This window comes from Halomonas cerina, from assembly GCF_014192215.1.
GTDB lineage: Bacteria > Pseudomonadota > Gammaproteobacteria > Pseudomonadales > Halomonadaceae > Halomonas > Halomonas cerina.
The window spans coordinates 173,015-288,357 of the sequence record NZ_JACHXP010000002.1; the positions used below are offsets into that span (position 1 = coordinate 173,015).

The 115,343-nt window shown below is 64.8% G+C and carries 100 protein-coding genes, 1 tRNA gene and 1 pseudogene (1 of these 102 cut by a window edge); 76 read left to right on the plus strand and 26 right to left on the minus strand.

All coding sequences use genetic code 11. The features are described from left to right. On the plus strand, positions 1–1,133 hold the 3' portion of the coding sequence (locus tag FHR94_RS02720) for a CocE/NonD family hydrolase (RefSeq protein ID WP_183324079.1). Its footprint begins 889 nt before the window's first position; only the last 1,133 of its 2,022 coding nucleotides appear in the window; its start codon lies off the left edge, out of view; the stop codon is at positions 1,131–1,133. 36 nt (positions 1,134–1,169) lie between these two features. On the opposite strand, the gene FHR94_RS02725 is transcribed toward FHR94_RS02720, so the two are convergent. The 8 genes from FHR94_RS02725 to bioB all read right to left on the minus strand — a co-directional run bounded on the left by FHR94_RS02725 (position 1,170) and on the right by bioB (position 8,412). After that, entirely contained in the window at positions 1,170–2,246 is a 1,077-nt protein-coding gene (locus FHR94_RS02725; RefSeq protein WP_183324080.1) for a HAMP domain-containing protein, read from the minus strand. A 97-nt stretch (positions 2,247–2,343) separates the two neighbouring features. Beyond that, entirely contained in the window at positions 2,344–3,615 is a 1,272-nt protein-coding gene (gene bioA, locus FHR94_RS02730; protein WP_183324081.1) for an adenosylmethionine--8-amino-7-oxononanoate transaminase, read from the minus strand. 128 nt (positions 3,616–3,743) lie between these two features. Then, positions 3,744–3,828, minus strand: a tRNA-Leu gene (locus FHR94_RS02735). Between the two features lie 44 nt (positions 3,829–3,872). After that, entirely contained in the window at positions 3,873–4,574 is a 702-nt protein-coding gene (gene bioD, locus FHR94_RS02740) for a dethiobiotin synthase (RefSeq protein WP_183324082.1), read from the minus strand. 30 nt (positions 4,575–4,604) lie between these two features. Continuing rightward, the gene (locus tag FHR94_RS02745; RefSeq protein ID WP_183324083.1) at positions 4,605–5,411 is read right to left on the minus strand and encodes a methyltransferase domain-containing protein; all 807 of its coding nucleotides are present in this window, start codon (positions 5,409–5,411) and stop codon (positions 4,605–4,607) included. Next, positions 5,408–6,136, minus strand: a complete 729-nt coding sequence (locus FHR94_RS02750) for an alpha/beta fold hydrolase (protein WP_183324084.1) — start codon at positions 6,134–6,136, stop codon at positions 5,408–5,410. Before FHR94_RS02750 ends, FHR94_RS02745 begins: the two co-directional genes overlap by 4 nt. Further along, positions 6,133–7,296 (minus strand): 8-amino-7-oxononanoate synthase, encoded by a 1,164-nt coding sequence (gene bioF, locus FHR94_RS02755; protein WP_183324085.1) that lies wholly within the window; start codon positions 7,294–7,296, stop codon positions 6,133–6,135. The genes FHR94_RS02750 and bioF overlap by 4 nt, the downstream gene beginning before the upstream one ends. Positions 7,297–7,299: 3 nt before the next feature. Then, a complete protein-coding gene (bioB, locus tag FHR94_RS02760) occupies positions 7,300–8,412 on the minus strand; it encodes a biotin synthase BioB (protein ID WP_183324086.1) in 1,113 nt (370 codons plus the stop codon). Between the two features lie 70 nt (positions 8,413–8,482). On the opposite strand from bioB, the gene FHR94_RS02765 reads away from it, so the two are divergent. Beyond that, the gene (locus FHR94_RS02765; RefSeq protein ID WP_183324087.1) at positions 8,483–9,196 is read left to right on the plus strand and encodes a ComFC family protein; all 714 of its coding nucleotides are present in this window, start codon (positions 8,483–8,485) and stop codon (positions 9,194–9,196) included. A gap of 42 nt (positions 9,197–9,238) precedes the next feature. Continuing rightward, positions 9,239–10,225, plus strand: a complete 987-nt coding sequence (locus FHR94_RS02770) for a serine/threonine protein kinase (RefSeq protein ID WP_183324088.1) — start codon at positions 9,239–9,241, stop codon at positions 10,223–10,225. Between the two features lie 85 nt (positions 10,226–10,310). Here FHR94_RS02770 and FHR94_RS02775 read toward each other — a convergent pair whose 3' ends face one another. Next, on the minus strand, positions 10,311–10,826 hold the full coding sequence (locus FHR94_RS02775; RefSeq protein ID WP_183324089.1) for a hypothetical protein: 516 nt from the start codon (positions 10,824–10,826) through the stop codon (positions 10,311–10,313). A gap of 280 nt (positions 10,827–11,106) precedes the next feature. Between FHR94_RS02775 and folE the strand changes: the two genes are divergently transcribed. The 3 genes from folE to FHR94_RS02790 all read left to right on the plus strand — a co-directional run bounded on the left by folE (position 11,107) and on the right by FHR94_RS02790 (position 13,663). Further along, positions 11,107–11,667 (plus strand): GTP cyclohydrolase I FolE, encoded by a 561-nt coding sequence (gene folE / locus FHR94_RS02780; protein WP_183324090.1) that lies wholly within the window; start codon positions 11,107–11,109, stop codon positions 11,665–11,667. Positions 11,668–11,681: 14 nt separating this feature from the next. Next, positions 11,682–12,092, plus strand: coding sequence for a dihydroneopterin triphosphate 2'-epimerase (folX, locus tag FHR94_RS02785; protein ID WP_183324091.1), 411 nt, complete (start codon positions 11,682–11,684; stop codon positions 12,090–12,092). A 113-nt stretch (positions 12,093–12,205) separates the two neighbouring features. Further along, a complete protein-coding gene (locus FHR94_RS02790; RefSeq protein WP_183324092.1) occupies positions 12,206–13,663 on the plus strand; it encodes an NAD-dependent succinate-semialdehyde dehydrogenase in 1,458 nt (485 codons plus the stop codon). A gap of 218 nt (positions 13,664–13,881) precedes the next feature. Here FHR94_RS02790 and purH read toward each other — a convergent pair whose 3' ends face one another. From purH to dsbD, 7 genes are all read right to left on the minus strand, one after another. Further along, complete coding sequence (purH, locus tag FHR94_RS02795; protein WP_183324093.1) at positions 13,882–15,462, minus strand: bifunctional phosphoribosylaminoimidazolecarboxamide formyltransferase/IMP cyclohydrolase; 1,581 nt, start codon at positions 15,460–15,462, stop codon at positions 13,882–13,884. A gap of 78 nt (positions 15,463–15,540) precedes the next feature. Beyond that, positions 15,541–15,801 (minus strand): DNA-binding transcriptional regulator Fis, encoded by a 261-nt coding sequence (fis, locus tag FHR94_RS02800; protein WP_246389808.1) that lies wholly within the window; start codon positions 15,799–15,801, stop codon positions 15,541–15,543. A 74-nt stretch (positions 15,802–15,875) separates the two neighbouring features. Then, on the minus strand, positions 15,876–16,934 hold the full coding sequence (dusB, locus tag FHR94_RS02805; protein WP_183324095.1) for a tRNA dihydrouridine synthase DusB: 1,059 nt from the start codon (positions 16,932–16,934) through the stop codon (positions 15,876–15,878). Positions 16,935–17,190: 256 nt separating this feature from the next. Further along, positions 17,191–18,135, minus strand: coding sequence for a 50S ribosomal protein L11 methyltransferase (gene prmA / locus FHR94_RS02810; protein WP_183324096.1), 945 nt, complete (start codon positions 18,133–18,135; stop codon positions 17,191–17,193). Positions 18,136–18,226: 91 nt separating this feature from the next. Next, positions 18,227–19,567 carry an acetyl-CoA carboxylase biotin carboxylase subunit gene (gene accC / locus FHR94_RS02815; protein WP_183324097.1) on the minus strand — a complete coding sequence of 447 codons (1,341 nt, stop codon included), beginning with the start codon at positions 19,565–19,567 and terminating at the stop codon, positions 18,227–18,229. A gap of 28 nt (positions 19,568–19,595) precedes the next feature. After that, on the minus strand, positions 19,596–20,057 hold the full coding sequence (accB, locus tag FHR94_RS02820; protein ID WP_183324098.1) for an acetyl-CoA carboxylase biotin carboxyl carrier protein: 462 nt from the start codon (positions 20,055–20,057) through the stop codon (positions 19,596–19,598). A gap of 205 nt (positions 20,058–20,262) precedes the next feature. Then, the gene (dsbD, locus tag FHR94_RS02825) at positions 20,263–22,101 is read right to left on the minus strand and encodes a protein-disulfide reductase DsbD (protein ID WP_183324099.1); all 1,839 of its coding nucleotides are present in this window, start codon (positions 22,099–22,101) and stop codon (positions 20,263–20,265) included. Positions 22,102–22,315: 214 nt separating this feature from the next. On the opposite strand from dsbD, the gene FHR94_RS02830 reads away from it, so the two are divergent. After that, positions 22,316–23,581, plus strand: a complete 1,266-nt coding sequence (locus FHR94_RS02830) for a DUF2333 family protein (RefSeq protein WP_183324100.1) — start codon at positions 22,316–22,318, stop codon at positions 23,579–23,581. Between the two features lie 75 nt (positions 23,582–23,656). Here the strand turns inward: FHR94_RS02830 and ppa are convergent, their stop codons facing one another. Continuing rightward, entirely contained in the window at positions 23,657–24,187 is a 531-nt protein-coding gene (gene ppa / locus FHR94_RS02835) for an inorganic diphosphatase (protein WP_183324101.1), read from the minus strand. A gap of 267 nt (positions 24,188–24,454) precedes the next feature. Here ppa and FHR94_RS02840 point away from each other — a divergent pair, with 267 nt between their 5' ends. Beyond that, positions 24,455–26,212 (plus strand): bifunctional protein-serine/threonine kinase/phosphatase, encoded by a 1,758-nt coding sequence (locus FHR94_RS02840; RefSeq protein WP_425485345.1) that lies wholly within the window; start codon positions 24,455–24,457, stop codon positions 26,210–26,212. An 82-nt stretch (positions 26,213–26,294) separates the two neighbouring features. Here FHR94_RS02840 and FHR94_RS02845 read toward each other — a convergent pair whose 3' ends face one another. Beyond that, positions 26,295–27,554 carry a 6-phosphofructokinase gene (locus tag FHR94_RS02845; protein ID WP_183324103.1) on the minus strand — a complete coding sequence of 420 codons (1,260 nt, stop codon included), beginning with the start codon at positions 27,552–27,554 and terminating at the stop codon, positions 26,295–26,297. A gap of 205 nt (positions 27,555–27,759) precedes the next feature. On the opposite strand from FHR94_RS02845, the gene mpl reads away from it, so the two are divergent. From mpl to FHR94_RS02860, 3 genes are all read left to right on the plus strand, one after another. Continuing rightward, positions 27,760–29,151: a UDP-N-acetylmuramate:L-alanyl-gamma-D-glutamyl-meso-diaminopimelate ligase gene (gene mpl / locus FHR94_RS02850; RefSeq protein ID WP_183324104.1), complete on the plus strand. Its 1,392-nt coding sequence runs from the start codon at positions 27,760–27,762 to the stop codon at positions 29,149–29,151. Beyond that, positions 29,144–29,761: a flavin prenyltransferase UbiX gene (locus FHR94_RS02855; protein ID WP_183324105.1), complete on the plus strand. Its 618-nt coding sequence runs from the start codon at positions 29,144–29,146 to the stop codon at positions 29,759–29,761. Before mpl ends, FHR94_RS02855 begins: the two co-directional genes overlap by 8 nt. Positions 29,762–29,934: 173 nt before the next feature. Beyond that, entirely contained in the window at positions 29,935–30,558 is a 624-nt protein-coding gene (locus FHR94_RS02860) for a LysE family translocator (RefSeq protein WP_183324211.1), read from the plus strand. Positions 30,559–30,723: 165 nt separating this feature from the next. On the opposite strand, the gene FHR94_RS02865 is transcribed toward FHR94_RS02860, so the two are convergent. From FHR94_RS02865 to FHR94_RS02875, 3 genes are read right to left on the minus strand one after another with little or no spacing between them, the layout of a single operon-like run. Then, positions 30,724–32,127 carry a bifunctional DedA family/phosphatase PAP2 family protein gene (locus FHR94_RS02865; protein WP_183324106.1) on the minus strand — a complete coding sequence of 468 codons (1,404 nt, stop codon included), beginning with the start codon at positions 32,125–32,127 and terminating at the stop codon, positions 30,724–30,726. Between the two features lie 18 nt (positions 32,128–32,145). Then, complete coding sequence (locus FHR94_RS02870; protein ID WP_183324109.1) at positions 32,146–33,081, minus strand: diguanylate cyclase domain-containing protein; 936 nt, start codon at positions 33,079–33,081, stop codon at positions 32,146–32,148. Further along, positions 33,074–33,943, minus strand: coding sequence for a hypothetical protein (locus FHR94_RS02875; RefSeq protein ID WP_183324110.1), 870 nt, complete (start codon positions 33,941–33,943; stop codon positions 33,074–33,076). The genes FHR94_RS02870 and FHR94_RS02875 overlap by 8 nt, the downstream gene beginning before the upstream one ends. A gap of 90 nt (positions 33,944–34,033) precedes the next feature. On the opposite strand from FHR94_RS02875, the gene FHR94_RS02880 reads away from it, so the two are divergent. From FHR94_RS02880 to lipB, 11 genes are all read left to right on the plus strand, one after another. Continuing rightward, entirely contained in the window at positions 34,034–35,326 is a 1,293-nt protein-coding gene (locus FHR94_RS02880; protein ID WP_183324111.1) for a glutamate-5-semialdehyde dehydrogenase, read from the plus strand. Beyond that, entirely contained in the window at positions 35,323–35,997 is a 675-nt protein-coding gene (gene nadD, locus FHR94_RS02885; RefSeq protein WP_183324113.1) for a nicotinate-nucleotide adenylyltransferase, read from the plus strand. The genes FHR94_RS02880 and nadD overlap by 4 nt, the downstream gene beginning before the upstream one ends. A 92-nt stretch (positions 35,998–36,089) precedes the next feature. Continuing rightward, the gene (gene rsfS / locus FHR94_RS02890; protein WP_183324116.1) at positions 36,090–36,434 is read left to right on the plus strand and encodes a ribosome silencing factor; all 345 of its coding nucleotides are present in this window, start codon (positions 36,090–36,092) and stop codon (positions 36,432–36,434) included. Continuing rightward, complete coding sequence (rlmH, locus tag FHR94_RS02895) at positions 36,431–36,898, plus strand: 23S rRNA (pseudouridine(1915)-N(3))-methyltransferase RlmH (protein ID WP_183324117.1); 468 nt, start codon at positions 36,431–36,433, stop codon at positions 36,896–36,898. Before rsfS ends, rlmH begins: the two co-directional genes overlap by 4 nt. 33 nt (positions 36,899–36,931) lie before the next feature. Beyond that, a complete protein-coding gene (gene mrdA / locus FHR94_RS02900; protein WP_183324118.1) occupies positions 36,932–38,833 on the plus strand; it encodes a penicillin-binding protein 2 in 1,902 nt (633 codons plus the stop codon). Further along, positions 38,833–39,993 carry a rod shape-determining protein RodA gene (gene rodA, locus FHR94_RS02905; protein ID WP_183324119.1) on the plus strand — a complete coding sequence of 387 codons (1,161 nt, stop codon included), beginning with the start codon at positions 38,833–38,835 and terminating at the stop codon, positions 39,991–39,993. Before mrdA ends, rodA begins: the two co-directional genes overlap by 1 nt. Before the next feature lie 43 nt (positions 39,994–40,036). Next, complete coding sequence (gene mltB / locus FHR94_RS02910; RefSeq protein ID WP_183324120.1) at positions 40,037–41,098, plus strand: lytic murein transglycosylase B; 1,062 nt, start codon at positions 40,037–40,039, stop codon at positions 41,096–41,098. Beyond that, a complete protein-coding gene (locus FHR94_RS02915; RefSeq protein ID WP_183324121.1) occupies positions 41,095–42,012 on the plus strand; it encodes a septal ring lytic transglycosylase RlpA family protein in 918 nt (305 codons plus the stop codon). Before mltB ends, FHR94_RS02915 begins: the two co-directional genes overlap by 4 nt. A 59-nt stretch (positions 42,013–42,071) precedes the next feature. Continuing rightward, positions 42,072–43,286, plus strand: coding sequence for a D-alanyl-D-alanine carboxypeptidase family protein (locus FHR94_RS02920; protein WP_183324122.1), 1,215 nt, complete (start codon positions 42,072–42,074; stop codon positions 43,284–43,286). Between the two features lie 222 nt (positions 43,287–43,508). Next, on the plus strand, positions 43,509–43,823 hold the full coding sequence (locus FHR94_RS02925) for an HP0495 family protein (RefSeq protein WP_183324123.1): 315 nt from the start codon (positions 43,509–43,511) through the stop codon (positions 43,821–43,823). 1 nt (position 43,824) lies between these two features. Then, positions 43,825–44,478, plus strand: coding sequence for a lipoyl(octanoyl) transferase LipB (gene lipB / locus FHR94_RS02930; protein ID WP_183324124.1), 654 nt, complete (start codon positions 43,825–43,827; stop codon positions 44,476–44,478). Between the two features lie 184 nt (positions 44,479–44,662). Here the strand turns inward: lipB and lipA are convergent, their stop codons facing one another. Together lipA and FHR94_RS02940 are read right to left on the minus strand one after the other, a co-directional pair. Further along, complete coding sequence (gene lipA, locus FHR94_RS02935) at positions 44,663–45,715, minus strand: lipoyl synthase (RefSeq protein ID WP_183324125.1); 1,053 nt, start codon at positions 45,713–45,715, stop codon at positions 44,663–44,665. A 100-nt stretch (positions 45,716–45,815) separates the two neighbouring features. Further along, positions 45,816–46,802 (minus strand): LysR family transcriptional regulator, encoded by a 987-nt coding sequence (locus FHR94_RS02940; protein WP_183324126.1) that lies wholly within the window; start codon positions 46,800–46,802, stop codon positions 45,816–45,818. A 135-nt stretch (positions 46,803–46,937) separates the two neighbouring features. On the opposite strand from FHR94_RS02940, the gene FHR94_RS02945 reads away from it, so the two are divergent. The 7 genes from FHR94_RS02945 to FHR94_RS02975 all read left to right on the plus strand — a co-directional run bounded on the left by FHR94_RS02945 (position 46,938) and on the right by FHR94_RS02975 (position 55,943). Next, positions 46,938–47,846, plus strand: coding sequence for a biotin carboxylase N-terminal domain-containing protein (locus tag FHR94_RS02945; RefSeq protein ID WP_183324127.1), 909 nt, complete (start codon positions 46,938–46,940; stop codon positions 47,844–47,846). A gap of 126 nt (positions 47,847–47,972) precedes the next feature. Continuing rightward, a complete protein-coding gene (locus FHR94_RS02950) occupies positions 47,973–50,708 on the plus strand; it encodes a DUF3141 domain-containing protein (RefSeq protein WP_246389796.1) in 2,736 nt (911 codons plus the stop codon). A 236-nt stretch (positions 50,709–50,944) separates the two neighbouring features. Next, the gene (gene topA, locus FHR94_RS02955) at positions 50,945–53,575 is read left to right on the plus strand and encodes a type I DNA topoisomerase (RefSeq protein WP_183324128.1); all 2,631 of its coding nucleotides are present in this window, start codon (positions 50,945–50,947) and stop codon (positions 53,573–53,575) included. Further along, positions 53,572–54,036 carry a DUF6586 family protein gene (locus tag FHR94_RS02960; RefSeq protein WP_183324129.1) on the plus strand — a complete coding sequence of 155 codons (465 nt, stop codon included), beginning with the start codon at positions 53,572–53,574 and terminating at the stop codon, positions 54,034–54,036. Before topA ends, FHR94_RS02960 begins: the two co-directional genes overlap by 4 nt. 109 nt (positions 54,037–54,145) lie before the next feature. Further along, on the plus strand, positions 54,146–54,610 hold the full coding sequence (locus tag FHR94_RS02965; protein WP_183324130.1) for a 2-hydroxyacyl-CoA dehydratase: 465 nt from the start codon (positions 54,146–54,148) through the stop codon (positions 54,608–54,610). 261 nt (positions 54,611–54,871) lie between these two features. Then, a complete protein-coding gene (locus FHR94_RS02970; protein ID WP_183324131.1) occupies positions 54,872–55,504 on the plus strand; it encodes a L,D-transpeptidase family protein in 633 nt (210 codons plus the stop codon). Positions 55,505–55,679: 175 nt separating this feature from the next. Further along, on the plus strand, positions 55,680–55,943 hold the full coding sequence (locus FHR94_RS02975) for an Lpp/OprI family alanine-zipper lipoprotein (RefSeq protein ID WP_183324132.1): 264 nt from the start codon (positions 55,680–55,682) through the stop codon (positions 55,941–55,943). A 199-nt stretch (positions 55,944–56,142) separates the two neighbouring features. On the opposite strand, the gene FHR94_RS02980 is transcribed toward FHR94_RS02975, so the two are convergent. Both FHR94_RS02980 and mfd read right to left on the minus strand, forming a co-directional pair. Then, positions 56,143–57,201 (minus strand): L,D-transpeptidase family protein, encoded by a 1,059-nt coding sequence (locus FHR94_RS02980; RefSeq protein WP_183324133.1) that lies wholly within the window; start codon positions 57,199–57,201, stop codon positions 56,143–56,145. Between the two features lie 217 nt (positions 57,202–57,418). Continuing rightward, positions 57,419–60,868, minus strand: coding sequence for a transcription-repair coupling factor (gene mfd / locus FHR94_RS02985; RefSeq protein ID WP_183324134.1), 3,450 nt, complete (start codon positions 60,866–60,868; stop codon positions 57,419–57,421). A gap of 213 nt (positions 60,869–61,081) precedes the next feature. On the opposite strand from mfd, the gene FHR94_RS02990 reads away from it, so the two are divergent. From FHR94_RS02990 to FHR94_RS03155, 34 genes are all read left to right on the plus strand, one after another. After that, entirely contained in the window at positions 61,082–62,545 is a 1,464-nt protein-coding gene (locus tag FHR94_RS02990) for a glyceraldehyde-3-phosphate dehydrogenase (protein ID WP_183324135.1), read from the plus strand. Positions 62,546–62,873: 328 nt separating this feature from the next. After that, positions 62,874–64,223, plus strand: a complete 1,350-nt coding sequence (locus FHR94_RS02995; protein WP_183324136.1) for a Na(+)-translocating NADH-quinone reductase subunit A — start codon at positions 62,874–62,876, stop codon at positions 64,221–64,223. Further along, the gene (locus FHR94_RS03000) at positions 64,223–65,449 is read left to right on the plus strand and encodes an NADH:ubiquinone reductase (Na(+)-transporting) subunit B (protein WP_183324137.1); all 1,227 of its coding nucleotides are present in this window, start codon (positions 64,223–64,225) and stop codon (positions 65,447–65,449) included. Before FHR94_RS02995 ends, FHR94_RS03000 begins: the two co-directional genes overlap by 1 nt. Beyond that, positions 65,449–66,267 carry a Na(+)-translocating NADH-quinone reductase subunit C gene (locus tag FHR94_RS03005; RefSeq protein WP_183324138.1) on the plus strand — a complete coding sequence of 273 codons (819 nt, stop codon included), beginning with the start codon at positions 65,449–65,451 and terminating at the stop codon, positions 66,265–66,267. Before FHR94_RS03000 ends, FHR94_RS03005 begins: the two co-directional genes overlap by 1 nt. Positions 66,268–66,269: 2 nt before the next feature. Continuing rightward, positions 66,270–66,938: an NADH:ubiquinone reductase (Na(+)-transporting) subunit D gene (locus FHR94_RS03010; protein WP_183324139.1), complete on the plus strand. Its 669-nt coding sequence runs from the start codon at positions 66,270–66,272 to the stop codon at positions 66,936–66,938. Position 66,939: 1 nt separating this feature from the next. Beyond that, positions 66,940–67,557, plus strand: a complete 618-nt coding sequence (nqrE, locus tag FHR94_RS03015) for an NADH:ubiquinone reductase (Na(+)-transporting) subunit E (protein ID WP_183324140.1) — start codon at positions 66,940–66,942, stop codon at positions 67,555–67,557. Between the two features lie 66 nt (positions 67,558–67,623). Next, complete coding sequence (gene nqrF, locus FHR94_RS03020; protein WP_183324141.1) at positions 67,624–68,856, plus strand: NADH:ubiquinone reductase (Na(+)-transporting) subunit F; 1,233 nt, start codon at positions 67,624–67,626, stop codon at positions 68,854–68,856. 96 nt (positions 68,857–68,952) lie between these two features. Next, on the plus strand, positions 68,953–69,219 hold the full coding sequence (nqrM, locus tag FHR94_RS03025; RefSeq protein WP_183324142.1) for a (Na+)-NQR maturation NqrM: 267 nt from the start codon (positions 68,953–68,955) through the stop codon (positions 69,217–69,219). Positions 69,220–69,808: 589 nt separating this feature from the next. Beyond that, entirely contained in the window at positions 69,809–71,863 is a 2,055-nt protein-coding gene (locus tag FHR94_RS03030; RefSeq protein WP_183324143.1) for an acyltransferase family protein, read from the plus strand. Positions 71,864–71,926: 63 nt separating this feature from the next. After that, on the plus strand, positions 71,927–72,970 hold the full coding sequence (locus tag FHR94_RS03035) for an NAD-dependent epimerase/dehydratase family protein (protein WP_183324144.1): 1,044 nt from the start codon (positions 71,927–71,929) through the stop codon (positions 72,968–72,970). 109 nt (positions 72,971–73,079) lie between these two features. Then, positions 73,080–73,856: a glucose-1-phosphate cytidylyltransferase gene (rfbF, locus tag FHR94_RS03040; RefSeq protein WP_183324145.1), complete on the plus strand. Its 777-nt coding sequence runs from the start codon at positions 73,080–73,082 to the stop codon at positions 73,854–73,856. Positions 73,857–73,970: 114 nt separating this feature from the next. After that, positions 73,971–75,284 carry an NAD(P)H-dependent oxidoreductase gene (locus tag FHR94_RS03045; protein ID WP_183324146.1) on the plus strand — a complete coding sequence of 438 codons (1,314 nt, stop codon included), beginning with the start codon at positions 73,971–73,973 and terminating at the stop codon, positions 75,282–75,284. A 37-nt stretch (positions 75,285–75,321) separates the two neighbouring features. Next, positions 75,322–75,870, plus strand: coding sequence for a dTDP-4-dehydrorhamnose 3,5-epimerase (rfbC, locus tag FHR94_RS03050; RefSeq protein WP_183324147.1), 549 nt, complete (start codon positions 75,322–75,324; stop codon positions 75,868–75,870). A gap of 212 nt (positions 75,871–76,082) precedes the next feature. Then, the gene (locus tag FHR94_RS03055; protein WP_183324148.1) at positions 76,083–77,081 is read left to right on the plus strand and encodes a glycosyltransferase family 2 protein; all 999 of its coding nucleotides are present in this window, start codon (positions 76,083–76,085) and stop codon (positions 77,079–77,081) included. Positions 77,082–77,116: 35 nt separating this feature from the next. Continuing rightward, complete coding sequence (locus FHR94_RS03060; RefSeq protein ID WP_183324149.1) at positions 77,117–78,928, plus strand: ABC transporter ATP-binding protein; 1,812 nt, start codon at positions 77,117–77,119, stop codon at positions 78,926–78,928. A gap of 28 nt (positions 78,929–78,956) precedes the next feature. Next, positions 78,957–80,174 carry a right-handed parallel beta-helix repeat-containing protein gene (locus FHR94_RS03065; protein WP_183324150.1) on the plus strand — a complete coding sequence of 406 codons (1,218 nt, stop codon included), beginning with the start codon at positions 78,957–78,959 and terminating at the stop codon, positions 80,172–80,174. A 220-nt stretch (positions 80,175–80,394) separates the two neighbouring features. Further along, entirely contained in the window at positions 80,395–81,258 is an 864-nt protein-coding gene (locus FHR94_RS03070) for a decaprenyl-phosphate phosphoribosyltransferase (RefSeq protein WP_221188339.1), read from the plus strand. Further along, positions 81,255–82,217: a lysylphosphatidylglycerol synthase transmembrane domain-containing protein gene (locus FHR94_RS03075; protein ID WP_183324151.1), complete on the plus strand. Its 963-nt coding sequence runs from the start codon at positions 81,255–81,257 to the stop codon at positions 82,215–82,217. Before FHR94_RS03070 ends, FHR94_RS03075 begins: the two co-directional genes overlap by 4 nt. A gap of 86 nt (positions 82,218–82,303) precedes the next feature. Continuing rightward, positions 82,304–83,524, plus strand: a complete 1,221-nt coding sequence (locus FHR94_RS03080; RefSeq protein ID WP_246389797.1) for an FAD-binding oxidoreductase — start codon at positions 82,304–82,306, stop codon at positions 83,522–83,524. A 4-nt stretch (positions 83,525–83,528) separates the two neighbouring features. Continuing rightward, positions 83,529–84,284 (plus strand): SDR family oxidoreductase, encoded by a 756-nt coding sequence (locus tag FHR94_RS03085; protein ID WP_183324153.1) that lies wholly within the window; start codon positions 83,529–83,531, stop codon positions 84,282–84,284. Next, positions 84,281–84,910, plus strand: a complete 630-nt coding sequence (locus FHR94_RS03090; protein ID WP_183324154.1) for an HAD-IB family hydrolase — start codon at positions 84,281–84,283, stop codon at positions 84,908–84,910. Before FHR94_RS03085 ends, FHR94_RS03090 begins: the two co-directional genes overlap by 4 nt. 14 nt (positions 84,911–84,924) lie before the next feature. Continuing rightward, positions 84,925–86,466 (plus strand): glycosyltransferase family 39 protein, encoded by a 1,542-nt coding sequence (locus tag FHR94_RS03095; protein ID WP_183324155.1) that lies wholly within the window; start codon positions 84,925–84,927, stop codon positions 86,464–86,466. A gap of 535 nt (positions 86,467–87,001) precedes the next feature. Beyond that, positions 87,002–88,126 carry a polysaccharide export protein gene (locus FHR94_RS03100; protein ID WP_183324156.1) on the plus strand — a complete coding sequence of 375 codons (1,125 nt, stop codon included), beginning with the start codon at positions 87,002–87,004 and terminating at the stop codon, positions 88,124–88,126. 268 nt (positions 88,127–88,394) lie between these two features. Beyond that, positions 88,395–90,608 carry a polysaccharide biosynthesis tyrosine autokinase gene (locus FHR94_RS03105; RefSeq protein WP_183324213.1) on the plus strand — a complete coding sequence of 738 codons (2,214 nt, stop codon included), beginning with the start codon at positions 88,395–88,397 and terminating at the stop codon, positions 90,606–90,608. Between the two features lie 195 nt (positions 90,609–90,803). Next, entirely contained in the window at positions 90,804–91,727 is a 924-nt protein-coding gene (locus tag FHR94_RS03110; protein ID WP_183324157.1) for a glycosyltransferase, read from the plus strand. A gap of 119 nt (positions 91,728–91,846) precedes the next feature. Then, entirely contained in the window at positions 91,847–93,265 is a 1,419-nt protein-coding gene (locus tag FHR94_RS03115; protein ID WP_183324158.1) for a hypothetical protein, read from the plus strand. Between the two features lie 97 nt (positions 93,266–93,362). Next, positions 93,363–94,322 carry a glycosyltransferase family 2 protein gene (locus tag FHR94_RS03120; RefSeq protein WP_183324159.1) on the plus strand — a complete coding sequence of 320 codons (960 nt, stop codon included), beginning with the start codon at positions 93,363–93,365 and terminating at the stop codon, positions 94,320–94,322. A gap of 10 nt (positions 94,323–94,332) precedes the next feature. After that, entirely contained in the window at positions 94,333–95,268 is a 936-nt protein-coding gene (locus FHR94_RS03125; protein ID WP_183324160.1) for an ATP-grasp fold amidoligase family protein, read from the plus strand. Between the two features lie 126 nt (positions 95,269–95,394). Further along, positions 95,395–96,669: a glycosyltransferase gene (locus tag FHR94_RS03130; RefSeq protein WP_183324161.1), complete on the plus strand. Its 1,275-nt coding sequence runs from the start codon at positions 95,395–95,397 to the stop codon at positions 96,667–96,669. Position 96,670: 1 nt separating this feature from the next. Beyond that, the gene (locus FHR94_RS03135) at positions 96,671–97,798 is read left to right on the plus strand and encodes a glycosyltransferase family 4 protein (protein WP_183324162.1); all 1,128 of its coding nucleotides are present in this window, start codon (positions 96,671–96,673) and stop codon (positions 97,796–97,798) included. Next, positions 97,795–98,400: a sugar transferase gene (locus FHR94_RS03140; protein WP_343064624.1), complete on the plus strand. Its 606-nt coding sequence runs from the start codon at positions 97,795–97,797 to the stop codon at positions 98,398–98,400. The genes FHR94_RS03135 and FHR94_RS03140 overlap by 4 nt, the downstream gene beginning before the upstream one ends. A gap of 132 nt (positions 98,401–98,532) precedes the next feature. Next, complete coding sequence (locus tag FHR94_RS03145; protein ID WP_183324163.1) at positions 98,533–99,708, plus strand: DegT/DnrJ/EryC1/StrS family aminotransferase; 1,176 nt, start codon at positions 98,533–98,535, stop codon at positions 99,706–99,708. Positions 99,709–99,717: 9 nt separating this feature from the next. Further along, positions 99,718–100,503 (plus strand): ElyC/SanA/YdcF family protein, encoded by a 786-nt coding sequence (locus FHR94_RS03150; protein ID WP_183324164.1) that lies wholly within the window; start codon positions 99,718–99,720, stop codon positions 100,501–100,503. 761 nt (positions 100,504–101,264) lie between these two features. Next, complete coding sequence (locus FHR94_RS03155; RefSeq protein ID WP_183324165.1) at positions 101,265–101,936, plus strand: acetyltransferase; 672 nt, start codon at positions 101,265–101,267, stop codon at positions 101,934–101,936. A 75-nt stretch (positions 101,937–102,011) separates the two neighbouring features. On the opposite strand, the gene FHR94_RS03160 is transcribed toward FHR94_RS03155, so the two are convergent. Next, positions 102,012–104,060, minus strand: a complete 2,049-nt coding sequence (locus tag FHR94_RS03160; protein WP_183324166.1) for a polysaccharide biosynthesis protein — start codon at positions 104,058–104,060, stop codon at positions 102,012–102,014. Positions 104,061–104,969: 909 nt separating this feature from the next. Between FHR94_RS03160 and FHR94_RS03165 the strand changes: the two genes are divergently transcribed. The 13 genes and pseudogenes from FHR94_RS03165 to FHR94_RS03225 all read left to right on the plus strand — a co-directional run bounded on the left by FHR94_RS03165 (position 104,970) and on the right by FHR94_RS03225 (position 115,157). Further along, on the plus strand, positions 104,970–106,154 hold the full coding sequence (locus tag FHR94_RS03165; protein WP_183324167.1) for a polysaccharide export protein: 1,185 nt from the start codon (positions 104,970–104,972) through the stop codon (positions 106,152–106,154). Between the two features lie 6 nt (positions 106,155–106,160). Next, positions 106,161–106,598, plus strand: a complete 438-nt coding sequence (locus tag FHR94_RS03170) for a low molecular weight protein-tyrosine-phosphatase (protein ID WP_183324168.1) — start codon at positions 106,161–106,163, stop codon at positions 106,596–106,598. Between the two features lie 269 nt (positions 106,599–106,867). Next, the gene (locus tag FHR94_RS03175; RefSeq protein WP_183324169.1) at positions 106,868–109,057 is read left to right on the plus strand and encodes a polysaccharide biosynthesis tyrosine autokinase; all 2,190 of its coding nucleotides are present in this window, start codon (positions 106,868–106,870) and stop codon (positions 109,055–109,057) included. 255 nt (positions 109,058–109,312) lie between these two features. After that, complete coding sequence (locus FHR94_RS03180; RefSeq protein WP_246389799.1) at positions 109,313–110,599, plus strand: exopolysaccharide biosynthesis polyprenyl glycosylphosphotransferase; 1,287 nt, start codon at positions 109,313–109,315, stop codon at positions 110,597–110,599. A 96-nt stretch (positions 110,600–110,695) separates the two neighbouring features. After that, positions 110,696–111,037 carry a four helix bundle protein gene (locus FHR94_RS03185; RefSeq protein ID WP_183324170.1) on the plus strand — a complete coding sequence of 114 codons (342 nt, stop codon included), beginning with the start codon at positions 110,696–110,698 and terminating at the stop codon, positions 111,035–111,037. Positions 111,038–111,261: 224 nt separating this feature from the next. Then, entirely contained in the window at positions 111,262–111,447 is a 186-nt protein-coding gene (locus FHR94_RS03190; protein WP_183324171.1) for a hypothetical protein, read from the plus strand. A gap of 16 nt (positions 111,448–111,463) precedes the next feature. Next, on the plus strand, positions 111,464–112,069 hold the full coding sequence (locus FHR94_RS03195) for an ATPase (RefSeq protein WP_183324172.1): 606 nt from the start codon (positions 111,464–111,466) through the stop codon (positions 112,067–112,069). A gap of 172 nt (positions 112,070–112,241) precedes the next feature. After that, positions 112,242–113,663 (plus strand): MBL fold metallo-hydrolase RNA specificity domain-containing protein, encoded by a 1,422-nt coding sequence (locus FHR94_RS03200; RefSeq protein WP_183324173.1) that lies wholly within the window; start codon positions 112,242–112,244, stop codon positions 113,661–113,663. Between the two features lie 76 nt (positions 113,664–113,739). Next, on the plus strand, positions 113,740–113,976 hold the full coding sequence (locus tag FHR94_RS19830) for a DUF4160 domain-containing protein (RefSeq protein ID WP_183324174.1): 237 nt from the start codon (positions 113,740–113,742) through the stop codon (positions 113,974–113,976). After that, positions 113,957–114,232 carry a DUF2442 domain-containing protein gene (locus FHR94_RS03210; RefSeq protein WP_183324175.1) on the plus strand — a complete coding sequence of 92 codons (276 nt, stop codon included), beginning with the start codon at positions 113,957–113,959 and terminating at the stop codon, positions 114,230–114,232. Before FHR94_RS19830 ends, FHR94_RS03210 begins: the two co-directional genes overlap by 20 nt. Before the next feature lie 15 nt (positions 114,233–114,247). Then, positions 114,248–114,472: pseudogene (locus tag FHR94_RS20040) on the plus strand (MBL fold metallo-hydrolase RNA specificity domain-containing protein); the annotation flags it as partial. A gap of 63 nt (positions 114,473–114,535) precedes the next feature. Beyond that, positions 114,536–114,793, plus strand: a complete 258-nt coding sequence (locus FHR94_RS03220; RefSeq protein ID WP_183324177.1) for a DUF2281 domain-containing protein — start codon at positions 114,536–114,538, stop codon at positions 114,791–114,793. After that, a complete protein-coding gene (locus FHR94_RS03225; RefSeq protein WP_183324178.1) occupies positions 114,777–115,157 on the plus strand; it encodes a PIN domain-containing protein in 381 nt (126 codons plus the stop codon). The genes FHR94_RS03220 and FHR94_RS03225 overlap by 17 nt, the downstream gene beginning before the upstream one ends. Positions 115,158–115,343 lie beyond the last annotated feature (186 nt).

Consider the following 115,343-nt stretch of genomic DNA (forward strand, 5'->3'; position numbering starts at 1 on the left):
ACCTCAAGGGAGAGGAACACGGCGTGGAAGAGGTCCCGGCGCTGCGCGAATGGATGCAGGAAAGCATGCCACCGACCACGCGTTACGGGTCTCGGCCCGGGCGCTGGGTGATGGAGCCCAGCTGGCCCTCGCCGAACATCCAGCCCTGGCAACTGCCGCTGGCGCCGGGACGCCTGTGCCTCGACGGTGTTCCTCCCGAGCAGGAGAGCACCCTGACCGTGCAGTCGCCGCTGACCTGCGGACTGTTCGCCGGCAAGTGGTGCTCCTATGCCGCGGGACCCGACCTGGCCCACGATCAGCGCGAGGAGGATGGCGGCGCCCTGATCTTCGAGACGCCGCGGCTGGAGGAGACCCTGGAGATCATGGGGGCACCGACGGTCACGCTATCGCTCGCCGCCGACCGACCCGTGGCCATGGTGGCGGCGCGTCTCTCGGACGTGGCCCCCAACGACAAGGCCACCCGGGTGACCTATGGCCTGCTCAACCTGACCCACCGGGACAGCCACGAGGCGCCCGCCCCGCTGGAGCCCGGCCGGCGCTATCGCGTGCAGGTTAAGCTCAACGATATCGCCCAGGTCTTTCCCCGGGGACACCGCTTGCGCCTGTCGCTCTCGACCTCCTACTGGCCCCTGGCCTGGCCCTCTCCCGAGCATGTGCGCCTGACGCTCTTCGACCGGGAGAGTGTTTTGGAACTGCCGGTGCGTCCCCCGCGGACCGAGGATGCGCACCTCGCCTTCAAGGATCCGGAGGCGGCGCCGACCCTCGATGCCACAACGCTCGAGACCGGCCATCACAACTGGTACGTGCACCGCGACCTGGCCGCGGATGCCTCGACGCTGGAGGTGGTCAACGACAATGGGCGGATTCGCCTGGAGGACAGCGGGCTGGAAGTGGGCGTGTGTGCCGTGGAGCGCTATCGGTCCCGCAACGACGACTTCGATTCCATCGAAGGGGAGACCCGCTGGGATCGCTCGCTGGTGCGGGGCGACTGGGCGGTCAGCACCGTGACCCGCACCGTGCTGACTTCCGATGCCAAGACCTTCCACCTTCATGCGACCCTGGATGCCTATGAGGGCGAGCGACGGGTCTACTCCCGCAACTGGGACCTGTCCCTCCCCCGAAAGCTGCTGTGACCGCCAGGGCGCTTCACATGCGTTTCAGGCAGCGTGTCATTCCAGGCGCTTCATCAGACCTTCATGGCTGCTCAGGACATCCCGGAGGTTGTTGCAAAGATCATCCAGGCGCCTGATGCTGTTCGCGAGATCCTGCAGCATAGGTTCCCGGGATGTCTCTCCCGGTGCTTCCGAGCGCTGCGCGTCTCGCCGCAGCTGCTCGGCCATTCGGCTGAGGCGCGCTATTTCCCTCCCGACCTCGCTGTCTATGGCCTTCTGTCGGGCGACATTGCCGCGAAGGTCCTCCAATATGCCGAAGATGCGATCCAGCGTCAGGTTGAGGTCATGCGCCAGCTCACCGAACTCGTCATCGGACTTGACCTCGATGCGCTCGCTCATGGGCAGGATTCCCTTGGCCCAGCGTGACACCATGGCACGCAATCGGAGCACGGGCTCCATGAGCGCGCGCATCACGCAGAAGATGATCACCGTGCTGATGATGATGTTGGCCATGCCGGCGATGGCCGATAGTGTGGCGTCCTCCCGCCACTTCTCCAGGTAGGAGGCGAAATAGTTACGGACCACGACGGTGCCGAGAGGATCGCCGATCCCGGCATCGACATGACATTGCAGGCAGAACGATTGCGCCGAGAGTGTCACCGAGGCTTCCTTGTATCTTCCCGCTTCCGGCCACTGGGAGGGGATGCCCTTCGGTGTGAAATCGAAGCGTTTCTCGATCGACTCGACGGTCGCATTCGAAGGCAGAATGGCAATGTCGTAGCCTAGCCGGTCGTAGTTACGCTCGAGGATCGGATAGACCGTCCGGGAGGCGACGGGACCTCCTTTGTTGATCATGATCGAGGTGACATCGCTGGCCAGGGCCTCGGCCGTTTGTCGGGTCTGGTCGGGGGCCTCGGTTTCGAACTGGTAACGAAAAAGGAGGTAGGTGAACCCGAGAAGGAGGACCAGCAGCAGCAGCGCGCTAAAGAGGTAGTTGCGCAGCACTCTGAGCACGAAGGAACGATCGAACTGGCCGAAGCGCGCTGGTTTCGAGGATTTTCCCTTCCGATGTCGGCTCGACATACCTGGCTCTCGGTGCTGGATTTCAGGCGCCGCGACCACCACCGGCGCCATAATGGCGCCGATGAAGCTCGCTCCCCTTCACGCGTCCTGTTCTGGCGACAGCATAGGCCTGCCATCGCGGGAATGCACCGCCAGGATGGCAGCGGCCTCAGGCCCGCCGGAACCAGCCCTTCATGGTATCGGTGATACGCCGCATGTCCGCTTCGGAGGTGATGTAGGCGGGCATGGTATAGAGCCAGCGGCCGATGGGACGCAGCCAGACGCCTTGCTCGCGGGCCCAGTCGCCCACGCCGGCCAGGGCTGCGCCGTCGCGGGCTTCGATCACCGCGGTGGCGCCGAGCACCCGCACGTCGGCAACGCTGGGCTGCGCGGCCAGCGCCGCGTCGTCGAGCAGGGTCTCGCGCAGCACCCGGTTAAGCGCGGCGATCTTGTCCAGATACCCCTCCTCCTCGAACACGGCGAGGCTCTCCAGCGCCACCCGGCAGGCCAGCGGGTTGCCCATGAAGGTAGGGCCGTGCATGAAGGCGTGTTCCGGCGAGTCGCCGACGAAGGTGTCATGCACCCGGTCGCTGGCCAGCGTGGCCGCATGGCCCAGATAGCCGCCGGTTAGCCCCTTGGAGAGCACCATGATGTCCGGGGTGACGTCGGCATGGTCGGCGGCAAACATCCGCCCGGTGCGCCCGAAACCGGTGGCCACCTCGTCGAACACCAGCAGTACGTCGAACTCGTCGCAGAGCTCGCGGGCCCCCTTGAGGTAGTGGGGCGAGGTCATATTGAGCCCACCGGCGGCCTGCAGCAGTGGCTCCATCAACAGGGCCGCGATTTCCTCGTGATGACGCTCGAGGACCGCGCGCAAGGCAGCCAGGTCGGCCTGGACCGCCTCCGGTTCGGCATCGAAGGGGGCGGTGGGCGCCGGGGCGAAGTGGTGGCGGGGCAGATAGCCGGCGAACAGCGAATGCATGCCCTCCTCGGGATCGCACACCGCCATGCAGCCGGCGGTATCGCCGTGATAGGCCTTCATCAGCGAGAGCAGGCGGTGCTTGCCGGGCCTGCCGCGCAGCTGGTGGTACTGCACGGCCATCTTCATGGCGACTTCCATGCCCACCGAGCCGCTGTCGGAGTAGAACACGTGGTTCAGCCCCTCGGGCGTGATGCGGGTCAGCTCACGGGCCAGGCGGTCGGCGGGCTCGTGAGTCAGCCCGCCGAGCATCACATGGCAGAGTTCGCCGGCCTGCTCGCGGATCGCCGCCACCAGCCGGGGATGGGCATAGCCGTGGATCATGCACCACCAGGAACAGGTGGCGTCGAGCAGCGTCTCGCCGCCTTCCAGGGTGAAACGTGGGCCTTCGCCGCCGATCACCTTCGGCGCCGGTCGCTGGGTCTTGAGGTGGGCATAGGGGTGCCAGACGGGGGACGTCATGGAAGCCTCCGGATGTTCAGCAAAAAATGGCGCAGGAAGACACGATGCGGCGTCCGCGAAGGCGGACGCGCGAGCACTCCTTCCCCGAGGGAAGACGTGAAGCGAGACCGGAAAAAAACAGGCTGAGATGGTGCGGATGGGGAGACTTGAACTCCCACGCCCGAAGGCACCAGGACCTAAACCTGGCGTGTCTACCAATTCCACCACATCCGCACGGGTAGGCAGGCGACCACATTCTACGGACGCGCCGGCGCAAGTCAATCGGCATCGAGAAGCACCAGATGATCCGCGGCGGTCTGGGCTCGACCTTCGGGCGTGGTAGCGTCGAGCCGGGGCACCACGCCGAGGCAAGGAGCGTCCAGGGTGCCCTCGAGGGTCGCCAGGTTGTCCCGGTAGAGGGCGTCGTCCTCGGCGAAGCCGGGATCCAGCAGGTTGCCCACCCAGCCGGCCAGCCGTAGGCCATCGGCGCGGATCGCCTCCGCGGTCAGCCGGGCATGGCTCAGGCAGCCCAGCTTGAGCCCCACCACCAGGATCACCGGCAGCTCGAGGCGCACGGCCAGGCCCGAGAGATCCTCGCGGTCATTGAGCGGTACCCGCCAGCCGCCGGCCCCCTCGATCAGGGTGAGGTCTCGGTGCTCGGCCAGGCGAGTGCGGGCCCAGTCGACCAGCGCGTCCAGGGTAGGCACCTCGCCGGCGCGCTGGGCGGCCAGATGAGGGGCGATGGCTGGCAGATAGGCAAAGGGGTTGATCGTTTCATAGGCCGTGGCCGGTGTGCTCTGGGCCTGCAGGGCCAGGGCATCGACGTTGCGCCGTCCGTGCGGCGTGGCCGCGCAGCCCGAGGCCACGGGCTTGAGGCCCAGGGTGGTCCGTCCGTGGCGGCGGGCCAGGGCGAGCAGGGCGGTGGTGATCAGGGTCTTGCCGGCATCGGTGTCGGTACCGGTGACGAAGCAGGCGGGCATCGGCGCTCCCGTGTATTCAGGCTCAGGCTATCAGGGAATCAGTTCCAGGGTCAGCAGGCGATAGGTGACGGGCAGGCCGGCCGGCTCGCGCAGGGCCTCGTAACGGCGTGCCGCGCGGGCCAGGTCGGCCCGAGCGAGCCGGTGGCCAGGACGGGCGACCTGGGCACCGACGCCCTTGATCGAGGCCATTACCGCGGCCAGGTCAGGATAGTGGAAGCGTCGGTGGGTCGCCGTAACCGCCACGCCCGAGAACCCCGCCAGGCGCGCGGCGGCCAGGTGGCGCTGGCGGCCGTGGAGCTCGAGCAGGGCGGTGGGCCGGGCCCAGACGTCGCCCACCTCGGCCAACGTGCCTGGGGCCAGGGTGTTGATCAGCGCTCGGCCGCCGGGACGCAGCACGCGCCGGCATTCGCGCAGCACTCCGTCGAGGTCCGGGCACCACTGAATCGCCAGGTTGGAGAACACCAGATCCTGGCTTGAGTCGGGCAAGGGCAGGGCGGCGGCATCGCCGCACAGCCAACGGACGCTGCCGCCATGGCCAGTCGTTCCATGGCGCTGGCGGGCCACCTCGAGCATCCCCGGGGCCAGGTCCAGGCCGGTCACCGTGGTGCCGGACCCGTAGTGCCCGGCCAGCCGGGCGCTCCAGTGGCCGGGCCCGCAGCCCAGGTCGAGCACCGCGCTGGCCACCTCGGGCAGGCGGGGCCAAAGCGTCTCGCCCATGGCCTGCTGGGCCGCGGCGAGCCGCTCGTAGCGAGGTGCCGCCCGGGAGAAGGCACGTGCCACACGGGCCTGCCAGTCGCTGACAGGCGGGGAACAGGGAGAAGCGCTCGAGACGGTCATGGCGTGGCCTCCAGAAGCGAGTGCTCGGGACGCTGGGCGATGTCGGCGAGCGTCGCCGCCACGGCCTCGGGACGGGAGAGCATCGGACAGTGGCCGGCCTCCGCCAGGCGGATGTCGGCCCGCGCGCGCTCCTCCGGGGCCAGCAGCGGGTCGTGCTCGCCGGCGAGCCGCCATACCGGGCAGGGCGGGTCGGCCAGCACCCGGCTGACGTCCAGACTGGCGAGCCAGTCGAGCCCCGTGGCCAAAGTGGCGGTCGCGGCCGGAGACTCACGGCCGAGCAGGTCCAGCAGCCGACGGTGGGCGGTGCGCGGCGCCGGCTCGCCGCCCAGTTGCCAGCGCAGGAAGTGGGCCCGGGTGGCGTCCGCATCGCGCCGGAAGGCGCCGCGGAAGGCCGCGAGCTCGGCTTCGGTGACCCCCTGCGGGTGGCAGAAGCGAGGTCCCATGCCGAGCATCACCAGGGCCCGCGGTGCCGGCAGGTGGTCGAGCAGGGCACCCGCCAGCAATCCGCCCAGCGACCACCCCACCCAGACGGCGTCTGTCGGCAGGGCCGCCGACATGGCCTCGGCCAGGGCCGCCAGATCGCCGGGTTCATCCAAGGGTGGACGGGCACCATAGCCGGGCCAGTCCGGGGCGCTTACCGCCACCCCGGTCGGCCAGTGGCCGTCCAGGGATTGCCAGATGCGCGCGTCGCAGCCCCAGCCGGAGAGTAGGACCAGATGGCTCATGGCGAGACCTCCCGGTGCTGGCAGTCGGCCAGGGCCTCGAGCAGGACGTTCAGATCGGTATCGGTGTGAGCGGCACTCAGGGTGACACGTAGCCGCGCCTCGCCTCTCGGCACTGTGGGCGCGCGGATGGCCCCTACCATCAGGCCCCGCTGCGCCAGATGCGCCGCCCAGCGCATCACCCGGTCGCTGTCGCCCAGCACGATGGGCTGGATGGGCGTGGTCGAGTCGGCCAGTGGCAGGCCGAGCGCGTCGGCTTCGCGGCGAAAGCGCGTGATGCCTGCCATGAGCCGGGTACGGCGCTCGGGTTCGGCCTCGAGCAGATCCAGGGCGGCCAGGGTCGCCGCGGCCACCCCGGGTGGCTGGGCGGTGGTGTAGACATAGGGCCGGGCGAACTGGGTCAGGTGCTCGATCAGGGCCTCGCTGCCGGCCACGAAGGCCCCAGCCGTGCCCAGCGCCTTGCCCAGGGTGCCGACCAGCACGGGGACCGCGTCCGGGCCGTGGGCGCGACCCACGCAGCCGTCGCCGTGCGCGCCAAGCACGCCCAGGCCGTGGGCGTCGTCGATCATCAGCCAGGCCCCGTGGTCCCGGCAGGTGGTGGTGAGGCCGGGGATGTCTGCCACGTCGCCGTCCATGCTGAACACGCCGTCGCTGACCACCAGGGACGGAGCGTCGTCCGGCGAGCGGGCCAGCAAGCACGCGAGATCCTCGAGGTCGCGGTGGTGGAAGCGTCGCGAGGAAGCGCCGGCGAGCCGGGCCCCGTCGAGCAGCGAGGCGTGGTTGAGCCGATCCTGGAAGACGCGGGTCTCCCGGTCACACAACGCCTGCAGGGTCCCCAGGTTGGCCATGTAGCCGGTGGAGAACAGCAGTGCACGGGGACGTCCGGTCAGCGCGGCGAGGCGCCGCTCCAGGGCTTCGTGGACCTCGAGATGGCCGCTGACCAAGTGCGAGGCCCCGGCGCCGGCGCCGAAGCGCCGGGCCCCGGTGGCCTGGGCCTCGGCCAGGCGTGGGTCCCGGGCCAGCCCCAGGTAGTCGTTGCCGGCGAAGTCGAGCCACACATCGTCGGGCGACAGGGTGAGACGGCGACGCCACAGCCCGGCGGCTCGACGGGTCTCGGCCGCATCGGCCAGGCGGCGCGCCCAGCGGTCGGCAGGAGCGGTCATGGATCAGGCCCGGGCGGCATCGTAGAACAGCGCGCTGTTCGGGTGGCGCTGGATGGCGTCCTCCAGGGCGGCCTCGGTCCGCGCGTCGTCGGCACAGGTCTCGTGCGCGCTTGTTTCCACCTGCTCCGGATGCAGGCCGAGCTTGTCGAACAGCGCCCGGTCGCGCTCCACCTGGGGATTGCCCGTGGTCAGCAGGGTGTCCCCGTAGAAGATGGAATTGGCGCCGGCCAAAAAGGCCAGGGCCTGAGTCGACTCGCTCATCTGTTCGCGGCCGGCGGAGAGGCGCACGTGGCTCTTGGGCATCAGGATACGCGCCACGGCGATGGCGCGGATAAACTCGATAGGGTCGAGGTCTTCCACATCCTCGAGAGGGGTGCCCGGCACCTTGACCAACATGTTGATGGGCACGGATTCCGGATGCGGGTCGAGCCGGGCCAGCTGCTGGAGCAGGGCGGCGCGGTCCCGGGGGGCCTCGCCCATGCCGAGGATGCCGCCGGAGCAGACCTTCATGCCCGCCTCGCGCACGTTGGCCAGGGTCTCCAGGCGGTCGGCATAGGTGCGGGTGGTGATGATCTCGCCGTAGTAGTCCGGCGAGGTATCGAGGTTGTGGTTGTAGTAATCGAGGCCGGCCTCGGCGAGCCGGCTCGCCTGGTCGGTGTCCACCATGCCCAGCGTCATGCAGGTCTCGAGCCCTAGCGCCTTGACCTGGCTGACCATCTCCATGACCACGCGCAGATCCTTCTCTCGCGGGCTGCGCCAGGCGGCGCCCATGCAGAAGCGGCTGGCGCCGGCTTGCTTGGCGGCACGCGCTTGCTCGACCACCTTCTCGATCTCGAGCAGCTTCTCCTTGTCGAGCCCGGTGTTGTAGTGGCCGGACTGGGGACAGTACTTGCAGTCCTCCGGACAGGCACCAGTCTTGATGGAGAGCAGGGTCGAGACCTGGACGGCATTGGGGTCGAAATGGCTCCGATGGACCTGCTGGGCGTGGAACAGCAGGTCGTTGAAGGGCAGGGCGAACAGCGATTCGATCTCGTCGACGGACCAGTCGTGGCGAAGCCCGTGGCGGGCGGCTAGGGTCAGATCATCCGTGACGGTCTCGTGGGGGCGCACAGGCATGGCAGGCTCGCTTATGGTCAACGGGTCGGTGATCAGGGGGTTGACGGACAGGTTACGGCGTGCGGGCCTTATGTCAACCTTTCGTGATGTCGAGGTTGACGACTGGCTGCGCCGCGGTCTCCCGGGGCGCTGTGCCTTCTGCCTGGCGCCGAGCGAGGCCGGCCGACCCTGGTGCCGGGACTGCTTCGCCTTGCTACCCTGGAACCTGGCGTCTTGTCCGCGCTGCGCCGAGCCTCAACCGGGATGGTTCAGAGGGCGGGTCTGCGGGCATTGCCTGAGACGACCCCCTGCCTTCCAGCGGACCCGTGTGCCGTTACGCTACGAAGGAGAGATTGTCCGGCTGATGCAGCGGTTCAAGTTTCATGCCTCGCCTCGGGCAGGGACCGTGCTGTTGGCGCTGCTGACGGCCGCGTGGAGCGAGCGGGATGTACCGATGCCCGAGGCGTTGCTGGCCGTGCCGCTGCATCCCGAGCGCGCCCGTCGGCGTGGCTTCGACCAGGCCGGCTGGCTGGCCAGGCGCCTGGCGCGACGGCTGGGAATACCGATACGGGTGGCGCGCCGCCGGCGCAACACGCCGAGCCAGCGCGGACTGGGGCGCCGTGAGCGACGGGCCAACCTGCGCTCGGCCTTCGAGGTGCCCACCCGGCTGCCGCCCCGGGTGGCGCTGCTGGATGACGTCATGACCACCGGCGCGACCCTGGAGGCCCTGGCCGAGGCCTGCCGACGGGCCGGGGCCGAGCACATCGAGGCCTGGGCCATCGCCCGGACCCCGCGCGGGCAGTGACTCTGGTAGCATGACGCCTCGTCGCCGCCACCGGAGTCTGCCATGTCACACCACCCGCATCCCTTCGCCCTGCTCGATCCTGCCCGGGTCGTGGCGGCGGTCGAGTCGCTGGGGTTCTGGCTGCCCGGCGAGCCCTTCGCCCTCAACAGCTACGAGAATCGGGTCTTCCTGGTGCATGACGAGGAGCGCCGGCGCTGGGTGGTGAAGTTCTATCGTCCGGCGCGCTGGACGGATGCGCAGATCCAGGAGGAGCATGACTTCCTGGCCGAGCTGGCGGCCGCGGGCGTGGCCGTGGCGGCCCCCTGGCGGGATGCCCGCGAGGTCAGCCTGCATCGCGCCGAGGGCTTTCGCTTCGCCGTCTTTCCCCAGCTTCCCGGGCAGGCCCCGGAGCTTGAAAACCCGGTGCACCTCTTCGCCCTGGGCGAGCTGATCGGTGCCGTGCATGCGGTGGGGGCGCAACGCGCCTTCGCCCAGCGCCGCGCGCTGGATCTGGACGTCATGGTGCGGGAGGCGACCGAGCAGGTGCTGGCGAGTGGCTGGCTGGACCGTCGCCAGCGCGAGGTCTACGCGCGCCTCACCGCGGCGCTGCATCGTCAGCTTGAGCCGCATGCCTGGACGTCCCGGCAGGCGATCCGTGTGCAGGGCGACTGCCATATCGGCAATATCCTCGGGCGGGACGAGCATTTTGCCCTGGTGGACTTCGATGATGCGGTGATGGCGCCGGCGGTCCAGGACGTGTGGATGCTGCTGACCGCCCAGGAGGCCGGCGAGCGCCAGATGCAGCTCTCCGAGGTCATCGAGGGCTATGAGCAGCATCGCGACTTCGACCGAAAAGAGCTGGTCCTGGTCGAGCCCCTGCGCACGCTGCGATTACTGCGCCACAGCGCATGGCTGGTGGCGCGCTGGGAGGATCCCGCCTTCCCGGTGGCCTTTCCCTGGCTGGCCGATGCCGGCTATTGGGACGGCCATCTCCGCGAACTGGAACAGCAGCGCCAGCTCCTCGAGCGCTCGCCCCGCTGGTTGGCCTGAGGGCCGCCACGCTCGGGGCGGCCCGGACACCGCCACGCCCCCAGCGGAGGCGCTCGCATCATGCCGGGGGAGACTGAAAGCGGGGTCAGTCGTCGCCGGCCTCTGCGGCCTCGTCGGCCCGGCGCCGCTCGGCGTTGATCTCGGCGGAGGGATTGACCTGCTCCTCGATACGGATCGGGCTGGCCAGCCGGAGCGTGAAGTGATGTTCGGGGCGCAGGGTACAACGCTCGGCCTGGCAGGCGTCGAGGCCGAAGTGACCATCGCGGTCATAGGCCCCGGCGGAGAACTCACCGCTGTAGATCTCACTTTCGCTGCCTTCGGTTTCGATGCAGGTCAGGGCCTTGGTGGTGAGGCGGATGCGCTCGCCGTCGCGTTGCGCATCGCCGATCACCACGCAGTAGTCCGGCAGGCGGTGGCGGGCGTCGCTGTTCGCGACCGGACGCAGCACGATGTCATCATGGCGTGGCGTCGCGTTGTCCAGGGTCAGGGTGTCGATAACCTGGACCGTGATCTCGGCATCGGCAGGCAGTTCCAGGGTGTCGCTCATGGCCAGGCTCGGCACGAGGGCGGTGGCCAGCAGCAGGGCAAGGGGCTTGATCATGTCGGGCTCTCGGGGGTGACTTGGGCACTGCATGAGAATGCCCATACCTTACCATACCTCGGTGTCCCGGGCAGCCGGCCGGCCGGCGCGACATTCTGTCACTGACCCTGAGCCGAGTGTCGGACCCTGGCCTGCAGGGGCGGACGGCTTGCGCTAGAATGGCTCGTCCGGCATGCTGGATGTTTTACTTTACAAAAAATATGTATAGTTATTGTATAAAAATGATGGCCCGGCCATCGCCGCTGCCTCAGGACTACGACTCTGCCATGGGGGCCTGATCATGTCGTCCGAAGAACTTGCCAACCACTATCGCCGCATCATCGTCGAACTGGGAGAGGACCCGGACCGGGAGGGGTTGCGCGACACCCCCAGGCGGGCCGCCAAGGCGATGCAATTCCTCAACCACGGCTATACCCAGTCGCTGGAGGAGATCGTCAACGGCGCCGTCTTCGCTTCCGATACCGACGAGATGGTGTTGGTCAAGGACATCGAACTCTACTCGATGTGCGAGCATCATCTGCTGCCCTTCATCGGCAAGTGTCATATCGCCTATCTGCCCAGTGGCAAGGTGCTGGGGCTGTCCAAGTTCGCGCGTATTGTCGACATGTATGCCCGCCGCATGCAGATTCAGGAGAATCTCACCCGCCAGATCGCCGAGGCCGTGCTGAGAGTCACCGAGGCACGCGGTGTGGCGGTGGTGATCGAGGCGAGCCACCTGTGCATGATGATGCGCGGGGTCGAGAAGCAGAACTCCAGCATGACGTCGTCGGTGATGCTTGGCGCCTTCCGCGAGAATCAGAGTACCCGCCAGGAGTTCCTTACCCTGGTCAGCGGACGCTGAAGGAGGCACCGTACATGCCGATACATGCCTTGGACGACCAGCACTTCGATCACGAGCTGGCCACCATTCGCATCAAGAACCTGCGGTTGCGGACCCACATCGGCATTAAGGACGACGAAATCCGCAACCGGCAGGACGTGGTAATCAATGCAGTGATCCGTTACCGGGCCCACAAGGCGGTCGAGTTCAACCGTATCGAGCAGGCGCTGAACTATCGCACTATCACCAAGGAGATGATCGCGCTGGTCGAGGATCGCCGCTTCCTGCTGCTCGAGCGCATGACTCGGGAGGTGCTTGACCTGATCATGAGCCACTCGCCGGTACTCACCGCCCAGGTTGAGATCGACAAGCCCCACGCGCTGCGCTTCGCCGACTCCGTCTCCGTTACCCTCTCCGACTCCCGGGAGCCACGCCACTCCCTCTGAACACGCTGGCTGACAGCATTTTCGTAGGCGGTATTGGTTGGCGCATAGGCCCGCTTGCGCTTAGCATTAATTCATTACCCCCGAGATGCACGTTCCGCAGCCAGGAGTCGACAATGGAAGACCTCAAGGAAACCCAGCTCTATTGCCCCTTCGCCTATATCGACGGCAGCTGGGTGGCCGCCGACAGCGGCGAGCAGATCGATGTGATCAATCCCGCCACCGGGCAGAGCATGGGTGATGTACCGCGCCTGGGGCGGGCGGAGACCGAACGGGCCATCGAGGCCGCCGATGCCGCCTGGCCGGCGTGGCGGGCGTTGACCGCCCTGGAGCGCGCGGACGTCCTGATGAAGTGGCATGACCTGATGATGGAGCATCAGGACGACCTGGCCATGATCATGACCCATGAGCAGGGCAAGCCGCTCAAGGAGGCCGCCGGCGAGATCGCCTATGCGGCGAGCTTCTTGCGCTGGTACGCCGAGGAGGCCCGGCGAGTCTATGGCGAGACCGTTCCCGCCGCCAAGGCCAACCAGCGCATCGTGGTCACCAAACAGCCCATCGGGGTAGTGGGCGCCATCACGCCCTGGAACTTCCCTGCCGCGATGATCACTCGCAAGGCCGGGGCGGCCTTGGCCGCCGGCTGCACCTTCGTGGTCAAGCCGGCCAGCCAGACGCCCTTCTCGGCGACCGCTCTGGCGTTGCTGGCCGAGCGAGCCGGGGTGCCTCGCGGAGTGTTCAACGTGGTACCGGGCCGCGCCTCGGAGATCGCCGCGGCGATGACCGAGTCGCCGCTGGTGCGCAAGATCACCTTCACCGGCTCCACCGAGGTGGGGCGACAGCTGATGGCCCAGGCCTCCCAGCATATCCAGAAGATCTCCCTGGAACTCGGCGGTAACGCCCCCTTCATCGTCTTCGAGGACGCCGACCTCGATGCCGCCGTGGAAGGCGCCATGGCCGCCAAGTTCCGCAATGCCGGCCAGACCTGTGTGTGTACCAACCGCTTCCTGGTACAGTCCAGCGTGGTCAATGCCTTCTGCGAGAAGCTGGCCGTGGCCATGAACAGCGAGCTCAAGGTGGGAGACGGCACCCAGGCGGGCGTCAACATCGGTCCGCTGATCGACAATCAGGCCGTGGACAAGGTCAGCGAGCATGTCCAGGACGCCGTCGACCATGGCGCCGAGCTGCTGCTCGGTGGCCATCCGCATCCGCTGGGGGGCAACTTCTTCACCCCGACCCTGATCAGCTTCGCCAATGGCCGCATGAAGGTGGCCCAGGAGGAGACCTTCGGGCCGCTGGCGGCGGTCTTCCCCTTCGACGATGAGGAGGAGGCGGTACGCATGGCCAACGATACCCAGTACGGGCTGGCCTCCTACTTCTACTCCCGCGACCTGGGCCGCGTGTGGCGGGTGGCCGATGCCCTGGAGTACGGCATGGTGGGTGTCAACACCGGACTGATCTCTAACGCCGCTGCTCCCTTCGGCGGGGTCAAGGCCTCGGGTCTCGGCCGCGAGGGTGGCCACCAGGGCCTCGACGAGTTCTTGGAGACCAAGTACCTGTGTATCGATCTGGGTTGACAGCGCCAAGCGCCGAGCTGCAAGCGCCAAGCTGGTCGGTGACGGGCGGCCGGTAGCGAGGCAAAGAACGTGAAACCCCACCGGGTGTTGAGCCCGGTGGGGTTTTCTTGTTGACGCCAGAAATGGCTGTGACACCATCCTGCGGCGCTCGGCGCTCGGCGCTCGGCGCTCGGCGCTCGGCGCTCGGCGCTCGGCGCTCGGCGCTCGGCGCTCGGCGCTCAGTGCCGAAAGTGCCGCATCCCGGTAAATACCATGGCGATGCCGGCCTCGTTGGCGGCGTCGATCACCTCCTGATCGCGCATGGAGCCGCCGGGCTGGATCACCGCGGCGATGCCGGCGGCGGCCGCGGCATCGATGCCGTCACGGAAGGGGAAGAAGGCGTCGCTCGCCATCACCGAGCCGGGCACCGAAAGCCCCTCGTCGGCGGCCTTGATGCCGGCGATCTTCGCCGAGTAGACCCGGCTCATCTGGCCGGCCCCCACGCCGATGGTCTGGCCGTTCTTGGCATAGACGATGGCGTTGGACTTGACGTACTTGCCGACCTTCCAGGCGAAGGCTAGGTCGCGCATCTCCTGCTCGGTGGGCACCCGTTCAGTGACCACGCTGAGCTCGTCGCGGCCTACCATGCCCAGGTCGCGGTCCTGGACCAGCAGCCCGCCGGTGACGCGTTTGAAGTCGTGAGCGTGCTCGCGCTCGCCGGGCCAGTGGGCGCTAACGTCCAGCAGCCGCACGTTCTTCTTCTCAGCAACGATGGCTTCCGCCTCGTCTTCCACCCCGGGGGCGATGATCACCTCGACGAACTGGCGGTCGATGATGACGCGGGCCGTCTCGGCGTCCAGCGGTACGTTGAAGGCGATGATACCGCCGAAGGCGCTAGTGGGGTCGGTGGCGAAGGCTTTCTCGTAAGCTTCCCTCGGGCTTGCGCCCACCGCCACACCGCAGGGATTGGCGTGCTTGACGATCACGCAGGCGGTCTCGGTGAACGCCTTGACGCACTCGAAGGCGGCATCGGTGTCGGCGACGTTGTTGAAGGAGAGCGCCTTGCCCTGGCGCTGGGTGGCGGTGGCCACGCTGGCTTCGCTGGCGTCGGCCTCGACGTAGAAGGCCGCGTTCTGGTGCGGGTTCTCGCCGTAGCGCATGGCCTGCTTCTTGATGAACTGCAGGTTGTAGGTGCGCGGGAAGCCATCCTCCCCGCCGGGCACTCGCTGGCCCAGGTAGTCGGCGATGGCCGCATCGTAACCGGCGGTATGCTCGAAGGCTTTCACGGCCAGGTCGAAGCGGGTGGCCTCAGAAACCGCGCCGTCATGCTCGGCCATCTCCGCCAGCACCCGGCCATAGTCGTCGGCCGCCACCACGATGGTGGTATCGGCGTGGTTCTTGGCACAGGCGCGCACCATGGTCGGGCCGCCGATGTCGATGTTCTCGATGGCCTCTTCGAGCGTGCAGTCGGGCCGGGCCACGGTCTGGGCGAAGGGGTAGAGGTTGACCACCACCATGTCGATGGGGGCGATGCCATGCTCGGCCATGATCGTGTCGTCCTGGCCGCGACGCCCCAGGATGCCGCCATGGATCTTTGGATGCAGTGTCTTGACCCGGCCATCCATCATCTCGGGGAAGCCGGTGTGTTCGGCGACCTCGGTGACGGCGATGCCGTTCTCGGCCAGCAGGCGGAAGGTGCCACCCGTGGAGAGCAGCTCGACGCCTTGCTCGGTGAGGCGGCGGGCGAAGTCGACGATGCCGGTCTTGTCGGAGACGCTGAGCAGGGCGCGGCGGACCGGGAGGGGGGTGGCATGGGCCATGGAAGTCACTCTCTAGCGGAAAAAATCGAAAAGACGGTACTGCCGAGGGCAGCGCGGGTATGCCTGCGCCCTCGGGGATTAGATCAGGCCATGGTGCTTGAGCTTCTTGCGCAGGGTGCCGCGGTTGAGGCCGAGGATCTCGGCGGCGCGGGTCTGGTTGCCGCGGGTGTGCTCCAGCACCGAGGCAAGCAGCGGCGCCTCCACCTCGGCCATCACCATGGCATAGAGGTCGGTGGCACTGCTGCCGTCGAGGTGATCGAAGTAGCGGTGCATGGCCGCGTCGACGGCCTCGCGAAGGGGCCTGTCATCCTGCGGCTCGGGACGGTTGCCATCGCTCATGCCGGCAAGATCGAGGCCGGCGCCGGTGCCGAGACCGGGTTGCGACGGGGAGGGGTCAAAGGCGTGGCTGCTGTTCATGCGGCACAGGTTCCATCCGGCGTCACGGCCCGGGCCACACGGCGAGGCGCCGTGGCGGGATCGTGACGAAATAGTTCGTCGATGAAGCGGCACTGGGCAGCGGCGTCGTCCAGGCCATTGAAGGTACGTCTCAGGGCGCGCCGGCCGGTATCGTCGAAGCGGGCATCGCCGGCCAGGTACCAGCCGAGATGCTTACGGGCGATGCGCACGCCCATGTGCTCACCATAGAAGTCGTGGAGCGCCAGGAGGTGGTCGCGCAGCACCTCGGCCCGCTCTCGGGTGCCGGGAGGCGGCAGGTGCTCTCCATGGCGCAGGTAGTGGTCGATCTCGCGGAAGATCCAGGGGTTGCCCTGGGCGCCGCGACCGACCATCACCGCATCCGCTCCAGTATAGTCGAGGACATGCGCCGCTTTCTCGGGCGAGGCGACATCCCCGTTGGCGAACACGGGGATCGAGACGGCGGCCTTGATCGCGGCAATGGTGTCGTACTCCGCTTCGCCGCCGTAGCACTGCTGGCGATGGCGACCATGCACCGCGAGCGCCTGAATGCCGGCGGCCTCGGCCATTCGCGCCACGCGCACCCCATTGTTGCTCTCGGCGCACCAGCCGGTGCGGATCTTCAGGGTGACCGGTACGTCGACGGCCGCCACCACCGCCTCGAGGATCTCGGCCACCAGCCGCTCGTCGCGCAGCAGGGCGGAGCCGGCGGCCTTGTTGCAGACCTTCTTGGCGGGGCAGCCCATGTTGATGTCGATGATTTCGGCGCCCATGCCGACGTTGAGCCGAGCGGCCTCGGCGAGCATGGCCGCGTCGCCGCCGGCGATCTGCACGCTGCGCGGTCCGGGTTCCCCCCGGTGATCCATGCGCAGCCGCGACTTGCGGGTGTGCCACAGGCTAGGGTCCGAGGTCACCATCTCGCCCACCACCAGGCCCGCGCCCAGCCGGCGGCAGAGCGCGCGGAAAGGGCGGTCGGTGACGCCGGCCATGGGGGCCAGCACCACCCGGTTGGGCAGGATGTGGCGACCGATGCGGGGCAGGGGATGAGAGTCGGGCATGGGTTCGACCGATGGTGCGAAGGGGGGACATACTATACGCCCCCCACGGTGGATGGTGAAGGCAGCCGGGGGACGGCCAAGGACTATCGCAGATAGCTTCCATCGCGCGGGGCTGATCTGGAGACAAGCCTGCGAGGAGGCGCTGTAAACCCCTCCCTGGGCGCTACCGACGCCATCCCTGGCATAGGACCTCCTCTTCGGCTTTGCCCCCAGCGCCCCTCGCTTTGCGTAACTGCGATAGCCCTTGGGGACGGTCTCAGCCTGGGCGCCGCCCGACGGATCGCCGCCCGACGGAGCGCCGTCCGGACAGCCGTATCCAGCCCTCGCGCACCTCGGGTTCGTCCATGACCAGGCCGCGGTCGCGATAGGCGTCGAGCACCTCCTCGGCCTGGGGCTCGAGGATGCCGGACAGCGCCAGGCGGCCGCCCGGCGCGACATGGTCGGCGATCATCGGGGCCAGCTCCACCAGCGGGCCGGCCAGAATGTTGGCCACCACGATGGGGAAGCGGCTGGCGGCCTCGAGCTGCTCGGGATAGCAGAGCCGGAAGTCGCCTTCGGCCACGTCGTTGCGCTCGGCGTTGTCGCGGCTCGCCGAAAGCGCCTGCGGGTCGATATCGGTGCCGGTGGCATGCCGGGCGCCGAGCTTGAGGGCGGCGATGGCCAGGATGCCCGAGCCCGTGCCCACGTCGAGTAGCGTCTGGTCGGTCAGCGCGCCGTCCATCGCCAGGCCATCGAGCCACGCCAGGCACAGCGCCGTGGTGGGGTGGGTGCCGGTGCCGAAGGCCAGCCCCGGGTCCAGGTGCAGGTTGACGGCGTCGGGCGCCGGTGGGGCGTGCCAACTGGGCACGATCCATAGCCGTTGGCCCATTTGCAGCGGCTGGAAATCCGCCATCCACTCCCGCCCCCAGTCCCGGTCGGCGAGCAGTTCATGCTCGATCTCGGGACAGGGCTCACCGGGGTGCTCGGTGGCCCAAGCCTGGCGGACCCGGTCGAGCATCGCCTCGACCCCCTCCAGGTCGTCATAGAGGCCGGTGAGGACGGTCTCGTCCCACAGCGGGGTGCTGCCGCGCTCGGGCTCGAAGACGGGGTCGTCATGGGCATCCTGCAGGGTGATGGCGGTGGCGCCCTCGGCGAGCAGCAGCTCCTCCAGGGTCTCGGCTTGCTCGGGGGCAATATGGGCCTTGAGTTGCAGCCAGGGCATGAGGCGTCTCCTGGGGGTCGGGGATGGAGCAGAGGGGAAAGGCAACGCAAGCGGGGCGGCCCTGGCCGCCCCGCGGGAGCGTCATGCCGGCCTACAGGCTAAGCTTCTTCTCCAGGTAGTGGATGTTGACGCCGCCCTGCTGGAAGTGGCCGTCACGCACCAGGTCCTTGTGCAGGTCGGTGTTGGTCTTGATGCCTTCGACCAGCAGCTCGTCCAGGGCGTTGCGCATGCGGATCAGCGCGGTCTCGCGGTCCACGGCCCAGGTGATCAGCTTGCCGATCAGCGAATCGTAATGGGGCGGTACCGTGTAACCGGTATAGACATGAGAGTCCATGCGCACCCCAAGCCCGCCCGGCGGGTGATAGAGGGTCACCTTGCCGGGAGACGGCATGAAGGTGCGGGGATCCTCGGCGTTGATCCGGCACTCGAAGGCGTGGCCGTTGAGCTTGACGTCCTCCTGGCGCACCGAGAGCGGCAGGCCCGAGGCGATGCGCAGCTGCTCGCAGACGATGTCCACCCCGGTGACCATCTCGGTGACCGGATGCTCCACCTGGACCCGAGTGTTCATCTCGATGAAGAAGAACTGGCCGTCCTCGTAGAGGAACTCGAAGGTGCCGGCGCCCCGGTAGCCGATGGTGATACAGGCCTGTCGGCACGCCTCGAGCACCTCGGCGCGGGCGGCCGCATCGATGCCGGGGGCCGGCGCCTCCTCGATCACCTTCTGGTGGCGGCGCTGCAGGGAGCAATCTCGGTCATAGAGGTGGATGGCGTTGCCCTGGCCGTCGGCCAGCACCTGGACTTCGACGTGGCGCGGGTTCTCGAGGAACTTCTCCATATAGACGGTACCGTCGCCGAAGGCCGAGTGGGCCTCGGTACGGGTCACGTTGACCGCCGAGAGCAGGTGCGCCTCGGTATGCACCACGCGCATGCCGCGCCCGCCGCCGCCGGCGGCCGCCTTGATGATCACGGGGTAGCCGATGCGCCGCGCCGTGGTGACGATCTCGCCCTCGTCGTCCCCCAAGGGCCCGTCGGAGCCCGGCACCGTGGGGACGCCGGCCTGCTTCATCGACTCGATGGCGCTGACCTTGTCGCCCATCAGGCGGATGGTCTCGGCCTTCGGCCCGATGAAGGTAAAGCCGGAGCGCTCGACCTGCTCGGCGAAGTTGGCGTTCTCGGAGAGGAAGCCGTAGCCGGGGTGGATGGCGCTGGCATCGGTGACTTCCGCGGCGCTGATCAGCGCGGGAATATTGAGGTAGGATTGGGCCGAGGGGGCCGGGCCGATGCATACGGCCTCGTCGGCCAGGCGCACGTGCATCAACTCGCGGTCGGCCTTGGAGTGCACGGCGACCGTCCGGATGCCCAGTTCCTTGCAGGCGCGAAGGATGCGCAGGGCGATCTCGCCACGATTGGCGATGAGAACCTTGTCCAGCATGATGGGGTCCGCCAGTGTTGTGGAAAGCTCAGGAGATGACGAGCAGCGGCTGGTCGAACTCGACCGGCTCGCCGTCCTCGACCAGGACCGCCTCGATCACGCCGTCGCGGTCGGCCTCGATCTGATTCATCATCTTCATCGCCTCGACGATGCAGATGGTCTCGCCTTTCTTGACGCTCGAGCCCACCTCGATGAAGGGCTTGGAGCCCGGGGCCGGCGACCGATAGAAGGTGCCGACCATCGGCGAGTTCACGCTATGGCCCCGGTAGGCAGGGCCCTCGTCGGCCGCCGCCGGTTCGGTCGGGGCGGCCACCGGGGCGGCCGCCGGTTGCCCCGGCGCCGGCCAGGCGGGAGCGGTGGGCTGCGGCCAGGCCGTGCCGTTGGGGTGACGGCTGATGCGCACCGACTCCTCGCCTTCCTGGATCTCGATCTCGCTGATGTTCGACTCTTCCAGCAACTCGATCAGCTTCTTGACCTTGCGGATATCCATGACGTTTGTCTCGACCGGTTGGATTCGGGGGTGGCCGAAGGCGCTGTAAACCCTGGCCAACTCGCAATAGATCGCGGCAAGATAGCGTCTCTTGTCGCCTCTATTGGCCTTGAAAAGCAGCGTTGGCGGAGTGTGCCGAAAATCGGCGTTGATGTCCAGCAGAGGGCGAACGCTGTTCGCGCTTTGCCATGAACGAGGTTAGCCGTCAGCTCCGCCGATCGTCCAGCCAGGCCTGGACCCCTGTCAGATGGCTGGCCAGCTGCTCGGCGTTGACCTCGCCCTGGATCCGCGCCGAGCGCAGCTCCCGGCCGTCGTCGAAGAATAGCAGGCTCGGCGGGCCGAACAGGGCATAGTGCTCGAGCAGCGTCCGGCTGGTGGCATCGGTCTCGGTGACATCTACCTCGATGTGCCGAAAGTCGGCCAGGGCGGTGGCCACCGCCGGGGCGGGGAACACCTCGCGCTCCATGACCTTGCAGGAGATGCACCAGTCGGCGGTGACGTTGACCAGCGCCGGTCGTTCGCTCTCGGCCAGGGCCGAGCGCAGCTCAGGCAGGCTCTTGACGGTCGTCACGGCGCGGGGCGGATCGGCCGCGACATCGGCGGTCCGGGAAGGGGCCTGAGCGAGCGGCCGGAGAGGGTCACCGGCGCCGCTTGCGGCACCGATCACCAGGGTGATGCCCCAGACGAGCAAGAGGATGCCGCCAGCCTGACGGACCCGGGGCCAGCCGTTGGGTCGGTCCAGGCTCAGGGCACCGAGGGCCAATGCGGTGCCCAGCGCCAGGGCGGCCCACAGCAGCAGGGCGACAGGCCCCGGCACCAAACGCTCCACCAGCCAGATCGCCACGCCCAGCAGCAGGATGCCGAAAGCCGTCTTGACGCCGGCCATCCAGGCGCCGGAGCGCGGCAGCAGGGTGGTGCCGAAGGTGCCCACCAGCAGCAGCGGCACGCCCATGCCGAGTGCCAGGGCCAGCAGGGCGGCGCCGCCTACCAGGGCGTCCCCCGTGGAGGAGATGAAGACCAGGGCCCCGGCCAGGGGCGCGGAGACGCAGGGTGAGACCACCAGCACCGACAGCGCCCCGGCCAGGGCCAGGCCGGCAGGACCGCTGCGCTGGGCCCGGGCCTGCCAGGCATCGATGCGTGAAGCCAGGCGGGGCGAGAGCCGCAGGTCGAAGGTGCCGAACATGGCCAAGGCGAAGACCACGAAGAGCCCCGCGAAGGTGATCAGCACCGGCGCCGACTGCAACCGAGCCTGGAGATTGAGGCCGGCTCCGAACAGGCCCATGAGGACGCCGACCAACGCATAGGTCAGTGCCATCCCGGCCACGTAGCTGGCCGAGAGCGTGAAGGCGCGGGGACGGCTGGGGTGCTGGCCGACGATGATCGAGGACAGGATCGGCACCATGGGCAGCACGCAGGGCGTGAAGGTCAGGCCCAGGCCGGCGAGGAAGAAAAGCCCGAGGACCAGGGGCAGGCTGGCCTCCTGGATCAGGGCCTGGAAGCGACCATCCTCGCTCTGAGGCGCCATGGGGGCGCGGGCGGTGTCCAGCGCCACGCCTTCGGCCGTGGGCGCCTCGCCAGACCAGGCGGCGAAGGCGGGCGGTGCCGGGCCTTGCGCTGCCTCCAACTCGACATGTTCGGGGGGGTAGCAGAGGCCGGCATCGGCACAGCCCTGGAAGGTCAGACGGATCCCCAACGGGCCGCGTGGGGCGCCCTCCATCGGCACCGCGAAGACCAGCTGGTCGTAGAAGACGTTGACATCGCCGAGGAACTCGTCGCTCTTGGCTTCGCCGGGCGGCAGGTCCGGCTCGCCGAGAACGATCGAGGCGTCCCGGGAGGCGACCTCGAAGCGGTGACGGTAGAGGTAGTAGCCCTCGGCGTTCTCGAAGCCTACCCACAGGGTCTCACCGTCATGCCAGGCGCTGGGTTGGAAGGCCTCGAGCACCGGCAGGAACGCATCGTCGCTGGAGGTGAACCACTGGGCGCCGGCACTGAGCGGGATCAGCAGCAGAGCGATCAGGCAGGCGAGGCGGCGGGCGTAAGACACGGCGCTTCCTTGAGGTGGTCGGTCGAAATCGCTGGGGCTCGGGGTGAGGAACGCCACATGGGACCCTGAAGGGCCATCGGGGTTCCGACGCGAGCACTGTGGTGAACAGATGCTAGGATAACCCAGTAGCGGGTCGCTGTTGATGGCGGCTCACCTTCGAGGCTGCGCCGGATTGCCGCGCCGCCGCACACACCACCATCAGGGAAGCCAGCGTATGGCGTTGACGGGAAAGGGCGCCGCCAGGCGCCGCAAGAGAATCGAGGCGCTGGAGCGTCCGGAATACGGCTGGATCTGGAAACCCTTGCTGGCGGTCGTGGTGCTCTATCTGCTGGTGACGCTGGCGCTGGGTATCTGGTGGAGTCGTACACCGCCCGCCTTCGAGGTGGAGCAGGCCGTCGCCGAACAGCGGGGCGCGGATGGTGGCGTGTCGGCCCGCGGGACCGTGACCGTGGCCAGCCTGATGACGGTGATCGAGACCCTGCTCGAGAAACCCGGCGGCTACCTGCGCAACGACGTCGCCCCTCCGGGGCTGTGGCTCGACAACATGCCCGCCTGGGAGTATGGCGTGCTGCAGCAGGCGCGCCGGCTGGCCACCGCCCTGCCGGCCATGGAGCAGAGCCAGGTCGACACCCTGGTGACGATCCAGGAGCGACTGCAGGCCGACAGTACCAGCTGGCTCTACCCCGGCACCGAGCGTCAGTTGGAGAAGGCCCTGTCAGGCCTCGACGACTACCTGGGCCGTCTCGAGGAGCATCAAGAGACCGGCTTCGGGCATGCCGGACAGGGGCTCGTCCCTTGGCTCGAGGTCATGGCCCGTGACCTGGATGACCTGGGCCTAAGGCTCTCGGCCAGCGTCGGCAATCCCGAGGCCCTGCGTTATCTCGATATCGAGGCCGGGGCGCTGCCTGCCGGTACGCCGTGGTATCGGGTCGACAATGTCTTCTACGAGGCACGTGGCCAGGGATGGGCGCTGATGCAGCTGTTGAAGGCGATGCAGCATGACCAGGCGGATGTGCTGGAGGCGGCGGGCGTGACCTCCCGCTGGACGCTGCTGCTGGCCGAGCTGGAGCGCAGCCAGCGCCGTCTGTGGAGCCCGATGGTGCTCAACGGCTCCGGGTTCGGGGTCTTCGCCAATCACTCCCTGGTGCTGGCCAACCACATGGTGCGTGCCCGGGACCTGGCCCGTGAACTGGCGGAGCGCCTGGCGCAGGCGGTCCCGGTCGAGACACCATCACCCGCCTCACCTGTCGCCCCGGGGCAAGCAACGGCACCCGAGCCGGCCCGCGCTGCCGGGCAGGGCACCCCCGAGCAACCGACATCCGACGACGCGCCTACAGATGCTGAAGATGCGCAGGATGCACCGCCTCGCGCCGATGCCGAGACGACCGGGCAGGAGGCGGCTGAGCCAGAGGAGGTCGAGGAAGCGAGCGATGAGCAGATGGCCGCGCCGGAGGCATCCCCCGCCTCGCCCGACGAATGACTTGGCACCCCCTTGAACATGAACGGGCCGCCCTTGAGGCGGCCCGTTCATGTTCAAGCAAAAGCCAGGCGGCGCTCACGCCTTCTGGTAGGCAGTCACGGCTTTCTCGATGGCCTTGCGGGCCGCCTCCACACCTTCCCAGGACTCGACCTTCACCCACTTGCCTTTCTCGAGATCCTTGTAGTTCTCGAAGAAATGGGCGATCTGCTGGCGCAGTAGCTCGGGCAGATCGGTGACCTCCTGGACATCGTCATACAGGCTAGAGAGCTTGGGATGTGGCACGCAGACCAGCTTGGCATCCTCGCCAGCCTCGTCGGTCATGTTGAGGATGCCGACCGGGCGTGCCCGGATCACGCTGCCCGGGGCGACCGGGTAGGGCGTGACCACCAAGGCGTCCAGCGGGTCACCGTCGTCGGCCAGGGTATGGGGAATGAAGCCGTAGTTGGCGGGATAGAACATCGGGGTGGCCATGAAGCGGTCGACCAGCAGGGCGCCCATGTCCTTGTCGATCTCGTACTTGACCGGAGTATGGTTGGCCGGGATCTCGATCGCGACATAGATGTCGTTGGGGAGGTCCTTGCCGGCGGGGATGTTATCGAAGTTCATGCGCGCGTCCTTCGTTGGCGGATGTCCGGATGGGCGGATTAAATCCGGCGAATTATACGAAGCCATGTCGGGGATTACCAATTCGACATAGGTACTGCGACGACTTAGGTACTGCGACGACTTAGGTACCGCGCGACGGACCCCACCCAAGACAATTGCAGTTGAACATGACGAGGGGCCCCGGTGACAACGCTAACTGCAATAGCCCTGGGACCACGCCGTCGTCAACGGGCCAGTCGCCGTTCCGGCGTGTATCATGATGCCCCGATGCATATCGTCGATTCCGAGGAGAGCCCTTTGGCACCCGCGACACTGTCCCTGAGCTTCGGTCAGGCCTTCGTGGCCCCGGACCCACGACAGCAACGCAGCTCGATGTCGGTTCGTATCCCCGAGCCCTCTCAGCTGGCTGCCAAGGGGGCCTGTGTGCTGATCAGTGATGCCGCTTCGCGCCATGCTCTCGCCCGACAGGCGGCGGATCTGGGCGTCATGGCCTTTCTGGCCGACTACTACGCCACCCCGGATCACTGGGACGTCAAGACCTCGGCGACCCGGGTGCTGCTGTCACTCAACGGCTGGTGCTACAGCCAGAGTCGGCAGGTGTCCGAGGGCAGCTATGTCTGCTCGCTTTCCGCCATGGTCTATCGGGCCCGCGAGGTCCACCTCTTCCACGCCGGGGACACCCTGGTGTTCCGGCTGCGCGGGGCCGAGTTCGAGCAGCTCTCCCGTGATCATGTCACCGACCTGGGCGGTTATCGCTACCCTTCTCGTGCGGTGGGCATGGATGTGAACCTCGATCTCGACTACGAGCGGATACCGCTCAAGCAGGGGGATATCTTCCTGCTCACCACCCAGGGCGTGCAGGGCACCCTGATGCCCTCGGACTATGTGCGCCTGATTCGCGAAGATGCCAGTGACCTGGATGCCGCCTGTGAGCGGCTGGCCGAGGCCGCCCGGACGCGGGCACGGGAACGCGGCGTCGGCAGCGAGCCGCTCTGCTTCCAGCTGGTGCGCATCGATGCGCTGCCCGACCAGGAAACGGATCACCCCGGTCGTGTCTATGGCGATCTGCCGATCCCGCCTGAGCTGGCGCCGGGCGACCGCATCGACGGGCTCGAGGTGCAGGCCGTGCTGTCGCGGACGGCCCAGTCGCGAGTCTATCGCGTGCGCGACCTGCGCCATGGCCGCGAGATGGTGATGAAGGCACCCAGCCCCGAGCTCTCCAGCCGCAATGCCTATCTGGAGCACTTCCTGCTGCAGCAGTGGGTGGTGGAGCGGGTCCACTCCCCCTTCGTGGTGAAGGTCATGGACGCCTCTCGGCCGCGCCGTTACCTCTATTACCTGATGGATTACGTATCGGGCGATACCCTCACCGAATGGGCCCGGCGTCATCCCCAGGCGAGTCTGGATCAGCGACTGGATATCGCTAACCAGCTTGGCAAGGCGGTCCAGGCCCTTCACCACCGTGATGTGCTGCATCAGCAGGTGCACCCCGACAACGTGCTGATCGATGTCCATGGCAAGGTGGCACTGGCGGATTTCGGCGCCTGCCACCTGCGCGACGTGGATGGGCATCGACGCTCCCAGCGGGTGGTCCAGCAGGTCGGCTTGACCGAGCACAGCGCGCCGGAATACGCGTTGGGTGATGACGTGGGGCGGCGTAGCGACCAGTACTCGCTGGCCTCGACCATCTACTGGCTGCTCACCGGCGAGCTCCCCTACGCCCTGACGCCGAACCGCCTGCGCAGTCACACGGATCTGGAACAGCTGACCTACCGCAGCGCCCGCACCCTCAACCCCGAGGTGCCGGCCGCACTGGATGATGTCCTGCGCCGCGCCCTGGACCCACAGCGTGCACTGCGTTTCCGGCGCATGTCGGAATTCCGCCACCGCCTGCGCGAGGCCAGGCGCGGGCCGCAGGCCGCCGGGCGCAACGGCACGCGAAGACTGGGCGAGCCATCCCGCTTCTGGCAGGGGGTGGCGGGCATCCTGCTGCTGCTGCTGGTGCTGTCCTGGCTGCTTCGTTAGCTACGAGCTACGAGCTACGAGCTACGAGCTACGAGCTACGAGCCGGAAATGGGCCCGCAGCTCGTTGCCCGCATCCCGCAGCTTAGATCGTGAACGCCGCCAGCTTGCGCTCGACCCGGTGCTTGGCCAGCCGGGCCACCTTCGGCAGGCCATTCTCGAAGGGCGGGAAGTCCTCCCCCTGGATCAGCGGCGAAAGGTAGGTACGGCACGCCTCGGTGATGCCGAAGCCGTCCTCGCGGATATAGTCCCGGGGCATGAACTTCTCGCGGTTGGCCACCTCGGCCAGCGGGGCGGCCTCCACTGCCCACTGATAAGGGGTGTCGCTGATCCGTTTGATGGCGGGCATCATCGAGTTCTGGCCCGCCAGGGCCAGCGCCACGGCCTTCTCGCCCACCGCATAAGCCTGCTCCACGTCGGTCTTGGACGCCAGGTGGCGAGCGGCGCGCTGCAGGTAGTCGGCCACCGCCCAGTGGTACTTGTAGCCGAGGTCCTGCTTGACCATGCCGGCAAGCGTCGGGGCCACGCCACCCAACTGGCGGTGGCCGAAGGCATCGGTGTTGCCGGCGTCGGCCAGGAAGGTGCCGTCCTCGTAGCGGGCGCCCTCGGAGACCACGATCACGCAGTAGCCGTACTGCTTGACCGATGCCTCGACCCGCGCCATGACCTTGGCGCGGTCGAAGGCCACCTCGGGGAAGATCACCAGATGAGGCGGCTCGCCCTCGCCCTGGCCGGCCAGCGCCCCCGCGGCGGCGATCCAGCCGGCATGGCGGCCCATCACCTCGAGCACGAAGACCTTGGTGGACGTGGCGCACATGGAGGCGATGTCCAACGACGTCTCCAGGGTTGAGGTGGCGATGTACTTGGCCACGCTGCCAAAGCCCGGGGAGTTGTCGGTGATCGGCAGGTCGTTGTCCACGGTCTTGGGCACGTGGATGGCGGTCAGCGGGTAGCCGAGCTTCTCGGAGAGCTGCGAGACCTTCAGGCAGGTATCGGCGCTATCGCCACCGCCGTTGTAGAAGAAGTAGCGGATGTCGTGAGCCTTGAAGACCTCGATCAGGCGCTCGTACTGGGCGCGATGGGTCTCGATGTCCTTGAGCTTGTAGCGGCAGGAGCCGAAGGCGCCGGCCGGGGTGTGGCGCAGGGCGGCAATGGTCTCGTCGCTTTCGCGGCTGACGTCGATCAAGTCCTCGGTCAGGGCGCCGATGATGCCGTTATGACCGGCGTAGACCTTGCCGATCCGGTCCGGGTGCTGGCGGCAGGCCTCGATGACGCCGCAGGCGCTGGCGTTGATCACGGCGGTGACACCGCCGGACTGGGCATAGAAGGCGTTGTGCTGGGCCATGGGCAATCCTTGCAGGTCGCATCGGAGAAGCGCGGCGCGGCTCGTGGAGCAGGCAGGCGCTTCCGGGGGTTGGGGGCTCGGGGGTGACGATTCTAGCGCATCCCCCCGATGCCTGCACCTGACCCCTGCCGGGATGCTGGAGAGGTGGCAGGGGCCATGCTAGGCTGCCGCTTTCCCGGCGAGGGAGACGCGCAACGGAGACCTCATGCACCTTCATATCCTCGGCATCTGTGGCACCTTCATGGGCAGCCTGGCCCTGCTGGCCCGCGAGCAGGGGCTGACCGTCACCGGCTCGGATGCCAACGTGTATCCGCCGATGAGCACCCAACTGGAGGCGGCGGGCATCACCTTGAGGGAGGGGTATCGGGCCGAGAACCTTGCGCCACGTCCGGACCTCGTGGTGATCGGCAATGCGCTGTCTCGGGGCAATCCCGAGGTCGAGGCGCTGCTCAACCTGGGGCTGGCGTATGTCTCGGGCCCCCAGTGGCTCGCCGAGGAGATCCTGCCCGGACGCCGGGTCATCGCCGTGGCCGGGACCCATGGCAAGACCACCACGGCCAGCCTGACGGCCTGGCTGCTGGAAGCGGCCGGGCTCGCCCCGGGGTTTTTGATCGGGGGCGTGCCGCGCAACTTCGGTGTCTCGGCGCGGCTCGGTGCCCACGATGCGCCCTTCGTGGTGGAAGCCGACGAGTACGACACCGCCTTCTTCGATAAGCGCTCCAAGTTCGTCCATTACCGCCCCGAGATTGCCGTGCTGGGCAATCTCGAGTTCGATCATGCCGACATCTTTCCCGATCTGGCCGCCATTGAGCGCCAGTTTCATTACCTGGTGCGCACCGTGCCCGGCAAGGGGCAGCTGCTGGTGGCCGATGACGAGCCGGCACTGGACCGGGTGCTGGCCCAAGGGTGCTGGACCCCGGTCACGCGCTTCGGTCGCGAGGCGGCGAGCCCTTGGCGCCTCGTGCTCGAGCGCGACGATGCCAGTCGCTTCCGGGTGATCCACCAGCAGGGCCAGGGCGCGGAGAGTGTCGACGAGGATGCCGTGGTGGACTGGTCACTGACAGGGACCCACAACGCCCGCAACGCCCTGGCCGCCTTGGCCGTCGCCCATTCGCTCGGAGTCGACCTGGCGCGTGGGGCGGCGTCACTGGCCCGCTTCGAGACCCCGCGGCGGCGCCAGGAGCTGCGTGGCGAGGTGGCCGGCATCCAGGTGATCGATGACTTCGCTCACCATCCCACGGCCATCGCCGCCACCCTGGAAGGGCTGCGGGCCGCCACCCCGTGTGGGCGGTTGCTGGCGGTGATCGAGCCGCGCTCCAATACCATGCGTCTGGGTACCCTGCGCGATCGCCTGGCGGCCAGCATCGCCGCCTCGGATGCGGTCTTCTGGTACCAGCCGCCGGGACTGGACTGGTCGCTGACCCCGGTGCTCGAGGCGAGCCCGGTCCCGGCACGCCTCGAGCAGGACATCGATGCACTGGTGGCGGTCCTGGTCGAAGAAGCGCGCCCCCTGGACCGCATCGTGGTGATGTCCAACGGCGGCTTCGCAGGCATCCACGACAGGCTGCTCGCCGCTCTGGGGGTGGCGCATGGCTGAACAGGGCTTTCAGGCGCCCGTCACCATCGCCATGACCGGTGCCTCCGGGGCCCAGTACGGCCTGCGCCTGATCGAGGTGCTGGTGGCGGCGCATCACGAGGTCTGGGTGATGATCTCCAAGGCGGCCCACCTGGTCATCGCCACCGAGACCGAGATCGAGCTGCCGGCGCGTCCCGTGCGGCTGGCCGAGGCCCTGACGGCACACACCGGCGCCGCACCGGGACAGATTCGCTGTTTCGGCCGGGAGGACTGGATGGCCCCGGTGGCCTCCGGGTCCGGGGCGCCTTCGTCCATGGTGGTTTGTCCCTGTTCCACCGGTACGCTGTCGGCCGTGGCCACGGGCGCCAGCAACAACCTGATCGAGCGCGCTGCCGACGTGGCCTTGAAGGAGCGCCGCCAGCTGATCCTGGTGCCCCGGGAGACCCCCTTCTCGGCGATCCATCTGGAGCACATGCTCGCCCTGACCCGCCTGGGGGCGGTGATCCTGCCTGCCGCCCCCGGCTTCTATCATCGCCCCGGCACGGTGAACGATCTGGTCGACTTCATCGTGGCGCGGATCCTCAACCAGCTGGGCATCGCGCATCGCCTGATGCCGCGCTGGGGGGAGTGACGCCCTTCGGGCAGCACCCAGCTGCAAGCGCCCAGCTGGTTGGCAATGGGCAGCCGGTGCCGAGACAAATTCCGCCGGTGCTCGCTTGACAGTACAAGCGCTGAGGGTCCCAGACTGCGGCGCTCGGCGCTCGGCGCTCGGCGCTCGGCGCTTATGACATGGAGGTTTTTCGAATGGTCAGCCTGGGCCTGCTGTCGGTCTTCGTGCCGACCTTCCTGCTGGTCTCCCTGACCCCGGGGATGTGCATGACCCTGGCCATGGTGCTGGGCATGACCCAGGGCGTACGACGCACCCTGTGGATGATGGCCGGCGAGCTCGTCGGGGTGGGCCTGGTGGCGTTTGCTGCCGGCGCCGGGGTGGCTGCCCTGATGCTGCGCCAGCCCGAACTCTTCGCGGTGTTCAAGTGGCTAGGCGGCGCTTACCTGGTCTATCTCGGCATGATGATGTGGCGCTCCCGGGGCCGCATGGCGATCCCCGAGAAGGGACTGGAGGTGGCGCCCGTCGGGCGGATGCAGTTGGCCATGCAGGGCCTTGTCACCGCGGTGGCCAATCCCAAGGGGTGGGCCTTCTTCGTGGCGTTGTTGCCGCCCTTTCTCGATGCCGGGCGTCCGCTGGCGGGCCAACTCGCCGTGCTGGTGGCGCTGATCCTCACCCTCGAATTTATCTGCCTGCTGCTCTATGCGACCGGCGGCAGCCGGCTGAGGCGCCTGCTGAGCAAGGGAAGCGGGGTGCGCCTGCTCAATCGCCTCGCCGGTGCCCTGATGGCCGGCGTCGGCCTCTGGCTGGCGCTTGGCTAGGGGCAGCTCCACCTGGCCCCTTGAATCGGGTTCTTTGCAGATCTGCGTGAACCGTTCCGCGTAGGTCGGATAAGCCGAAGGCGCATCCGGCATGGCCTGGGGAGACGCCTGGGTCGGGCGATGCGCTGGCGCTTATCGCCCCTACGACTGGTTCGAGCTTCGAGCTTAAATCGCCGGCAGCCAGGCGATGCGCGCCCCGACCAGCAATAGCGAGGCGAGGCCCAGCCATGGCCAAGGGCAGGGCGTGAGTGAGCCGCGGGGGTGGCGTTGCCAGGCGAGCTGCACCAGGGCGCAGACGGTGAGGCCGAGCAGCGCGCCGCCAACCACGTCGCTCAGCCAGTGGACGCCCAGCAGGAGCCGTGACAGAGCCATGGGCACGATGACCGCGATGGCCGCCCAGTAGGCCCAGAAACGCTGTCCCACCGGGAGTTCCCGGGCCACGAAGGCCGCCGTCAGGCCGAACAGCACCACCGCGGTGGAGGTGTGGGCACTCGGGTAGGCCATGGAGCCGGCCAGATAGTCCGGCGTGTCGGGCCGTACCCGGCCGATGGCCCCCTTGAGCAGCGCATTGAGCACGCCAACTCCGAGCAGGCCGGCGGCGAGGTGCCCGAAGGCGACGAGGTGGCGTCGCCACAGCAGCCACAGTCCCCAGGGCAGGAACAGCGCGAGGATGGCCGGTGGGTCGCCGGCCCGGGCCATCAACTCGGCGAAGGTCGCCAGTCCGGGCAGGGCCAGGGTAACCAGGACATCATGCAAGTGCCGGTCTATCGCCAGCGGACCCTGGTGATGGAGCACCACCAGGGTCCAGGCCGAGAAGGCCGTCAGAGCGGACAGCAAGAGCAACCAGGACGCCAGAGGCGGCTCGTGCTCATGACGCTCGACGAGGTGTCGCCAGGCCTGCCGGGACAGAGGGTGGCGGCGGCTCAGGTGGGAGCAGGCGCGATAGATCAGGCCGTCACGACGGGTCTGGTGACGCAGCCAGGAGAAGATCACCGCCAGCATTACCACCAGCACCCCAAGGCTCACCAGCCAGGGCTCCAAGGCTTCGGGCACGGCGAGTAGCCGTTGCCAGGTGCGGCCCAGCAGATAGCCCGGCAGCACGTAGGTAGGGGCCCAGAGTGCGGCGGAGATCAGGTTGGCCCAGGTGAAGCGGCGTGGCGACATGTGCAACATGCCGGCGATCAGAGGGACCACCGGCCGTACCGGGCCGACGAAGCGGCCAAGCAGGATCGAGGTCGGCCCGTGCCGCTGGAAGAAGCGGGCGCCTTGGGCGAGCCACTCCGGGTGGCGGGAGAGCGGCCAGAGGGTGATGACCCTTTCTCGCTGGGTGTAGCCGATCAGAAAACTCAGGCTGTCACCGGCGACGGCACCCAGGAAGGCGGCGAGAATCACCATCATGACGGCAACCTCCTGGTGGCCGGCCAGGGAGGCGGCGGCGGTGATTAGCACCACACCGGGGACCAGCAGGCCGACCAGCGCGAGCGACTCTACCAGCGCGATGGCGGTGATGATCAACAGCAGCAGAAGGGGAGAGGGCGTCAGCTGGTAGAGAGTATCAGCAAGGTCCAAGGGGCGCTCCGGCGGGCATCAGGTGTCGAGCAGCGCCTGGCTGGCGGCCTGTAGGCGCTGCTCGAAATGGGGCCAGGTCTCCCGGGGCCTGGGCAGGCAGAGCCTGGAATGCATCTCGATGCGGCCGATGTCCAATAACCGGTCGCGGAGCAGGGCCTGCTCCAGACGCTGACGGACCAGCAGGGCGCTGCTCTCGGTGGTATCCGGCAGCACCAGCCAGAACACCTCGCTGTTCTCGCGCCCGAGCAGGTCCTGCTGGCGACTGCGACTGGTCACGGCCCGGCAGAACGTCTCGAGCAGTGCCTGGCGGGTACGCTGGCCAAACTGTTCTCCGGCCATCTCGACCTGTGGCAGATCGATCAGCAGCACGGCGAGGGGCTGGCCGAGCAGCGCGGCTCGCTCGAATTCCCCGGCCAGCCGGTCATGTAACGCCGAGCGGGTGACCGCAGGACATTCCGGGTCACGAGGGTCGGTGGCCTGGAGCAGGGCATGCTGGCGCAGGTGCTCCCAGGGAACCAGGGCGGCGACCGTGACTAGGGTGAGATAGCTCAGCGTGATGTCCCGGTCGAGCTGGCCGTTGCCCAGCAGCGCCAACCAGACCGGTGTCAGGGCGAGATTGAGCAGCATGGCCGAACCCAGTGGGAGCAGCAGCAGCGTCAGGACCGGCGGCAGCCCGATCCAGAGCGCGGGATTGCCGCTCTGCCGGGGCAGCTCCACGGCGATCATCAGGTAGCCGCAGATCAGTACCAGGTAGGAGGCCGTGCGCGAGATGTTCTGGCGCCCGATGCCCAGCAGGGCGGCTACCACCATCACCATGGCGAGCAGGCTCGGCAGCAGGATGCGGGCATAGTCGCCCATCAGATAGAACCACAGGGCCTGGCCCAGCAGCAGCAGGGCGCCGGTAGCAGACATCAGGGTGAAGAGACGGGCCGGCCAGGGGTAGCGATCAGTCATCGGTCACGGCTCCTGCCACCAGGCGTCGATCGGCCTGCCGGGCCAGGGCCCGGCACTCCTCCTGCAGCGAGGTCAGGCGCGACAGCGGGACGGCCCTGATCGGCACCCAGGGTTCCAGGGTCGATAGCAGCTGGGTGCGCCGCTCGGTTGCCTGGGCGGCAGAGCGGCTGGTCATCAGCACGGCCAGCGTCCGACGGTCGATGCGATAGCAGTTCTCGAAGCGGTGCACCAGCCGGCACAGGCGCTCGGCCAGCTGCCAGAGCCGGCGCGGGGAGCAGCGCATCAGCAGCAACTCGGCGTGCACACCCTCCCGTTCGGCACGCTGGCGCTCCTGGGCCAGGTCCCTCTCCAACTGGCTGCCAGGCCACAGTGACATGCCGGGAATCAGTCGGGCGCGGGGCCGCCCACCGCGCCGCCAGGCCTGCAGGGTCAGGGAACGCGATAGACCCAGAGGGATCAGACCGGCCAGCAGAACGCCGGCCAGTCCCCACTGCTCGAGGCCCGCCAGGTCACGAAGGGACCACCAGGTAGTGGTCGCCAGGGTCAGGTTGAGCAACAGCATCCAGCGCGGCTGAGGCAGCATCAACAACAGGGCCCAGGCCCACAGCCAGGTCAGGTGCCGGCCGGGCGCGATCAACAGCAGGGCGGCAAGCAGCAGGCCAGGCAGCAGCTGCCAGGGGATAGCGGCCGGGCGGCGGTGGCTGAACTCCAGCAGGACCGCCGTCACCGCTAGCCAGGCACTGGCCAGCGCGAGGAGGAGGGCATGGGGCGTCGCGGCAACGCTCCCGGCCTGCCAGGCCAGCAGTCCTGACGCGGCGAGCAGGTTGAGGCGCAGCAGCCCGACTTTGTACTTGCTCTGCATGGTGCCTTAGTATGGTTCCTTTGTTCCGCCTGGACCCACCGTCGTGGCCGCTCGATGATGACGGCCCGTGCTCAGGAGATAATCTACAGCATGACTGCTCACATCTCCCACTCCGATCTTGCCACCGCCGATGTCGACCGCTACATGCAGCATCTCGGGCAGCAGGCGCGCGAGGCGACGACCCGCCTGCGCCGGGCCGACACCGCGGCCAAGAATGCCGCCCTGCATGCCATGGCCGAGCGGCTCCAACAGGCGCGCGTCGATATCCTGGCGGCCAACGCGGCGGACCTGGCGCGGGGCCGCGATGCCGGTCTGGATGCCGCGCTGCTCGACCGCCTGGCGCTGGACGATGCCCGTCTGGATGCCATGGTCGAGGGGCTGGCGCAGGTTGCTGCCCTCCCGGACCCGGTCGGCGAGATCGATGGCCTGCGCTCCCGGCCCAGCGGCATCCAGGTCGGCCAGATGCGCGTGCCGCTGGGGGTGATCGGCATCATCTATGAATCCCGCCCGAACGTCACCCTCGAGGCGGCGAGCCTGTGCCTCAAGTCCGGCAATGCCTGCATCCTGCGTGGCGGCTCCGAGGCCCGTGACTCCAATGCGGCGATTGCCGAGTGCCTCTATGCGGGCCTCGAGGCCGCCGGGCTACCGGCCGGGGCGGTGCAGGTGGTGGCCACTACCGATCGCGCCGCCGTGGGGCGGCTGATCGCCATGCCCGAGTATGTCGACGTGATCATCCCCCGCGGCGGCAAGTCGCTGATCGAGCGCATCACCCGTGAGGCCCGGGTGCCCGTGATCAAGCACCTCGACGGGGTCTGCCATGTCTACGTGGATGCCACGGCGGACCTCGACAAGGCGCTGGCCATCGCGGTGAATGCCAAGACCCACCGCTACGGGACCTGCAACACCATGGAGACCTTGCTGGTCGATGCACCGCTGGCCGAGGCGCTGCTGCCCCGGCTGGCCGAGGCCTATGCCGCGCATGGCGTGGAATTGCGGGGCTGCGAGCGGACCCGCGCGGTGCTCGAGAAGGTCGGCGAGGCGTCCGAGGCCGACTGGGTCGCCGAGTACCTGGCACCGATCCTGGCGGTGCGTGTCGTGGATGGCATCGAGGCCGCCATGGCGCACATCGAGCGTTATGGCTCGGGCCATACCGATGCCATCGTCACCGAACACTATGGCCTGGCGCGCCGCTTCCTGGCTGAGGTGGATTCCAGTTCGGTGATGGTCAACGCTTCGACGCGCTTTGCCGATGGCTTCGAGTACGGGCTGGGGGCCGAGATCGGCATCTCCACCGACCGCCTGCACGTTCGCGGGCCCGTCGGGCTGGAGGGATTGACCACCCGCAAGTACGTGGTGCTGGGTGACGGCCAGGTGCGTCGATGAGCGAGGTCGACGAGCGTCTGACCGAGGGCGTGCGGGTCGCCATGCTGGGGGGCACCTTCGATCCGGTGCACCTGGGCCACCTGCGCAGTGCCGTGGAGCTGCGCGAGGGGCTAGGGCTCGACCGGGTGCACATGATCCCCGCGGCCCTGCCGCCGCTGCGTGATACGCCCCAGGTGCCGCCCGAAGAGCGCCTGACCCTGTTGCGCCTGGGCATCGGCGACACCCCGGGCCTGGTGGCCGACCCGCGCGAACTCGCGCGGGACGGGCCTTCCTATAGCGTCGATACCCTGGCCACCCTGCGCCACGAGATCGGTGCGCAGGGACGTCTGGTGATGGCTCTGGGACATGATGCCTTCCTGCGTCTGGCCGACTGGCATGCGCCCGAGCGGCTCTTCGAGCTGGCTCACGTGGTGGTGATCGATCGCCCCGGCCATGCGGCATCGCCGTCCGCGCCGCTGCGTCGGCTGCTGGCCGATCGCGAGGTGGCGTCTGCCGAGGCGCTGATGGCACACCCCGCCGGCGGCCTGCTGCGGCTGTCGCTGCCCACCCGCATGGCCGTCTCCGCCACACAAGTGCGTCGCCGCCTGGCCGAAGGCAGGAGCGTGCGCTACCTGCTGCCCGAGGCGGTGGAATCTCGCCTGCTGTCGCGTGGCCTGTATCGCGAGACCTGAACGTATCGCGAGACGTGAATGCGCTGCCAGGGGGGCTTCAAGGCGGTACAATACACCTTGAACTCCCGCTGACGAAGGGCTGACGAAGGGTTATGCATAACGACGCACTCAAGACGCTGGTGATCGACGCACTGGAGGAACTCAAGGCCCGGGACGTCGCCATCCTGGACGTCTCCGGATTGACCAGCGTAACCGACCTCATGGTCGTGGCCAGCGGTACCTCGAGTCGCCATGTGGGCGCGCTGGCCGACAATGTGATCAAGGCCGCCAAGGAGCAGGGAGTGGCCGTGCTCGGGGTCGAGGGCGAGAGCGGTGCCGACTGGGTGCTGGTGGATCTGGGCGACCTGGTGGTCCACGTGATGCTGCCGGAAACCCGTGAGCTCTATGACCTGGAGCGGCTCTGGGCCGACCTGCCCAGCGAGCTCACTCAGCCATGAAGCTGCGGCTGCTGGCGGTGGGTACCCGCATGCCCGACTGGGTGACCCGCGGGGTCGAGGAGTATCGCAAGCGCCTGCCTCGGGACTTCTCCCTGGCGATCGAGGAGATCGCCCCCGGGACGCGCGGCCGCAACGCCGACACCGAACGTGCCAGGGAACTGGAGGCGCAACGCCTCCAGGCGCGGCTCAAGGGTGGCGAGCGATTGGTGGCCCTCGAAGTGGGGGGGCAGGCCTGGAGCACCGAGCGCCTGGCCCGTGAGGCCGAGGGATGGCGCCTCGACGGGCGCGACGTGGTACTGCTGGTCGGCGGTCCGGACGGCCTGGCGCCGTCGCTGTCGGCATCGGCCGAGCAGCATTGGTCGCTCTCGCCCCTGACCCTGCCGCATCCTCTGGTTCGCATCCTGCTCGCCGAGCAGCTCTACCGCGCCTGGACCCTGATGATCGGGCACCCCTATCACCGCTGAGCGAGCACCGTTTCCCCGAGGTCTTCCCCCCGCATGCGCGCCAAACGCGACACCCTGAAGAATCCGCAGCAGGAACTGCGCACCTTTCGCGTGCGGGCGCTGTTGGCGGTCCTGGTGGTCATCGCCCTCAGCGGGCTGCTGGTCGGGCGCCTGTTCTACCTGCAGGTGGTACAGCACGAGGTCTACAGCACCCGCTCGGAGGAGAACCGGGTCAGGGTCGAGCCCTTGCCGCCCACTCGGGGCCTGATCTATGACCGTAATGGCGTACTGGTGGCCGAGAACCGGCCTACCTACAACCTGACCCTGGTGCGCGAACGGGTCGACGACCTGGATGCCACCCTGGCGCTGCTGGCCGACCTTCTCGAACTGCCGGCAGTGGAGGCCGAGGCCTTCCGGGCCCGCTCCCGCCAGCGTCAGCGTCCCTTCCAGCCTGCCTTGCTGATGAGCGATCTCGACGAGGAACAGATCGCGCGTCTGGCGGTGAACCGCCATCGGCTCCCCGGGGTGGAGGTGGAGGCCCAGCTGTTGCGCTACTATCCGGATGCCGAGGAGATGGCCCACGCCCTGGGCTATGTGGGACGCATCAACCGCGAGGAGCTCGAGACGCTGGACCCCGGCAACTATGCCGGGACCCATTTCATCGGCAAGACCGGCGTCGAACGTTACTACGAACAGGCGCTGCACGGCCAGGCGGGGCTGCGCAAGGTGGAGACCAACGCCCGCGGGCGCGTGCTGCGCGAGCTCGGCCGTACCGACCCGGTGCCGGGGGCCAATCTCACGTTGACCCTGGACAAGCCCCTGCAGCGCCTCGCCGTGGACCTGCTCGACGGTCGGCGCGGTTCCATCGTGGCCATCGCCCCCCAGAGCGGCGAGATCCTGGCCCTGGCCTCGGTGCCGGGCTTCGACAGCAACCAGTTCGTCACCGGGATCGACATCGCTTCCTACCGGGCGCTGCAGCAGGATCTCGACCTGCCGCTGTTCAACCGGGCCATCCGGGGACGCTATCCGCCAGGCTCCACCATCAAGCCGTTCCTGGCCTTGGCCGGACTGGCCGAGGGGGCGATTACCCCCGGCGAGACCCTCTATGACCCGGGCTACTTTCAGCTGCCCAACGACTCGCGTCGTTACCGCAACTGGCTGCGCTGGGGGCACGGCCGGGTCGACCTGGAGCGGGCCATCGCCGTGTCCAACAACACCTATTTCTATACCCTGGCCCATGAACTGGGGATCGATCGCATCCACGAGCACATGACGGCCTTCGGCTTCGGCCAGCGGGTCGCTCACGACGTCTACGGCGAGAGCGCCGCTCTGATGCCGTCCCGCGACTGGAAACGGGCGCGGTTCAACCAGCCCTGGTACCCCGGAGAGACCCTCTCGGTGGGCATCGGCCAGGGCTACTGGCAGGTCACCCCGTTGCAGCTGGCGACGGCCACCGCGGTCCTGGCCAACCGTGGCCAGTGGATCACGCCGCGCCTAGCTAAGCGGATCGGCGACGAGCCGGTGCCCACGGCGCTGCCGGACACGCCGCCCGATATCGAGCTTGGCAATGACGCCTGGTGGGACCGGGTCTACGCGGGCATGGAGAAGGTGGTGTCCGGCCATGAGGGCACTGCCCGGCGCATCGGCCAGGGTCTCGAGTATCGCCTCGCCGGCAAGTCCGGCACCGCCCAGGTATTCTCGCTGGGCAAGGACCAGCGCTACAACGCCCAGGAGCTCAAGGAGCGGCTGCGCGACCATGCCTTGTTCCTGGCCTTCGCCCCCGTGGGGGAGCCGCAGATCGCCGTCGCGGTGATCGTCGAGAATGCGGGGGGCGGCAGCACTCACGCCGCCGGCCTGGCGCGGGCCATGACGGATGCCTGGCTGCTTGGCGATCGCGGCGAGGAAGAGGCGGATGAGGCGGCCGCCGACGAGCGCCAGATGGCAGGAGCTGGATAATGAGCTGGAGTGAGCTGTCGAGAAGCCTGAGCGGTAACCTGGGCCGTGCTCCGCGAGGGAGCATGTCCCGCCGGCGGAGCGCCTGGCAGCGTATCCACCTGGACCCCTGGCTGCTGGGCATGCTGCTGCTGTTGATGGTAGCCGGGCTGGCGGTACTCTACAGCGCCAGCGGCCAGCGCCTGGCGGTGGTCATCGCCCAGGGCATCCGCTTCGGTGTGGCCCTGGTGGTGATGGCCGGGCTGGCCCAGCTCTCGCCCTCGACCCTGCAGCGCTGGGCCCTGCCGGTTTACGGCGCCGGTGTGTTGATGCTGGTGGCGGTGGAGGTGGTCGGCGACATGGGCATGGGGGCGCAGCGCTGGCTGGTGATTCCCGGAGTGATCCGCTTCCAGCCTTCGGAGATGATGAAGCTGGCCATGCCGATGATGGTGGCGGCCTGGCTCAGTCGCCGTGAGCTGCCGCCGCGCGGGCAGGACCTGGCGGTCTGCGTGCTGATCATCGGCTTGCCGGTGGGCCTGATCGCCCGCCAGCCCGACCTCGGGACTTCGTTGCTGGTGGCTCTGGCCGGGGTGTTCGTGATCCTGCTGGCAGGGCTGTCCTGGCGGATCATCCTGCTGTGCGCGACGCTCGTCGCGGCGGCGTTGCCGCTGCTGTGGATGAACATGCACGCCTATCAGCAGCAGCGGGTGCTGACCTTCCTCGACCCCGAGAGCGACCCCCTGGGGGCAGGATGGAACATCATCCAGTCGACCACGGCGATCGGCAGCGGTGGCCTGTGGGGCAAGGGCTGGCTCGAGGGCACCCAGTCCCAGCTGGAGTTCTTGCCCGAGCGGCACACCGACTTCATCGTCGCCGTGTTGGGCGAGGAATTCGGCCTGTTGGGGATGCTTGCCTTCCTGCTGCTTTACCTGCTGATCGTGGGGCGCGGGCTGTGGCTGGCCGGAGCGGCTCAGGAGACCTTCGGTCGGCTGCTGGCCGGCAGCATCATCCTCACCTTCTTCATCTACGTCTTCGTCAATGTCGGCATGGTCAGCGGCATCCTGCCGGTGGTCGGCGTGCCGCTGCCGCTGGTGAGCTACGGCGGGACCTCCAGCGTGACCTTGATGGCCGGTTTCGGTATTCTCATGGCCATTCATTCTCACCGCCGCCTGCTGCCCCGCTAGGCCGGGCCTCGCTAGGCCGGTGACACGACTCAGGGAGAAGGCGATGTCGTCGTTATCACAGGGAAGGCACTGCAAGGGGGTGCTGGCGGGGGCGCTGCTGGCCCTGGCAGCGTCCAGCGGCATGGCGGCCGGCTTCGATCCGGCGCGCCAGCCCGAGGTACGGGCCCTGGTGGCCGAACTGGCCGATCAGGGTATCGAGGCCGACTGGCTCAACGCCGCCATGCGGAAGGCCGACTTCCGTCAGGAAGTCCTGGACGCCATGTCCGGGGCGGCAGAATACCGCCTGGTCTGGCACGAGTACCGCGACATCTTCCTGGGCGATGAACGCGTCGCCGGGGGTGTCGCCTTCATCGAGGCTCATCCTGACGCCTTTGCCCGGGCCGAAGCCGAGTATGGCGTTCCGCCGGAGGTGATCGCGGCGATCATCGGCGTGGAGACCCGCTACGGAGAGGTCACCGGCGATCACCGGGTGCTCGATTCGCTGTCCACCCTGGCCTTCCATCATCCGCGTCGGGGCTCCTTCTTCCGGGGCGAGCTGGCCGCCTTCCTGCAGATCGCTCATGAGCAGGGCATGGCCGTCGACAGCCTGAAGGGCTCCTACGCCGGGGCCATGGGCTACCCCCAGTTCATCCCCACCAGCTACCGGGCCTATGCGGTCGATTTCAACGCCGATGGGCAGCGCAACCTGTGGAGCGACCCTCAGGATGCCATCGGCAGCGTGGCAAACTACTTCGCCGAGCATCGTTGGCGGCCCGGCGCACCGATCTACCATGAGGCCCGAGGGCCTGCCGAGGTGCCGCCATCGGTGAGTGTCAATCGGACCGAGCCGCCTGACCGCACGGTGGCCGAGCTTGGCGAGGTTGGCATCACGCCTGTGGAGCCGCTGGCCGCGGACACTCGGGTGATGCCCCTGGCCCTGGAACTGGCCGACGGCCGCCGGCACTATCGGTTGGCACGCCACAACTTCTACGTGATCACCCGCTACAACCACAGTCACCTCTATGCGATGGCCGTCACCGAGCTGGCCGAGGCCATCGCCGCGGCGCGCGGCCAATCCCCGGACTGGCGGGAGGCCACGGCCGTCGAACCGGAGGAGCAGGCATGAAGGTAGGGTGGACCCTCGCGATGCTGGCCACCCTATTGGCCGGCTGTGCCGGCGGGGGTGGCACAGTACCCACGACCGGCGGTCATGGCGTGAGTGCCCCGGTCGACGACGGCGAACGCTATGCCCTGTCCAGCGACGCCTATCCCCAGCAGCCACCGGACGTCAGCGAGGTGCCGGATGCCGTGCCCCGGGTGGAGGCGCCATCCCGGGCCGGCAACCGGCCGACCTATGAGGTGTGGGGCGAGACCTACCACGTGCTGCCGGATGCCCGCGGCTACGCGCGCCAGGGGACGGCCTCCTGGTACGGCAAGAAGTTTCACGGCTATGCGACGTCCAACGGCGAGATCTACGACATGTATCGCATGAGTGCCGCCCATCGCTCCCTGCCGTTGCCTACCTATGCCCGGGTCACCAGCCTGGACAACGGTCGCTCGGTGATCGTGCGGGTCAATGATCGTGGCCCCTTCCACAGCGACCGCGAGATCGACCTGTCCTACGCGGCCGCCGCCCGCCTGGATATCCTCGACGAAGGCACCGGGCGCGTCAGGGTCGAGGCCATCGATCCGCGTGCCTGGCTGGCGGAACACGGTCGGCAGGACCCCGGCGAAAGTGCGGCCGGTCAGGCGAGTACCGAGGCCGCTGATGGTCCTGTGAGCCGTGCGGTGGCAGAGAGCCGCCCCGAGGATGGTCCTCTCTACCTGCAGGTGGCGGCGCTGGGGTCGGCGGAGAACGCCCGCCGGCTCCGCTCGCGTCTGCAGGACACCCTGGCACGTCCGGTTCGCGTGAACACCGAACGCGGGCTGCACCGTGTCCAGGTCGGCCCGCTGGATCATGCCGGTCAGGCCGATCCGCTGCAGGCCGAACTGCGCCGTGCCGGTTATGAGCAGGCCTTCATCGTCGACGATGCCGACTGAGCCGCGTCCTTGCCGATTCCCGTTTCACCCCCCCCGATGCTTCGATGAGATCCCACTCCATGCGTTTTTTGTCCTCCGTTCGTTCCTGCCGGCTGTGGCCGGTCCTGCTGGTCTGCTTCGCGCTGGTCGTGTCGCCGGTCATGGCCCAGACGCCCACGCCGCAGCCCACGCCGCCCCAGGCCATGATGCCGTCGCCACCCCAACTGGCGGCGACCTCCTGGATCCTGATGGATGCCGACAGCGGTCGGGTGCTGGCCGAACATAATGCCGATGAGCGGCTGCCGCCGGCCAGCCTGACCAAGCTGATGACCGCCTACCTGGTGGAACGCGAACTCAATCGCGACAACATCGCCCCGGACGATCTGGTGCCGATCAGCGAGAAGGCCTGGCGGACGGGTGGGTCGAAGATGTTTATCGAGGTCGGTGAACGAGTGCCGGTCAGTGAACTGCTCAACGGCATCATCATCGTGTCCGGCAACGATGCCAGCGTGGCCATGGCCGAATACCTGGCCGGTGGCGAGGCCCCCTTCGCCGACATCATGAACCAGCATGCGACCCGCCTGGGGATGCACAACACCCACTTCGTCAATGCCACCGGGCTGCCCCACGACGAGCACTATTCTTCCGCCCGCGACCTGGCCCTGCTGTCCCAGCACATCATCAACGACTACCCGGAGCACTACCGGATCTACCGTCAGAAGAATTACACCTACGGTGGCATCGAGCAGCCCAACCGCAACCGGCTGCTGTGGCGGGATGCCAGCGTCGATGGCCTCAAGACCGGCTGGACCGACGCCGCCGGCTACTGCCTGGTGGCCTCCGCCGAGCGTGACGACATGCGGCTGATCTCCGTGGTGATGGGCGCCGACTCCGAGGAAGCCCGGGCCCAGGAGTCCCAGAAGCTGCTCAGCTACGGCTTCCGTTACTTCGAGACCCTCGCCCTCTACGAGAAAGGGGCGGTGCTCAGTACGCCCCGTGTCTGGGAAGGCAGCAAGAACGAGCTCAAGGTCGGCGTGGATCATGATGTCCACATGACCGTCCCGCGGGCTCGTGAGCAGGAGCTGACCGCCAAGTTGGACATCCAGGCCGACCTGACCGCCCCGATCAGCGCCGGCGAGCGGGTGGGGCGCATGGAGGTCCGGCTGGGTGAGGAAGTGGTCGGCGAGCGTCCCCTGCTGGCCTTGGAGAGCATCGAAGAGGGTGGCTTCTTCAAGCGCCTGTTCGACAAGGTGCAGCGCTTCTTCACCAACCTGGTTGGCGGTTGGTTCGGTTGATAGCGCCGAGTTGCAAGCGCCTAGCGCCCAGCCGCTCAGTAACGGGCGGCAGGTGCTGAGGTAGCAAACGAGAAACCCCGTCGGGTCTAATCCGGCGGAGTTTCTTTATTGACGTCACAATTGGCCATGACATCATCCTGTGGCGCTTGGCTGCCTGGCGTTGGTCTCTCCGCGTCGGGTTGCGTAAAATACTTGCATATCCACGACTCGTCGGAAGGCTTCATGAACGACAAGACCCTGCGCGATCTGCGCCGCCCCGCCGCCCGCCAGGCGGGTGGCAAGCCGCCCCGGATCGAATTTCCCTGTGACTACCCGATCAAGGTGGTGGGGGATGCGGCCGAGGATTTCGCGGCCACGGTCTGCCAGATCGTCAACCGTCACGACTCGACGTTCGATGCCACCACGATCGCGGTGGTGCCCAGCCGCAATGGCCGCTTTCAGTCGGTGCGCCTGACCCTCCGGGCCCAGGGCGAGGCGCAGCTCAAGGCATTGTTCGCCGAACTCAAGGGCACCGGCCGCGTGCACATGGTGGTGTGAGGTGCCCGCCCTCGCCGTTCATCGCCTGGGACGCCAGCCCTACGAGCCCGTCTGGCGCGCGATGCGCTCGCTCACCGACACGCGGGATGCCACCACGCCCGACCAGCTGTGGCTGGTGGAACACGACCCGGTGTTCACCCAAGGGCAGGCCGGCCGGCCCGAGCACCTGCTGATGCCCGGTGACATCCCGGTGGTGAAGACCGATCGCGGTGGCCAGGTGACCTATCATGGGCCGGGCCAGGTCGTGCTCTATCCGCTGCTCGACGTGCGCCGCTCACGCCTCGGGGTGCGCGATCTGGTCAGCGCCCTGGAGCAGGCGGTGATCGCGCTGCTGGCGGAGCACGGCGTGAACGCCCGGGCACGAGCCGAGGCGCCCGGCGTTTACGTGGGGGAGGCCAAGATCGCCTCGCTGGGCCTGCGGATCCGGCGGGGCGCCAGCTTCCATGGCGTGGCGCTGAACGTCGATGGTGACCTGTCACCGTTCTCGCGTATCAATCCCTGCGGCTATGCCGGCATGGCGATGACGCGCCTGGCGGACCTGGTCGAGACCTGTCCCGACACCAACACGGTGGGGATGCGCCTGGCCGAGTGCCTGGCCTGGGAGCTGGGGCGGGAGTTGGAAGCGCCCAGCGCCGAGCTGCAAGCGCCAAGCTGATCGGTGACGGTCGGCAGGTAGCGAGATAAAGAACGTGAAATCCCACTGGACGCACTATCCAGTGGGATTTCCTTGTTGATGCTTATCGTGCCCGGGGCATCATCCTGCGGCGCTGGGCGCTGGGCGCTGGGCGCTGGGCGCTGGGCGCTGGGCGCTGGGCGCTGGGCGCTGGGCGCTGGGCGCTCTAGCCGACGTTGACGGCGTCGATGCGGTTGGAATCGGCCTGCTGGCCGGGCACCTCAGCCGGAGCGGCGAGCCCCAGGTTGTTCTTCTCGAACACCCGGTCGGCCCGGTAGCTGGAGCGCACCAGCGGGCCGGAGGGTACCTCCATGAAGCCCTTCTCCAGCCCCAAGACCCGATAGCGCTCGAACTCCTCGGGCGTAACCCAGCGCTCTACCGGCAGGTGGTTGCGGGTGGGGCGCAGGTACTGGCCCAGGGTGACGATGTCGACCCCGATGGCGCGCAGGTCGTCGAAGGTCTGGAGGATCTCTTCCTCGGTCTCGCCCAGGCCCAGCATCAGGCTGGTCTTGGTGATCACCCCGGGGCGGTGGCGCTTGGCGTGAGCCAGCACGTCCAGGGTCTTGCGGTAACCGGCGCGGGGGTCGCGGACCCGTGACGTCAGCCGCTCGACGGTCTCGACGTTCTGGGCGAACACTTCCAGGCCGGAGTCCACCACTCGCTCGATGGCCGAAGGGGCACCATCGAAGTCCGGGGTCAGCGCCTCGACCACCACCTCGGGGGTATTGGCCTTGATGGCGCGGATGCAATCGGCATAGTGGGTCGCGCCGCCGTCGGGCAGGTCGTCCCGATCCACCGAGGTCAGCACCACATAGCGCAGCCCCATCAGCTCGACGGACCGGGCGGTATTGGTGGGCTCTTCCGCGTCGAGCCAGCCGCGGGGATTACCGGTGTCCACGGCGCAGAAGCGGCAGGCCCGGGTGCAGACCGAGCCCATCAGCATGATGGTCGCGGTGCCGTTGCTCCAGCACTCACCCTGGTTGGGGCAGTGGGATTCCGCGCAGACGGTGCTCAGGCGATGGGTCTCGACGTTCTTCCTGACTGCCTCGAAGCGCTCGCCGCCGGGGATCTGGGCGCGCAGCCACTTCGGCTTGCGGCCGGAGACGCCATCTTCCTCGGACTGCCGGCGTATCTTCATGCCATCCTTGATGGCCGCCATGCCCTGGTCATTGCGGTATTTCTCGCCACTGGTGATGCGTCTGGAGGGGGTATCGCTCATGGGCTCGAGCCTCTCTTGCCGACTCTCGGCGTGCATGCAGCGCCGAAGGTTACGTAGGTCGCAAGGGGGTAAACTACCATACTCGCCACGGGCCCGGCCATCAGGGCGGCACCAGCGGCAGGCAGTCCACCCCGTGGCTGGGCAGCGGGCTTGGCGGTGCATTGAAATGCCGGTGAACGTCGTCCAGGTGGTCCTCGAGAAAACGCAGGAAGAGCTCGGTGACCGGCGTCGGGAAGCGCTCCCGCGGGTGGACTGCGCACCAGGAGTGGCGCAGGGGAAAGCCGGGCAGATCAAGCGGCCTAAGCAGGCCTGCCTCGACCTCCAGGCGTACCGCTAGCCTCGGCAGGACCGCGACGCCGAGCTGCGCCATGACCCCCTGCTTCACGGCCTCGTTGGTGCCGAGCTCGATGGTGTGGGGAAGGCGGACATCCTGCTCGGCCGCCAGCTCCTCGAAGGCGCTTCTCACGCCGGATCCCGGCTCGCGCATCAGCACGTAGTGGCGGGCCAGGTCCTCCAGGGTCGGGTGCTCGGCCTCGAGCAGGGGATGGCCCGGCCACACCAGGGGAATCATCTCGTTATCGAGCAGCGGCATGAACACCAGGTTCCTGTCGAGTGGTATCCTGGCCATGATCACCAGGTCGTCCCGTTGCTCGGCCAGCCGTGCGAGGGCCTGACGGCGGTTGCAGACCCGCAGACGGACCCGGACATTGGGGTAGTGGGCCCGGAAGCGCGCCAGCAGATGCGGCACCACATACTGGGCGGTGGAGACCGCGGCCAGGTCGAGCTCGCCATGAATGGTGCCGGCCATCTCGGACAGTGTCATCTGCAGCCGCGAGAGCTGACCGAAGATGGCCTGCACCGAGCGGGCCAGGGCATCGGCGGCGGGCAGCACGTGCAGGGTGCGGCCGGCGTACTTGAACAATGGCTGCCCCAAGGCGTGCTCGAGTTGACGGATCTGGGCGCTGACCGCCGGCTGCGTCAGACCCAGGGCCTCGGCGGCGCGGGAATAGGACTGCTGATCGTAGACCGCACGGAACACCTGCAGCTGGCGAAAGGTCAGGCGATTGAGCAGCTTGGGTGTGGTCATGAGGGGTCCGTGGGCGTTGAAGCGGGCGCCGGGCAAGCAGGTCCTGGGGGACCCAGGCGGTGATGCCACGCCTGAGGTACCAGGTCCCGAGTATGCTAGCACCTTGCCAGTCCCCCCAGCCAACCGGGAGCCCCGATGCCTGCCGATCCTTTTCCTGTCGCGCCTCGCCTGCTGGTGGCTGGCCATGGGCTGGACAGCCTGCGTGTCCTCCAGGCCTGTCGCGAGCTCGGCCTGGAAGGCCTCGAGGCCGACGCCGGGAACGGCGCCCTGATGCGTCGCGCCCTGGCATCGGGATGCGAGGCGCTGCATCCCGGCGAGAGTGGCGCCTCGCGGCAGGTGTCACTGGCTAAGGCCTGCCAGGCCTCGGGGCTGACCTTCCTGGGGCCTCGGGCGGCCCTGCTCGAGGCCATGACCGATGGGCGTGCCATGCGCCAGCTGATGCGCGAGGCGGGGCTACCGCTGGTGGTCAGGCCCGATGAGGGGAAGCCGGTGCGGGTCCCGGTCCTCGCCGATGCGCAGGGACGGACCATCTCGCTCATGGTGCGCCATGCGCCGCGGGCCGGGCAGGTGCTGGCCCCCGTGGCATGGCTCACCCACGAGCAGCGGGCCTATCTGGGTCGGCTGGCTGTGCAAGGGGTGAAGGCGCTGGGTCTGGTGGGCGGCGTGGGGCTGACCTTCCGGGTGGCGGGCAACCGGATCGGCTTCGTCGACATGGCGCCCGGTCTCGACGGCGACGAGGCGATCGATGAGGTACTGCTCGGGCTCGATCCCGTGATCACCCAGTTGCGCTTGGCCCGCGGCGAGCGGCTCCGGGTGCACGGCGGCGCTCTCGAGGGCCGAGGGCATGCCAGGCTCTGGCGGCTGTCGTTGCCGCCAGGGCGCCATTTCAGTGGTGGTCCAGGGCTGCGGCTCGATCGTGTCGAGAGGGGAGGGCCGGCGCACTTCCTGGCCTGGGGGCGCTCTCCGGAGGAGCTTCTCTCCCGGGCGAGGCGCGGCCTGGAGGAGCTGGTGGGACACGATCAGGCGTGCCGGCTGCTTTCATGACAAGCCTGTGATTCCGATGCGCGGATTCGCGGCATCGTGCATTTTGCGTTATATTGCATTGCAGCAAAAGCCATTTCCGTGATGGAGCCCTCAGGCTTCTGTCCATGGTGAGTCTGGAGTCCAACGATGAAATCCCTGATACCGACACCGCCAGCCGCCGCGCTGCCCTTCCTAGACCCCTTGGGGTTCGGACGCGCGGCCTTCGACTACTGGCGCGATACGATCGAGCGCAGCATGCTCTACCTAGACGTCATGCGTCAGCGGGGCAACCAGTACCTCGAGCATATCGAGAAGACCAAGCCCAACGTGCTCGGTTTCGAGGCCGAGATTCTGCTCGATGGCAAGACGCTGCCGCGACCTGTCAACTATGAGCTGCTTCGGGTCCTGCCGCCGGCAGGGGTCGAGACCGACCCGCAGATGCGGCCCTTCGTGGTGGTCGATCCCCGTGCCGGCCATGGGCCGGGTATCGGTGGCTTCAAGCCCGACAGCGAGATCGGCGTGGCGCTGCGGGCCGGGCATCCCTGTTATTTCATCGGCTTCTTGCCGTATCCCGTCGAAGACCAGACCGTGGAGGACGTGGTCGAGGCCGAAGTCGCCTTCCTGCGCCACGTCATCGACTGCCATCCCGAGACCGCCGAGAAGCCCATGGTGGTCGGCAACTGCCAGGCTGGCTGGCAGATCATGATGGCGGCGGCCCTGGAGCCGCACGTCTTCGGCCCCATCCTCATCGCCGGGGCTCCACTCTCCTACTGGGCGGGCGAGCGAGGCCATGCCCCGATGCGCTATACCGGTGGCATGACGGGCGGCAGCTGGGTGACCGCGCTGCTCTGCGATCTCGGCAACGGGCTGTTCGATGGCGCCTGGCTGGTCCAGAACTTCGAACGTCTCAATCCGGCCAACACCTGGTGGGCCAAGCAGTATCGCCTCTACGCCAGCGTCGATACCGAGGCGCAGCGTTACTTGGAGTTCGAGCGCTGGTGGGGCGGTCACGTGGTGCTCGGCGGTCAGGAGATCCAGTACATCGCCGACAATCTCTTTATCGGCAACCGGCTCTCCACCGCGCAGATGGTGACCTCGGACGGGCGCCGCATCGACCTGCGCAACGTGCGCTCCCCGGTGGTGGTGTTCTGCTCCCGCGGCGACGACATCACCCCGCCCCCCCAAGCGCTGGGCTGGATACGCGACCTCTACGAAGGCACCGACGATATCCTGGCTAACGAGCAGACCATCGTCTACTGCGTGCACGATACCACCGGCCACCTGGGCATCTTCGTGTCGGGCAGTGTCTCCCGCAAGGAGCATGCCGAGTTCACCGCCAACATGGACTATATCGATGTGCTGCCCCCGGGACTCTACGAGACCACCGTCTCGCGAGCCGAGGAGCGCGATGATGCGGAGCTGATCGAGCGCGACTACCTGCTGGAGTTCCAGACCCGCAGCGTCGAGGAACTCGACCGCGACATCCAGCACCGGCCCGACGACGACACCCGATTCGCCACCGTGGCGCGGATCTCCGAGATCAACCTGGGCCTCTATCGCTTCTTCCTGCAACCCTGGATCCAGGCCCTGGCGACCCCCGAGTCGGCCAAGTGGATGCGCCGCATGCATCCCAATCGTTTCGGCTATCGGCTGCTCTCCGACCGTAATCCGCTGATGGTCCCGGTGCCGGTACTGGCCGACATGGTGCGCCGTGACCGTCATCCGGTAGGCGGCGACAACGTCTTCCGCTCCCTCGAGGGAATCGTCTCCGACCAGCTTACCCGTGGCCTGAATGCCTGGCGTGACTTGCGCGACCGCAGCATCGAGCGGGTCTTCCTCGATTTCTATGGGCAGCCGATGCTGCAGGCGCTGGTCGGGCTGGGCGGTGATGCTCACGCGCATCGGCGTCGCCCCGGCGCCGAGCCCGAGCACCGCCGGTTCATCCAGCAGCGCCGGGAAGAGGTGCACGCGCAGGTCGCCAAGGGGGGCAGTCACGAGGCGGTCATGCGCTCGGTGATCCATGTGCTCGGTGGGGCCCCGGCCACCGACGAGCGCAACTTCAAGCGCCTGCGCGCCTCGCGGGCCGAGCTCGAGCCCGGTATCCAGCTGGCCGACTTCAAGCATCTGATGCGCGAGCAGTTCTTCATCCTCACGCAGGATCGCGAGGCGGCCCTGGAGGCCATTCCCACCCTGCTAGCGGACCAGAGTGCCGAGGAGATCGACGGCCATCTGGCGCATATCGAGCATGTGCTGGCGGCGAGTGGTGAGCTTTCGGACCATGCCGCCCAGCGCTTCGAGCGCATCAAGGCGTTGTTCCTGCGCGCCCGGCCGGCGCTTCCCGTGCTGCCTCCTGCCGACGACGGTCGCGAGGGCGAAGGCAAGGCGGCCGAGCCACAGGCCGCGACGCCCGAAGCACCCGCGACCCCGGCGGCCACCGTCTCGACCGCCGACACCGGCGAGAGGGCGGACAAGGCCTCCGCCGCGGACGAGGAAAAAGGCGAGGTGGCCGAGCCGCAGGCCACGACGCCTGAAGCACCCGCCACCCCCGAGGCCACCGTCTCGACCGCCGACACCGGCGAGAGGGCGGACAAGGCATCTACCGCGGACGAGGAAAAAGGCGAGGTGGCCGAGCCGCCGGCCGTGACGTCGCCTGCCTCACCCGCCACCCCCGAGGCCGACGCGTCTTCCGAGATCGACAAGCCGGCCTCGGAGGCACTATCCGCGTCCGAGAAGGCGCCGGAAGTGACTCCCCCGGGCGAGGCCAAGGCCACGGCGACGCCTGATGCATCCAAGCCCAAGCCGGCCACTCGCCGCAAGCCCGCGACGCCGCGCAAGTCGAGCACGCCACGGCGTCGCACGACCCGCCGCAGCGACAAGTCCTGAGGCATCGCCTGCCCATGAAAACGCGCCCCCATCGGTTCGCCGGTGGGGGCGCCGTCGTCTCGCGGGTCTTGTCGCCACGGGGCCGTGAGGTCTAGCTTCATAGGGGCCGAGCGGGCGTCGACTGGCGTGAAGGCAAGGGCTGGGGTAGGGTAAGCGCATTTTTCACCCGTCTAAGACGCGGGCCGAAACCGTCTGGCGCGGGTCGCAGGCCAGCGCCACCAGCACAGTGGAGCACTATGGGCAAGTCACTGGTCATCGTCGAGTCGCCGGCCAAGGCCAAGACGATCAACAAGTATCTCGGCAACGACTTCATCGTGAAGTCGAGCGTGGGGCACATTCGTGACCTGCCGACCAGCGGCTCGGGCAAGACCGCCTCTGACCCCAAGGAGCGTGCTCGCCAGGCCGCGGCGACCCGCAAGATGTCGCCGGAAGAGAAGGCCGAGTACAAGAAGCGCAAGGCTCATGACCAGTTGATCCGGCGCATGGGGATCGACCCCGAGCATGGCTGGAAAGCCCGCTACGAGATCCTGCCCGGCAAGGAAAAGGTGGTGGCCGAGCTCCAGAAGCTCGCCGAGAAGGCCGATGCGGTCTATCTCGCCACCGACCTGGACCGCGAGGGGGAAGCCATCGCCTGGCACCTTCGCGAGACCATCGGCGGCGAAGAGGCGCGCTACAAGCGGGTGGTGTTCAACGAGATCACTCGAAATGCCATTCAGGAGGCCTTCCAGGATCCAGGCAGCCTGAACATCCCGCGGGTCGAGGCTCAGCAAGCGCGGCGCTTCCTCGACCGGGTGGTGGGGTTCATGCTCTCGCCGTTGCTGTGGGCCAAGATTGCCCGCGGGCTCTCCGCCGGCCGCGTGCAGTCGGTGGCCACGCGGCTGATCGTCGAGCGTGAGCGCGAGATCCACGCCTTCGTGCCCGAGGAGTTCTGGGATGTCCATGCCGATCTGGTGGCCGATACCGGTGAGCCGCTGCGCTTCGAGCTGGTCCGTCAGGATAGCAAGGCCTTCCGGCCCACCTCCGAGGCCGAGACCCTGACGCGCATCGAGGGCCTGCGCCAGGCGAGCCTGGCGATCACCGCCAGGGAAGACAAGCCAACCCGCTCGAAGCCCAATGCGCCCTTCATCACCTCGACGCTGCAACAGGCCGCCAGCGGACGGCTGGGCTTCTCGGTGAAGAAGACCATGACCCTGGCCCAGCGGCTGTACGAGACGGGCTACATCACCTACATGCGCACCGATTCCACCAACCTCTCGAAGGACGCCGTGGCCAGCGTGCGCGACTTCATCCAAGACGAGTACGGCGACCGCTACCTGCCCGAGGCGCCCAACCGTTACACCAGCAAGGAAGGCGCCCAGGAGGCCCACGAGGCGATCCGGCCCTCCGAGGTGGGCCGGCGCGCGACGGAGCTGGCCGGCATGGAGCGTGATGCCGAGCGCCTCTACGAGCTGATCTGGCGCCAGTTCGTGGCCTGTCAGATGCCCCCCGCCGACTACCTTTCCACCACCCTGACCGTGGAGGCCGATGGCTATGAGCTCAAGGCACGGGGACGGGTGCTCAAGTTCGACGGCTATACCCGCGTCATGAAGCCCATGGGCCGCAAGGACGAGGACCAGTCGCTGCCGGACCTCGCCAAGGGCACGCCCATGACCCTGGAGGCCCTGGATCCCCAGCAGCACTTCACCAAGCCGCCACCCCGCTACACCGAGGCGAGCCTGGTCAAGGAACTGGAGAAGCGCGGCATCGGCCGGCCGTCCACCTATGCCTCGATCATCTCCACCATCCAGGAGCGTGGCTACGTGCGCCTGGAGAACCGGCGCTTCTATGCCGAGAAGCTCGGCGATATCGTCACCGAGCGCCTCAAGGAGTCCTTCCCCGACCTGATGGACTACTCCTTCACGGCGCGCATGGAGGACAGTCTCGATGAGGTGGCCGAAGGCGAGCGCAACTGGCGTGCGCTGCTCGATGCCTTCTATGCCGAGTTCAAGAAGGAACTCGAAATCGCCGAGAGCGAGGACGGCATGCGGCCCAACCAGCCGGTGCCCACCGATATCGACTGCCCCAGCTGCGGTCGCAAGATGCAGATCCGTACCGCCTCCACCGGGGTCTTCCTGGGCTGCTCGGGCTACAACCTGCCGCCCAAGGAGCGCTGCAAGACCACGATCGACCTGCTGCCCGGCGACGAGGCGGTGGCCGCCGATGCCGGGGAAGAGGCCGAGACCGATGCGCTGCGCGCCAAGCACCGCTGTGCGAAGTGTGGCACCGCCATGGACAGTTACCTGATCGACGAGACGCGCAAGTTGCATATCTGCGGCAACAGCCCCGACTGCGACGGCTATGAGGTCGAGCACGGGCGCTTCAAGATCAAGGGCTACGAAGGGCCGACCATCGAGTGCGACAAGTGCGGCGCCGAGATGCAGCTCAAGAGCGGGCGTTTCGGCAAGTACTTCGGCTGCACCAACAGCGCGTGCAAGAACACCCGCAAGCTGCTGAAGAGCGGTGAGGTGGCACCACCCAAGATGGACCCTATCCCCATGCCCGAGCTGGCCTGCCAGAAGGTCGAGGACCATTATGTGCTGCGCGACGGCGCCAGCGGTCTGTTCCTGGCGGCCAGCAAGTTCCCCAAGAACCGCGAGACCCGCCCGCCGCTGGTCAAGGAGCTCAAGGCCCACGCCGAGGAGCTGCCGGAGAAGTACCGCTACCTGCTCGAGGCGCCCGACGAGGACCCGGACGGCCGTCCCGCTCAGATCCGCTTCTCGCGTAAGCTCAAGGAGCAGTTCGTGATGACCGATGAAGACGGCAAGGCCACCGGCTGGAAGGCCACCTACGACAACGGCCGTTGGCAGGTGGAGGACAAGCGCAAGTGACCCCGAGAGCCCGTACCAATCAGTTGCTCTACCAGGCCGAGTTGCTCCTCGAGGTGCCCGCCGGCGACGACGAGCATCGCGAGGCCAGACGCATGGCGACCGAGGAAGGGAGCCTGGCGCTGCTCGAGCTGGCGTTGGAATCCCTGCTGCGCGAAGTGACCGAGCATGCCCAACTGGCGAGTCATGACTGGCGCGAACTGCTCGGCCCCGAAGGGGCCGACATCGCCGAGCTGCGCCGCCTGCGCGAGCTGGCCGCCCGCCCGGAGAGCTGGCTCGCCTGGCTGCTCGCTCGCATCGAGGCCCTCCATGACAGCGACGGCGTGGCGCGACGCACCTCGGCCGCCACCCAAGGGGTCATCGCCGTCGGCAGCGCCGCGGCCCTGGGGGACGAGCTGCGCGACTGTGTACGCCAGGCCAAGCGCGAGCTCGCGGCCCTACGCGAGACCAGCGAGGAGTGGTGACGTGCTCACCGGGCGGCGAGGTTGATCTGTATCAAGCCCTCGGATGTCACGGTGGACTAGGCTGAAGGCATCGAGGGTGGCCTATCTACAAAGGGCGGAGGAGACGGTGATGCGCTTTCATCAAGTCAGAGAACTGGTGAGCTGGGCGGCCGATTACCATGCCCGCCTCGCCGCCGTCTATACCGAGCAGGCCGCGGGCCAGGTCGGTGAGCGTGTGCGCATGGCGTTGGAATATCTCGCCGAGCATGAGCGCAAGATGCAGGCGGACCTGGAGGGCTATCTCGATGACGGCAGCGACCATCGCGGCGTGCTCGATACCTGGTTCGATGACCCCGCCGACTTTCCCCATGCTCCGGTACTCGACCGGATGTCGGCGGGCCTGTCCTGCGGCAGCGTGCAGGACGTGCTCGCCACGGCCCTGACCACGCACCGCACCCTGCAGGACCTCTATGCACACCGGGCCGAGCGGGCCAGCGCCGAGGCCGAGCGTGACTTCTTCATGGCGCTCGCCGACGGACACGAGGGAGAGGTCCGGCGGCTGGCCAGGGACATGCAGCGCCTGGAGGACTACTGAGTCGGGCGTAGTTAATCAATCTGTCAGGTCAAGTCTGACAAACTAGGCCTTATGACCTAGGCTGAGATAGTACCTGCCGGACGTGCTCGGCTGTCGCCATCGGGAGACATCTTGAATGAGAAAAGCCGTCAGCCGCGACGGCTGGCGGCCTCCGTCAATGTCGCCGAATTGCGACGTCGATCATCGGGGTGGTGGGCGCCTGACAGGGTCGAAGGAATGCGTTATAAACGGCATCGACATATTTCCTGGCTTGATGATGCGATGACTCATACCGTTTCGAACCACCGCCTGTCACGCCGCCGCTTCGGCCTGCTGGCCCTGAGCGTTCCCTTCTGGCCGGTGATGGCCGTCGATGCCCACGCCGCGCTGATGACCGACCTGCTGGTCACGGCCAGTCGACCGCGTTATCCGGATGAGCTGTGGGTACTCGTCGATGATCGCGAGGCGTCCCTGGGGATCTATCGCGGCACGGCCCTGATCGAGCGCTTTTCCCCGGTCTCGCTCGGGCGGGGAGGGGCCAAGCCTCAACGAGTGAGTGGGGATCGGACGACCCCGCTGGGCGAGTTTCGGGTCAATCGCTTCAATCCCGAGAGCAAGTTCCATATCTTCGTCGGCCTCGACTATCCCACGCCGACCCATGCCCGGATGGCATTGGAGTCCGGCCTCTACAGCCAGCGGGACTACGACGACTACTTCCGCTACTACCGGCGGCATGGCTATCCCCCCCAGCAGACCGTCCTGGGCGGCTTCATCGGGATCCACGGGGTCGGCGTCGGGGACCCCGAGATCCACGAACGCTTCCACTGGACGGATGGCTGCGTGGCGGTGACCGACCCTCAGGTCGAGAAACTGTCGTCGCTGGTCGACATTGGCACGCGCGTCGTCATCCGCTAGTCTTTACATGCGCTAGGGACGTTCTACGCTATGGACAAGCGCCGTTGTCTATAATAGAACAGTGTTTGAAACCTGACTGTGCAGCCGATTCTGCTGCTGTTAGGCTTGCATTGCAGGAATGCCTGTGTGACAGGTACCACCAACGCAGTACCAAGGAAGACTCAAGGAGAACACCATGACTCTGAAGACCACTCTGAAGCTGACCGCCGCTGCGGCATCCCTGGCTGTCCTGGCTGGCTGTGCCTCTTCCGGTGCCCTGGAAGAAGTGCGCATGACCGCCGAGTCTGCCCAAGCCGACGCCGCCGAGGCCCGCAGCATCGCCACTCAGGCGCAGAACACTGCCAACCAGGCACAGCGTGATGCCCAGGCGGCTCTGCAGATGTCTCAGCAGAACCGCGAAGAGATGAACCGCATGTTCGAGCGTTCCATGCGCAAGTGATCGTTCCCCGATCCCGCCCATCGGGATCATCGGAACCTTCGCACAGAGGCCCTGCCGTCAGGCAGGGCCTCTGTTGTTGTGGCCGGCCTACTCGATGTGGCGGGCCTAATTGTCCCGGGGTGGCTTGCGCTGGAACGGTGAGCCATCGACGGCAGGGAACGCGATAGCACCGGCCGGACAGCGACGTCCGGCCGGGTTCTCAGCTTTCGCCGTGCAGGCGATCGTAGAAGGTCGGTTCGGCGGCGATCAGCTCCAGGCGGTCGTAGAGTGTCTCGGGCATCACGTCCGGCTCCGGCGCTTCGCTGGCCTGAAGGGCCACGGGCATGCCGCCGGGCACTTCGACGACATCGCGCAGGCGCGCGTAGTCCACCGGATAGTCCAGCCCTTCGATGGCGGCATCGACCTTCTCCAGCGCATGGGTCACGCGCTCGATGCTGGTGCCATCGTCTTCGTCGAGGTAGGGATAGGCCTGGACATGCAGCACCCCATCGGTCCAGCCAAGCTTGAAGGTCTCGTTGATCAGCGTGACCTGGGTGCCCACCGGCAGGCGCGGAAACAGCGCCTCGATATCCTCGGGCAACATGCGGATGCAGCCGTGGGTGACTCGCATGCCCACGCCCTCGGGCTTGTTGGTGCCGTGGATCAAGTAGCCGGGAATGCCCAGGCGCATCTTGTGGTTGCCCAGGGGGTTATCGGGCCCCGGCGGCACCACACCGGGCAGGGGATCGCCGGCTTCGGCATGCTCGCGGCGGATCGACGCCGGCGGATACCAGGCCGGGTCCTCGACCTTCTCGGTGATGCGGGTGGTGCCCAGCGGGGTCTTCCAGTCCATGCGACCCACGGCGATGGGGTAGGTCTCCACCTTGTCGGGCTCGCCCTCTTGGCTGGGCGGGTAATAATAGAGGCGCATCTCGGCGACGTTGACCACCACCCCCTCGCGGGGGCCTTCGGGCAGGATGAACTGCCCCGGAACCACCACCTCGGTGCCTTCCCCGGGGTACCAGATGCTGATGTCGGGGTTGGCGCGTACCATGGCCTCGTAGCCGATGCCGTGCTCGTGGCCGATGTCGATCAGGGTGTCATCCTGGTCGGCGATGACGGTGTAGACCTCGCCGACCAGATTGCCCTCCTCGGGGAGGGGATAGTGGCCACGCGGCCAGTCCTCGGGACTGGCCTGGGCGGAAGCCATCAGAAGCCCGGAAAGGACCATGGCCATGGCGACTCGGGCGGTACGCCCGGGCGGGGAAGCGTGTTTCATCGAAGTTATCGTCTCTGGTTGCCGTTCGTCGGGGGCTGCGATGGGGGCCGTCCTTGGGCGTGTTGACCCCATAGTATCGCCTGTCAGGGCACGAAGTCGCTAGCCGCACAAGGGACAAGAAGCAAGGAACAAGTCGTAAGGGGCAAGAGGCAAGCTTACCGGTTCTATTTTTCCCTTTTCCCTTTTCCCTTGAACCTCCGCTTGGCCGCTTGGCTGGTCACGCCGCCTCGGCCTTGCGATTGAGGACATCGAGGAGCGTCTCCACCGCCTGGAAGCGCGCCTCCTCGTCGTCCATGTCCGCCTCGAAGCGCAGGGTGTCGGCGCCCTCCAGACGATAGCGGTCCGGCGAGCGCTGGATCAGCTCGACCAGCGTCAGGGGGTCGACGCGGGTAAGGCCGGCGAAGATCACGCGGCCCTTCTCGGGCCCGGCCTCCAGCCGCGCGATACCCAGCCGCTCGGCACGCTGGCGCAGCCGGGTCTGGCGCAGCAGCGTCTTGACCGGGGCCGGTGGCAGCCCGAAACGGTCGATCATCTCCACCTGGAGCTCCTTCAGCTCGCCCTCCGTCTCGGCACTGGCGATGCGCTTGTACATCACCAGTCGCTGCTGGATGTCGTGTAGGTAGTCGTCCGGGATCAGCGCCGGCAGGTGGAGGCTGACCTCCACGCCTTCGTCCAGCGGGGCTTCGATATTGGGCGTCTTGCCGGCGCGGATGGCCTTCACCGCCCGGTCGAGCATCTGCATGTAGAGGTTGTAGCCCAGCGCCTCCATCTGGCCGCTCTGCTCGTCGCCCAGCAGCTCGCCGGCACCCCGGATCTCCATGTCATGACTGGCCAGGGTAAAGCCGGCCCCCAGGTCCTCGGCACCGGCGATGGCCTCCAGGCGCTTGACGGCATCCCGGGTCATGACCCGCGGGGACGGAGCCAGCAGATAGGCATAGGCCTGGTGGTGACTGCGGCCTACCCGGCCCCGCAGCTGGTGCAGCTGGGCCAGGCCGAACTTGTCGGCACGCTCGATGATGATGGTGTTGGCGCTGGGCACGTCGATGCCGGTCTCGATGATGGTCGAGCACACCAGCACGTTGAAGCGCTTGTGGTAGAAGTCCGACATCACCCGCTCCAGGGAACGTTCCGGCAGCTGGCCATGGGCGATGCCCACCCGGGCCTCGGGGACCAGGCTGCGCACCTTTTCGGCCGCCGTCTCGATGGTCTTGACCTCGTTGTGCAGGAAGTAGACCTGGCCACCGCGCAGGATCTCGCGCAGCAGCGCCTCCTTGATGACGGCCTCGTCGCGTTGCTGGACGAAGGTCTTCACCGACAGGCGCCGGGCGGGCGGGGTGGCGATGATCGACAGGTCGCGGATACCGCTCATCGCCATGTTCAGGGTCCGCGGAATCGGCGTGGCGGTGAGCGTCAGGATGTCCACCTCGGCCCGCAGGCTCTTCAGGCGCTCCTTCTGGGCCACACCGAAGCGGTGCTCCTCGTCGATGATCAACAGGCCCATGTTGGGGAAGCGCATCGACTTGGAGAGCAGCTTGTGGGTGCCGATGACGATATCGGCCTGGCCCTGTTCGATACGCTTGAGGGTTTCCGCCTGGCCCTTGCCGGCGGTGAAGCGTGAGACCAGCTCGATGCTCACCGCGGTGTCGGCGAAGCGGTCGCGGAAGTTCTCGTAGTGCTGGCGCGCCAGCAGGGTAGTGGGCACCAGCACCACCACCTGGCGCCCCGAGTGCACGGCCAGGAAGGCCGCCCGCATGGCCACCTCGGTCTTGCCGAAGCCGACATCGCCGCATACCACCCGGTCCATGGGCCTTGAGGCGGTCATGTCGTCCAGCACCGACTGGATGGCGACACGCTGGTCGGGCGTCTCCTCGAAGGGGAAGCTGGCGGCGAAGCGGGCATAGTCGGCATCCGGCGCCGCGCAGGCGAAGCCCGCCTTCGCCTCGCGGCGGGCATAGATGTCGAGCAGCTCGGCGGCGGTGTCGCGGATCTTCTCGGCGGCGCGGCGCCGTGCTTTCTCCCACTGCTCGGAACCCAGCCGGTGCAGGGGGGCCAGTTCGTCGTCGGCGCCGGCATAGCGGGAAATCAAATGAAGGCTGTCCACCGGCACATAGAGCTTGGCCCCGTCGGCATACTCCAGTGCCACGAACTCGGCGGCCAGGCCGCCGGCTTCGAGGGTCTCCAGGCCGCGGTAGCGGCCTACCCCATGGGCCTGGTGGACCACCGGCGCGCCCGGCTTGAGCTCGGAGAGGTGCCGGATGGCCAACTCGCTGTCGTCGGTGGCCTTCTCGCGGCGTCGGCTCTGGCGCACCACCTCGCCGAACAGCTCGGTCTCGCTGATCACGGCGAGGTCCGGGGTCTCGAGCCACAGTCCGGCGTCGATCTCGCCCTCGGTGAGCGCCAGACGCGTGTCGTCGCCGAGGAAGGCCGAGAAGTCCTCGACGTGAGGCAGGGCGAGCGATAGCGGGGCCAGGGTCTCCTCTAGGGCCTCGCGGCGCCCACGGGACTCGGCGACGAACAGCACGCGGGTGTCGCCGTGCGCCTCCAGGAAGGCCTGGAGGGCCGCCAGCGGCTCCCGGGCGCGGGCATTCACCGTGACCTCGGGGGCCGGCCGGGCGGCCGGCACCTTGGCATGGGGATGGGCGGTGTTGTCGGTCAGCTCGACCCGCGGGTGACGCTTGATGGCGCCGAACACCTCGTGTACCGGCACGAAGGCGCGGTGGGGGGGCAGCAGCGGGCGCGTCGGGTCCACGCCGAGGTTCTCGAAGCGACTCTCGATGGCGGCCCAATGGTGCTCGGCGGCTTCGACACAGCCGGGCATCAGGGCCACCCGGGTGCCTTCGGCCAGGTGCTCGAACAGCGTCGCGGTCGCGTCGAAGAACAGCGGCAGGTACTGCTCCAGGCCGGGGGAGGGAATTCCCTTGAGGGCGTCCACATACAGCGGGCACTGGCGCGGGTCCACGTCGAACAGGGTCTCGAAGGCCTCGCGAAAGCAGGCGATGGCCGAGCGCGACAGCGAGTACTCGTGGGCGGGCAACAGCTCGACCCGCTCGACCTTGTCCTGGCTGCGCTGGCTGTCGGGGTCGAAGTGGCGCAGGGTATCGATCTCGTCGTCGAACAGGTCGATGCGCAGGGGCGACTCGCTGCCCATGGGGAAGAGATCGATCAAAGCGCCGCGCAGGGCGTACTCGCCGGGCTCATAGACCGTCTCCACCGCACGGTAGCCCGCCCGGGAAAGGCGGTCGCGAAATCCCTCCCGATCCAGGGTCATGCCCACTTCCAGGGTCAGCACCCGGCCGGCGATGTAGTCCACCGGCGGCAGACGCTGCATCAGGGTGTTGATCGGCACCAGCACGATGCCATGCTCGCCACGCTGCAACAGCCGTAGGGTCCGCAAACGGGCCGAGACGATGTCCTGATGGGGCGAGAAACTGTCGTAGGGCAGGGTCTCCCAGTCGGGGAAGGGCAGCACCGGTCGGCGGGCATAGAAGCCCAAGTCGCTTTCCAGACGCTGGGCCTGGGCGGTGTCGGCGGTGATCACCAGCAGAGGCGCGTCGTCCGTCAGGTGAGCCAGGGCCAGGGCGGCGGCGCTGCCTGGCGGGGTCTGCCAATAGAGGGTCTCTCGCAGGCCTTGGGGCCGCGGTGGGTCGAGCGGCGAGAAGTTCGGCATGATGTCGGTCGATTGGGGCGGAGCGCGACGGGCCCCGCGGTGGACGGTATCGCGTGATGACGTGCTGGCATGATACCAGGCTCATGACGGCCGTGTAGTCAAGGGCAGGATTCTGTAATCCCCCTACAGCGGCTGCGACCATCCTGCGATTGCCCCCGAGCCGCAGACCCGGATAATGGTCGCATATTCCATCACCGCAGAAGAGGCCACCCCGTGAGTGAGCAACCCCTCGATACCGTCTTCCAGGAATGGCATGACAACCAGGCCGTCGCCGAGCGGATGATCCCGCTGATCGGCAGTCTCTACCGCCATCACAACGTGGTGACTACGCTGTACGGCCGGTCGCTGTTCAACCGCAGCGTCATCCGCATCCTCAAGGACCATCGCTACGTCCGCAAGATCGAGGGGACCGAGCTCTCCGTACAGGACACCTACCCGCTGGTCAAGGCGATGACCGAGCTCAACCTCGGGCCGGCTCACGTCGACGTCGGCAAGCTGGGGGTGGCCTTCAAGAAGCGCGGCGGCGGGGATGCCGTGGCCTTCCTGCGCGAGGAACTGGCCGAGATCGTCGATGGCCACAACCCGCAGTCCGGCAATGGCGTGCCCAAGGACGTGGTGCTCTATGGTTTCGGCCGCATCGGCCGCATCCTGGCCCGCGTGCTGATCGAGAAGGCCGGCGGTGGCAACCTGCTGCGCCTGCGGGCGATCGTGGTGCGCGGCCGTGGCGACATCGCCAAGGACCTGGAGAAACGGGCCAGCCTGCTGCGTCGCGACAGCGTCCACGGCCCCTTCGACGGCACCATCAGCGTGGACGTCGAGGCGCGCACCATCACCGCCAACGGCAATGTCATCCGGGTGATCTACGCCGACTCGCCCGCCGAGGTCGACTATACCGCCTACGGCATCGACAATGCCGTGGTGGTGGATAACACCGGCATCTGGCGCGATGAAGAGGGCCTGGGTCAGCACCTGGCCTGCAGGGGCGTGGCCAAGGCGCTGCTGACGGCTCCCGGCAAGGGCGACGTCAAGAACATCGTCTACGGTATCAACCACGCGGATATCACCGACGAGGACCGCATCATCTCCGCGGCCTCCTGCACCACCAACGCCATCGTGCCGGTGCTCAAGGTGCTCAACGACGAGTTTGGCGTCGCGCATGGCCATGTCGAGACCGTGCATGCCTATACCAACGACCAGAACCTGATCGACAACTACCACAAGGGCGATCGCCGCGGCCGCAGCGCCCCGCTGAACATGGTGTTGACCGAGACCGGTGCCGCCAAGGCGGTGGCCAAGGCGCTGCCGGAGTTCGCCGGCAAGCTGACCGGCAACGCCATCCGCGTGCCGATTCCCAACGTCTCCATGGCCATTCTCAACCTGACCCTGGATCATGCGGTCGATGCCGAGGGACTCAACGACTATCTGCGCCGCATGTCCATCGACTCCGCCTATCAGAAGCAGATCGACTACGTCGACTCGCCCGAGGTGGTTTCCTCGGATTTCGTCGGCAACCGTCATGCCGGCATCGTCGACGCCAAGGCCACCATCGCCAACGGCAAGAACGCCGTGGTCTATGTCTGGTACGACAACGAGTTCGGCTACAGCTGCCAGGTGATTCGCATCCTGCAGCACATCTCTAACGTGCACTTCCTCAAGCTGCCCCGCGCCCAGGCGTAAAGCCGCTGCCTCCCGCCGGTTCCCGCCGGCGGGAGGTCCCGCCTCTGTCCAGCAGGCGTCATGGCTAGGGCCTTCCGGCTGATTCTGCCCCCTTCTTTTAGCTGGTCTTTTCAACGCCCTTTCAACTGCCTACGACGCTCCGGCCCTCGCCGTATCCGCCGCCTTGCGACCTAAGGTCAGGTGGTCTTCGTCACGTCTTCTCATTATAATACGGTGGATTTTCGGGGTGGTTCGAGCTCGCCTCGGGCCTGACTGGTAGCATTCATTCAATTCCAATCCATTCGAACCCCTTTCCTTCATCTATCCGATCCATCAACTGGGCGAGACTATGATCGAAGTCAAGAAAGGCCTGGATCTCCCCATCACGGGGGCGCCGGAGGCGCGTGTCGAGGATGCGCGTCCGGTGCGCCATGTGGCCGTCCTGGGTACCGACTATGTCGGCATGAAGCCGACCATGGAGGTCCGGGAAGGAGACAAGGTCAAGCTGGGCCAGCTGCTCTTCACCGACAAGAAGGTCGACGGCGTGCGCTTCACCGCCCCGGCGGCCGGCGAGGTCGTGGCGATCCACCGCGGGGAGAAGCGCCGGCTGCTCTCGGTGGTCATCAAGGTCGATGACCACGAGGAGACGGTGGCGTTCACCGCCCATGGGCGCGACAAGCTGGAAAGCCTCGAGCGCCAGGTCGTGGTCGATCAACTGGTCGAGTCGGGGCTGTGGACCGCCCTGCGGACTCGTCCCTACTCGCGTACCCCGGCCATCGACAGCACGCCGACCGACGTCTTCGTCACCGCCATCGACACCCACCCGCTGTCCGCCGATCCCACCGGGCTCATCAATGAGCAGGCCGAGGCCTTCGAGGATGGGCTCAAGGTGCTCACCCGGTTGACCGAGGGTAAGGTCTACCTGTGCACCGCTCCCGGCACCCAGGTGCCCGGCGCCGGGCTCGAGGGCGTCCAGCACGAGACCTTCGGCGGGCCGCACCCGGCCGGCCTGGTCGGTACCCATATCCATCACCTCTCACCCGTGGCCCTGCACAAGCGCGTCTGGCACGTCGGCTATCAGGACGTCATTGCCTTTGGCAAGCTGTTCGCCGAAGGCCGGCTGGATGTGTCGCGCGTGATCGCCGTGGGGGGGCCGCGTGCCGAGAAACCCCGTCTGCTGCGCACCCGCGTCGGGGCCAGCACCGAGGAGCTGCTGGCCGGCGAGGTCATCGACCCCGAGGATACCCGGGTGATCTCGGGCTCGGTGTTCGCCGGCTTCACCTGCGAAGGCAGCCTGCGCTACCTGGGCCGCTTCCATAACCAGATCAGCCTGCTCGAGGAAGGCAACAAGCGGGTCTGGCTAGGCTGGCTGTCGCCCGGCGCCAACCGTCACTCCGTGCTCGGCATCTACCTGTCGAAGCTCAAGGGGTTGCGCAACTACGCACCGGATACCTCGACGAATGGCTCCGAGCGGGCCATGGTGCCGGTGGGCACGTACGAGCAAGTGATGCCGCTGGACATCCTGCCCACCCAGCTGCTGCGCTCGCTGATCGTCGGCGACATCGAGACGGCGATGCAGCTCGGCTGCCTGGAGCTGGATGAGGAGGACCTGGCGCTGTGCACCTATGTGTGCCCCGGCAAGTACGAATACGGTCCCATCCTGCGTGACAACCTCACCATGATCGAGAAAGAGGCCTGATGATGGGTATCCGACAGACACTCGCCAATCTCGAGCCGCACTTTCACAAGGGCGGCAAGTACGAGAAGTTCTACCCGCTCTTCGAGGCGGTGGACACCATCTTCTACTCCCCGCCCAGCGTGACCAAGACCACCGCCCACGTGCGTGACGGCATCGACCTCAAGCGGATCATGATCACCGTCTGGGCCTGCACCTTCCCGGCGATGTTCTTCGGCATGTGGAACGCCGGCTGGCAGGCCAATGTGGCCATCGCCGAGGGCTTCGGCTCCATGGGCGGTTGGCGCGAGGCGATCTTGATGACCCTGGCCGGCGGCCATGACGCCGACAGCCTCTGGGCCAACTTCGTGCTCGGCGCCACCTACTTCCTGCCCATCTACCTGGTGACCTTCGTGGTGGGGGGGTTCTGGGAAGTGCTCTTCGCCATCAAGCGGGGACATGAGGTCAATGAGGGCTTCTTCGTCACCTCCGTGCTCTATGCCTTGATCCTGCCGGCGACCATCCCGCTGTGGCAGGTGGCGCTGGGTATCACCTTCGGCGTGGTAATCGGCAAGGAAATCTTCGGCGGCACCGGCAAGAACTTCCTCAACCCGGCCCTGACCGGCCGCGCCTTCCTGTATTTCGCCTACCCGGCGCAGATCTCCGGTGATGCGGTCTGGGTGGCCGCCGATGGCTATACCGGAGCCACCGCGCTGTCTGCCGCCTACCAGAGCGGCATGGGCGTGCTGCAGGAGCAGCTCGGCTGGTGGGACGCCTTCCTCGGCTTCATGCCCGGCTCGGTGGGGGAGACGTCGACGCTGGCGATCCTCATCGGTGCCGCGGTCTTGCTATGGACGGGAATCGCCTCGTGGCGGATCGTGCTCGGCACTTTCCTGGGCATGGTGGTCACCAGCATGCTGTTCAACCTGATCGGTTCCGACACCAACCCGATGTTCGCCATGCCCTGGTATTGGCACCTGGTGGTGGGGGGCTTCGCCTTCGGCATGGTCTTCATGGCTACCGATCCGGTCTCGGCCTCCATGACCAATCCAGGCCGGCTGATCTTCGGGGCGCTGATCGGCGCCATGACCGTCCTGATCCGTGTCGTCAATCCGGCCTTCCCGGAGGGCATCATGCTGGCGATCCTGTTCGCCAACCTGTTCGCCCCGCTGATCGATCACTTCTTTGTTCAGGCCAACATCAAGCGCCGCCTGCAGCGTACCGGTGTTCCGGCTGAGGAGACTGCCTGATGGCACAGAGCAACAACTCCATCAAGAAGATCCTGACGGTGGCGTTCGCACTTTGCATCGTGTGTTCGATCATCGTCTCGACCGCCGCCGTCGGCCTGCGCGAAAGGCAACAGCGCAACCAGGAGCTCGACCGCAAGTCAAACATCCTCAGTGTGGCCGGACTCGACGAGCCGGGGATGGATATCGAGACCGCCTTCCAGCAGGTCACGCCGCGGGTGGTCGACCTGCGCACCGGCGAGTATGCCGACCAGTTCGATCCCGATACCTACAACGCCTTCGAGGCCGCCCGGGACCCGGCCCAGTCACGGACCCTGTCCGGCGAGCGGGACATTGCCGGCCTGTCGCGTCAGGAGAACTACAGTACGGTGTACCTGGTGGGCGACCCCGACGATCCCGAGCAGATCATCCTGCCGATCCGCGGCCAGGGGCTGTGGGGCCTGATGCGTGGCTACCTGGCCGTGCAGGGTGACGGCAACACCATCGAGGGCATCACCTACTACTCCCATGCCGAGACCCCGGGACTGGGTGCCGAGGTCAACAACCCGCGCTGGCAAGCCCAGTGGGATGGCAAGGAGATCTATCCCAGTGCGGACAGTGTCCAGCCGGCGATCGAGCTGGTGAAGGGAGGCGCCAGCGGGGAGACCGAGGTCGATGCGCTTTCCGGGGCGACCCTGACCAGCAACGGCGTCACCAACATGCTGCAGTTCTGGCTCGGCCCGGCGGGCTTCGGCGAGTATCTCGCCCGATTCCGTAGCGGTATCACCCGGGACGAGGTGCAGGACGCTTCCATCGACAGTGACCAGACTGAAGGAGCCTGATCATGTCTGCTGCGACCCCCAAGGGCGTCCTGACGACGCCGATCTTCAAGAACAACCCCATCGCCCTGCAGATCCTCGGTATCTGCTCGGCGCTGGCGGTGACCACCAGCATGAGCGTGTCGCTGGTGATGACGCTGGCGGTGATCTTCGTCACGGCCTTCTCGAACCTGTTCGTGTCGCTGATCCGCCACCACATCCCGTCTGCCATCCGCATCATCGTGCAGATGACCATCATCGCCTCGCTGGTGATCGTGGTGGACCAGATCCTCAAGGCCTATGCCTACGAGATGTCCAAGCAGCTGTCGGTCTTCGTCGGCCTGATCATCACCAACTGCATCGTGATGGGCCGCGCCGAGGGCTTCGCCATGACCAACACCCCGGGAATGGCCTTCCTGGACGGCATCGGCAACGGGCTCGGCTACGGCTTCATCCTCATGGTCGTGGGCTTCGTGCGTGAACTGCTGGGGGCCGGCAGCGTGTTCGGCTTCACCGTGCTGCAGCCCGTGCAGGACGGCGGCTGGTACGTACCCAATGGCCTGCTGCTGCTGCCCCCGTCGGCATTCTTCATCATCGGCCTGATCATCTGGGTGCTGCGTGCCCTGAACCCGGAGCAGATCGAGGAGAATGAGTTCGTGATGAAGGAAAACACCCAGCCGAAGGAGGCCGTGTAACATGGAACACTATCTGAGCCTGTTCGTCGCCTCGGTCTTCGTCGAGAATATGGCCCTGGCGTTCTTTCTCGGCATGTGTACCTTCCTGGCCGTGTCCAAGAAGGTCTCCTCGGCCTTCGGCCTGGGCATCGCGGTCATCGTGGTGCTGGGTGTCACCGTGCCGGTCAACAACCTGGTCTACACCTTCCTGCTGCAGGAAGGCGCCCTGACCTGGACCGGGATCAGCGGGGCCGAGAACATCGATCTCTCCTTCCTGGGTCTGCTCTCCTATATCGGCGTCATCGCCGCCCTGGTGCAGATCATGGAGATGTTCCTCGACAAGTACGTGCCGGTGCTCTACAACGCCCTGGGCGTCTTCCTGCCGCTGATTACCGTGAACTGCGCCATCCTCGGTGGCGTGCTGTTCATGGTCGAGCGTAACTACAACTTCGGGGAGGCCGTGGTCTATGGCGTGGGGGCCGGCACCGGCTGGGCGCTGGCTATCACGGCGCTGGCCGGAATCCGCGAGAAGCTCAAGTACAGCGACGTACCGGCCTCCCTGCAGGGGCTGGGGATCACCTTCATCACCGTGGGGCTGATGTCGCTGGGCTTCATGTCCTTCTCCGGCATCCAGCTCTGAGGCGGGCTCGCCGGTGGCGCGGTGCGCCGCCGGCGACCAGGCAACGTCAAGCAATAGGAAACCGACATGGTTGATACAACAGTCATCTTGCTCGGTGTGGTCATGTTCACCGTGGTCGTCATCGGCCTGGTTCTGGTGATCCTGGCTGCCCGCAGCAGGCTCGTCAGCACCGGGGATGTGACCATCGAGGTCAACGGCGACCCTGAGCACACCCTGACCACTCAGGCCGGCGGCAAGCTGCTGAACACCCTGGCGGCCAATGGCATCTTCCTCTCCTCCGCCTGCGGCGGCGGTGGCTCCTGTGCCCAGTGCAAGTGCGTCGTGGAGGAAGGGGGTGGGGCCATCCTGCCCACCGAGGAGTCCCACTTCACCCTGCGCGAGAAGAAGCAGGGCTGGCGCCTCTCCTGCCAGGTACCGGTGAAGCAGGACATGAAGATCGAGGTCCCGGAAGAGGTCTTCGGCGTCAAGCAGTGGGAATGCGAGGTCATCGCCAACCCCAACGTCGCCACCTTCATCAAGGAGCTCAACCTCAAGCTGCCCGAGGGGGAGGAAGTGGCCTTCCGTGCCGGTGGCTATGTGCAGCTCGTGGCCCCGCCCTACGACATCAAGTTTTCCGACTTCGACATCGAGGAGGAGTACCGGGGCGACTGGGAGAAGTTCGGGCTGTTCGATATCTCCCACAAGAACCACGAGGAAGTCATCCGCGCCTACTCCATGGCGAACTACCCGGACGAGAAGGGCATCCTCAAGTTCAACATCCGCATCGCCACGCCGCCGCCCAACACCAGCCATCCGCCGGGCCTGATGTCCACCTATGTGTTCAGCCTCAAGCCCGGGGACAAGGTCACCGTGATGGGGCCCTTCGGCGAGTTCTTCGCCAAGGACACCGACGCCGAGATGGTGTTCATCGGGGGTGGGGCCGGCATGGCACCGATGCGCAGCCACATCTTCGATCAGCTCAAGCGGCTCAAGACCAACCGCAAGATCTCCTTCTGGTATGGCGCGCGCTCCTGGCGCGAGACCTTCTACAACGAAGAGTACGACCAACTGGCCGAGGAGTTCCCCAACTTCGAGTGGCACCTGGCGCTCTCCGATCCGCTGCCCGAGGATAACTGGGACGGGCCGACCGGCTTTATCCACAACGTACTCTATGAGAACTACCTCAAGGAGCATCCGGCGCCTGAGGACTGCGAGTACTACATGTGTGGGCCGCCCATGATGAACGCCTCCGTCATCAAGCTGCTGCTTGATCTGGGGGTCGAGCCGGAGAACATCATGCTGGATGACTTCGGCGGCTAACGTTCCCCGGTCGATGATACAATGGGGCTGGTCCACCGGACCGGCCCTTTTGTGCTTTAGGAACAGAATTGGCCTGAATACGACAGGAGAGACCACATGAGTACCTTTCTCGTTGTGCTGGCGTTCATGCTGCTGATCATGGCGGCCATGGCGATCGGCGTGATCATGGGGCGCAAGCCCATCGCCGGATCCTGTGGTGGGCTCAACCAACTCGGCCTCAAGCAGGGATGCGAAGTCTGCGGCGGCAAGGACGAGGTCTGCGAGGAGCAGAGCCGCAAGCCTGGCGACGCCCGGCACAGTGCCCGTCGTCGCAGTGATGAGAGCCGCGGTGCCGACCTCGGCTATGACGCTACCCGGCGGTAGGCCCTCAGAGCCACCTCTTTCTTACCGTCCCTCTTCCCAGCCTCTAGTCAGCCCCTAGCGGCGGCCCGGCCCCTCGCCGAAGAGGGCGCCTGGGGCCCGCCGACCCCCTTCCGTTATAGCTCGCCTTGAGCGTCGAGGCCCGGCCCTTGCCGGGCCTCGATTCTTCCCGTCTCTGTCCTCCTAGCTCGCTGAGCCCCGCCTTGCTGACATTTCTTGACCCGTGATCGCTGGATGAGCGAGTCGCGGAATAAAGCCAAAGTATGAAGCAGTTAATGCTAATGCACTTGAGAAATAACAGTTACGCAGAGCAGGAGCCCATTGAGTAACCTTGTGTAGACAAAACTTAGCTTTTGTAACTGAACGGTAAGCCACAATCGGTCATTCGGTCTGAGAGGAAAAACCGGCAACCTCTCGGGCGGTAGCGTGGCTTGACGGCGCATACCCCGACGGGTGCATGACGCACAGTAGGCTATCCGGGCGGGTGGCCGGCGGTCGGTAACGTGTTTCCAGTTAATACATTATGGCTTGGCACGTGCGCAGGCACGTGATCCAGGGACCTCGAAGCCGTAAAAGTAATACGAGGAAATCGATGAGCACCTATTATCGCCCCGAAGTGGATGGCTTGCGGGCAGTCGCTGTGATACCCGTCATCCTGTTCCACGCCGGTCTTGACGCCTGGAGTGGTGGTTTCGTCGGTGTCGATATCTTCTTCGTGGTCAGTGGCTACCTGATCACCGGCATCATCTATAACGAGATTCGTCAGGGGAATTTCTCGATCATCAAGTTTTATGAGAGACGGGCCAGGCGCATACTGCCGGCCCTTTTCTTCGTGAGCTTGACGTGCCTCGCCATAGCCTGGATATGGATGCTGCCGAAAGAGTTCAGTAAACTCAGCGAGAGCCTGGTGGCCGTCAACCTGTTTGTCTCCAACATCTATTTCTGGCAGGACGTGGACTATTTTGCCGGTCCCGCCGACATGCAACCCTTTCTCCATACCTGGAGCCTGGCCGTTGAGGAACAGTTCTATCTGTTCTTCCCCCTGGTCATGCTCGTACTGGGCATGCTGAGGAGGCACTACCTTCTGGTCATGGTGTTCCTGGCCTTTCTCCTCAGCTTGATCCTGGCAGAATATGGCGCACGCAATCATCCTGCGGCCAACTTCTATCTACTGCCGACACGCGCCTGGGAGTTGATGGCCGGTGCGCTGATCGCGATTGGCCTCCATGAACGCGAACTCAAGTTGCCTAGGGCAATCCATGATGGCGGGGCCTTCCTCGGCCTGGGCATGATCCTTTACTCGATCTTCCTCTTTGACGAAAGCACGCCCTTCCCCAGTCTGTGGGCCCTGATTCCGGTACTCGGGGCTGCACTGGTGATCCTGTTCGCGAGACATGACAATGCAGCGGGCAAGTTGCTGGCTGCGAAGCCTGTCGTAGGCATCGGACTGATCAGCTACAGTGCCTACCTGTGGCATCAACCTGTCTTTGTATTCGCCAGGGAGCGTAGCTTCGGTGCTCTCTCGCAGAGCGATTTCCTGCTGCTGAGTCTGCTGTCCCTGATCCTGGCTTATTTCTCCTGGCGCTTCGTGGAGCAGCCATTCCGCGACAAACGCAATTTTAGTCGGGCGACGATTTTTTCCGGTGCCTTGGCCGGCACGGTCTGCTTCATTGGTATCGGGCTTTACGGCACCTACACACAAGGCATTCCCTGGCGCCTGAATGCTGCCGTGGCCCAAGTGGCCGATGTGAGAAATGACCGGCACCTGCAGTCGGAAGGCTGCCAGTCCATGCCAGGCAGGGTCATTCCCATCGAAGAAGCCTGTGAGTACAACGGCGAGTACATGGACAAGGTGGTGGTGTGGGGCGATAGCCAGGCTACGCCTCTGGTCGGGCCGGTGGCAGAAAGGGCGAAAGACCTGGGGTTGGGTGTGAAGCAGTTTGTCTATACGAACTGCCTGCCGGTGGCGGGTTATACGCGAAGCGATGAGCCCGAGTGTGGAAGCTTCAATGAAGACGCTATGAACTACATGGTCGATAACGACCATGTCAAGCTGGTGGTCATGCTGGGTCGCTATCCCCTCCAGTTCGAAGGGGAAACCTTCGATAACCGGGAAGGGGGCATCGAGGAGGATAATACGGTGTATGCGGTTCCTTTCGACAAGGCAAAGACTGTCGATCCGGCGATGATGACGAATCGCGTGCCTCTCGTCGGGGAGCGCATTCAGCAGACTGTCAACACCCTCGTCAGCGATGGAAAGAAAGTGGTGCTTATTTATCCGGTGCCTGAAGTGGGATGGGATGTTCCCTTTACCCTGGCCAAGGAAATGATGTACGGCAAGGCAAGAGCCGCGCCGCTGTCGACCAGTCATGAGGTCTTCAAAGAGCGGGTCGCCTCCGCCTACGAACAACTCGACCTGGTCGAGAATCACAAGAATCTTCTGAAGATCAAGCCTGAATCCCTGTTTTGCGATACCTATCTGACAGGACGGTGTACAACGCAGGTGAACGATGAGCTGCTTTATTATGACAACAACCACTTGAGCAAGGCCGGCGCTACGCTGGTGGTCGACCATATCTTCGATGAGATGAAGGAGGTCGGATGGTTGAAGGACAAGCGAGTCGAGCTGGGCTGGTTGAATGACTGAGCCGGCAGCTGAATCGGCACATCGGCTTTTAATGGAAATGACATACAAAGTTCAGGGAATGTTATGAAGATACTTATTATCGGCAACATGGGGTATGTCGGACCCGCCGTCGTCCGTGAGCTGGCCCATCGCCATCCCGAGGCCATTCTCCATGGCTATGACAATGCCTATTTTGCGCACTGTCTGACCGGTACTCCCTTCCTGCCCGAGCGCTATCTTTCCCAGCAGTACTTCGGCGATGTCCGCGAGATCCCCGACCGCTTTCTTGAAGGCTATGAGGCGGTGGTCCAATTGGCGGCCGTGTCCAATGATCCGATGGGAAGCCGATTCGCCGCGGTCACGAGAGAAATCAATCAGGAAGCTACCGTGTCGATTGCCCGCCAGGCGGCCAGGGTCGGCGTGCAGAACTTTGTCTTCGCCTCGAGCTGCAGTGTCTATGGCGTCGCCACGGGAGGGCCACGCACGGAGCATGACCCGGTAGCTCCCATGACGGATTACGCCAAGTCCAAGATCGGCAGCGAGGATGCCTTGGCCAGCATCGAAGGCGATATGGTGATCACAAGCCTGAGGTTTGCCACGGCCTGTGGCATGTCGGATCGCCTGCGGCTGGATCTGGTCCTCAACGACTTCGTCGCCTGTGCCCTCAGTCAAGGCAAGATTAGCGTCCTCAGCGATGGCTCACCCTGGCGTCCTCTGATCGATGTCAGCGACATGGCGCGGGCCATCGACTGGGCGATCCAGCGAAGGGCCGACAACGGCGGCAGGATACTCAGCCTCAATACGGGCTCCAATGAACGTAACCATCAGGTCCGCGACCTCGCCGCTGCCGTGGCCGATGCGGTGCCGGGTACCACGGTGAGCATCAACACCGATGCGGCGGTCGACAGTCGTTCCTATCAGGTCGATTTCAGTCTCTTTGCTCGCTTGGCGCCCGACCATCAGCCCCTGATGACCCTGTCCGATTCGATCCAGGGATTGATCGATGGGTTAACGGGCATGGCGTTTGCGGACGCGGAATTCCGCTCCTCCCCCTTGATGCGCCTTCAGGTGCTCCAAGCACATGTCGACTCGGGACGCCTCTCGGAAGGCTTGCAGTGGCTGGAATGACGGTAACGGGAAGGGGGCATCCCAGGAGCGTGTCACTTAACGTTCTGGGTGATGACCTCCTCGATGATGAGCGGTTGCTAATGACAACGTACCCAGAAGAGGTGGGATCATGAAAGTGGCAATTCTGGCAGGCGGCTTTGGTACTCGACTGAGCGAAGAGACATCGATTCGTCCCAAACCCATGGTCGAAGTGGGTGGACGGCCCATCCTGTGGCATATCATGAAGCTCTATTCACATCATGGCTTCAAGGACTTTGTCATTCTGGGGGGATACAAGGTCGAGCAGATTCGCGATTACTTCCTGAACTATCGGGGAAAACGAACCGACTATACCATCGACCTCAAGAGCGGAAAGGTCGAGTGGCTGCAAGGCATCAACGAGGACTGGACCGTGACGGTCCTCGATACCGGGGCCGATGCCCTGACAGGCGGGCGTATCAAGAAGGCCATGCATTTGTTGTCCGATGGCCCGTTTTGCCTGACCTACGGTGATGGCGTCAGCAATGTGGACATCAATGCGCTGGTCGATGCCCACAAGGCCTCTGATCGCTGGTGCACGCTGACCGCCGTGACCCAACCCGGACGCTATGGGGCCTTGCGCTTGAACGAGGATGCCAACCGCGTGATGGCCTTCCGCGAAAAGGGTGCCGTCGATGGTGGCCTGATCAATGGTGGTTTCTTTGTCTGTGAGCCGGAAGTCTTCGACCTGATCGATAATGACCAGACGACCTGGGAAAATGAACCCATGGAACGGATGGTGGAACTTGGCAAGCTGGGGTATTACCACCATCAAGGCTATTGGCAGAGCATGGACTCGCTACGCGACAAGATGGTGCTGGAGAAGGCCTGGGAAAATAACCCGCCCTGGAAGGTCTGGAAGGATTGATAGCGGAATATCCAACCAATAAAACACGAGTCAATACAAGGAGGTCGCGGGAATAGGGTGCGGGCATGAGTGAGAGCAGTGCCTGTTAATCCCCTGGAGACTCGCGAGAAGCTGATGATCATAGTGGATACGGCGCTAGCCAAGCGAGAGGCCCAGCACAACCCCATACGGGTCGGCATGATCGGGGCAGGATTCCAGGGCAGTGGTATCGGCTTGCAGATCATGACCGCGACACCCGGCATGCGCCTGTGTGCCGTAGCCAACCGCAACGTGGACTCGGCCATCGGGGTCTATGACCAGGTCGGGGTTCAGCCCACGCGTTGTGACACCCAGGGTGATCTGGAAGCAGCGATTGCGGCTGAACGTCCTGCGGTTATCGAGGATGCCGTGGCGTTGGCCAGCGCCGCGGGGCTGGATGCCATCATCGAGGTCACGGGCTCCGTGGAGTTTGCGGCCCATGCCGTGCTGGCGGCCATCGAAAGCGGCAAGCACGTCATCCAGATGAATGCCGAACTCGATGGGACCATTGGTCCGATCCTGAAGGTCAAGGCCGATCGTGCCGGCGTCGTGTACAGCTTCTCCGACGGGGATCAGCCTGGCGTCCAGATGAACCTCTACCGGTTCGTCCAGGGGTTGGGCGTGACGCCCGTTCTGTGCGGCAATATCAAGGGATTACATGACCCCTACCGCAACCCCGCCACCCAGGAGAGCTTTGCAAGACGCTGGGGACAAAAGCCTGCCATGGTCGCGTCCTTCGCCGACGGGACCAAGATATCCTTCGAGCAGGCGATCGTCGCCAATGGCACGGGGATGCAGGTGGCGCGCCGCGGCATGCTGGGACCGGATTTCTCGGGCGGTGATCCTAGCGCGCCTCAGGTACCGATTGAAGAGACCCTGAGTGCCTTCGAGGCCCATCTCGATCCGGCCGGTCCGGGGCTGGTGGACTATGTTGTGGGCGCGCGGCCCGGGCCCGGCGTGTTCGTGCTTGGGGCACACGCCCATCCCCGTCAGCAGCATTACCTTGAACTCTATAAGCTGGGGAAAGGGCCCTACTACTGTTTTTACACGCCTTACCATCTCTGCCACTTCGAGGTCCCGACGTCTGTTGCCCGCGCCGTTCTCTTCCAGGACCCGGTGCTCACCCCGGCAGGCGGCCCCCGAGTCGGGGTGATCGCGGTTGCCAAGAAAGCCCTTGCCGAGGGAGAGCAGATTCACGAGTTCGGCGGTTTCGAGGTCTACGGGGTCACGGAGAACATGGAGGTGATCCGTCGCGATAACCTGTTACCCATCGGGCTGGCCCTGGACTGCAGGCTGGCGAGAGCGGTTGACCAGGACACGCCCTTGACCTTCGATGACGTTGTCATCCCCGAAGGGCGACTGGTGGATCGTCTGTATGCCGAGCAAGAGCACGAGTTTGCTGGCCAATAAGGCGGGATGTCGCTACGAACCATGGTAGGGAAGGATAATGAAATTTCATCAGACTAACCTCAACGATGCCTGGCTGATCGAGCTAGAGCCACGCGGCGATTCTCGCGGACACTTCGCCCGCACCATGTGCCACGATGAGTTTGCCCGGCATGGCTTGATCTCGGACTTCGTGCAGCAAAACATGTCTTACTCGGCACAACGGGGCACCTTGCGGGGGTTGCACTATCAGCGACGTCCCTATGCCGAGGCGAAGCTGATACGCTGCCTGAGAGGGGCCATCGTCGATGTCATCGTCGATATCCGTGAAGACTCGTCATCCTATCTGCAACATCAGTTGTTCGAGCTGACCGACAGGAATCAGCAGCAACTGTATGTGCCACCCGGGTTCGCGCATTCCTTCCTGACGCTGAGCGATGACGTGGAAGTCAGCTATCTGGTGTCGGCACCCTATCATCCCGCCTCCGAGGATGGCCTGAGGTATTCGGATGAGGCCCTGAATATCTCATGGCCCACTCCCATTACCGTCCTTTCCGAGAAGGATGCCAACTGGCCGTTGATCAGTGAGCGTACGGAACGATTGTTCTGACCGACGGTGACGAGAAGTACCTTTTCCATTCACTCACAGTACCTTTTCCATTCACTCACAGTACCTATGCCATTCACTCACGATGTCCCTGTCATTCATCGTAGGATCGCTAGTCGAGGCATATGATGTGTTCGCCGGTAAGGCCTTGTACTTAGGGCCGAGCATATAATATCAGTGCATGAAACGTCACAGGGAATCGGACGGGGGCTAATATGACAAAAGTGATCGCTGTTATTCTTACCTATAATCGGAAGGAATTGTTACGCCAATGTCTCGATGCGGTATATTCGCAGACGACGCCGTGCGATCAGGTGTTTGTCATCGACAATGCCAGCACCGATGGTACTCAAGACATGCTAGAGGACATGCCCTATCCGGATCTCCTTATCCATAGACTGTCACAAAATCTCGGTGCTGCAGGGGGATTCAATATCGGATTTCGGCTTGCGTACCAACATGGCGCCGATTTTGTCTGGATGATGGATGATGATGTCATCCCCAAGCCTACCGCCCTGCAGCGCTTGCTTGAGGCGAATGCGTTATTGAAGACACAGGAAGTCGAGTATTCGTACTTGCTCTCCACCGCCTTCACGGAAGGGGGGCTGGTGACCAACACCCCCGAAGTCAGCCACCATAAGAACCGAATAGGTTACCATAGTTGGCCATTGCTGGCCGAACATGGGCTGGTCGCGGTGAGCCGCGGTACCTTTGTCTCGATTCTGGTACCGCGTCTGACCCTGGAAACGTCCGGGCTGCCGATCCTATCGATGTTCATCTGGGGAGAAGATGCCGAGTTCACGCTAAGAATCACCAAGACAGCGCCTGGCTTCCTGGTGGGGGCGAGTCAGGTGCTGCATGTGCGTCAGGGAAGTGGTTCGATCAGCATCCTGTCGGAAGATAATCCGGCGCGATTCAAATACTATAAACACTTCATACGCAACAATATCTATATGGCAAAACAATATAGACCCTTTCACCGACGGGTTTCCGTGTTGCTTCGCTATCTGCGTATGGCGTTTACATTGTTGGGTCGCGGTCAATACCAGAAGGCGCGTGTCGTGATGCAGGGGCTAATGGCGAGTATGTATTTCGCTCCCCATCTCGAGGCGGCCGGGGATCCCGTTGACGCCTCGCTGGTCTCCATCCAGACATTCACGCCTAGCGCCTCATCGCAGCAGAAGGCCATGACCGATGTGGATTCCCTAGCCTGACGTTCATAGTAGCAAACCAAGAAGGAAAATGGGTCATGCTCAGAAGCGTGAAAGAACTCTATCTGCTGTTGACACCCGCCCAACGATCGAAGCTCTTTAGACTGCAGATTCTGATCATCCTGATGTCATTCGCCGAGATCGCCGGTGTTGCCTCCATCGGACCGTTCATGGCGCTGGTGGGTGATATGAGCCTCCTTGAGGGGGAGGGCGTCGCCGCTGAACTTTACCGCCTCAGTGGCATCGGGCAACCCGCGGACTTCCTGTTCTGGCTGGGGATTGCCGTGCTGGCGGTGCTTGCCTTGGCTTCGGTGATCTCGATGTTCACCGTCTGGCGGCTCTGCGTATACGGTGCCCATGTCGGCGCCGAACTCGGCAACAGGCTGTATCGTTATTACATGCACCAGCCCTGGATGTTTCATGCCAACGTCAGCAGCAGCCATCTGACCAAGCAGATTTCGCAGGAAACCCTCAGGATGACGAACTTCGTCATCAGCCCGCTGATGTACATGAATGCCAAGCTCGTGATGTCGGCCTTGATGGGGGCGGCGGTCTTTCTTTATAACCCCGTGGTTGCTCTCGTCGGGATATCCATTTTTGTCATCTGCTATTTCCTTCTCTTCGTCGCGGTCAGGCGCCACCTGGCGGCCAATGGCAGGATCATCTCGGAAACCCAGTCGCTTCGCTACAAGTTGATGGCCGAAGGGTTTGGCGGGATCAAGGACGCGCTGCTGCTGGGGCGCCAGAAGACCTTCATCGATCGCTTCGAGGACCCCAGTCGTCGCTTCGCCTCCGCGGCCGGGACCAATCAGGCCATGAGCCAGGTACCGCGTTATGCCATGGAACTGGTCGCTTTCTCGAGCGTGATCTTCCTTGTCCTGTATCTGCTGGCTTCCCATCAGGGCAATCTGGGGACCATCCTGCCGGTGCTGTCCATCTATGCGCTGGCCGGCTTCAAGATCCTGCCCGCCCTGCAGAAGGTCTATTCCAGTGCTTCGTCCATCCGTGGCAACCTGGCGTCCTTCGAATCGGTGCGTGACGACCTGCACGCGAGTTCCCAGTATGCCACCGGGATGCCGGCGCGTCAGGAAAGTGGACCCGGCCAGGAGCAGTTTGTGCCCAGGCGGGCCATCACGCTTGATAACGTGGTCTTCAGCTACCCAGGCACGCGTGAGCTGGCCCTGAACGGGGTATCACTCGAGGTGCCTGCCAACCAGATGATCGGCCTTGTCGGGGCCTCTGGCTCCGGAAAGTCGACGGTGATCGATGTATTACTGGGGCTCATCGATCCTACCAGCGGGCGCATCATGATCGATGATCACCCCCTGACACCCACCAACCGGCGTGCCTGGCAGAATACCATCGGCTTCGTTCCCCAGAGTATCTATCTCTCCGATGCCAGTATCCGGGAGAACATCGCCTTCGGTCTGGCGCCCGAGGATATCGACGAAGTGAGTGTCAAGCGAGCGGCGAACATGGCGAATCTCGACGAACTGCTGGACGAGATGCCCAATGGTCTGGATACCTGTGTAGGAGAGCGGGGGGTCCAGTTATCCGGTGGCCAGCGCCAGCGGATCGGGATTGCCCGCGCGCTCTATCACGATGCCGAGGTGCTGATCCTCGATGAAGCCACCAGCGCCCTGGATGGCATTACGGAGAAGGTCATCATGGATAGCATTCATGACTTCATGGGCAAGAAGACCATCATCATGATCGCTCACCGCCTCGCCACGGTGAAGCAGTGCAATCGCATCTATCTCATGAAGGCCGGACGCGTGATCGATGCCGGCAGCTACGCCGAGCTCTCGGGCCGCAACGAGATCTTCAAGCGAATGGTGGAGCATAGTTGATACACCCTTTGACAGACGAGCTATCCTGATGTCCCTATCTTCACTGACCGATGACGAGAAGGCCCTGAGCGGTAGCATGACGGCCGGCTCGACGCTCCTGGCAAGCAATCGCCAGGCCGCGACGGCATCGTCCGGGGCCGCCCCCACGCCAAGGGGGATCGAAGTCACCACGAGCCAGATGGGGGTTCGTCCCAGTGGCGACCCGGTCACCGATCACCGCCAGCTGCAAGCTTTCCTGGACAGCATCGCCACGGATGGGGTGGCCGGCCTCATCGAGGCCGGCCATTGGTATGTCCACAAGAAACTCATCCTGCACGATGGCACCCGCCTGCGAGGGCGCGGCATGGGCCGGACCACCCTCGAGGCACGTCCCGCCGATTGGCAGCAACCTGATTATGTGCTCCTGCACCTGGACGTCGACCGGTCACTGCACCGGCATGGTGTCTTCCTTTCCGACTTCGGGGTCATCGGGGCAGACAAGCAGGCGACCGACAATGGACCTCTCCTGCGTCTGGAAGGGATGTCGGATTTTCTGCTGGAGCGCCTCCAGGTCGAGGATGCCTCGAGTTACGGGATCTTTGTCACGGGGTATGGCGTAGGGACTTTCACCAATGATATCGATGCCCCGTTCTGGAACTCGACGCATCGCGGGACCATCCGTCAGTGCCGCGCACTGCGTGGCCAGGTAGGGATCGGCTGCGAAGGGGGGGCGCAGAATGTGCTGATCATGGGAAACCACACCTCAGGCCAGACCCTGCATGGCTTTCGGTTGGCATCGGCCTACGAGACGCAACTCGTTGCCAATTCCGCCCGTGACACGCGCAATGCCTATTGGGTCGATCGTCATCGGGGCGTGCATGTGCTCTACAATACAGCACGGAAGGTAGAGCAGGGCTGCGTCTATGGGGGGTTTCATGATCAAAAGGACGGAGAGATATCCAAGGGGCTATGGATCATGGGCAACGAGTTCGACACCACCGACACCGCTATCACCGATGCCTATCATGGAGATGCCAACAAGTTTACCAATGACGTCAAGATCAAGGACAACATGCTATCCGGCGGAAATGTGCGCCTCCTCTGGACGAGGAAAGTGGATGTGCAGGGCAATTCGGGTGATGGTCGCAACGTCATCAGAACATCCCACCATGTCACCGGAATGATCGGCAATAACTTGATGCCTTTATATAATACGGCCACGGGCGTGATCGATATCGGCAATAATCTCGATCCTGGTGGCATGTAACCTTCTCCCTATAAGCCTCACCCTATAACGCGCATCCTCTACCTTCTCTTATCTGGCTTCCCCGTCGGCGGGTCCTAGTGACCGGCGATGGTCCCATACGGCTTATCGAGGTGTCCGCTTCAATTGGAACACTTCAATGTGCTCTCAGACGTGGAAGCCGAAACATCCTGGTGGCCTGATGATGATACTCCTTGCGCCGCGAAGCTTGCCGATACACTCGATGGTCAAGCTGATCCGGCCTCACCAGTACCTCAAGAACGGCTTTGTACTTATCGGGCCACTGTTTGCCCACCAATGGGATCCGCTCACGCTGCTCCAGGCGTGCCTGGCCTTTTTCGCCTTCTGCTGCATGGCCAGTGCGGTGTATGTCCTTAACGATATCATGGATATCGAGGCCGACCGGGCACATCCTGTCAAGTGCACACGCCCGCTGCCCAATGGTCAGCTGACGTTGACCTTTGCCAGGACGTTGATGACAGGACTCGCCCTGGCGAGTGTGGTGCTTGCGCTGTCGGTGAGCCTCTGGGCGACCCTGTTCGTTGTCACCTACTTGCTCATCAATGTTCTCTACTCCTGGCGACTCAAGCATGTGGTGATCCTGGATGTCTTCCTCATCGCATCGGGATTCATGCTGCGCCTCCTGGCCGGCACCGTGGGTCTGGGAATTGCCCCGTCGGCCTGGCTGCTGCTGTGTGGTCTGATGGTGACGCTGTTTCTGGGCTTCACTAAACGGCGTGCCGAACTGCTGATGCTGGAGACTACCGAACATGGCCACAGTGGGCTGACACGCCGGGTGCTGGATGACTACAGTCCCGCCATGCTCGAGCAATTCATCGCCGTGACCGCCGCCTGCACGGTCCTGGCGTACGGCCTCTACACGGTCTCCCCGCAGACGATTGCCCTGCACGGGAGCGACGGCCTGATCTATACCCTGCCCTTCGTGGTGTATGGCATCTTTCGCTACCTCTACCTGCTGCATAATCGGGCCAAGGGTAACGATACGGCCAGGGATCTGATCACCGACCACCATCTGCTGGTCACCGTCGCTGCCTGGGTGGGTTCCACCTTCTGGGTTCTCGCATGACCGCCGTAGTGAATCATCTGGAGGGCTGGCGACTTCGCGCCTTGGTCTTGTCCATCGTCGCCGCCATGGCGGGCTATCTGGCCTTTTCCCTGTGGGGCGGTTGGGACGATGTGGTGGCGGCCTTCGTGCAGATCGGCGTGATGGGGACGCTGGTGGCCTTGAGCATGTCGCTGGTCAACTACGGGCTGCGCTTCGTGCGCTGGCAGCTCTACCTCGCGCAGCTGGACCATCGAGTGGCCTGGCGGCCGAGCCTGCGGATCTATCTCAGTGGTTTTGCCCTGACCACCACCCCCGGCAAGGCCGGGGAAGCCTTCCGTGGCGTGTTGCTCAAGCAGCACGGCGTGCCATTCCCCACGACCTTCGCGGCCTTCATCAGCGAGCGCCTGTCTGATCTGGTGGCCATCGTCCTGCTGACGCTGGTGGGGCTGGCCCAGTATCCGCCGGCGCGTGGCCTGGTGCTGGCCGGCGTGGCGGGGATTGTCGTGATCGTGCTCTGCCTATCCAACCAGAGGCTGTTGACCCGTCTTGGCCATTGGGCAAGTGGCCGGCAGGATAGAGGCGCGCGGATGGTCGCTCATACCCTCCACATGCTTGGCAACGCACGACGCTGCCATCGCCCCGGCCTGTTGGCCGTGGCCTCGGTCATCAGTGTCGTGGCTTGGGGCGCCGAAGCCCTGGCCTTTCACTGGATTCTGGTGTGGCTGGGGGCCGATGTCTCGCTGGCGTTCGCGGTCTTCGTGTATGCCCTGTCGATGCTGGCCGGCGCGTTGAGCTTCCTGCCCGGCGGGCTCGGTGGGGCCGAGGCCGTGATGGTGTCACTCCTGGTCCTCAAGGGACTCACCATGCCGATGGCCATCGCAGCCACGGTGTTCATCCGTCTGGCGACCCTCTGGTTTGCCGTGATGCTGGGGCTGTTGGCCCTGATCCTCAGCCGTCATGGGGAGCCGGAAGCCATATGAGGGCGCCCCAGTCTTGGAATCGTCTGCCGCGTGTTGCCCCCGAGAAGGTGCTGGTCCTGAGTCAGCGCTCATGCGCGTTGCCAAGCATGGCACCGAGACCGCTGCTGCCTTATGGCAATGGCCGTAGCTACGGCGATGTGTGCCTGAATGATCATGGCACCCTGCTGGTGACACGCGGGCTGGATCGCTTCATCGACTTCGATCCGCAGACCGGCCTGTTGCGCTGCGAGGCGGGGATGACCCTGGCCGAGGTCCTGGCACTGGTGGTGCCGCAGGGCTGGTTCTTACCCAGCACGCCAGGCACACGTCAGGTCACGGTCGGGGGGGCCGTCGCCAATGATGTACACGGCAAGAACCATCACGCCGTGGGTAGCTTCGGTCACCATGTGCGCGCCCTGGAGCTGCTGCGCAGCGACGGTGAGGTGATCACGTGCGGTCCCGGCCGGGCCGACGCCTGGTTTGCAGCAACGGTCGGCGGGCTGGGCCTGACGGGACTGATTCGCTGGGTCGAACTACAGCTGATGCCGATTCAGACTCCCTGGATGTGGGTGGAGTCGCAACGCTTTGCCAACCTGGAAGCCTTCTGGCCGCTCAATCGTCGTGCCGAGGCCCGCTGGCCCTACACGGTGGCCTGGATCGATTGCCTGGCCAAGGGCAAGGCGCGCGGACGCGGCATCCTGCTGGCCGGGCAGCATGCCCCACCCCAGGCCACCCCTCCCTCCTTCAAGGAGGGCTGCAAGCGGGTGCCCATCGATCCACCGTTGTCGCTGGTTAACCGGCTCAGTCTCAAGGTCTTCAATGCGCTCTATTACCGACAGCCGGTCAAGCCCCAGGGCGGGCTGAGCCACTACGTGCCGTACTTCTATCCGCTGGACGCCATCCAGGACTGGAACCGCATCTACGGACGCCGGGGCTTCTACCAGTACCAGTGCGTGCTGCCGCCCGAGGCGGCCGAGGCGGCCACGGCGGCGCTGCTCGACACCGTCGCCCGACGCGGTGAGGGCTCCTTTCTGGCGGTGCTCAAGACCTTCGGGCGCAAGCCTTCGGTGGGCATGCTGTCCTTCCCGCGCCCCGGTACCACCCTGGCCCTGGACTTTCCCAATCGGGGCGACAAGACCCTGCGCCTGCTCGATGACCTGGATGCCATCGTATGCGAGGCGGGGGGCGCCCTGTATCCCGGCAAGGATGCCCGCATGCCGGCCAGGCTCTTCCAGTCGGGCTTCCCGCAATGGGAAGCCTTCAGTCGTTTCATCGATCCCGCCTTCTCCTCACGCTTCTGGCAGCGAGTCACTTCTGGCAACGAGTAACATCATGAATTCACTGAAGCGCGTCGTCATTATCGGGGCCACCTCCACCATCGCCGAGCATACCGCTCGACAACTGGTCGAGAAGGGGGCCTCGCTGTATTGCATCGGGCGTAACCCGGACAAGCTCCAGGCTCTGCTCCAGGATCTCAAGGTCCGTGCCGGAGATAACCAGCGTATCGACGGTTGCGTGGCCGACTTGCTGGACGTCGATCGGCATGACGCCTTGATCGAGACCGCCGAGCAGGCGCTAGGGGGCATGGATGCGGTGCTCATCGCCCATGGCACCCTGCCCGATCAGCAGGCCTGCCAGCGCGACGTGGCGCTGATGCGTCGGGAGGTCGAGACCAACGCCCTCAGTGTGATCAGCCTGCTGACTCTGCTGGGCAACCGTTTCGAGCAACAAGGTGCCGGCGTGATCGCCGCGATCGGGTCGGTCGCCGGCAACCGGGGGCGACAGAGCAACTATGTCTATGGCGCCGCCAAGGGCATGGTCGCGATCTTCCTTCAGGGGCTTCGAAACCGGCTGGCCGCGCATGGCGTCGATGTGGTCACGCTCAAGCCGGGATTCGTCGCGACTCCCATGACGGCCGACTTCGACCGCTCCGGGCCGCTATGGGCGCAGCCGCAGGACGTGGCCCGGGGTATCATCAAGGCCATGATCCACGGACGGGGAGAGACCTACCTGCCAGGGTTCTGGCGCTGGATCATGTTGGTCATCACGCATATCCCCGAGCCCTTGTTCAAGCGGATGACCCTATGACACAAGAATCTCCCCCCGTGGCCTTCTTCGATTTCGATGGCACCCTGACTCGGGGCGACACCCTGATGCCCTTCCTGAAGCATGTCGTTGGCAGCCGTGTCTACTATGCCAAGCTGGTCAGGCTCAGTCCGGTGCTCGCGGGCTATTGCATAAAGCTGATGCGCAATGATGTGGCCAAGCAGATCGTGCTCGAGCGGTATCTGACAGGCTATACGCTGGAGGAACTCTCCATCTGGGGAAAGACCTTCAGTGAGGAAATCATCCCGACGATGATTCGCAAGGAAGGCATAACACGATTGCGGTGGCATCAGTCACAGGGACACGACTGCGTACTGGTCAGCGCCTCGCTGGACAGCTACCTGAGGCACTGGGCTCAGGGACAGGGGTTCACGGCGTCGATCACCTCGTCGTTGGCCGGTGATGCGGCCGGTATCGTGCAGGGCAAGGTCGAGGGCAGAAACTGCTATGGCGAAGAGAAGGCAACCAGGGTACGAGCGTGGCTCGAGAGCCGCCGCCCCCAGTGCAGCTATGCGTATGGCGACTCGGTGGGGGATCTTCCCCTGTTGTCGCTGGCGGACCATGGTTTCCTGTGGAGCCGCCGAGCTCGACAGTTTGTTATCGTGTGATCGGGGAGAGAAACATGGCAAAAGGCTATGCGCGTGCGGTGGTGTATCTCCTAATCCTGTCGAGCGTGATGCTGGCAGCGACCGGTGTTGTGTATGGCTATTCCTACTGGTGGGATGAGCTCTATTCCGTGGCCGCGGCCGAACTTGGCGTGGGGCCGATGTTTCGCTTCCTGGTGCTTCCCGATGTGCATCCACCGCTGTATCAACTGGTATTGAACCTGTGGATCAAGGTGGCGGGCTCCGGTGAGCAAATGGTCAGGGCATTGAGTTTCCTCTTTGCGATATCTGCCCTGGCGGCGTTCTGGTGGTGGGCCAGCAAGCGCCTCACACCGGTCGCCAAGTATACGCTGCTGGTCTTCTTCGCGACCTGCATCCTGTTTCCCTACTATGCCCAGGAAGCTCGCTCCTATGCCATGATGCTGCTCCTCTCCACCCTGGCCAGCCTCGCTTATCTGGAGCGGTTGGCACACAGTGGGCGAGCCGGGACGCGTCTGGGGTATTACGCCTTACTCGGGGCGCTGTCACTGACCCATTATTTCGGTTTTATATATGCCGGGGTGATCCTTCTGTTCACGCTGTACGAGAACCGAGGCGATGCGCGGCGCGCGATCGAGACGGTCGTCGTGGGCCTGATGTGCCTGATATGGCCGATCCTGCACGTTGTGTATGGCGGCATCGGCGAGAAGTCCGGCGATAACTTCTGGATCGAGTCCAATGGCGTGCAGTCGACGCTGTTCCACTTCTCCGATGGCATGCTGCCTCATCTCAACTACTTGGCCAGGTTGTTGTCGGGCACGGCCACCGAGTACGTGACCGCCGTCCTGATAGTCGCCTTGCTGAGTGGTGCCGCGCTACTGGCCCGGCGGGCGCCGGAAGTCAGGGAGGCCGGTACGGGGCCGGGCCTGTGGCGCCGGATGATTGCATTGCTGACGGGCTTTCTTGTCGTGATCGCGCTGGTGGACTACCACTCGCCGATCTCGACACCGAGAAACTTCATCGTGCTGTTGCCGGTGGTGTCCCTCCTGGTGGGCCTGACCGCTTCCGGTCTCAAGCGCGCAGGGGTCAAACACGTGGTGGCCCTCGTCGCCCTGGGAGGCATCGCCAATCTGGCGGTCGCCTCGCTGGAGGTCACCCGCAAGATCCATCCCGACCAGAACCACAAAGCCGCGGTGGCCTTCATCGAAGAGCAGCGCGACGCGGGTGACCCCGTCTATTACCTGGACCGTGGGGGGAGCATGAGGGAGGTGCAGCATCTCGTGGCGAGCTTCTATTTCAACGAGGAGGTTCCGCTGGCGCCTATCGCTATCGGCCAGGTCGCCACCCTCGCTCCCCCCTACTATGTGCTCATGCAGCACCATGGACATAACCTCGACCGCGTACTGGCCGACATCGCCCGGCGGGGCATCGCGGTGGAGGCCTTCGTACCCCAGAACAACGAGAGTGTGGCCGTGGTATACGTCGAAGGTCGTGACACCCACCGCCCGAGGCACAGAGCGCCCATGGCGGCACCCGCGGCCAGGATGCTGGTTCGACGGTCGTCGGCGCCAGGGCCGTGATGGCCCGCTATCCACTTACCTGGGTGCCGAGATCCCTCCAGGCAGTGCGGCTGTCCAAGAGCGCCATTGGCAGTAGATGAGCGGTCACCAGGATATGAAATACCCCAGTCTGGTACCTGCTTATGAGCTGGTAATGGGCTGCTCGCCAGGGGGAGATCACCCCCGCTCGATCAGCAATCAGTCAGAATAAATCCTTTCAAGACAACGCATTGCCTCTTTTACCCTCGACAGGGAACGGAGGGGCAGAGTGTGAGTGTATTAATACCTGAGGTAGTGAGAAATAACAGTTACGCAGAATCAGGGTCCTCTGAGTAACCTTATGTAGCCAAGACTTGGTTTTTGTAACCAAGCGTAAGTGGTTATACAGGAAGGGGCACGGTCTGAGGGAACACCGACATAACCTCTCGGGCGGTAGCGTGGTCGGACGGGCGGGGCGTGACCCCACTCCGGATTCCATGACCTGGTAGCAAGCTGGCCCACTGGTACCTCCTTGATTCCAGGTTACCTAACAGCATTAAGGCAAAGGGGACTCAACATGAAATCGAAAGCTCGCACTCACTGCCTGGCAGTCGCGCTCCTGCCCTTGGGGCTATTGACTGGCTGTGCCCTGGCGCCCGGAGGGCATATCGACTACGAGCCCCGGGAGACCGTATCACTCGATGAGCAGGTGGATATCGTCTCCATTACCCCCCGGCTGGTCGCCAACTACCGTCAACAGATGGGAGCGGTCACCGCCAAGAGCATGTCCCCTGATCTGGAGAAGGAAATCCAGGATTACCAATACTACGTTGGCCCGGGTGACGTGCTGAATATCGTCGTCTATGACCATCCCGAGCTCACCATACCGGCGGGTGGAGAGCGTAGTGCCGAAGAGGCGGGCACGATCGTTCATGCCAATGGATCCATCTACTACCCCTATATCGGCAGTATCAACGTCGAAGGCAAGACCGTGAACCAGATCCGCGACATCCTGACGCGTCGTCTGGCGACCTATATTGCCGATCCGCAAGTCGAGGTCAGCGTGGCGGCCTTCCGGTCGAAGAAGGTCTATGTGAGTGGCGCCGTGACCAACCCGGGCACCCAGCCCATCACCAATGTGCCGTTGACCGTCCTGGATGCCATCAGTCAGGCGGGTGGGGCCAACGAGCAAGCCAATTGGCATGAGGTGACCCTGGCCAGAAACGGCGTCGAAATCGACTTGTCTCTCTACGAGATGCTCAAGAATGGCGACATGACGCAGAATTATCTGATGAAACCGGGCGACGTCCTGCATGTCGCCGATGCCGAGAACCAGAACATCGCCGTCTTGGGGCAGGTGCGCAACCCCGGCAATATCCCGGCCGGCGTCGAGCGACTTAGCCTCACGGATGCCCTGGCACGTGCTGGCGGCGTGGTCGAGTCACGCGCAGAGCCTTCAGGTATCTTCGTGATCCGCGGTAAGCCGACGGGTAGCGAGAAGATGGCCACTGTCTATCAGCTGGACATCAGCAACGCGGTTGCCTTGAACATGGGAAGCTACTTCCCACTCGAGCCGCAGGATGTGGTGTATGTGACCTCCGCGCCGCTGGCACGCTGGAACAACGTGATCAGCCTGCTGCTGCCCTCCATCAGCCTGCCAGGTACCGTCGCCGATACCTCCACCGACGTGGGTGACCTGTAGCCACGAAGGCCGAGTGACGTGACAACCCTGGAATGACAAGACGATCCGCCCCCGGGAGATTGACGTTGATCATCTCGGGGGCAGGAAGGTTGCCATGATTCACTTTGTGACGACACCAGGGAAACCGAAGAACGACGTCGCCATCGTGAGCCACAGCTGAAGAGCCTGAAAGTTAACCCGGTTGCCGAATATCGAAGTCTGCGAGTCACGGTTCGGCGAACCCGTTCAGGGATAAAGGAAAATGACCAGTCTTATTCCAGGTAGCTCCATGTCTCAAGTCAACAATGTTCCGGTGTCACAGGGGAGTGGCCCACCGGGAGAGGAAAACGTGGAGCTGGGCAGGATGATCGGCCTGCTGCTCGACAACAAGTGGAAGATCGCGCTGTTGACCGCGCTGTTCGGCGTGGGCGGCATCATCTATTCACTGCTGGCGACGCCTATCTATCAGGGTGACGCCCTGGTTCAGGTGGAGCAGGCGGGGCCACGCAATGGCGCGGATGAAATCGCGGCCATGCTGACCGAAGAGCAACCCAGAACCGCGGCGCAGATGGAAATACTGCGTTCGCGCATGATCATCGGGCGAGCGGCAAGTCAGGTCAAGTTGGATATCGGTGTCAGCCCCGTGACGTTCCCGGTGGTAGGGGATGCCATCATTCGTCATCAGATTCCACGACCCGCGTTTGCCGAAGGTCGTCCGGAAGTATGGGGAGGCGAAAGCCTCAGCGTCGAGGCGCTGAGTGTTGCCCCCGAGCTGGTCAATCAGCCCCTGATGCTGGAAGTCATGGAAGGCAACGGCTATCGGGTCATGGATATCGAGGAGAACGTCCTGGCAACCGGGAGGGCAGGACAGCTGGTCAAGGTGGACGAGCCCTGGATGGAGATCAGAGTCAGTGAGATCCAGGCGCCGGCGGGAGCGAGGTTCAATCTTGTCAAGCGAAGCCAAGGATCCGCCATTGCCAATCTCAAGTCACGTTTCAGCGTGCTGCAGAAAGGGGAGAGCGATACCGGCGTGCTGGAGCTTATCCTGATCGGGAGTAACCCGGCTGAGGTGGAAGGCTCACTGGATGCCATCACCGAAGTGTACCTGGCCCAGAACGTGGCACGCCAGGCGGCCGAGGCAGAGAAGAGCCTGGCCTTTCTCGATGAGCAGCTACCCAAGGTCCGCGATCAGCTGGTAGCCGCGGAAAACCGCCTGAATAGCTATCGATCTCAACAGGAAAGTGTCGATCTGACCCAGGAAACGCAGAACGTTCTCACCGGTGTGGTCAATCTGGAAAGTCAATTGAATGAGTTGGAGATGCAGGAATCGGAACTCCAGCGTCGCTTCACGCCCAATCACCCGGTGTATGCGGCCCTGCTCGACAAGAAGGCGCAGCTCCAGCGGGAGTTGGCTAACCTGGATGAGCGTACCAGCAGCCTGCCGGAAACCCAGCAGCAGATTCTGAGAATGACCCGCGATGTGGAAGTCACTCAGCAGATCTATGTGCAGCTGCTCAACCGTATGCAGGAACTCAACATCGCCAAGGCGGCAACCGTGGGTAATGTGCGGATCATCGACTTCGCCATGGTGCGCCCGTCGCCGATCAAGCCGAAGACCGCCTTGATCGTGATCGTTGCCATGCTCGTCGGCCTGATGTTGACGGTCAGCTTCATCCTGCTGAGAGGACTGCTCAATAAGGGAATCGAGAGCGCCGACCAGCTCGAGGATCTCGGCCTGCCGGTATACGCCACGGTCCCGCGCTCCAACGACCAGATGAAACTCGTCAAGCGCATCAAGTATCGAAACGACCAGACGAGTAAGCATGCCATCGGCAGCTTCCTGGCTAAGCTCTATCCCACCGACATGGCCGTCGAGGCGATCCGGGGACTGCGTACCAGCCTGCATTTTGCCATGATGGATGCCCCCAATAACTGCATCATGATCACGGGGCCGAGCCCAGGCATCGGGAAAAGCTTCGTCAGCATCAACCTTGCCTTCGTCTGCGCCCAGGCCGGCCAGAAAGTCCTGGTGATCGATGCCGACATGCGCAAAGGTAGCCTGCACGTGACCTTCAATGACCGCTCGGAAGCCGGCCTGTCCGAGGTGATCTCCGGCAAGCTAGACCTGCAGCATGCCGTGCGAGGCAGCGATGTGCCCGGACTGTACTACATGTCGCGTGGGGTGGCGCCGCCCAACCCTTCGGAGCTGCTCATGAAACAGAGCTTCTCGGAGTTGATCGACGAGGTCAGCAAGGACTACGACCTGGTATTCATCGATACGCCGCCTATCCTGGCGGTCACCGATGCGGCCATCATCGGCAAGGTCGCCGGAACATCGCTGCTGGTGGCACGCTTCGGTGTCAATCCGCCCCGTGAAATCAAGATCGCCGTGCGCCGGCTCGAGAATACCGGTATTCAGGTGAGAGGGTGCATTCTCAATGCCATCGAACGCACCGCCGCCATCAGCTACGGGTACGGCTATTACAGCTATTCCTACAAGTAGTCGCTGGTGCCGGCGTGCGCCTGCCTGATGGTGCGACCCCTTCTTCCGTGCCGATTCTTTCTTACCCTGGAGGCAAGAGGCTAATCGGAAAAGCGGAAGAAGGGGGCGTCGACAAAAAACAACAGTGACTCAACAGGCGCCATATGAAACCTTCTCCGATCACTGTCAGACAACCACAACAACGACAGGATATGTGTGATCGACGCGATGATGCGAACAGGCAGGATAGTCGTGACATGTACCTCGACCCATGATCGTCTCGAGTCCCTGTTCTATGCGGTAACGTCGATACTGCGGCAGTCGGTTCAACCGGACGTGATCTATATCAACCTGCCTAAGTTGTCACTCCGAGACAGGCAAGGTGACGCGCAGGGCATCATCGATATCCCGGAATGGCTTGATCATGAGCTGATTGAAGCCAGATACATGAATACCCCTGGGCCTTATCAAAAACTGATTTCCGTCTATGAGGTGGTATCACCGAACGATCTGGTGATTACCATCGATGACAATGTCATCTATCAGAGGGAGTGGTTGGCCAAGGTCGTGACGGCGGCAGAACGGTATCCGAATGCCGTAATCTGTGGTAGGGCCCGTGTGATAAGTCAGAATGTCCTGGGGCGGTGGAAAAGCTACCACCGTTGGCCCTATGTTCATCATATCACCTATGCCTTCTGGATACTTCCTGTCGGTTGTGCCGGTATTGCCTATCGGAAATCATTATTGTGTGAAGCCTTCCTGCGCGACAGGCAGTGCCTGCCAATGGCATCGGTCAATGAAGATCTGTGGTTTCGCACGGCCAGCCTTCTCGAAGGGGCTTATGTCTACGTGGATCCCAAGCTGAATACGGGCAATATCGTATTGTCGAACAACGAGCTGCCGATCAAGGCAGTCCCGTCGCTCAAGAGCCAGTCGCGGCTGAAAAGGGCATGGCTCGCTGTCAAGCTTTCCGCCCTCGGCTATTTTGGCGCCGAGATTGGAAAGAGTGACAAGGCCTGGCGAACCGTGAATCAGTACCTGTTGCATTACTGTGCCATGTCAGACCCTTTTCGTGACGATATCGATGAAGGGCGTGACAGGCGCATCGTTAAAAAGAAATACCCATCAAGGATCAAGTAAGAGCGACTTTCTAAACTCCCAGCATTGGTGAGTGCCGGGGGCAAGGCGAAGCGAGGGTCCTTTGCCATGGATGGCAAAGGTAGCGCCCAAGGAAGGGTTTACAGCGCCCTCGCGAAGGCTTGCCGACGGAAAAGCCCACTCTATCTGAGTGGATTTTGAAAGGAGTCGTAAGTATATCTCCTCGCTATCAATCGATCGGTGGACATGCCATGAGATACGCATCCCGGGCATCTGATATCAATAGTCTTCGCGGTGGGCTGAAACATATCCATGGTATCGGCACCCTGGAGCTATGTGCGATCACCCTGTTCATCTACCTGTATGTGCTCAGCCCGTATTTCGATGTCGGCGGCCTGGTGATACATGGCGGCATGCTGGCCATGCTCATGTTCTTCGGGGCCCACCCCGTGCTCCCCTTGAAGGCCATCCAGCAGCGGGCCATGGTTCTGACGCTCATCGGATTCTGTCTGTTTGCAGCCTATAACTTGCTGGTCTCCATCTTCTATAGTCATATCTTCAGTACCACCTACCTGACCTACACCATTCAGCTTGTCTTCTATGTCCTGCTTGGGTTTTCCATCGGCCTGTACATGAACGAGAAGGGGATGGACCTGGACCAGACCTTGACCTTGTTCTTCCGCTTGACCGTATTCGTGGTCTTCGTCAATGCGGTAATCGTACTGCTGGAGTATTTCTTCCCGCCCGTCAGGACCTTCATCGAGTCCTTCCTCTACTTGGCCGATGATTCCAATATCGACTATCTGACCCGTGAGTTTCGCCTGCGCGGCATTGCGTCCGGGGGGGCGGCGAACCTGTCGCTGTTCCATGGGGCGACCCTCGTATTGCTTCAGGCCCTGTACATCAAGAAGAAAGTCGGTTTCGGCTTCTTTGCCGTGGCGACGGCGATCATCTTCACGTCCCTGCTGTTCATTGGCAGGACAGGAATCCTGGTGGGCCTCATCGGCACGCTCCTGTTCCACGCCCTCAATCTCGCCTTCTCGAAGGAAACATTATCTTTGAGGCGGGTATTGCTTTACATCAGTCTTGTGCTCCTGGTGGTGATGGCGCCCGCCGTCTTCTCCATGCTGTTCCCCGATAGCCTGCTGGGCTACTCCCTCAGCTTCTTCTACGAGGGCACCCAAGGGTTACAGGAGGAAGGCACCGTCGGCTCGGTCCTTAGCATGTTCCAGATGTCCACGGAGTGGCAAAAGCTGATGTTCGGCATCGGCACACATTCCGGAGGGTTTGAATTCGGTGGCCGCTCGGATTCCGGCTACATGAAGATGTTCACGGCACTGGGTATTCCCATGGCCATCATGTTCTATGTGTTCCTCCTGCTGCTTGCCCGGCATGTCCTGACGATGACCCATTACAAGAGCCTGTGGATCGTCTTCCTGGCGGTGATGTTCATCGCCGAGATCAAGGAACCGTTCATCTTCAAGGGCTACAGCGCGCGTCTGCTCTGGCTGGTGATCGGGATCGGCCTCTGTTATAGCCTCAGCTCACCGTTTTCCGACGACTCCCGCACGAGGCGGTAGCGAGGCGTCTGATCTCGTCAAGCCAGGTATCGAGCCTCAGGTAATACAACAGACGTCATAGAGTGCGCGTTATACAACAACCATCGGGAGGTGGAGCTTGGATCCCTTTATCAGCGTGGTCATTCCCGTCTATAACAAGGTGCAGTACATTGATCGTGCCGTCACCTCAGTCCTGGCGCAGTCTTACCCCAACTTCGAGCTGCTACTAATCGACGATGCCTCCACCGACGGCAGCCCGGAGAAGATACGGCGCTACACCGATGGCCGCATCCGCGTGCTGTCACGCACCGAGCCGGGGCCGGGGGGGTACGCGGCCAGGAACCTGGGGATTCGCGAGGCCAGAGGGACCTGGGTCGCGTTTCTCGATGCCGACGACAGCTGGATGCCCGACCACCTGGAGCATGCGGTCAAGCTCATTGAACGCCACCCAGGGATCCCGGTCGTCAGCAGCGCCCGTCTCTCCAGTACGGCCGGCAAGGAAACGCTGGATCCCTTCGCCCGGCGGTATCGGGAAGGCGGCGAACAGATACTGGGCCTTGCCGACTACTTGCGCGAGGCCTGCGAGGGCCGGCGGGCCATCGGGCCCAACTCGGTGCTGATCCACCGCGAGAGCCTGCCCGACCCCTATGTCTTCCCGGAAGGTCGCACCCAGCGTTCCGGTGACCTCTATGCCTGGGTCGCATTGATGGCGCGGTTGAAGACCCTGGTATGGTCCCCCCATGTGGCCTCCGTTTCCTATCGTGACGTGGTGGGCGTCTCGCGTACCTCGTCGCCCTCCATCCAGCTGTTTCGCGACATGGTCTCGGAACTGGCCCCCACCGCCAACCGGGAGGAAACGCTCCAGCTCAAGCGCTATGCCAACCAGATGATCAAGTACGCCTGGCTGCAGAACCGGCGCAACCGGGTCGCCGTGCCACTCTCCCTGCTGCCGTCTGCGTTCTTCTGGAAGCACGACATGACGTACTGCCTGAAATGGAGTGCGATTTCCCTGGTTCCGGTTGGCATCCTGGAATATCTGCATAAGCGCGTGTCACCCATCACGCGTGCCAATGCCTGAGCGCCGGACCGTGCGCTCCCACGACGTCACCGCTTTTACATCGATCGGCGAAGCACCTTTTATTGAGGGAATGGCAATGCAAGACCTATATACGATGATGCCCGCGGCATTTCGGGAAAGGGCGGTATTCCTGATTCGTGCGGGTTACCTGCCGCGTTTCGCCAAACCCACGACCTATAATCAGAAGATTAACTATCGAAAGCTTCACTGGAAGAACCCGCTGTTCGTGACCTGCTCGGACAAGATCGCGGTGAAGGAGCACGTGGCCAAGGCGGTAGGCGGTGATTATGTCATCGATAGTGTCTTTACCGGCAGCCGGATCACCCTCAAGGACCTGCAATCCCTGGTGCATGCCCATGGCGGCCTCGTGGTCAAGGCCAATCATGACTCCGGACCCGTGCACTTCGTCTCCCCCCAGGACAGCCCCGCGCAACTCGAAGCCGTCTGCCAGGGCGTCAACCATCAGCTCACCCTCGACTATGGCAAGCGAAAGCAGGAAACCTGGTATAGCCATGTCACGCCGGGCGTGTTGGTGGAAAAGAAGCTGGCCACCCCGGACGGAGCCGATCTGTGGGATTACAAGTTTCACGTGTTCGGCGGGGCGGAGCAGGGCGACCCTTCCATCGTCCTGCATGTCGATTATGACCGCTACACCGCACATCACCGGTCGTTCTATGACGAGGACCTGAACTGGTTACCCTTCTCGATGAAGTACCCGACCCTCAAGACGCGCATCGACCGGCCGCAGAACTACGATCGGATGCTCGACGTCGTCAAGACACTGGCGCGGCCCTTTTCGTATGCCCGTGTCGATCTCTACAACGTCGAGGGAAAGATCTATTTCGGCGAAATTACCTTCGCGCATGGCGCCGGCCGACAGAAGTTTTCCTCCATTAGCTATGACAAATGGATGGGCGATCTCTGGAAGGGCGATCCAGCGACCTGATCAAGTGCATCGCGTCCCTTTTCACAACGTTGCAGGTGGGTCGGCTTGTCCGGGGGCAAGCCCCGACGTGTCGCCCCCTCCGGCGGTTAGTAAGAAGCCTTAACAAGCATACGACCGGGTACCAGCATGCATATCGTCCATATCATCACGAGCCTAGGGCACGGCGGAGCCCAGTCAGCGCTGTGCCGATTGTGTCTCAATGATCGCAACAATCGGCATACCATCATCGCGATGATCGAGGGGGGCAGGCATGAGCCGGAACTGAGAGAGCACGGCATTGAGATCCTAGGCCTGGGCATACGTCGGCAACGCGACGTGATGGCCGGCAGCCTGAGGCTCTGGACACTGCTACGCCGCTACCGGCCCGATGTGGTCCAGACCTGGATGTATCATCCTGACCTGATCGGCGGGATCGTCGCCCGGCTGGCCGGCCTTCGCCATGTCTGCTGGGGCATCCGGCACTCCTCGCTGGAGCCCGGGCACAGTGCGCGATCCACCATCATGATCGCCAAGGCCTGCGCCTGGCTATCCCGCTGGGTGCCCGAGCGGGTCGTATGCTGTGCCCATCAGGCGGCCGAGGTCCATCATGCGCTGGGCTATGATCGCCGCAAGAGTGTCGTGATCTCCAATGGCTATGACCTGTCCAGCTTCTATCCTCGTGCTTCTTGTCTTCCGCCGTCCCCTTCCCGGGCGATGCCCGATGACCCTTCGCTGACCGGCGTCGAGGCTCGCCTCGGAGAGCGCCTCGGCCGGGCGACCGGCATGCCGGAACTGGACGACGGGATGCCGGTGCTGGACGCGGAGGTACCGGTCCAGGACATTCCGACGCCGGGCAACAGCGTTCCGGTAGTCGGCATGGTGGGGCGTTTCAATCCGCAAAAAGATCATGAAGGCCTGTTGCGGGCGCTGGCCATCGTCAAGCGACGCGGCCACGACTTCCGCTGCCGCCTGATCGGCCCCGAGATCGATGAGCACAATCCCCGTCTCCTGGCATGGCTGCGCACCGGCGACCTTCATGATCGGGTCGAGCTGCTGGGGGCGCGGGCCGATATTGCGGAACTCATGAATGGCCTGGACCTGCACATCCTGTCCAGCGCCTTCGGCGAAGGCTTTCCCAACGTGATCGCCGAGGCGATGGCCTGCGGCACGCCCTGTGTGGCCACCGACGTGGGGGACACCGCCCTGATCATCGGCGAGACGGGCTGGGTCGTTCCCCCCCGGGAGAGTGAACGACTGGCGGAGGCGATCATCGAGGCTCTGATGGAGCGTAAGGCCCATCCGCATCGGTGGGCCCAGCGACAGCACGCCGCGGTCGAACGGATTCGTGCCAACTTCACCATCGACAGGATGGTCGAGGGCTTCGATCACGTCTGGAAGGAATGCCTACAAGGCAGGGATTGATATGCGCTTTCTGATCATCGCGGGCTCACCCTGGTCCCTGGTTCACTTTCGGGGCCATCTCATCGAGGCGCTCCTCAAGTCGGGGATCGAGGTCCATGCGGCTGCCCCGGACCTCAGCGCGGAAAGCCAGGTCCGAGACCGGCTCGAAGCCATGGGGGCACGGGTGCACGACATCTACCTCAAGCGCACCGGCACCAACCCACTGGATGATGCCAGGACACTATGGGCGCTGCTTCGACTGATTCGCCGGGTCGGGCCCCATTACGTGCTGGGCTATACCATCAAGCCGGTGATCTTCGGCTCGCTGGCCGCTACCTGGACCCGTCGGCCCAGGCGCTATGCCCTGATCACCGGGCTGGGCTACTCGTTTTCGGACGAACAGGGCGATCGCCAGCAGCGCTGGGTCCGTCGGATCGCCGTGGCCCTGTACAAGCTGTCGTTACGTTACAGCCACAAGGTCTTCTTCCAGAACCCCGACGACCAGGCGCTGTTCCGAAGCCATGGCATCCTCGGCAGCACCACGCCCTCGGTGGTGGTGAACGGCTCAGGGGTCGACACGGACTACTTCGCACCCCAGCCCTACCCGCCGGTCCCCGATTTCCTGCTCATCGCCCGGCTGTTGGCGGACAAGGGCGTCAGGCAATTTGCCGAGGCGGCCTACCGGCTGAAGGCGGACTTCCCCGAGGCCACCTTCACCCTGGTCGGTGACTTGGATGCCAATCCCAACTCGATCACGCGGGAAGAGCTCGACCGCTGGGTCGAGGACGGCGTCATCCGCTATCTCGGTCATCAGTCGGATGTGCGGGCGGCCTTCGCCAGCTCTAGCGTGTTCGTCCTGCCGACCTTCTATCGGGAAGGGGTACCGCGCACCATCCTCGAGGCCCTGTCGATGGGACGGCCGATCATCACCACCGACACGCCCGGCTGTCGCGAGACCGTCATCGAGGGAGAGAACGGTTACCTGGTGCCTGCCCGGGATGTCGATGAGCTGAGCCAGGCCATGCGCTCCTTCCTGGAACGCCCGGAGCTCGTGGCGCTGATGGGACAGCGCTCTCGGGAGTTGGCCCTGCAGAAGTACGACGTGCACAAGGTCAATGCCGTCATGCTTAAGGAAATGGGGGTGCCGTGAGCAAGCGCTTCATGGATCTGGGGGTCTCGGCCCTGTTGCTGGTGCTGCTGTCGCCGCTGATCCTGATCACGGCATTGCTCATCCGCTTCAAGCTCGGCTCGCCGGTGCTGTTCCGCCAGCAGCGACCCGGCTTGCATGGCCGGGCGTTCACGATGATCAAGTTTCGTACCATGCGCAACAGCACGGACGCGCACGGCAGGCTCCTGCCCACCGACCAACGGATGACACGCCTGGGGGCGATGCTGCGTTCGACCAGCCTGGATGAGCTTCCCGAGCTCTGGAACGTGCTCAAGGGGGACATGAGCCTGGTCGGCCCCAGGCCGCTGCTCATGGACTACCTGCCCCTCTACAGCGCCGAACAGTTCCGCCGCCATGAAGTGCGTCCCGGCATCACCGGCTGGGCCCAGGTCCAGGGCCGTAACGCCCTGTCCTGGGAAGACAAGTTCCGCCACGACGTCTGGTATGTCGACCATGCCTCGCTGTGGCTGGACCTGAAGATCCTGCTGCTGACGGTCAAGAAGGTCGTGGCGCGGGAAGGCATCGCCGCCAGCGGCCACGTCAGCATGCCGCCGTTTCGCGGCAGCCAGTCCCGAGAGCGCTAGAACCCCCATCAACTGATTCGCTGTCCGTTCCCGGGCTATTGCAGTTGCGTTGTCCCCGGCGCCCCTCGTCATGTTCAACTGCGATTGCCCCGCTGTCCGTCCCCTGTTGTCGTGCCCAGGAGGGCAATGTCCATGTTGAACACGCCGTTTTCGCCCTGGCCATGCTACAGCTTCGAGGAGATCGAGGCGGTGGAGCGGGTTCTGCTGTCCAACCGGGTCAACTACTGGACCGGTGACGAGGGGCGCGCCTTCGAGCAGGAGTTCGCCTCGGCCATGGGCTGCGAATATGCCATCGCGGTGGCCAATGGCACGGTCGCCCTGGAACTGGCCCTGCGTGGCCTGGGCATCGGGCCGGGGGATGAGGTCATCGTGACCTCGCGCACCTTCGTGGCCTCGGCCTCGAGCATCGTCGCCGTCGGCGCCACGCCGGTCTTCGCCGATGTGGATCGCCACTCACAGAACCTCACCCCGGCGACGGTGGCCGGCCATATCACGCCTAACACCCGGGCCATCATCGCCGTGCATCTGGCCGGCTGGCCGTGCGACATGGATGGCCTGATGGCCTTCTCGCGCAGCGGCATCCACATCATCGAGGATTGCGCCCAGGCCCATGGCGCTCGCTATCGCGGCCGCAGCGTCGGCACGCTGGGCAAGGTGGGCTGCTGGTCGTTCTGTCAGGACAAGATCATGACCACCGGGGGGGAAGGGGGCATGGTCACCACCAATGACCCCGAGCTGTGGCGGCGGATGTGGGCCTACAAGGATCATGGCAAGAGCTGGCACGCCGTCCATGAGCAGTCCCATCCTCCGGGGTTTCGCTGGCTGCACCATGCCATTGGCACCAACTGGCGGCTTACCGAGATGCAGGCGGCCATCGGGCGGGTCCAACTGCATCGCCTGCCCAGTTGGTCCGCCCGGCGTCGGGCCTATGCCGAGCGAATCTGGGCGGCCGCCCGGGCCTGTCCGGGGCTGCGCGTGCCGAGTCTCCCGGCGCATATCGAACACGCCGCCTACAAGTGCTACGTCTTCGTCGAACCGCCGCAACTGGCGGCCGACTGGAGCCGCGACCGGATCATCGCCGAGCTCAACGCCCACGGCGTGCCCTGCTACAGTGGCTCCTGCTCGGAGATCTACCTCGAGAAGGCCTTCGAGGCCACCGGCTGGCAGCCGCCGGCGCGGCTGCCCGTGGCCAGGGAGCTGGGCGAGACCAGCCTGATGTTCCTGTGCCATCCCACCCTCACCGACGAGGAGATCGCACGCACCTGTGACGCCCTGGCCGAGGTGATGGCCCAGGCCACGGGGACTTAAGCCGGCATCATGTACGCCCAACTCAAGAGCCTGGTCGCCACCTTCGCCGCGCCGTTGCCGCTGTTTCTGGCGCTGCTGTGCCTGGCGGGCTTGCTGGCGCTGCTGGGTCGCCGCCGCGGGGGGCTGGGCGTGGCCATGCTGGCCATCCTGGCGCTGTTGCTGGCGGCTTGGGCCCCGGTCGCCGATCGCTTGCTGATGCCGCTGGAGACCCGCTATCCCCCCGTGATCACGCCGACTGACGGTGATATCGAGGCCATCGTGGTGCTAGGCGGGGGATGGCAGGCGCAGGGCCCGGGCTCGGTCATCTCGCGGCTCAACGAGAGCTCGCTGTCGCGACTCGTCGAGGGGATTCGCCTGTGGCGGTTGCGCCCCGACGCCTGGCTGGTGGTCAGCGGTGGCACGCGAGACCCACAGGGCCAGCCCGTCGCCGGGGCCTATGCCGACGCGGCCCGCGGGCTCGGGGTGCCGGCCGAGCGACTCGTCGTGCTGGATAGGCCGGCCGATACCGCCCAGGAGGCCTATGCCGTCCGCCATGCCCTGGGCGAGTCGACGGCAGGGGAGGACAGCCGGCTGCTTCTGGTGACCTCCGCCTCCCATATGCCCCGGGCGATGCGCCACTTCCAGGCAGTGGGGCTGACTCCACAGGCGGCCCCGACGCATCACTTGGTCACGCCGTCCGGCGTATCATGGGACTTGGGCGACTGGGTGCCGTCCGCGCAGCAGCTGAGCAAGACCGAACGTGCCCTTCACGAATATCTGGGGCTGCTGGCGCTCGAGTGGGATCACCGGCGATAGGCTAACGCCACCTCACTCAGTCCCGAGACAGAACGCAAGATGCCGCCAACAGGGCGGCATCTTGCGTTCTGTGCCAGCGAGTCGTGTAATTTGCTTCTGTCTAAGTAAATCTGGTCCTGCCGAAGTAAACATGGATAGGCGTGAATAAGCTTGTGTCATACCCCTATCATTGACTAATCTATGCTGAATTTAACGGTCATGATGTCGAGTCGAGTTGACCACCGAAGTGACTGCTGTGTGCGACAGGGTACACAGTATGATATTGAAAAAAACATGTAGTCGACAGGAGAAAAATCATTACTTTTACTTGCCAGAAAGATGAGTTTTTATACGGCAAGAAAGTCACGAAGGTAATAAGTGGATCACGAAGATAATAAGAGCGCCTTTCCAAACCCCAGCAATAGTGGGCGCCGGGGGCAAGGCGAAGCGAGTGTCCTTTGCCATGGATGGCAAAGGTAGCGCCCAGGGAAGGGTTCACAGCGCGCTCGCGAAGGCTTGTCGACGGAAAAGCCCATTCTATCCAATGGGTTGTGAAAGAAGTTCTAAGTAAGTCAAGAAGATAATAAGTACGTCACGAGGTGATAACAAGGGCAGGGTTGCCCGACAGGAACGGATACCACAAGCACCAGGTGCTCATGTCGTTAAAGATGACGCAACGACAAGGCATAGGGCAAGGGAGTGCAGCACGCCGCGGGGATCACACATGACGGTTACAGCTGTCGTAATGTCTCACCGAATGGTGATCCTTTCAGGAGAACAACATGCGCACTCTTGCCATACTGGGAGCGGGAGGACACGGGAAGGTCGTCGCCGACTGCGCCGAACTGATCCGTTGGGACAAGATCCACTTCTATGATGACGCCTGGCCGGAAAAGGCCAAGGACGAGCACTGGCCGGTCCTGGGGAATACCCAGGGGCTATTGGAGAGGGCCAGGCAGTACGCGGGGGTGTTCGTGGCCATCGGCGACGGCAGACGACGCTGTGAAAGGATCGACGAACTGCATCACCAGGGGGCCCATGTCGTCACCTTGCTTCATCCCCGCGCCGCGGTCAGCCGTTACGCCGTGCTGGGGATGGGGTCGGTGATGGTCGCCGGGGCCGTGATCAATGCCTTCGCGCGTACCGAGCGGGGCTGCGTGATCAACACGGCGGCCACGGTGGGACATGACTGCACCCTGGGGATCGGTGTCCATGTGGCGCCCGGGGCGAATATCGCGGGAAACGTGGTGATCGAAGACCATGCCTGGATCGGCATCGGGGCACGCATCATCCAGGGCATTCAGGTAGGCGCGGGGGCCGTCATCGGCGCCGGTGCCACCGTGATCGATCATGTGCCGGCGGGTGTCACCGTGGTCGGGACCCCGGCGCGACCGGTGGGCAGGAAGACCGCGCAGCGTTCCATTTCCCACTGGGCGGTCTCCGCCCGCAACTGATCCACCCCTTTTTTTCTGCCGGCAAGCGGCACGCCCGCCGCGTCCCGCCAGAAGGCGGGACGCGGCGTTGTGCGCTCAACCCTTCACCGACGAAGACACCGCGTCCAGGTAGGCATGGGAAGGGGCCAAGTCGGGGGTCGGTTCGAGACGCCCCGGTTCAGGACGCCCCGGTTCGGGACGACGTTGAGGCGCTGCGAGCGGCGGGGCCTGAGGCACCTGCGAAGGCGGCTCGGGGGTGCGGCCGCACCAGGCCAGGTCGGCGATCTCGTCGCGTGGCGCATAGGCAGTGGGGGCCGACTGAAGCAGCTCGCGGATACGCACTTGATCCTCATCCTCGGTGGCCCGGTAGAGCTGCTCCAGGTAGCGTTCCAGCCGTGGCCAGGGCCAATAGGCCTCCATGGCGGTCATGATCCGGGAATGCGAGGTCGCGCCGACCTTTTCACCGATCAGCAGCTCTTCATAGAGCTTCTCGCCGGGCCTGAGGCCCGTGTAGACGATCTCGATATCGCCGTTCGGCGCCGCCTCGCAGGCCACCTCCAGCCCCGACAGGCGCACCATCTGGGCCGCCAGGTCGGCGATCTTCACCGGCTCGCCCATGTCGAGCACGAAGACATCGCCGCCATTGCCCAGGGCGCCGGCCTGGATCACCAGCTGGGCGGCCTCGGGAATCGTCATGAAGAAGCGCGTGATCTCGGGGTGGGTCACGGTGATCGGGCCCCCGGCGGCGATCTGGCGACGGAACAAGGGCACCACCGAGCCGGAGGAGCCCAGCACGTTACCGAACCGCACCATGCAGAACCGGGTGCTGGCCTGGTGCTCGGCGAGGGCCTGGCAGACCAGCTCGGCCAGTCGCTTGGTGGTGCCCATCACGTTGGTGGGGCGGACCGCCTTGTCGGTGGAGACCAGCACGAAGGTCTCCACCCCGCAGTCCATGGCGGCCTGGGCGGTGGCCAGGGTGCCGAAGACGTTGTTGCGAATGCCCTGCACGGTATTGTGCTCGACCATCGGCACATGCTTGTAGGCGGCCGCATGATAGATGGTCTGGACCCGGAAGGTGCGCAAGATCGTCTCCAGCCGCGCGCGATCCTGCACCGAGCCGAGCAGCGCCTTGATCGGCACCGCCAGCTCCTGGTCCTGGGCGTATTGTTGGAGCTCGCGCTCGATGCGATACAGCGAGAACTCGCAGATCTCGAACAGCAGCAGCTGGCGTGGACGCTGCTGCAGCACCTGGCGGGAGAGCTCGGCGCCGATCGAGCCACCGGCCCCGGTCACCATCACCACCTTGTCACGGATATTGGCGTCCAGCAGGGCCGCGTCCGGCGGCACCGGGTCGCGGCCCAGCAGGTCCTCCACGGTAACGTTGCGTACCTCGTTGACCTGGGCACGGCCGGCCACCACATCCGCCATGCCGGGCAGGGTCTGGACGGGCACGGACAACGGCTCCAGGGTCTTGAGGATCTCGCGCCGCCGGGCGCGGGTCGCGCTGGGAATGGCCAGCAGGATGCGTCGGATGCCGTAGTTCTTTACCAGCTGCGGCAGGTCGCCGGGGGCGTAGACCTTGAGGCCCTCGACATAGGTGCCGTGCATGCCACGCCAGTCATCGACGAACGCCATCGGCGCATACTCGGCCCCCTGGCGCAGCGAAGAGACCAGCTGCGAGCCGGCCGCGCCGGCCCCGTAGATCAGCACCCGAGTCTTGTAGCGCAGCATGCTGCGCAGATGCAGGGCGCGCAGGACGTAGCGCACGCCGCCCACGCTGAGCAGGGCCAGCATGGCGTAGATGATGCCGACGGCAGCGCTCAGGTCGATGCCCAACAGACGGGAGATCAATACCAGCAGCCCCGCCGACACGCTGACCCCGATCAACAGCGACTGCAGGGCCTTGGCGCTCATGTAGCGGATCACCGCCCGGTAGAACCCTAGCTGGGTAAAGATGGCCAGGCTGGCCGGCAGCACCACCAGCCAGCCCGCCCAGGTCCGGGGATCCTGAAGCATCGCCCAGCTCTCGCGATGCAGCCACAGAGCCAGCGCGAAACTGGATGTGAGCAGTCCGATATCGATCGATAGCTGGATCAGGCGTTTGGTCTTCCGGGGCAAACGAAACAGCCGGCTCAGTATCACCATGTTCAGGGTTCCCTCTATTTACTTTCTTGTCCCCACGTGTGTGTCGCTCTGTCGCCTTCCCGATCTGCCCGCCTTTCCTGCTTCCTGTCTTCCCCTATATTCCCGCCTTCTTCCCTCTTCCTCTCTCTTCCCTCTTCCCTTCCTTCTCCCTTCTTCCTTCCTTCCTTCTTCCCTCTTCCTTCTTCCTTCTTCCCTGAAGCGCCGGATAACCGTCATCAAAACGAATGCCCAACGCCGACTGCCTGCAGTCGCGTCATGTGCGGTGATGCGTTTATCTTTGTGTTAAGTAATGTAATTCAGGATAAGAAAAACCCGCGGTCTTCCCAAGGTGATTTTCTTCACCAACTGAAGGCGGAGTTTTCTTTCCTGTTTTCGCGTGAGTATGTCCCGTCACTGATGTTGAAGATTTCAGATATCTCGATATATCCGAACATATGGATTCATTCTCATGAATGAGGCGCGCTTGCGGGCGTTCGCCATCAGGCCAGTAGGGAGGGGTGGCAGGGGAGGGCGGCAGGGCAGCGAGAGGCGGACGACAACGGGACCGGCAGGAAAAGACCGCGGAGAGAGGACAAGGCTTGACACTCAGCCGTCGTCATGCTTTGGGACCATCCGGGCTGTTCGTTAGAAGTATCTGATAATAAGGGGTTTTTGCCTTGTAAGAGATTGGCTACAAAATTGTCTTCGGTGATTGCATCGTTGCCTGGCGTAAGTAGAATGCATCAGCATTGCTGCCAACGCCTGCTTACGCTACGGACAAACGATCCATACATTCGTATCATGTTTGTCATGTCTTTTGGGTAAGACATAGGCAGCACATACGCTGAAACGTCATGCTGGCCTCGGGGATGTGCCGTGATACCTTGGGGCGGTAGCGTGCCCAGAAGCCTTCCAGGGAGGACCCCCGCCATGCCCCGACCGCTCAGCTCATCGCCGATCCGTGCCCTGTCGTCAGCGCCGCTGCTGACACGTCCATCGGCACGCCCTCGGCGCTGGCTGCCGGCGCTGGTGCTGGTGCTGGGCACCCTGGGCGGCTGCGCCTGGGCGCCGGGCAGCCACATCGCCCACGAGAGCGAGGCCGCGCCCATCGACGACCTGGTCGAGATCCGTCCAATCACGCCGGGGCTGGTGGCCACCTACCAGGAAACCCTGGGAAGGCCCGCCACCGATATGCCCGATGAGCTGCGCCGCGCCCTGGAGCGCTACGAGTACCGGGTCGGGGCGGGCGATGTACTCGACATCATCGTCTACGACCACCCGGAACTGACCATTCCCGCCGGGTCCGAGCGCAGCGCCGCCGAGGCCGGCAACCAGGTGCGCAACGACGGCACCATCTTCTATCCCTTCATCGGGCGGGTCAGCGTCGCCGGCAAGACCCTCGACGAGATCCGCCTGCAGCTGACACGGCAGCTGGCGGACTACATCGCCGAGCCGCAGGTGGATGTGCGCGTCGCCGCCTTCCGCTCCAAGAAGGTCTACGTCAGCGGCGCCGTGGCCGAGCCCAGCACCCTGCCGGTCACCACCGTGCCGCTGACCATCGTCGATGCCATCAGCCAGGCCGGCGGCGCCGTCGAGCAGGCCAATTGGCACCGGGCGACGCTGACCCGTAATGGCCAGAAGATCCCGGTCTCCCTGTACGCGCTGCTGCACCAGGGCGACCAGAGTGAGAACCGCCTGCTGCGCGACGGCGATATCCTGCACGTGCCCACCGCCGAGGATCGCGGCATCTCGGTGATGGGCCAGGTCCGCAGGCCCGGCAGCCTGCCGCTGGGCAACGAGCCGTTGTCGCTCACCGACGCGGTCTCCCAGGCCGGCGGCATCGACGAGACCAGCGCCGAGCCCTCGGGTATCTTCGTGATTCGCGAGAAGGAAGAGGCGAGCGACAGGCTGGCCACGGTTTACCAGCTGGATGTCAGTCACGCCGCGGCCTTCGCCATGGGCAACGACTTCATCCTCGAGCCGCGCGACATCGTCTACGTGACCACTGCGCCGATCGCGCGCTGGAACCGCGTGATCAGCCTGCTGTTGCCGTCCATCAGCCTGCCGGGTACCTTGGCGGATACCACCACCGATGTCCGCGACGTCAACAACTAGGCCGCCATGTTCAACCATATCCTGGTGCTCTGCACCGGCAATATCTGCCGCAGCCCGGTCGCCGGCGCCATGCTGGCCAGCCGCCTGTCCGACAAGCAGATCGAGACCGCCGGGCTCAATGCCCTGGAAGACCGGGGCGTCGAGCCCACCGCCCGCGCCCTGGCCGAAGCCGACGGGCTCGACGTCAGCGAACACCAGGCCCGCCAGCTAACCCGCGAGATGCTCCAGCGCGCCGACCTGGTGCTGGTGATGAGCGACGGCCAGCGTATGGCGGTCGGGCAGATGGACCCCGCCGCACTCGGCAAGACCATGCTCTTCGGCCGCTGGCTCGACGGCGGCCAGGGCCGGGAAATCCCCGACCCCTACCGCAAGAGCCCCGAAGCCTTCAAGCACGTCCACCAGCTACTCAGCCAAGCCGCCGACAGCTGGACCAGCAAGCTGTAACGGCAGGTCAAAGGGCCAAGGTCAAAGGGCCAAGGTCAAAGGAAACCCCAACCCATACCAACATGGCACCCAGGCGCTAGCCTGACCTGGGCGCTGGGCGCTGGGCGCTGGGCGCTGGGCGCTGGGCGCTGGGCGCTGGGCGCTGGGCGCTGGGCGCTGGGCGCTGGGCGCTGGGCGCTTTTACCTTGCCCCTTGCCCCTTGCCCCTTGCCCCTTGCTCCTCGGCCCTCGGCCCTGACAACACCAACTTCCCCGCACCTCGGTACCTCCATGTCTCAAGTCCCTGCTTCTGCGCCGCCCGCCGACGATGAGATCGATCTGGGCCGGCTGTTCGGCCTGCTGCTCGACCACAAGTGGTGGATCGTTCTGATCACCGGCCTGTTCATGGTCATCGGGGTCGTCTACGCCCTGCTCGCCACGCCCGTCTACCGGGCCGATGCCCTGGTACAGGTGGAGGAGAAGGCCGGACTCTCCAACCCGCTGGAAGACGTGCGCAGCATGCTTGGCGAAGAGCCCAAGGCCGACGCCGAGCTGGGCATCCTGCGCTCGCGCATGGTGCTGGGCCGGGCGGTCGACCAGGTGGGGCTCGACCTGGTCGTGCAACCGCATCGCTTCCCCGTGGTCGGCGACTTTTTGGTGCGCCGTGGCATGGAGCGCCCGGCGTTTGCCGAGAGCAGCGTCTGGGCCGGCGAGGCCCTCAATGTGGCCAGCTTCCAGGTGCCCCAGGCCCTGCAGGGGGAGGCCTTCACGCTGACCGTGGGCGAGGGCGGTCACTACCGCCTGTCGCTGGACGGTGAGCCGCTGGGCGAAGGCCGCATCGGCCAGGACGTGAGCTTCCTGGACGACCAGGTAGCGCTTCGCATCGCCGAGATCCAGGCCGCCCCCGGTGCTCGGTTCGACCTGATCAAGCGCACGCGCCTGGCGGCCGTCAATGACCTGCGCAGCCGCTTCAGCGTCAGCCAGCAGGGCAAGGAAAGCGGCCTGCTCGACCTGGCTTTGAGCGACACCGACCCCCAGCGCGGCCGGCGCACCCTGGACGCCATCAGCGAGATCTACCTGACCCAGAACATCCAGCGCCAGAGCGCCGAGGCGGAGAAGAGCCTCGAGTTCCTCGAGGAGCAAGCCCCCCGGGTGCGCGAGCAATTGCGCGAGGCCGAGGATACCTTGAACGCCTACCGCTCCCAGCGCGACAGTGTGGACCTTTCCATCGAGACCCAGTCGATCCTGCAACGCATCGTGGATCTCGAGAAGCAGGTCAACGAGCTCGAGTTCGCCGAGACCGAGCTGCAGCGCCGCTTCACCACCGGCCACCCCCAATATCAGGCACTGCTGGAGAAGAAGGCCCAGCTGAACCGCGAGCGCGAGCAGCTCGAGGCCCGTGTCGACGACCTGCCCGAGACCCAACAGCAGATCCTGCGCATGAGCCGCGACGTGGAGGTCAATCAGGAGGTCTACGTCCAGCTGCTCAACAAGATCCAGGAGATGCGCATCGCCCGGGCCGGCACGGTGGGCAACGTGCGCATCCTGGATGAGGCGGTGGTACAGCCGGCACCGGTCGAGCCCAAGAAGAAACTGATCGTGGTGCTCGCCACCCTGCTCGGCGGCATGCTGGCCGTGGGGCTGGTGCTGGTACGCGGCATGCTGCGCCGCGGGGTCGAGGCCCCCAAGCAGCTCGAGGCGCTGGACCTGCCGGTCTACGCCACGGTGCCGCTGTCGGAAGAGCAGGTGAAACTCTCGGGGCGCATCCGGCACAACACCCAGCGCCATGGCAAGAACGCCGGCCTGCGCGACCTGCTGGCGCTGAGAAGCCCCACCGACCTGTCCCTGGAAGCGTTGCGCGGGCTGCGTACCAGCCTGCACTTCGCCATGCTGGACGCCGGCGACAACCGGCTGATGATCACCGGCCCCTCACCGGCGGTAGGCAAGAGCTTCATCAGCGCCAACCTGGCCGCGGTGTGCGCCCAGGCCGGCCAGAAGGTGCTGGTGGTCGACGCCGACCTGCGCAAGGGCCACGTGCACCACGCCTTCCGCGGCGAGAGCGAGGGCGGGCTCTCCGAAGTGCTCGCCGACCGGCTTGCGCTTGACGGGGCCATCCGAAGCACCCCGATCGAAGGGCTCGACTACATCGCCCGCGGCATCGCCCCGCCCAACCCCTCGGAGCTGCTGATGCAGGCCAGCTTCACCCGGGTGATGGCCGAGGTCTCCAAGCGCTACGACCTGGTGATCATCGACACCCCGCCGGTGCTCGCCGTAACCGACGCCGCGATCGTCGGCAAGCAGGTCGGCACCAGCCTGCTGGTCGCCCGCTTCGGCCTCAATCCGCCGCAGGAGATCGAAGTCGCCAAGCAGCGCCTCGAGAACAGCGGCGTCACCCTCAAGGGCGCGATCCTCAACGCCATGGAACGCAAGGCCGCCACCAGCTACGGCTACTACGGCTACTACAACTACGCCTACAAGTAGCGCCCAGCGCCGAGCGCCGAGCAGCCAAGCGTAAGGGCCTAGGGCCTAGGGCCAAGATCCAAGGGAACCACAAACCCCTTCCACATTGAGCACTTGGCGCCCAGGCCTATTTTGGGCGCTGGGCGCTGGGCGCTGGGCGCTGGGCGCTGGGCGCTGGGCGCTTTTACCTTGCCCCTTGCCCCTTGCCCCTCGGCCCTCGGCCCTCGGCCCTTACCCCAAACAACACTCCGGGTCCCCGACCCAAGGCAGGACACCATGGATACGGTCAGCATTCGCATGGAACAGCAACGGCGCCATTCGCGTCTCTACGAGCGGGTGATGTTCAGCCGCCGGGTCCAGTTGCTGCTGGGCCTGATGGTGGTGGTGGGGTTGCCGGCAATGCTGCGCTGGGGCTGGGGGTTCTGGAGCGTGTCGTCGGCCTCGCAGTGGGCGGCGATCGTGGCGACCATCGCCGCCTTCTGGCTCTCCATCACCGCCGTCTACCGCCTCTCGGAACTACCCGGCACCAAGGCGTATGTGTATATCCTGCCGACCATCACCCTGTGCTACCTGGTAGCCTACGGGGGGCTCAAGGCGCTGGGGCTCGAGCAAACCACCCTGTACATGTTGTTGAGCTACCTGTTTGCCGTAGGCTACTGCAGCACCGGCTACTTCATCGGCTCGCGGGTACGCCGGCTCAAGCTGGCGGTGGTGCCCTACGGCAAGGCGCCGAGCCTGTGCCAGAATCATAGCGTCGACTGGCGAATGCTCGAGACGCCTTCCCTGGAAGGCAGCCGTGTCGACGGCGTGGTCGCCGATCTGCGTGCCGAGCTGCCGGACGACTGGGCGCAGTTCCTGGCCGACTGCACCATCCACCGCATCCCGGTCTATCACGCCACCAAGGCCCACGAGATGATTACCGGCCGGGTGCTGCTCGACCACCTCTACGAGAACCAGTACGGCAGCCTGAGTCCCCGGGAAGACTACGAGATCATCAAGCGTGGCCTCGACGCCCTGGCGGTACTGCTGGTGATGCCCCTGGCGCTGCCGATCATGGCCGCCACTGCCATCGCCATCCGCCTCGACAGCCCCGGCCCGGCGATCTTCCGCCAGCCACGCATGGGCTTTCACTGCCGGCCCTTCGTGGTCTACAAGTTCCGCAGCATGGTTATCGACCACGACGGCACCGGCTTCACCCAGGACGGCCACGACCCTCGCATCACCCGCGTCGGCCACGTGATCCGCAAGTATCGCCTGGACGAGTTGCCGCAACTGTTCAACGTGCTCAAAGGCGACATGAGCCTGATCGGCCCGCGGCCGGAGTCCATGAACCTCGCCGACTGGTACGAACGCGACGTGCCGTTCTTCCACTACCGCCACGTCGTCCGCCCCGGCATCTCAGGCTGGGCCCAGGTGGAGCAAGGCTACGCCGCCGAAGTCGATGGCATGATCCGCAAGCTCGAATATGACTTCTACTACATCAAGCACTTCTCCTTCTGGCTTGACGTATTGATCGTGATTCGCACCGTCAAGACGATGCTGACGGGGTTCGGCTCGCGCTGAGGGAAAGCGCCCAGCGCCCAAGAAAAATCGGCTACACACCAGCTGGATGGCCTGGTGCTATCCTGAAATCTCCAAGGCTACTTCCGGATTCCAGGGATGAAATTCGAGGACCTGCTGGTATGGAAACGCTCGGCAAGGCTGTGTGCAGAGGTTTACCAGGCGTTTAGCCATTCGCGAGACTTCGGCTTCAAGGATCAAATTACTCGCTCGTCATTATCGATTGCCAGTAACATTGCCGAAGGCTACGAACGTGACAGTGACAAAGACCGCGTAAAGTTTCTCAGCTACGCAAAAGGTTCTTGCGCCGAACTGCGTACGCAGATCTACATCGGCATGGAAATCGGCTATATCGAAAAAGCGCAGGGCCAACGGTGGGTTGGGGAAACTCGAGAACTCACCAAAATGCTCTATAGTTTGATAAAAACCCTGCGAATTTAGCCGGATGGCCACCAACTGAGTCTTACACTACTGACGGCGCTGGGCGCTGGGCGCTGGGCGCTGGGCGCTGGGCGCTGGGCGCTGGGCGCTGGGCGCTGGGCGCTGGGCGCTGGGCGCTGGGCGCTGGGCGCTGGGCTGGCCCTCGACCTACTGAGTTCGCAATGCAGGGTGAAGTGGCTAGGCGTATACTGAATGCCTGAGGCAACGCGAAAGGAGCTAAGCCTATGAAACGCAAGGCCCCTCATCACAGCCTGCTGGTCGACTCAACTGATCAGGACATGGCTGACGTTCTGCACACGGTCTCCTGCAAGGTAGAGCGTTCCCTGGCGAAAGCGCAGGAAGTCCATCAGCAGCGGCTGAAGCAAATTCACTCATCGAAGTCCGCCGAGCAAGTCACGCAACATGCCTGAGGCTCGAAGGCCGGTCTTGGCGGTAATTGCCGGGCCCAACGGCTCGGGGAAGACAACCATCACCGAGGCCCTGTTGCGCCACCGGTGGTTAGAAGGCTGCGAGTACATTAATCCGGATAACATCGCCCAAAAACTGGGGGACTGGAACGATCCACGCTATTCTCGGCAGGCAGCAGAGCAGGCTGCCGAGTGGCGCGAGCAGCTGCTCAGGGAACAGAAATCGATCGCCTTTGAGACGGTCTTCTCGGCACCCGACAAGCTCGATTTCGTGCGGCGAGCCACCCTGGCAGATTACTTCGTGCGGTTTTTCTTTATCTCCACGGATTGCCCGTCCATCAATGCCGCGCGTATCACCAAGCGATATCTCCAAGGAGGGCACTCGGTGCCGATCGAGAAGATCGTCAGCCGTTACTACAAGTCCATTCAGCAGTGTGTTGAAGTCGTGCCTTGGGTAGAACGCTTGGATGTATTCGATAACACTCGGGAAGGCCCCGATGCCTGGAAACGGCTGTTTAAATATGGCCCGCAGAAACAGCTCGAACTCTTCGTGGACCCAGCCGATATGCCGGAATGGGTCGAGGCGATCTACAATGAAGCGCGATACCACCACGAGCAACGCTGAAGGCCACCACACTCTCAAATACTGAGCTGAAGATAGCTAAGTTTTCTTGCCGCTTGCCCCACGGCTCTGACACTCTTGGGCGCTGGGCGCTGGGCGCTGGGCGCTGGGCGCTGGGCGCTGGGCGCTGGGCGCTGGGCGCTGGGCGCTTCAACCCCCAAAACAGGATTCTGGCATGGAAGCCAACCGATACCCCCACATCACCCACCACGGCGCCGCGACCGGCGTGACCGGCAGCTGCCACCGCCTGCAGATCGCCGAGGACCGCGCGCTGCTGGTGGATTGCGGCCTGTTCCAGGGCCAGGATGCCATGCACGCCGATAGCCTCGAGCAGCACCGGGTCAGCTTCCCGATCGACGATGTGCTGGCGCTGATCGTCACTCACGTGCATATCGACCATATCGGGCGCTTGCCGTATCTGCTGGCCGCCGGCTACCAGGGGCCGATTCTGTGTTCGGTGCCCAGCGCCAGGCTTCTGCCGCTGGTGATCGAGGATGCGCTGAAGATCGGCTTTACCCGCGACCGGGCGCTGATCGAGCGTTTCCTCGAGGAAGTGGAAGGGCGGCTGATGCCGCTGGAGTACCAGCAATGGCACACCCTGGTCGATGACGACCGCCACCGGGTGCGGGTGCGCCTGCAGCGCGCCGGGCATATCCTCGGCTCGGCCTATGTCGAGGTGGAGCATCAGGATCACGCCACCGGCCAGACACAACGTACGGTATTTAGCGGTGATCTGGGCGCGCCGCATTCGCCGCTGCTGCCGGCGCCCGAATCGCCGGAGCGCGCCGATACGCTGGTGCTGGAAAGCACCTACGGCGATCGCGAGCACGAGGACCGCATCACCCGGAAGGCGCGTCTCAAGGCCGCACTCGATCGGGCGCTGGCCAACGGCGGCACGGTGATCGTGCCGGCCTTCAGCATCGGCCGCACCCAGGAGCTGCTCTACGAGCTCGAGGACCTGATCACCGAGGCCGACGACGCGCGCTGGCGCGAGCTCGAGATCATCGTCGACTCGCCGCTCGCCGCGCGCTTCACCGAGGTCTACCGCGAGCTCAAGCCCTGGTGGGACGCCGAGGCCCAGGGCCGGGTGCATGCCGGGCGCCACCCGCTGGCCTTCGACAACCTCTACACCGTAGCCAGCCACGAGGAGCACGAACAAACCGTCGACTACCTGGCGCGTACCGCTCGCCCCGCGGTGGTGATCGCCGCCAGCGGCATGGCCGCCGGGGGCCGGGTGGTCAACTACCTCAAGCGCATGTTGGGTGACGCACGCCACGACGTGCTGTTCATCGGCTACCAGGCCCATGGCACCCTCGGCCGCGATATCCAACGCTTCGGGCCCCGCGGCGGCTGGGTAGAACTCGATGGCGAGCGCATCGACATCCGCGCGCGTATCGACACCATCGGCGGCTACTCCGCCCACGCCGACCGCCGCGACCTGCTCGCCTTCCTCCAGGGCATGACCCAGCCACCCCGCGAGGTGCGCCTGGTCCACGGCGACAGGGAGGCCAAGCAGGCCCTGCAAGCCGAGATCGAACGCTGGGCCCGCGAGGCAGGGCACGAGATCCGCGTCACCCAGGCGACGCAAGCGCTATAATGTGGTCAGTTTGATGTGGGAGCATCATCGGTCAGACGCTTCGGCTTGAGAGCGTAAATGGCGAGGATAACGGGTAATGCCCACTGTATTGCGAGTAGGTGGATTCCGGTTCTATTTCTATAGTCACGAACCTGGAGAGCCTCCGCATGTCCATGTAGATTATGGTAGTGCAACAGCCAAAGTGTGGTTGCATGACGCCGGGATCGCTCGAAACATTGGCTTTTCAGCCAAAGAACTGGGCAAGATTCAGCGCATGGTGAAAGATCACAATATGTGCTTGCAGGAGGCTTGGAATGCATTCTTTGGTCTCTGACAATGACCTCAGGGTCATGAGTGTCAATATCGATGACTCACGGCTGACTGTCGAGCTAATGGATGGCCGTGCCATTTCGGTTCCGCTCGCCTGGTACCCCCGCCTGGCGAATGCCACCCCAGAGCAGCGCCAACATTGGGAGCTTGCCGGCGCGGGATATGGCATTCACTGGCCCGAACTGGACGAAGATCTCAGTACCGAGGGCTTGCTGCTGGGAGCAAGAGCCCCGGCATCGGCTGGCGACTCTCGGGCGTAAGCGCTTGCCGACCGCCGCGACCTGCTCACCTTCCTCCAGGGCATGGCCACGCCACCCCGCGAGGTACGCCTGGTCCACGGCGACCCGGACGCCAAGCAAGCCCTCCAGGCCGAGATCGAACGCTGGACCCGCGCGCAGGCCACGAGATCCACGTCACCTAGGCCACGCAGGCGCTATAATAGGTTCAATTGCTGTGGTAGCGCCGATCCGACGCTTCGTCTTCAGCAAAATTCCGCGTGAACCCCCGTCTACTCGGGCGGGGAGCAGTCACTGAAGGATGGCGCCACCAGGCACTCAACAGTAATGATCACCAACATTGTCGCCAGCGAGTCAACGATGTCCACCGTAGAGCAGATTGCCCAACAAATTGGTCGCCTTCCTGAGCCTCTTCAACAGGAGGTGCTGGATTTCGTAGAATTTCTGCAATCTAAACACCATATACCGAGCGAGAAGCCAAGCAGTGGATCCTTGCTAGAGTTGCAAGGGGGACTGGAGCGGTCAACGACATTTTCAGGTGACGAGCTGAAATTACAGGAGCGACTCCGTGCCGAGTGGGATTAGGTACCTCCTGGATACCAATTACATTCTCGGCTTGTTGAAGGCTTCTTCAAGGGTCACTGAGGATGCGGCGTCTCGTAGCCTACTCACAGAGCAGTGCACCTGTAGTGTCATTACCCGCATGGAGCTGCTTGGATATCCAGGCATCACTGATGCGGAAGCACAACTTATCAGGCAAAAGTTGAGTAAATTAACTGTCTGGCCATTGAGCGAAGCCATCGAAGAACGAACGATACGCCTGCGCCAGACTCGTAAAATCAAGCTGCCGGATGCCATCATCGCGGCTACTGCTACGGAATATCGCCTGGAACTGCTTACGTTTGACCAAAAGTTAACAGCTGTTATGGCCACCATCGCCAAGCGCTGAATATGGGGTACTGAAGGCAAACCCCGTGCTTCTACCTGTGTGATCCTTTAGCTCCTCGGTTCTCGGCCTTTCACCTTCTGCATGGTCGCTCGGCGCTTTTGCCTTGGCCCTGACACTTCTGGCCGCAGGCTACTTGCCAATTTTCACCTCGGCTCTGACACTCCTGGGCGCTGAATGCTTTTCCTT

Coding starts and splice junctions, on each gene's coding strand:
- FHR94_RS02725 (WP_183324080.1), bottom strand. CDS start 2,246: ATGGCGCCGGTGGTGGTCGCGGCGCCTGAAATCCAGCACCGAGAGCCA.
- bioA (WP_183324081.1), bottom strand. CDS start 3,615: ATGACGTCCCCCGTCTGGCACCCCTATGCCCACCTCAAGACCCAGCGA.
- bioD (WP_183324082.1), bottom strand. CDS start 4,574: ATGCCCGCCTGCTTCGTCACCGGTACCGACACCGATGCCGGCAAGACC.
- FHR94_RS02745 (WP_183324083.1), bottom strand. CDS start 5,411: ATGACCGTCTCGAGCGCTTCTCCCTGTTCCCCGCCTGTCAGCGACTGG.
- FHR94_RS02750 (WP_183324084.1), bottom strand. CDS start 6,136: ATGAGCCATCTGGTCCTACTCTCCGGCTGGGGCTGCGACGCGCGCATC.
- bioF (WP_183324085.1), bottom strand. CDS start 7,296: ATGACCGCTCCTGCCGACCGCTGGGCGCGCCGCCTGGCCGATGCGGCC.
- bioB (WP_183324086.1), bottom strand. CDS start 8,412: ATGCCTGTGCGCCCCCACGAGACCGTCACGGATGATCTGACCCTAGCC.
- FHR94_RS02765 (WP_183324087.1), top strand. CDS start 8,483: ATGTCAACCTTTCGTGATGTCGAGGTTGACGACTGGCTGCGCCGCGGT.
- FHR94_RS02770 (WP_183324088.1), top strand. CDS start 9,239: ATGTCACACCACCCGCATCCCTTCGCCCTGCTCGATCCTGCCCGGGTC.
- FHR94_RS02775 (WP_183324089.1), bottom strand. CDS start 10,826: ATGATCAAGCCCCTTGCCCTGCTGCTGGCCACCGCCCTCGTGCCGAGC.
- folE (WP_183324090.1), top strand. CDS start 11,107: ATGTCGTCCGAAGAACTTGCCAACCACTATCGCCGCATCATCGTCGAA.
- folX (WP_183324091.1), top strand. CDS start 11,682: ATGCCGATACATGCCTTGGACGACCAGCACTTCGATCACGAGCTGGCC.
- FHR94_RS02790 (WP_183324092.1), top strand. CDS start 12,206: ATGGAAGACCTCAAGGAAACCCAGCTCTATTGCCCCTTCGCCTATATC.
- purH (WP_183324093.1), bottom strand. CDS start 15,462: ATGGCCCATGCCACCCCCCTCCCGGTCCGCCGCGCCCTGCTCAGCGTC.
- fis (WP_246389808.1), bottom strand. CDS start 15,801: ATGAGCGATGGCAACCGTCCCGAGCCGCAGGATGACAGGCCCCTTCGC.
- dusB (WP_183324095.1), bottom strand. CDS start 16,934: ATGCCCGACTCTCATCCCCTGCCCCGCATCGGTCGCCACATCCTGCCC.
- prmA (WP_183324096.1), bottom strand. CDS start 18,135: ATGCCCTGGCTGCAACTCAAGGCCCATATTGCCCCCGAGCAAGCCGAG.
- accC (WP_183324097.1), bottom strand. CDS start 19,567: ATGCTGGACAAGGTTCTCATCGCCAATCGTGGCGAGATCGCCCTGCGC.
- accB (WP_183324098.1), bottom strand. CDS start 20,057: ATGGATATCCGCAAGGTCAAGAAGCTGATCGAGTTGCTGGAAGAGTCG.
- FHR94_RS02830 (WP_183324100.1), top strand. CDS start 22,316: ATGGCGTTGACGGGAAAGGGCGCCGCCAGGCGCCGCAAGAGAATCGAG.
- ppa (WP_183324101.1), bottom strand. CDS start 24,187: ATGAACTTCGATAACATCCCCGCCGGCAAGGACCTCCCCAACGACATC.
- FHR94_RS02840 (WP_425485345.1), top strand. CDS start 24,455: ATGCATATCGTCGATTCCGAGGAGAGCCCTTTGGCACCCGCGACACTG.
- FHR94_RS02845 (WP_183324103.1), bottom strand. CDS start 27,554: ATGGCCCAGCACAACGCCTTCTATGCCCAGTCCGGCGGTGTCACCGCC.
- mpl (WP_183324104.1), top strand. CDS start 27,760: ATGCACCTTCATATCCTCGGCATCTGTGGCACCTTCATGGGCAGCCTG.
- FHR94_RS02855 (WP_183324105.1), top strand. CDS start 29,144: ATGGCTGAACAGGGCTTTCAGGCGCCCGTCACCATCGCCATGACCGGT.
- FHR94_RS02860 (WP_183324211.1), top strand. CDS start 29,935: ATGGTCAGCCTGGGCCTGCTGTCGGTCTTCGTGCCGACCTTCCTGCTG.
- FHR94_RS02870 (WP_183324109.1), bottom strand. CDS start 33,081: ATGACTGATCGCTACCCCTGGCCGGCCCGTCTCTTCACCCTGATGTCT.
- FHR94_RS02875 (WP_183324110.1), bottom strand. CDS start 33,943: ATGCAGAGCAAGTACAAAGTCGGGCTGCTGCGCCTCAACCTGCTCGCC.
- FHR94_RS02880 (WP_183324111.1), top strand. CDS start 34,034: ATGACTGCTCACATCTCCCACTCCGATCTTGCCACCGCCGATGTCGAC.
- nadD (WP_183324113.1), top strand. CDS start 35,323: ATGAGCGAGGTCGACGAGCGTCTGACCGAGGGCGTGCGGGTCGCCATG.
- rsfS (WP_183324116.1), top strand. CDS start 36,090: ATGCATAACGACGCACTCAAGACGCTGGTGATCGACGCACTGGAGGAA.
- rlmH (WP_183324117.1), top strand. CDS start 36,431: ATGAAGCTGCGGCTGCTGGCGGTGGGTACCCGCATGCCCGACTGGGTG.
- mrdA (WP_183324118.1), top strand. CDS start 36,932: ATGCGCGCCAAACGCGACACCCTGAAGAATCCGCAGCAGGAACTGCGC.
- rodA (WP_183324119.1), top strand. CDS start 38,833: ATGAGCTGGAGTGAGCTGTCGAGAAGCCTGAGCGGTAACCTGGGCCGT.
- mltB (WP_183324120.1), top strand. CDS start 40,037: ATGTCGTCGTTATCACAGGGAAGGCACTGCAAGGGGGTGCTGGCGGGG.
- FHR94_RS02915 (WP_183324121.1), top strand. CDS start 41,095: ATGAAGGTAGGGTGGACCCTCGCGATGCTGGCCACCCTATTGGCCGGC.
- FHR94_RS02920 (WP_183324122.1), top strand. CDS start 42,072: ATGCGTTTTTTGTCCTCCGTTCGTTCCTGCCGGCTGTGGCCGGTCCTG.
- FHR94_RS02925 (WP_183324123.1), top strand. CDS start 43,509: ATGAACGACAAGACCCTGCGCGATCTGCGCCGCCCCGCCGCCCGCCAG.
- lipA (WP_183324125.1), bottom strand. CDS start 45,715: ATGAGCGATACCCCCTCCAGACGCATCACCAGTGGCGAGAAATACCGC.
- FHR94_RS02940 (WP_183324126.1), bottom strand. CDS start 46,802: ATGACCACACCCAAGCTGCTCAATCGCCTGACCTTTCGCCAGCTGCAG.
- FHR94_RS02945 (WP_183324127.1), top strand. CDS start 46,938: ATGCCTGCCGATCCTTTTCCTGTCGCGCCTCGCCTGCTGGTGGCTGGC.
- FHR94_RS02950 (WP_246389796.1), top strand. CDS start 47,973: ATGAAATCCCTGATACCGACACCGCCAGCCGCCGCGCTGCCCTTCCTA.
- topA (WP_183324128.1), top strand. CDS start 50,945: ATGGGCAAGTCACTGGTCATCGTCGAGTCGCCGGCCAAGGCCAAGACG.
- FHR94_RS02965 (WP_183324130.1), top strand. CDS start 54,146: ATGCGCTTTCATCAAGTCAGAGAACTGGTGAGCTGGGCGGCCGATTAC.
- FHR94_RS02970 (WP_183324131.1), top strand. CDS start 54,872: ATGACTCATACCGTTTCGAACCACCGCCTGTCACGCCGCCGCTTCGGC.
- FHR94_RS02975 (WP_183324132.1), top strand. CDS start 55,680: ATGACTCTGAAGACCACTCTGAAGCTGACCGCCGCTGCGGCATCCCTG.
- FHR94_RS02980 (WP_183324133.1), bottom strand. CDS start 57,201: ATGAAACACGCTTCCCCGCCCGGGCGTACCGCCCGAGTCGCCATGGCC.
- mfd (WP_183324134.1), bottom strand. CDS start 60,868: ATGCCGAACTTCTCGCCGCTCGACCCACCGCGGCCCCAAGGCCTGCGA.
- FHR94_RS02995 (WP_183324136.1), top strand. CDS start 62,874: ATGATCGAAGTCAAGAAAGGCCTGGATCTCCCCATCACGGGGGCGCCG.
- FHR94_RS03000 (WP_183324137.1), top strand. CDS start 64,223: ATGATGGGTATCCGACAGACACTCGCCAATCTCGAGCCGCACTTTCAC.
- FHR94_RS03005 (WP_183324138.1), top strand. CDS start 65,449: ATGGCACAGAGCAACAACTCCATCAAGAAGATCCTGACGGTGGCGTTC.
- FHR94_RS03010 (WP_183324139.1), top strand. CDS start 66,270: ATGTCTGCTGCGACCCCCAAGGGCGTCCTGACGACGCCGATCTTCAAG.
- nqrE (WP_183324140.1), top strand. CDS start 66,940: ATGGAACACTATCTGAGCCTGTTCGTCGCCTCGGTCTTCGTCGAGAAT.
- nqrF (WP_183324141.1), top strand. CDS start 67,624: ATGGTTGATACAACAGTCATCTTGCTCGGTGTGGTCATGTTCACCGTG.
- nqrM (WP_183324142.1), top strand. CDS start 68,953: ATGAGTACCTTTCTCGTTGTGCTGGCGTTCATGCTGCTGATCATGGCG.
- FHR94_RS03030 (WP_183324143.1), top strand. CDS start 69,809: ATGAGCACCTATTATCGCCCCGAAGTGGATGGCTTGCGGGCAGTCGCT.
- FHR94_RS03035 (WP_183324144.1), top strand. CDS start 71,927: ATGAAGATACTTATTATCGGCAACATGGGGTATGTCGGACCCGCCGTC.
- rfbF (WP_183324145.1), top strand. CDS start 73,080: ATGAAAGTGGCAATTCTGGCAGGCGGCTTTGGTACTCGACTGAGCGAA.
- FHR94_RS03045 (WP_183324146.1), top strand. CDS start 73,971: ATGATCATAGTGGATACGGCGCTAGCCAAGCGAGAGGCCCAGCACAAC.
- rfbC (WP_183324147.1), top strand. CDS start 75,322: ATGAAATTTCATCAGACTAACCTCAACGATGCCTGGCTGATCGAGCTA.
- FHR94_RS03055 (WP_183324148.1), top strand. CDS start 76,083: ATGACAAAAGTGATCGCTGTTATTCTTACCTATAATCGGAAGGAATTG.
- FHR94_RS03060 (WP_183324149.1), top strand. CDS start 77,117: ATGCTCAGAAGCGTGAAAGAACTCTATCTGCTGTTGACACCCGCCCAA.
- FHR94_RS03065 (WP_183324150.1), top strand. CDS start 78,957: ATGTCCCTATCTTCACTGACCGATGACGAGAAGGCCCTGAGCGGTAGC.
- FHR94_RS03070 (WP_221188339.1), top strand. CDS start 80,395: ATGGTCAAGCTGATCCGGCCTCACCAGTACCTCAAGAACGGCTTTGTA.
- FHR94_RS03075 (WP_183324151.1), top strand. CDS start 81,255: ATGACCGCCGTAGTGAATCATCTGGAGGGCTGGCGACTTCGCGCCTTG.
- FHR94_RS03080 (WP_246389797.1), top strand. CDS start 82,304: ATGGCACCGAGACCGCTGCTGCCTTATGGCAATGGCCGTAGCTACGGC.
- FHR94_RS03085 (WP_183324153.1), top strand. CDS start 83,529: ATGAATTCACTGAAGCGCGTCGTCATTATCGGGGCCACCTCCACCATC.
- FHR94_RS03090 (WP_183324154.1), top strand. CDS start 84,281: ATGACACAAGAATCTCCCCCCGTGGCCTTCTTCGATTTCGATGGCACC.
- FHR94_RS03095 (WP_183324155.1), top strand. CDS start 84,925: ATGGCAAAAGGCTATGCGCGTGCGGTGGTGTATCTCCTAATCCTGTCG.
- FHR94_RS03100 (WP_183324156.1), top strand. CDS start 87,002: ATGAAATCGAAAGCTCGCACTCACTGCCTGGCAGTCGCGCTCCTGCCC.
- FHR94_RS03105 (WP_183324213.1), top strand. CDS start 88,395: ATGTCTCAAGTCAACAATGTTCCGGTGTCACAGGGGAGTGGCCCACCG.
- FHR94_RS03130 (WP_183324161.1), top strand. CDS start 95,395: ATGCATATCGTCCATATCATCACGAGCCTAGGGCACGGCGGAGCCCAG.
- FHR94_RS03135 (WP_183324162.1), top strand. CDS start 96,671: ATGCGCTTTCTGATCATCGCGGGCTCACCCTGGTCCCTGGTTCACTTT.
- FHR94_RS03145 (WP_183324163.1), top strand. CDS start 98,533: ATGTTGAACACGCCGTTTTCGCCCTGGCCATGCTACAGCTTCGAGGAG.
- FHR94_RS03150 (WP_183324164.1), top strand. CDS start 99,718: ATGTACGCCCAACTCAAGAGCCTGGTCGCCACCTTCGCCGCGCCGTTG.
- FHR94_RS03155 (WP_183324165.1), top strand. CDS start 101,265: ATGCGCACTCTTGCCATACTGGGAGCGGGAGGACACGGGAAGGTCGTC.
- FHR94_RS03160 (WP_183324166.1), bottom strand. CDS start 104,060: ATGGTGATACTGAGCCGGCTGTTTCGTTTGCCCCGGAAGACCAAACGC.
- FHR94_RS03165 (WP_183324167.1), top strand. CDS start 104,970: ATGCCCCGACCGCTCAGCTCATCGCCGATCCGTGCCCTGTCGTCAGCG.
- FHR94_RS03170 (WP_183324168.1), top strand. CDS start 106,161: ATGTTCAACCATATCCTGGTGCTCTGCACCGGCAATATCTGCCGCAGC.
- FHR94_RS03175 (WP_183324169.1), top strand. CDS start 106,868: ATGTCTCAAGTCCCTGCTTCTGCGCCGCCCGCCGACGATGAGATCGAT.
- FHR94_RS03180 (WP_246389799.1), top strand. CDS start 109,313: ATGGATACGGTCAGCATTCGCATGGAACAGCAACGGCGCCATTCGCGT.
- FHR94_RS03185 (WP_183324170.1), top strand. CDS start 110,696: ATGAAATTCGAGGACCTGCTGGTATGGAAACGCTCGGCAAGGCTGTGT.
- FHR94_RS03190 (WP_183324171.1), top strand. CDS start 111,262: ATGAAACGCAAGGCCCCTCATCACAGCCTGCTGGTCGACTCAACTGAT.
- FHR94_RS03200 (WP_183324173.1), top strand. CDS start 112,242: ATGGAAGCCAACCGATACCCCCACATCACCCACCACGGCGCCGCGACC.
- FHR94_RS19830 (WP_183324174.1), top strand. CDS start 113,740: ATGCCCACTGTATTGCGAGTAGGTGGATTCCGGTTCTATTTCTATAGT.
- FHR94_RS03210 (WP_183324175.1), top strand. CDS start 113,957: ATGCATTCTTTGGTCTCTGACAATGACCTCAGGGTCATGAGTGTCAAT.
- FHR94_RS03220 (WP_183324177.1), top strand. CDS start 114,536: ATGATCACCAACATTGTCGCCAGCGAGTCAACGATGTCCACCGTAGAG.